111 protein-coding genes (2 of these 111 only partly in view) are annotated in these 115,343 nt (G+C 42.0%); 28 read left to right on the forward strand and 83 right to left on the reverse strand.

The window, feature by feature from the left end:
* A protein-coding gene (locus tag NYE58_RS23665; protein WP_038572158.1) for a DUF6530 family protein crosses the window boundary here: on the reverse strand, nt 1-264 show its 5' portion. It extends 216 nt beyond the left edge of the window; the window shows 264 of its 480 coding nt (coding positions 1-264); its start codon is at nt 262-264; its stop codon lies beyond the left edge, outside the window.
* A gap of 190 nt (nt 265-454) precedes the next feature.
* Nucleotides 455-1,009, reverse strand: a complete 555-nt coding sequence (locus NYE58_RS23670) for a GNAT family N-acetyltransferase (RefSeq protein WP_076218421.1) — start codon at nt 1,007-1,009, stop codon at nt 455-457.
* 116 nt (nt 1,010-1,125) lie between these two features.
* On the opposite strand from NYE58_RS23670, the gene NYE58_RS23675 reads away from it, so the two are divergent.
* Together NYE58_RS23675 and NYE58_RS23680 are read left to right on the forward strand one after the other, a co-directional pair.
* On the forward strand, nt 1,126-1,707 hold the full coding sequence (locus NYE58_RS23675) for a LysE family translocator (protein ID WP_341003147.1): 582 nt from the start codon (nt 1,126-1,128) through the stop codon (nt 1,705-1,707).
* A 19-nt stretch (nt 1,708-1,726) separates the two neighbouring features.
* Entirely contained in the window at nt 1,727-2,497 is a 771-nt protein-coding gene (locus NYE58_RS23680; RefSeq protein ID WP_341003148.1) for an AraC family transcriptional regulator, read from the forward strand.
* Here the strand turns inward: NYE58_RS23680 and nagA are convergent.
* From nagA to NYE58_RS23705, 5 genes are all read right to left on the reverse strand, one after another.
* Nucleotides 2,486-3,634, reverse strand: coding sequence for an N-acetylglucosamine-6-phosphate deacetylase (gene nagA, locus NYE58_RS23685; RefSeq protein ID WP_076276127.1), 1,149 nt, complete (start codon nt 3,632-3,634; stop codon nt 2,486-2,488). The two genes, NYE58_RS23680 and nagA, sit on opposite strands and share 12 nt — an antisense overlap.
* A 22-nt stretch (nt 3,635-3,656) precedes the next feature.
* Nucleotides 3,657-4,442: a DeoR/GlpR family DNA-binding transcription regulator gene (locus tag NYE58_RS23690; protein ID WP_076276126.1), complete on the reverse strand. Its 786-nt coding sequence runs from the start codon at nt 4,440-4,442 to the stop codon at nt 3,657-3,659.
* A 175-nt stretch (nt 4,443-4,617) separates the two neighbouring features.
* Entirely contained in the window at nt 4,618-5,100 is a 483-nt protein-coding gene (locus NYE58_RS23695) for a DinB family protein (RefSeq protein ID WP_076276125.1), read from the reverse strand.
* Between the two features lie 38 nt (nt 5,101-5,138).
* On the reverse strand, nt 5,139-6,605 hold the full coding sequence (locus NYE58_RS23700) for a protein adenylyltransferase SelO (protein ID WP_341003149.1): 1,467 nt from the start codon (nt 6,603-6,605) through the stop codon (nt 5,139-5,141).
* 199 nt (nt 6,606-6,804) lie between these two features.
* On the reverse strand, nt 6,805-8,094 hold the full coding sequence (locus NYE58_RS23705) for an L-cysteine desulfidase family protein (RefSeq protein WP_341003150.1): 1,290 nt from the start codon (nt 8,092-8,094) through the stop codon (nt 6,805-6,807).
* A 133-nt stretch (nt 8,095-8,227) separates the two neighbouring features.
* Between NYE58_RS23705 and NYE58_RS23710 the strand changes: the two genes are divergently transcribed.
* Nucleotides 8,228-9,037, forward strand: coding sequence for a lipase family protein (locus NYE58_RS23710; RefSeq protein ID WP_341003151.1), 810 nt, complete (start codon nt 8,228-8,230; stop codon nt 9,035-9,037).
* Nucleotides 9,038-9,126: 89 nt separating this feature from the next.
* Here NYE58_RS23710 and NYE58_RS23715 read toward each other — a convergent pair.
* Together NYE58_RS23715 and NYE58_RS23720 are read right to left on the reverse strand one after the other, a co-directional pair.
* Nucleotides 9,127-10,685 (reverse strand): IS3 family transposase gene (locus NYE58_RS23715; protein WP_341001598.1). Its coding sequence is split into 2 segments (ribosomal slippage): nt 9,127-10,052 and nt 10,052-10,685, totalling 1,560 coding nucleotides; the frame shifts between segments, so codons are not numbered across the junction.
* Between the two features lie 328 nt (nt 10,686-11,013).
* Complete coding sequence (locus tag NYE58_RS23720) at nt 11,014-11,355, reverse strand: DUF4181 domain-containing protein (protein WP_076127294.1); 342 nt, start codon at nt 11,353-11,355, stop codon at nt 11,014-11,016.
* Nucleotides 11,356-11,783: 428 nt separating this feature from the next.
* Between NYE58_RS23720 and NYE58_RS23725 the strand changes: the two genes are divergently transcribed.
* On the forward strand, nt 11,784-12,215 hold the full coding sequence (locus NYE58_RS23725) for a flavodoxin domain-containing protein (RefSeq protein WP_076182970.1): 432 nt from the start codon (nt 11,784-11,786) through the stop codon (nt 12,213-12,215).
* A 56-nt stretch (nt 12,216-12,271) separates the two neighbouring features.
* Here NYE58_RS23725 and NYE58_RS23730 read toward each other — a convergent pair whose 3' ends face one another.
* Together NYE58_RS23730 and NYE58_RS23735 are read right to left on the reverse strand one after the other, a co-directional pair.
* On the reverse strand, nt 12,272-14,344 hold the full coding sequence (locus NYE58_RS23730) for a serine hydrolase domain-containing protein (protein ID WP_341003152.1): 2,073 nt from the start codon (nt 14,342-14,344) through the stop codon (nt 12,272-12,274).
* A 92-nt stretch (nt 14,345-14,436) separates the two neighbouring features.
* Nucleotides 14,437-15,159: an MOSC domain-containing protein gene (locus tag NYE58_RS23735; protein WP_076276121.1), complete on the reverse strand. Its 723-nt coding sequence runs from the start codon at nt 15,157-15,159 to the stop codon at nt 14,437-14,439.
* A gap of 197 nt (nt 15,160-15,356) precedes the next feature.
* Here NYE58_RS23735 and NYE58_RS23740 point away from each other — a divergent pair, with 197 nt between their 5' ends.
* From NYE58_RS23740 to NYE58_RS23750, 3 genes are all read left to right on the forward strand, one after another.
* Nucleotides 15,357-16,820, forward strand: a complete 1,464-nt coding sequence (locus NYE58_RS23740) for an ATP-binding protein (RefSeq protein WP_256721832.1) — start codon at nt 15,357-15,359, stop codon at nt 16,818-16,820.
* Between the two features lie 86 nt (nt 16,821-16,906).
* Nucleotides 16,907-17,758, forward strand: coding sequence for an AraC family transcriptional regulator (locus NYE58_RS23745; protein WP_341003153.1), 852 nt, complete (start codon nt 16,907-16,909; stop codon nt 17,756-17,758).
* Nucleotides 17,758-18,642 carry a DMT family transporter gene (locus NYE58_RS23750; RefSeq protein WP_341004293.1) on the forward strand — a complete coding sequence of 295 codons (885 nt, stop codon included), beginning with the start codon at nt 17,758-17,760 and terminating at the stop codon, nt 18,640-18,642. The genes NYE58_RS23745 and NYE58_RS23750 overlap by 1 nt, the downstream gene beginning before the upstream one ends.
* Nucleotides 18,643-18,723: 81 nt before the next feature.
* On the opposite strand, the gene NYE58_RS23755 is transcribed toward NYE58_RS23750, so the two are convergent.
* The 4 genes from NYE58_RS23755 to NYE58_RS23770 all read right to left on the reverse strand — a co-directional run bounded on the left by NYE58_RS23755 (nt 18,724) and on the right by NYE58_RS23770 (nt 26,226).
* Nucleotides 18,724-23,211 (reverse strand): hypothetical protein, encoded by a 4,488-nt coding sequence (locus tag NYE58_RS23755; RefSeq protein ID WP_341003154.1) that lies wholly within the window; start codon nt 23,209-23,211, stop codon nt 18,724-18,726.
* The gene (locus NYE58_RS23760; protein ID WP_076190642.1) at nt 23,198-23,956 is read right to left on the reverse strand and encodes a DUF6063 family protein; all 759 of its coding nucleotides are present in this window, start codon (nt 23,954-23,956) and stop codon (nt 23,198-23,200) included. Before NYE58_RS23760 ends, NYE58_RS23755 begins: the two co-directional genes overlap by 14 nt.
* Nucleotides 23,957-23,968: 12 nt before the next feature.
* Nucleotides 23,969-25,477: a hypothetical protein gene (locus NYE58_RS23765; protein WP_143766408.1), complete on the reverse strand. Its 1,509-nt coding sequence runs from the start codon at nt 25,475-25,477 to the stop codon at nt 23,969-23,971.
* A gap of 368 nt (nt 25,478-25,845) precedes the next feature.
* Nucleotides 25,846-26,226, reverse strand: coding sequence for a GNAT family N-acetyltransferase (locus NYE58_RS23770; protein WP_341003155.1), 381 nt, complete (start codon nt 26,224-26,226; stop codon nt 25,846-25,848).
* Nucleotides 26,227-26,324: 98 nt separating this feature from the next.
* Here NYE58_RS23770 and NYE58_RS23775 point away from each other — a divergent pair, with 98 nt between their 5' ends.
* Nucleotides 26,325-26,501, forward strand: a complete 177-nt coding sequence (locus NYE58_RS23775; RefSeq protein ID WP_256717547.1) for a hypothetical protein — start codon at nt 26,325-26,327, stop codon at nt 26,499-26,501.
* Nucleotides 26,502-26,630: 129 nt separating this feature from the next.
* Complete coding sequence (locus tag NYE58_RS23780; protein WP_036688882.1) at nt 26,631-27,443, forward strand: undecaprenyl-diphosphate phosphatase; 813 nt, start codon at nt 26,631-26,633, stop codon at nt 27,441-27,443.
* A gap of 70 nt (nt 27,444-27,513) precedes the next feature.
* Here the strand turns inward: NYE58_RS23780 and NYE58_RS23785 are convergent, their stop codons facing one another.
* The 3 genes from NYE58_RS23785 to NYE58_RS23795 are packed head-to-tail and all read right to left on the reverse strand — an operon-like array spanning nt 27,514 to nt 29,351.
* Nucleotides 27,514-28,107, reverse strand: coding sequence for a hydrolase (locus NYE58_RS23785; protein WP_076127313.1), 594 nt, complete (start codon nt 28,105-28,107; stop codon nt 27,514-27,516).
* Between the two features lie 50 nt (nt 28,108-28,157).
* A complete protein-coding gene (gene csaA, locus NYE58_RS23790; RefSeq protein ID WP_341003156.1) occupies nt 28,158-28,490 on the reverse strand; it encodes a chaperone CsaA in 333 nt (110 codons plus the stop codon).
* A 42-nt stretch (nt 28,491-28,532) separates the two neighbouring features.
* Nucleotides 28,533-29,351 carry a DMT family transporter gene (locus NYE58_RS23795; RefSeq protein ID WP_341003157.1) on the reverse strand — a complete coding sequence of 273 codons (819 nt, stop codon included), beginning with the start codon at nt 29,349-29,351 and terminating at the stop codon, nt 28,533-28,535.
* Between the two features lie 235 nt (nt 29,352-29,586).
* Here NYE58_RS23795 and NYE58_RS23800 point away from each other — a divergent pair, with 235 nt between their 5' ends.
* Together NYE58_RS23800 and NYE58_RS23805 are read left to right on the forward strand one after the other, a co-directional pair.
* Complete coding sequence (locus NYE58_RS23800; RefSeq protein WP_341003158.1) at nt 29,587-30,477, forward strand: AraC family transcriptional regulator; 891 nt, start codon at nt 29,587-29,589, stop codon at nt 30,475-30,477.
* A 294-nt stretch (nt 30,478-30,771) separates the two neighbouring features.
* Nucleotides 30,772-31,827, forward strand: a complete 1,056-nt coding sequence (locus NYE58_RS23805) for an ankyrin repeat domain-containing protein (protein WP_341003159.1) — start codon at nt 30,772-30,774, stop codon at nt 31,825-31,827.
* Nucleotides 31,828-31,923: 96 nt separating this feature from the next.
* On the opposite strand, the gene NYE58_RS23810 is transcribed toward NYE58_RS23805, so the two are convergent.
* Nucleotides 31,924-32,004 carry a YjcZ family sporulation protein gene (locus NYE58_RS23810; RefSeq protein ID WP_232061537.1) on the reverse strand — a complete coding sequence of 27 codons (81 nt, stop codon included), beginning with the start codon at nt 32,002-32,004 and terminating at the stop codon, nt 31,924-31,926.
* Nucleotides 32,005-32,268: 264 nt separating this feature from the next.
* Here NYE58_RS23810 and NYE58_RS23815 point away from each other — a divergent pair, with 264 nt between their 5' ends.
* Nucleotides 32,269-32,694: a MarR family winged helix-turn-helix transcriptional regulator gene (locus NYE58_RS23815; RefSeq protein WP_076183004.1), complete on the forward strand. Its 426-nt coding sequence runs from the start codon at nt 32,269-32,271 to the stop codon at nt 32,692-32,694.
* Nucleotides 32,695-32,776: 82 nt separating this feature from the next.
* A complete protein-coding gene (locus tag NYE58_RS23820; protein WP_341004294.1) occupies nt 32,777-34,192 on the forward strand; it encodes an MDR family MFS transporter in 1,416 nt (471 codons plus the stop codon).
* 68 nt (nt 34,193-34,260) lie between these two features.
* Here NYE58_RS23820 and NYE58_RS23825 read toward each other — a convergent pair whose 3' ends face one another.
* The 8 genes from NYE58_RS23825 to NYE58_RS23860 all read right to left on the reverse strand — a co-directional run bounded on the left by NYE58_RS23825 (nt 34,261) and on the right by NYE58_RS23860 (nt 40,020).
* A complete protein-coding gene (locus NYE58_RS23825) occupies nt 34,261-34,734 on the reverse strand; it encodes a GNAT family N-acetyltransferase (RefSeq protein ID WP_341003160.1) in 474 nt (157 codons plus the stop codon).
* Between the two features lie 40 nt (nt 34,735-34,774).
* Entirely contained in the window at nt 34,775-35,044 is a 270-nt protein-coding gene (locus NYE58_RS23830; RefSeq protein WP_248548548.1) for a hypothetical protein, read from the reverse strand.
* Nucleotides 35,045-35,138: 94 nt separating this feature from the next.
* Nucleotides 35,139-35,792, reverse strand: coding sequence for a DUF421 domain-containing protein (locus NYE58_RS23835; protein WP_076304880.1), 654 nt, complete (start codon nt 35,790-35,792; stop codon nt 35,139-35,141).
* A gap of 122 nt (nt 35,793-35,914) precedes the next feature.
* On the reverse strand, nt 35,915-37,153 hold the full coding sequence (locus NYE58_RS23840; protein WP_076127331.1) for an ATP-binding protein: 1,239 nt from the start codon (nt 37,151-37,153) through the stop codon (nt 35,915-35,917).
* Between the two features lie 688 nt (nt 37,154-37,841).
* Nucleotides 37,842-38,441 carry a chorismate mutase gene (locus NYE58_RS23845; RefSeq protein WP_076127335.1) on the reverse strand — a complete coding sequence of 200 codons (600 nt, stop codon included), beginning with the start codon at nt 38,439-38,441 and terminating at the stop codon, nt 37,842-37,844.
* Nucleotides 38,438-38,878: a 3-hydroxyacyl-ACP dehydratase FabZ gene (gene fabZ / locus NYE58_RS23850; RefSeq protein ID WP_076127337.1), complete on the reverse strand. Its 441-nt coding sequence runs from the start codon at nt 38,876-38,878 to the stop codon at nt 38,438-38,440. Before fabZ ends, NYE58_RS23845 begins: the two co-directional genes overlap by 4 nt.
* A gap of 190 nt (nt 38,879-39,068) precedes the next feature.
* The gene (locus NYE58_RS23855) at nt 39,069-39,554 is read right to left on the reverse strand and encodes a GNAT family N-acetyltransferase (RefSeq protein WP_341003161.1); all 486 of its coding nucleotides are present in this window, start codon (nt 39,552-39,554) and stop codon (nt 39,069-39,071) included.
* Nucleotides 39,555-39,708: 154 nt separating this feature from the next.
* Entirely contained in the window at nt 39,709-40,020 is a 312-nt protein-coding gene (locus NYE58_RS23860; protein WP_341003162.1) for an antibiotic biosynthesis monooxygenase family protein, read from the reverse strand.
* Nucleotides 40,021-40,156: 136 nt separating this feature from the next.
* Here NYE58_RS23860 and NYE58_RS23865 point away from each other — a divergent pair, with 136 nt between their 5' ends.
* A complete protein-coding gene (locus NYE58_RS23865; RefSeq protein ID WP_341003164.1) occupies nt 40,157-41,056 on the forward strand; it encodes a LysR family transcriptional regulator in 900 nt (299 codons plus the stop codon).
* A 202-nt stretch (nt 41,057-41,258) separates the two neighbouring features.
* Here the strand turns inward: NYE58_RS23865 and NYE58_RS23870 are convergent, their stop codons facing one another.
* From NYE58_RS23870 to NYE58_RS23880, 3 genes are all read right to left on the reverse strand, one after another.
* On the reverse strand, nt 41,259-41,666 hold the full coding sequence (locus tag NYE58_RS23870) for a transporter (protein ID WP_076201483.1): 408 nt from the start codon (nt 41,664-41,666) through the stop codon (nt 41,259-41,261).
* A gap of 259 nt (nt 41,667-41,925) precedes the next feature.
* Complete coding sequence (locus tag NYE58_RS23875) at nt 41,926-42,414, reverse strand: LURP-one-related/scramblase family protein (protein WP_076183031.1); 489 nt, start codon at nt 42,412-42,414, stop codon at nt 41,926-41,928.
* Nucleotides 42,415-42,462: 48 nt separating this feature from the next.
* Complete coding sequence (locus NYE58_RS23880; protein ID WP_341003165.1) at nt 42,463-42,978, reverse strand: GNAT family N-acetyltransferase; 516 nt, start codon at nt 42,976-42,978, stop codon at nt 42,463-42,465.
* Nucleotides 42,979-43,089: 111 nt separating this feature from the next.
* On the opposite strand from NYE58_RS23880, the gene NYE58_RS23885 reads away from it, so the two are divergent.
* Nucleotides 43,090-43,455, forward strand: coding sequence for a hypothetical protein (locus tag NYE58_RS23885; protein ID WP_341003166.1), 366 nt, complete (start codon nt 43,090-43,092; stop codon nt 43,453-43,455).
* A 639-nt stretch (nt 43,456-44,094) separates the two neighbouring features.
* Here NYE58_RS23885 and NYE58_RS23890 read toward each other — a convergent pair.
* The 3 genes from NYE58_RS23890 to NYE58_RS23900 all read right to left on the reverse strand — a co-directional run bounded on the left by NYE58_RS23890 (nt 44,095) and on the right by NYE58_RS23900 (nt 46,455).
* Nucleotides 44,095-44,556 carry a hypothetical protein gene (locus NYE58_RS23890; RefSeq protein ID WP_341003167.1) on the reverse strand — a complete coding sequence of 154 codons (462 nt, stop codon included), beginning with the start codon at nt 44,554-44,556 and terminating at the stop codon, nt 44,095-44,097.
* A gap of 68 nt (nt 44,557-44,624) precedes the next feature.
* Complete coding sequence (locus NYE58_RS23895; protein ID WP_341003168.1) at nt 44,625-45,890, reverse strand: DUF4179 domain-containing protein; 1,266 nt, start codon at nt 45,888-45,890, stop codon at nt 44,625-44,627.
* 16 nt (nt 45,891-45,906) lie between these two features.
* Nucleotides 45,907-46,455 (reverse strand): RNA polymerase sigma factor, encoded by a 549-nt coding sequence (locus NYE58_RS23900; protein WP_076278725.1) that lies wholly within the window; start codon nt 46,453-46,455, stop codon nt 45,907-45,909.
* Between the two features lie 206 nt (nt 46,456-46,661).
* Between NYE58_RS23900 and NYE58_RS23905 the strand changes: the two genes are divergently transcribed.
* The gene (locus NYE58_RS23905; RefSeq protein WP_076218177.1) at nt 46,662-48,527 is read left to right on the forward strand and encodes an LTA synthase family protein; all 1,866 of its coding nucleotides are present in this window, start codon (nt 46,662-46,664) and stop codon (nt 48,525-48,527) included.
* A 69-nt stretch (nt 48,528-48,596) separates the two neighbouring features.
* Here NYE58_RS23905 and rbsB read toward each other — a convergent pair whose 3' ends face one another.
* From rbsB to NYE58_RS23945, 8 genes are all read right to left on the reverse strand, one after another.
* A complete protein-coding gene (rbsB, locus tag NYE58_RS23910) occupies nt 48,597-49,520 on the reverse strand; it encodes a ribose ABC transporter substrate-binding protein RbsB (RefSeq protein WP_076183044.1) in 924 nt (307 codons plus the stop codon).
* A gap of 13 nt (nt 49,521-49,533) precedes the next feature.
* Complete coding sequence (locus NYE58_RS23915) at nt 49,534-50,502, reverse strand: ABC transporter permease subunit (RefSeq protein WP_076127362.1); 969 nt, start codon at nt 50,500-50,502, stop codon at nt 49,534-49,536.
* A 2-nt stretch (nt 50,503-50,504) separates the two neighbouring features.
* Nucleotides 50,505-51,986: a sugar ABC transporter ATP-binding protein gene (locus NYE58_RS23920; protein WP_341003170.1), complete on the reverse strand. Its 1,482-nt coding sequence runs from the start codon at nt 51,984-51,986 to the stop codon at nt 50,505-50,507.
* A 21-nt stretch (nt 51,987-52,007) separates the two neighbouring features.
* Nucleotides 52,008-52,403: a D-ribose pyranase gene (gene rbsD / locus NYE58_RS23925; protein WP_076183047.1), complete on the reverse strand. Its 396-nt coding sequence runs from the start codon at nt 52,401-52,403 to the stop codon at nt 52,008-52,010.
* Between the two features lie 2 nt (nt 52,404-52,405).
* Nucleotides 52,406-53,284 (reverse strand): ribokinase, encoded by an 879-nt coding sequence (gene rbsK, locus NYE58_RS23930; RefSeq protein WP_076127398.1) that lies wholly within the window; start codon nt 53,282-53,284, stop codon nt 52,406-52,408.
* Between the two features lie 27 nt (nt 53,285-53,311).
* Nucleotides 53,312-54,292: a LacI family DNA-binding transcriptional regulator gene (locus NYE58_RS23935; protein WP_076127368.1), complete on the reverse strand. Its 981-nt coding sequence runs from the start codon at nt 54,290-54,292 to the stop codon at nt 53,312-53,314.
* A gap of 147 nt (nt 54,293-54,439) precedes the next feature.
* Nucleotides 54,440-54,907: a DinB family protein gene (locus NYE58_RS23940; protein ID WP_076127369.1), complete on the reverse strand. Its 468-nt coding sequence runs from the start codon at nt 54,905-54,907 to the stop codon at nt 54,440-54,442.
* A gap of 62 nt (nt 54,908-54,969) precedes the next feature.
* Complete coding sequence (locus NYE58_RS23945; RefSeq protein ID WP_076183050.1) at nt 54,970-55,872, reverse strand: LysR family transcriptional regulator; 903 nt, start codon at nt 55,870-55,872, stop codon at nt 54,970-54,972.
* A 158-nt stretch (nt 55,873-56,030) separates the two neighbouring features.
* Between NYE58_RS23945 and NYE58_RS23950 the strand changes: the two genes are divergently transcribed.
* Nucleotides 56,031-56,648, forward strand: a complete 618-nt coding sequence (locus tag NYE58_RS23950) for a histidine phosphatase family protein (RefSeq protein WP_076276100.1) — start codon at nt 56,031-56,033, stop codon at nt 56,646-56,648.
* Nucleotides 56,649-56,710: 62 nt separating this feature from the next.
* On the opposite strand, the gene NYE58_RS23955 is transcribed toward NYE58_RS23950, so the two are convergent.
* Complete coding sequence (locus NYE58_RS23955) at nt 56,711-56,956, reverse strand: hypothetical protein (protein WP_036688955.1); 246 nt, start codon at nt 56,954-56,956, stop codon at nt 56,711-56,713.
* A gap of 620 nt (nt 56,957-57,576) precedes the next feature.
* Nucleotides 57,577-58,128, reverse strand: a complete 552-nt coding sequence (locus tag NYE58_RS23960; RefSeq protein WP_076183054.1) for a polymer-forming cytoskeletal protein — start codon at nt 58,126-58,128, stop codon at nt 57,577-57,579.
* A 641-nt stretch (nt 58,129-58,769) separates the two neighbouring features.
* Between NYE58_RS23960 and NYE58_RS23965 the strand changes: the two genes are divergently transcribed.
* Both NYE58_RS23965 and NYE58_RS23970 read left to right on the forward strand, forming a co-directional pair.
* Nucleotides 58,770-59,681 (forward strand): LacI family DNA-binding transcriptional regulator, encoded by a 912-nt coding sequence (locus NYE58_RS23965; protein WP_341003173.1) that lies wholly within the window; start codon nt 58,770-58,772, stop codon nt 59,679-59,681.
* Between the two features lie 48 nt (nt 59,682-59,729).
* Entirely contained in the window at nt 59,730-60,995 is a 1,266-nt protein-coding gene (locus NYE58_RS23970; protein WP_076190596.1) for an MFS transporter, read from the forward strand.
* Nucleotides 60,996-61,018: 23 nt separating this feature from the next.
* Here the strand turns inward: NYE58_RS23970 and NYE58_RS23975 are convergent, their stop codons facing one another.
* Nucleotides 61,019-61,771 carry a hypothetical protein gene (locus tag NYE58_RS23975; protein WP_341003174.1) on the reverse strand — a complete coding sequence of 251 codons (753 nt, stop codon included), beginning with the start codon at nt 61,769-61,771 and terminating at the stop codon, nt 61,019-61,021.
* A 136-nt stretch (nt 61,772-61,907) separates the two neighbouring features.
* A complete protein-coding gene (locus NYE58_RS23980; protein WP_341003176.1) occupies nt 61,908-62,951 on the reverse strand; it encodes a phosphotransferase in 1,044 nt (347 codons plus the stop codon).
* A 156-nt stretch (nt 62,952-63,107) separates the two neighbouring features.
* Between NYE58_RS23980 and NYE58_RS23985 the strand changes: the two genes are divergently transcribed.
* The gene (locus tag NYE58_RS23985) at nt 63,108-64,970 is read left to right on the forward strand and encodes a rhamnogalacturonan lyase (protein ID WP_341003177.1); all 1,863 of its coding nucleotides are present in this window, start codon (nt 63,108-63,110) and stop codon (nt 64,968-64,970) included.
* A 243-nt stretch (nt 64,971-65,213) separates the two neighbouring features.
* On the opposite strand, the gene NYE58_RS23990 is transcribed toward NYE58_RS23985, so the two are convergent.
* The 9 genes from NYE58_RS23990 to NYE58_RS24030 all read right to left on the reverse strand — a co-directional run bounded on the left by NYE58_RS23990 (nt 65,214) and on the right by NYE58_RS24030 (nt 75,815).
* Nucleotides 65,214-65,978, reverse strand: coding sequence for an ABC transporter ATP-binding protein (locus tag NYE58_RS23990; protein ID WP_076276097.1), 765 nt, complete (start codon nt 65,976-65,978; stop codon nt 65,214-65,216).
* Between the two features lie 14 nt (nt 65,979-65,992).
* A complete protein-coding gene (locus NYE58_RS23995) occupies nt 65,993-68,332 on the reverse strand; it encodes an ABC transporter permease (protein WP_341003178.1) in 2,340 nt (779 codons plus the stop codon).
* A gap of 34 nt (nt 68,333-68,366) precedes the next feature.
* Nucleotides 68,367-69,614: an MFS transporter gene (locus tag NYE58_RS24000; RefSeq protein WP_341003179.1), complete on the reverse strand. Its 1,248-nt coding sequence runs from the start codon at nt 69,612-69,614 to the stop codon at nt 68,367-68,369.
* 42 nt (nt 69,615-69,656) lie between these two features.
* Nucleotides 69,657-70,280 carry a TetR/AcrR family transcriptional regulator gene (locus NYE58_RS24005; protein WP_341003180.1) on the reverse strand — a complete coding sequence of 208 codons (624 nt, stop codon included), beginning with the start codon at nt 70,278-70,280 and terminating at the stop codon, nt 69,657-69,659.
* Between the two features lie 599 nt (nt 70,281-70,879).
* The gene (locus tag NYE58_RS24010) at nt 70,880-71,557 is read right to left on the reverse strand and encodes a DUF1266 domain-containing protein (RefSeq protein WP_051491590.1); all 678 of its coding nucleotides are present in this window, start codon (nt 71,555-71,557) and stop codon (nt 70,880-70,882) included.
* 16 nt (nt 71,558-71,573) lie between these two features.
* Entirely contained in the window at nt 71,574-73,052 is a 1,479-nt protein-coding gene (locus NYE58_RS24015) for a J domain-containing protein (RefSeq protein ID WP_076276094.1), read from the reverse strand.
* A complete protein-coding gene (locus tag NYE58_RS24020; RefSeq protein ID WP_341003181.1) occupies nt 73,049-74,749 on the reverse strand; it encodes a molecular chaperone HscC in 1,701 nt (566 codons plus the stop codon). The genes NYE58_RS24015 and NYE58_RS24020 overlap by 4 nt, the downstream gene beginning before the upstream one ends.
* Nucleotides 74,750-74,968: 219 nt before the next feature.
* The gene (locus tag NYE58_RS24025) at nt 74,969-75,538 is read right to left on the reverse strand and encodes a 5' nucleotidase, NT5C type (protein WP_076276092.1); all 570 of its coding nucleotides are present in this window, start codon (nt 75,536-75,538) and stop codon (nt 74,969-74,971) included.
* Nucleotides 75,539-75,623: 85 nt separating this feature from the next.
* The gene (locus tag NYE58_RS24030; protein ID WP_076141099.1) at nt 75,624-75,815 is read right to left on the reverse strand and encodes a cysteine-rich CWC family protein; all 192 of its coding nucleotides are present in this window, start codon (nt 75,813-75,815) and stop codon (nt 75,624-75,626) included.
* A gap of 253 nt (nt 75,816-76,068) precedes the next feature.
* Here NYE58_RS24030 and NYE58_RS24035 point away from each other — a divergent pair, with 253 nt between their 5' ends.
* Complete coding sequence (locus NYE58_RS24035) at nt 76,069-76,617, forward strand: MepB family protein (protein WP_076276091.1); 549 nt, start codon at nt 76,069-76,071, stop codon at nt 76,615-76,617.
* Here the strand turns inward: NYE58_RS24035 and NYE58_RS24040 are convergent.
* Nucleotides 76,587-77,117: a hypothetical protein gene (locus tag NYE58_RS24040; RefSeq protein WP_076276090.1), complete on the reverse strand. Its 531-nt coding sequence runs from the start codon at nt 77,115-77,117 to the stop codon at nt 76,587-76,589. The two genes, NYE58_RS24035 and NYE58_RS24040, sit on opposite strands and share 31 nt — an antisense overlap.
* Before the next feature lie 107 nt (nt 77,118-77,224).
* Between NYE58_RS24040 and NYE58_RS24045 the strand changes: the two genes are divergently transcribed.
* The gene (locus tag NYE58_RS24045; RefSeq protein WP_076276089.1) at nt 77,225-77,833 is read left to right on the forward strand and encodes a methyltransferase family protein; all 609 of its coding nucleotides are present in this window, start codon (nt 77,225-77,227) and stop codon (nt 77,831-77,833) included.
* Nucleotides 77,834-77,961: 128 nt separating this feature from the next.
* The gene (locus NYE58_RS24050; protein WP_341003184.1) at nt 77,962-79,230 is read left to right on the forward strand and encodes an alkaline phosphatase; all 1,269 of its coding nucleotides are present in this window, start codon (nt 77,962-77,964) and stop codon (nt 79,228-79,230) included.
* A 237-nt stretch (nt 79,231-79,467) separates the two neighbouring features.
* On the opposite strand, the gene NYE58_RS24055 is transcribed toward NYE58_RS24050, so the two are convergent.
* Nucleotides 79,468-79,719: a hypothetical protein gene (locus NYE58_RS24055; protein WP_076276087.1), complete on the reverse strand. Its 252-nt coding sequence runs from the start codon at nt 79,717-79,719 to the stop codon at nt 79,468-79,470.
* Between the two features lie 212 nt (nt 79,720-79,931).
* Nucleotides 79,932-80,453 carry a PadR family transcriptional regulator gene (locus NYE58_RS24060; protein ID WP_076276086.1) on the reverse strand — a complete coding sequence of 174 codons (522 nt, stop codon included), beginning with the start codon at nt 80,451-80,453 and terminating at the stop codon, nt 79,932-79,934.
* A 181-nt stretch (nt 80,454-80,634) separates the two neighbouring features.
* Between NYE58_RS24060 and baiCD the strand changes: the two genes are divergently transcribed.
* On the forward strand, nt 80,635-82,560 hold the full coding sequence (baiCD, locus tag NYE58_RS24065; RefSeq protein WP_341003188.1) for a bile acid Fe-S flavoenzyme BaiCD: 1,926 nt from the start codon (nt 80,635-80,637) through the stop codon (nt 82,558-82,560).
* A gap of 424 nt (nt 82,561-82,984) precedes the next feature.
* On the opposite strand, the gene NYE58_RS24070 is transcribed toward baiCD, so the two are convergent.
* The 8 genes from NYE58_RS24070 to NYE58_RS24105 form a co-directional block, all read right to left on the reverse strand.
* Nucleotides 82,985-84,079 (reverse strand): winged helix DNA-binding domain-containing protein, encoded by a 1,095-nt coding sequence (locus tag NYE58_RS24070; RefSeq protein ID WP_341003190.1) that lies wholly within the window; start codon nt 84,077-84,079, stop codon nt 82,985-82,987.
* Between the two features lie 90 nt (nt 84,080-84,169).
* Nucleotides 84,170-85,231, reverse strand: a complete 1,062-nt coding sequence (locus NYE58_RS24075; RefSeq protein WP_217696585.1) for an LLM class flavin-dependent oxidoreductase — start codon at nt 85,229-85,231, stop codon at nt 84,170-84,172.
* Between the two features lie 26 nt (nt 85,232-85,257).
* Nucleotides 85,258-86,229, reverse strand: a complete 972-nt coding sequence (locus NYE58_RS24080; protein ID WP_076281476.1) for a ring-cleaving dioxygenase — start codon at nt 86,227-86,229, stop codon at nt 85,258-85,260.
* An 87-nt stretch (nt 86,230-86,316) separates the two neighbouring features.
* Nucleotides 86,317-86,784 (reverse strand): MarR family winged helix-turn-helix transcriptional regulator, encoded by a 468-nt coding sequence (locus tag NYE58_RS24085; protein ID WP_076219998.1) that lies wholly within the window; start codon nt 86,782-86,784, stop codon nt 86,317-86,319.
* A gap of 80 nt (nt 86,785-86,864) precedes the next feature.
* Nucleotides 86,865-87,578, reverse strand: a complete 714-nt coding sequence (locus NYE58_RS24090) for a CPBP family intramembrane glutamic endopeptidase (RefSeq protein ID WP_076306958.1) — start codon at nt 87,576-87,578, stop codon at nt 86,865-86,867.
* A 98-nt stretch (nt 87,579-87,676) separates the two neighbouring features.
* Nucleotides 87,677-89,017 (reverse strand): sensor histidine kinase, encoded by a 1,341-nt coding sequence (locus NYE58_RS24095; RefSeq protein ID WP_341003195.1) that lies wholly within the window; start codon nt 89,015-89,017, stop codon nt 87,677-87,679.
* A gap of 1 nt (nt 89,018) precedes the next feature.
* The gene (locus NYE58_RS24100) at nt 89,019-89,714 is read right to left on the reverse strand and encodes a response regulator transcription factor (protein ID WP_076276081.1); all 696 of its coding nucleotides are present in this window, start codon (nt 89,712-89,714) and stop codon (nt 89,019-89,021) included.
* Nucleotides 89,715-89,823: 109 nt separating this feature from the next.
* Complete coding sequence (locus tag NYE58_RS24105) at nt 89,824-89,946, reverse strand: hypothetical protein (RefSeq protein WP_341003197.1); 123 nt, start codon at nt 89,944-89,946, stop codon at nt 89,824-89,826.
* A 339-nt stretch (nt 89,947-90,285) separates the two neighbouring features.
* On the opposite strand from NYE58_RS24105, the gene NYE58_RS24110 reads away from it, so the two are divergent.
* Nucleotides 90,286-90,633 carry a PadR family transcriptional regulator gene (locus tag NYE58_RS24110; RefSeq protein ID WP_076129886.1) on the forward strand — a complete coding sequence of 116 codons (348 nt, stop codon included), beginning with the start codon at nt 90,286-90,288 and terminating at the stop codon, nt 90,631-90,633.
* A complete protein-coding gene (locus NYE58_RS24115) occupies nt 90,620-91,615 on the forward strand; it encodes an HAAS signaling domain-containing protein (protein ID WP_076129887.1) in 996 nt (331 codons plus the stop codon). Before NYE58_RS24110 ends, NYE58_RS24115 begins: the two co-directional genes overlap by 14 nt.
* A 392-nt stretch (nt 91,616-92,007) precedes the next feature.
* Here NYE58_RS24115 and NYE58_RS24120 read toward each other — a convergent pair whose 3' ends face one another.
* From NYE58_RS24120 to NYE58_RS24180, 13 genes are all read right to left on the reverse strand, one after another.
* Nucleotides 92,008-93,285: an alpha-L-fucosidase gene (locus NYE58_RS24120; RefSeq protein WP_076129888.1), complete on the reverse strand. Its 1,278-nt coding sequence runs from the start codon at nt 93,283-93,285 to the stop codon at nt 92,008-92,010.
* Between the two features lie 49 nt (nt 93,286-93,334).
* On the reverse strand, nt 93,335-94,285 hold the full coding sequence (locus NYE58_RS24125; RefSeq protein ID WP_076219993.1) for an ROK family protein: 951 nt from the start codon (nt 94,283-94,285) through the stop codon (nt 93,335-93,337).
* 28 nt (nt 94,286-94,313) lie between these two features.
* Nucleotides 94,314-95,006: a copper homeostasis protein CutC gene (locus tag NYE58_RS24130; protein ID WP_076219992.1), complete on the reverse strand. Its 693-nt coding sequence runs from the start codon at nt 95,004-95,006 to the stop codon at nt 94,314-94,316.
* 24 nt (nt 95,007-95,030) lie between these two features.
* Nucleotides 95,031-96,470 (reverse strand): leucyl aminopeptidase family protein, encoded by a 1,440-nt coding sequence (locus NYE58_RS24135; RefSeq protein WP_341003200.1) that lies wholly within the window; start codon nt 96,468-96,470, stop codon nt 95,031-95,033.
* Between the two features lie 41 nt (nt 96,471-96,511).
* Entirely contained in the window at nt 96,512-97,504 is a 993-nt protein-coding gene (locus NYE58_RS24140; RefSeq protein ID WP_139332068.1) for an ABC transporter ATP-binding protein, read from the reverse strand.
* A complete protein-coding gene (locus tag NYE58_RS24145; RefSeq protein ID WP_076129893.1) occupies nt 97,501-98,502 on the reverse strand; it encodes an ABC transporter ATP-binding protein in 1,002 nt (333 codons plus the stop codon). Before NYE58_RS24145 ends, NYE58_RS24140 begins: the two co-directional genes overlap by 4 nt.
* Nucleotides 98,503-98,515: 13 nt before the next feature.
* Nucleotides 98,516-99,346, reverse strand: a complete 831-nt coding sequence (locus tag NYE58_RS24150; protein WP_370510612.1) for an ABC transporter permease — start codon at nt 99,344-99,346, stop codon at nt 98,516-98,518.
* Nucleotides 99,347-99,493: 147 nt separating this feature from the next.
* The gene (locus NYE58_RS24155; protein ID WP_036689023.1) at nt 99,494-100,417 is read right to left on the reverse strand and encodes an ABC transporter permease subunit; all 924 of its coding nucleotides are present in this window, start codon (nt 100,415-100,417) and stop codon (nt 99,494-99,496) included.
* A gap of 112 nt (nt 100,418-100,529) precedes the next feature.
* Nucleotides 100,530-102,134, reverse strand: a complete 1,605-nt coding sequence (locus NYE58_RS24160) for a glutathione ABC transporter substrate-binding protein (protein ID WP_076141089.1) — start codon at nt 102,132-102,134, stop codon at nt 100,530-100,532.
* An 89-nt stretch (nt 102,135-102,223) separates the two neighbouring features.
* Complete coding sequence (locus tag NYE58_RS24165; protein WP_341003203.1) at nt 102,224-103,228, reverse strand: asparaginase; 1,005 nt, start codon at nt 103,226-103,228, stop codon at nt 102,224-102,226.
* 28 nt (nt 103,229-103,256) lie between these two features.
* The gene (locus NYE58_RS24170) at nt 103,257-104,414 is read right to left on the reverse strand and encodes an ROK family transcriptional regulator (protein ID WP_076276077.1); all 1,158 of its coding nucleotides are present in this window, start codon (nt 104,412-104,414) and stop codon (nt 103,257-103,259) included.
* Nucleotides 104,415-104,881: 467 nt separating this feature from the next.
* Nucleotides 104,882-105,565, reverse strand: coding sequence for an MgtC/SapB family protein (locus NYE58_RS24175; RefSeq protein WP_244886359.1), 684 nt, complete (start codon nt 105,563-105,565; stop codon nt 104,882-104,884).
* Between the two features lie 125 nt (nt 105,566-105,690).
* Complete coding sequence (locus NYE58_RS24180) at nt 105,691-106,245, reverse strand: GNAT family N-acetyltransferase (RefSeq protein WP_081387401.1); 555 nt, start codon at nt 106,243-106,245, stop codon at nt 105,691-105,693.
* 186 nt (nt 106,246-106,431) lie between these two features.
* Between NYE58_RS24180 and NYE58_RS24185 the strand changes: the two genes are divergently transcribed.
* Nucleotides 106,432-106,827 (forward strand): DUF2871 domain-containing protein, encoded by a 396-nt coding sequence (locus NYE58_RS24185; protein ID WP_076129897.1) that lies wholly within the window; start codon nt 106,432-106,434, stop codon nt 106,825-106,827.
* Between the two features lie 58 nt (nt 106,828-106,885).
* On the opposite strand, the gene NYE58_RS24190 is transcribed toward NYE58_RS24185, so the two are convergent.
* A complete protein-coding gene (locus NYE58_RS24190; protein WP_081387400.1) occupies nt 106,886-109,579 on the reverse strand; it encodes a glycoside hydrolase family 6 protein in 2,694 nt (897 codons plus the stop codon).
* Nucleotides 109,580-109,987: 408 nt separating this feature from the next.
* On the opposite strand from NYE58_RS24190, the gene NYE58_RS24195 reads away from it, so the two are divergent.
* Nucleotides 109,988-110,416: a VOC family protein gene (locus NYE58_RS24195; RefSeq protein ID WP_076183122.1), complete on the forward strand. Its 429-nt coding sequence runs from the start codon at nt 109,988-109,990 to the stop codon at nt 110,414-110,416.
* A 64-nt stretch (nt 110,417-110,480) separates the two neighbouring features.
* Here NYE58_RS24195 and NYE58_RS24200 read toward each other — a convergent pair whose 3' ends face one another.
* The 4 genes from NYE58_RS24200 to NYE58_RS24215 form a co-directional block, all read right to left on the reverse strand.
* The gene (locus tag NYE58_RS24200; RefSeq protein WP_341003207.1) at nt 110,481-112,823 is read right to left on the reverse strand and encodes an ABC transporter permease; all 2,343 of its coding nucleotides are present in this window, start codon (nt 112,821-112,823) and stop codon (nt 110,481-110,483) included.
* A gap of 2 nt (nt 112,824-112,825) precedes the next feature.
* Nucleotides 112,826-113,599 carry an ABC transporter ATP-binding protein gene (locus tag NYE58_RS24205; protein ID WP_341003209.1) on the reverse strand — a complete coding sequence of 258 codons (774 nt, stop codon included), beginning with the start codon at nt 113,597-113,599 and terminating at the stop codon, nt 112,826-112,828.
* A 159-nt stretch (nt 113,600-113,758) separates the two neighbouring features.
* Nucleotides 113,759-115,033 (reverse strand): HAMP domain-containing sensor histidine kinase, encoded by a 1,275-nt coding sequence (locus NYE58_RS24210; protein WP_076218475.1) that lies wholly within the window; start codon nt 115,031-115,033, stop codon nt 113,759-113,761.
* Nucleotides 115,034-115,035: 2 nt separating this feature from the next.
* On the reverse strand, nt 115,036-115,343 hold the 3' end of the coding sequence (locus NYE58_RS24215) for a response regulator transcription factor (RefSeq protein ID WP_076218474.1). It continues 376 nt past the right edge of the window; 308 of the gene's 684 nt are visible here — the last part of the coding sequence; its start codon lies off the right edge, out of view; it ends in the stop codon at nt 115,036-115,038.

Genomic DNA, 115,343 nt, shown 5'->3' on the forward strand with positions numbered 1-115,343 from the left:
TTGAAAATACAAACTACTTCTGCAAATCAAAATTGCCAGGTCAAGCACTCTGTGCATTGGCAGCTCTTCGGACTGTCTCGACCATTTGTCCCCTGTATGTCTCCATACCTTTGCTGAGATGTCGACCTTTCCTCTATCGTTCCATTGTGCTAATCCTAGGGACAGACCTTTTGCATCTGTGTCCCCGGCATAGCGGCCATCAACCTGCTCGTAATTTTCTGACACGACTACAGGTTTATGTTTTAGAGTTGTTGGGATTTTCATGATTAGTCACTCTCCATTTTATGATTTACTAATTTACTCATTTACTAAATTACTAATTTACTAAATATAAGATTCATATTACCCGGCAAAAGGTCATCTGTCAAACGACATTACACCCGTTTTATCCAACAAAACAAAAAATCCCTCTGCGCGCAGCAAAGGGACTGTTATTTTCATGTAAAATATATCTCTAGCTTAAATGATCATTCACATTACAAAACCAAACCATATGGACAGAATCAGGTCCCCAATAGTCTTCTACTACTTTATAAGGCTGCCCAAATTTACGTTGCCACCTGACCTGTGCACGTTTATAACCGCTGTCCAGACAAAACTGCTCTACCCCTTGCTTTTTTAGAAATATCATCATTTCCTTAATTAAGGCTGAACCCACACCTTGGCCCTGATAACTTGGCATAATGTATAGACTGCCCAATTCCCCTATTTCATCTAACTGATGATCCGTGCAGGTTTGAATATCTTCGCCACAAGGTCCAAAGGAAATCGTACCGACAACCTGCTCTTCTATTTTTGCAAGAAGGAAGTAAGGCTCCCCAGTCGTAGTATCCAGTGAAGTCATCACCATTTGCTTTTTATGATCTATTTCACTTTGGATATCGTCTTGTAAATGATCAAGCCCTTCTTTTTCAAAGGCATCTTGGATTGAAGTTTCAAAAACAGAGCATGTGGATTCAAAATCATCTGGAGAAAGCGTGCTTATGGTCATTGGATTACTCTTATTCATTGATTCGGACACCTCTTCTATTCCCGGCCGGAATTCTTAAAAACCCTGCAATAATATACTATCAGCATTCAGACTGAAAGGTTTATATTCATAGAACTACTTTACTGGAGGTCATCATGAATATATTGTCCTTTCTGATCTATTGCGTTGTCGCTACATTTACACCCGGTCCTACCAATATTGTTATTCTTTCTTCGGTGCAGCATTCCGGGGCTAAAAAATCAATGGGGTATGTATACGGATCCACGCTGGCTTTTGGCTTATTACTTATCATTTCTACTCTGCTGAACCGTATTCTAGTAGAAATCATCCCAAATATCCTGATCATTATGCAAATCATTGGGAGTTTATATATGCTCTACCTTGCTTATAAAATCTTTAAAATGGGTTCAATGGAAGACCAGCCTGACCCCAATGCCAATTTCCGCTCAGGCGTGCTTATGCAGCTTGTGAATCCTAAAGTGCTAGTATTTACACTAACGGTTATTCCCAACTACGTAATGCCATTCTATACCTCTTCGCTTGCCTTGTTTATATTTGTTATAATTATAACTGTGATCGGATTTTTTGCATTTACGACATGGGTTGTATTTGGGACAATCTTCAGAACATTTATGAAAAATCATCAAAAAGTTCTAAATACCGTGATGGCACTGTTTTTACTATACTCGGCCATTATGATATCGGGAATCCTATAAAGTCGCGGAGGTTAAGAACGTGGAGAAATTTAACTATAAAAAGTCAGCAGAGATTCTGTCCTTATCCGCCAGCCTTTCTGATTTCACCTATAAAAAACATTGCCATGAGGAATATGCACTCGGTGTGACCCTTCGTGGCATTCAGCAATATAATCTTGACGGTAGTTTGCAATCCTCTCATAAAAATGGCGTAATGTTGTTTAATCCAGAACAAACGCATGATGGCAATGCGTATGATAAAGGTGGCATTGATTATGTCATGCTTTATATTAAGCCAACCCTAATGTTAGAGATATTAAGAAAAAAAGAACTCCGCTTCGCCACTCCTATCTTATACGATGACAATTTGGCGCAGTGCATATTAGCCCTAAACCATGCCATTCAGAATGGCAAAGAGGAGTCTTTGTGCAGTGAACTGTTATTCACTCTGGTTCATTTAGTATCCAATACTGAAATAGTTACCGATCGCAGAACGAATAATAAATTTCTTAAAAAAGCAAAGGAAATGATGTACTGCAGTTTAGACCATGTGCTGAAGCTGGACGATCTCTGCACAGAGTTTGGTCTATCCAAATATCAGTTTATTCGCGAGTTTAAGACACTCACAGGAATATCACCCTATCAATTTTTCTTAAATTGCAAGGTAGAGCGTGCCAAGCAGTCCATTGAGAGAACCAAGGATATCTATGCAGCTGTTGTAGATTGCGGATTTGTGGATCTAACTCATCTGAACAGGCATTTTAAAAGCGTATTCGGAATAACCGCACATGAATACCGGTCACAGCTGTAAGATCTGCCCTCCTACCATTGTCCAGAGCACTTTGAATTCATCATCCAAGAGAACCAGGTCAGCATCCAAGCCAGAGGTAATCGTCCCCTTTTGTTGAAGTTCAAGAATATTGGCAGGTGTAGTTGAAGCCATTTGCACGGCATCTGTGAGCGAAATTCCAGTTTCGACAGTATAACGTAAGGCTTCATTCATGGTAACTGTACTGGAGGCCAGCGTGCCATCTTCCAATCGCGCTATGCCACCAGATACCGTAACCTGATGTCCTCCAAATATATAATTTCCATCCCCTAACCCCATTGCCTGTAAGGCATCTGTGATCAAGACCATTCCTTCCGGTCCTTTCATGGTATGCATCAAGCGGATAATTGCAGGATGCAGATGGACATTATCCACAATAGCTTGCAGGCTCACATGCTTCTCTTCGAAAGCGGCAACCACAATCCCCGGATCTCGATGATGGATCGGCCGCATGCCATTAAAACAATGCGTAACATGACTTGCCCCAGCGGCAAAAGCTTGTTTGGCTTCCTCATATGTGGCATCCGAATGAGCAATCGCTATCACTACTCCCTGTTCTTTCAAAAAGGAAAGAAGCTCCATGCCTCCCGGCAGCTCAGGAGCAATCGTAACCATTTTTATGAGTGATCCAGCTTCTTGGAAAATGAGCTTCATTTCCTCTAAGTTAGGATGCCGCAGATACTTTTCATTTTGCATTCCTTTTCTCTTGGGGTTTAGATAAGGTCCCTCTAAGTGAATGCCTGCGATCTTTGCTCCCACTTCATACCCAATTACACGTTTGACACTACGAATCATCTCTAAAAGATCCTCCATCGTAGAACTCACAGAGGTAGCCAGAAATGAGGTGCAACCAGATGCTGCACAAGCCTTCGATACTTCTTGAATACTCTCTTCAGTACCGTCCATCATATCAAACCCGTTAGCGCCATGAATATGCACATCTATCATTCCGGGCACTAACAAATGCCCTCCGCCATCAATCCGTTCATACCCACCCTCTGGGATGGAAATATCTCCTGAGTCTATCCTCATCACTTTTCCTTCAGAAATCCATACATTGGCCGCTGAAACTATACTATTCTGAAGCACTACTTGTACATTTTGCAAAATATAAGTCATAAACATTCTCCTCCATTCGTTATCACTCTTGATTTCGAACCTCTTCAGCTTCATCTAGGCACTCAATAACTGTGATGTTCTTCTGATCTAGAACTTCTCTGATCTCGATTGGAAGCTCTCGATTTGTAACTAAAATATCAACGAAATCAAAGTCTAGCCGATAAAAGGATTTAGCATTAAATTTGGTGTGATCCGCTACTAAAATCACTTGATCAGATCTTCGAGCCATTTCTCTTTTTACCCGCGCATCTTCTTCATAAGGATAATAGAGTCCATCAGCACAGATCGCCGATGCTCCAATAAAGGCTTTATCCGCACGAATTTCACTAAGTTTATCGATAATGGAAGAACCATATAACAAGCGGTTTTTCACATTCAAGTAACCACCAAGTACATAAATTTGCAGATCCTCGCGATGGGATAAAATCCCTACATTATCTATCGAGTGCGTGACAACCGTAATATCCTGCGCACTAATTTGTTCTGCAACAAACTGTACAGTGGTCGATACGTCTAAAATTACAGTCTCACGATCTTGGATAAGCCCGGCCGCGATCTTCCCTATTCTCTGCTTACTCTCGGATTCATCGATCAAACGATCTTGATAAGATAATAATTCTTTTTGCAATTCAGGTAACGCTAGACCGCCATGCGTCCGAACAACGACGCCCTCTTGTACTAACCTAACAATATCCCGTCGGGCAGTATCTCTTGAGACTTCAAATTGCGTACAGATATCTTGAACACTCATCGATTGGTGTTGTTTCAAATATTCGAGTATTTTTAATAATCGTTCCTCTTGATACATAATGAAATTCACCTCCTAAAGTCATCATAAGTCATTTTATAAGTATTTACAAGCATTTATAAGTTATTAATTAAGTATATATAAGTATTAATGCGTAAAAAAAGACGAAAGCCAGATGAATGTGCATCCGCTAACGCCTTTAAAATGTCTATTCTTTAGGATTCACTTCACAATGTCACTTCACATCGCGGTTCCAGCTCTTCTGTATCTTTCGAATATAAACAATTTGGCCCACATGATAAGCATTATGGGTTGTTACATTTCCGAGGACTTCCCACCATTTACTGTCTGGAAATCCTTGAACATCAGCTTCCAATTGTTCTTTCTTAATCAATTCCTGCCAGTGTAAAAGAACCTCTAAAAGTTGTTTTTGCAGCGCTTCGAACGTTTTCCCTTCTGCAACGACAAAGGTATTATTATTACTATCCACTGGAGGAACCGCCTGAACACTGGCTTCTTTATACCTTGTTTGCCAAGTTTCATTCCAGTAAAGAAGATGCTGCACAATCTCAGCAATATTATTGCTTTCTTCCGTTACCTTCCAAAAAGCTTCTTCTTCACTTAAGTCTTTAACCGCCACTTCAAGGGGCACATACCAACTCGGATCATTCGCATTGGCCAGCAACTGGTTGGCTAGAACATCATAAGCATGAAACATTCTTCCTTCCCCCATTTTCCAGATAAATTATATGCAAATCAAGTACCGCAGAATGTACGATATGGACATGCGGATTCCTCAGGAAGTGCCGAGTATTCCTCTTGTTCAGAGGAGTAGGCGTATGGGTTAGTCAAAGCTTGAAGTAACCTCTCCATCACATCGTAATCTTCCCGCTCTACCGCAGCCTCAAGCGCTTCTTCTACACGATGGTTCCGCGGAATAATCGCAGGATTGCTGCTATGCATCAGCTTCTGTGAAGAGGATTGTGATTCCTGCTGCCTGCTAAGCCGCGCCTGCCATAGCTCATTCCATTGCTTAAATTCAGGGGTGCCAAACAGATCAGCATCTTCCGTTACGCCTAAAGTTAAGGACCGAAATGTATTAGTGTAGTCAGCCCGATATTTTTGCATCAGTTCAAGGAGGGTATCAATCAGAGCAACATCCTCTAACTCTTCGTTAAAGATTCCCAGCTTCGCTCTCATTCCCGTTAGCCAATATTGATAGGACCGCTCCGAAAAATCTGAAATTGCCTCCTCAGCCAGCTTAATCGCCTGTGCCTGATCGTCAGCCAGCAATGGCAAGAGAGTCTCGGCAAATCTGGCGAGATTCCATGCGCCAATCCCGGGCTGATTGTGGTAAGCATAACGACCCTGCTGGTCTATGGAACTAAATACTGTCTCAGGATTATACACATCCATGAAGGCACATGGACCATAATCAATCGTTTCTCCGCTAAGGGCCATATTATCAGTATTCATCACTCCGTGAATAAAACCTACAAGCTGCCATTTAGCAATTAGCGCTGCTTGACGTTCCATTACTTCCCGAAGCAGAACAAGATATGGATTATCTTCCACAGGAGCTTCTGGATAATGTCTTTGCAACGTGTAATCAGCCAGAATACGCAGATCCTCCACAGTCCCCCATGCAGCAACATATTGGAAAGTTCCAACACGCAAATGACTGACAGCAATCCGGGTCAGAACCGCCCCCGGCTGTTCCGTTTCCCGAATTAGCGACTCCCCTGTAGCTACCACCGCCAAGCTGCGAGTCGTAGGAATCCCAAGTCCATGCATAGCTTCACTGATGATATATTCGCGTAACATCGGCCCAAGCGCTGCCCGGCCATCGCCACCACGAGAGTATGGGGTTCTTCCCGCACCCTTCAATTGAATATCTACACGATCACCTTGAGGGGTGATCTGTTCGCCCAGCAGCACTGCTCGACCGTCTCCCAACATGGTAAAATGTCCGAATTGATGTCCAGCATAAGCTTGCGCAAGCGACAGGGTACCTTCAGGAACTTCGTTGCCGGCAAGAATCCCAAGAACCTCCTTACTCTGTAGTGCGGTGCTGTTCAGCCCAAGAGTAGCAGCCAATGGTTCATTAAAAATAATCAGTTCCGGTTTACCCACAGGCGTTGGCTTAATCCTTGTAAACATTGATTCCGGCAGTTGAGTATAACTGTTCGCAAAATTCCAGCCTATATCTATTTTCTCTGTCATATTATCTCCTTTTTATACCCTCAGTCTCTATGCCTTTATTAACTCAGAATAAGTTATGTTAAAATTTAATGCAAATCTTCTCGCAGACCTATGTTTTTGCCGAAGTGTTACAAAGACCGCCCGGCTTCCTGCCATTTTATGCAGGGAACCCGGCGGTCTTAATTATGATGTTCTATCTTGTTTTCAACTTATTTGGAGGCTAATTCGCTACGCCTTTGGAGAGCATAATATTGAGAATGGTCTTGTCAGTATCCGCCAGCCCTTCCTGAACCAAACGCTCCATGTTGCGGATGGTATCTTCCACCTCTTCGAAAATTACACCATCCTTGGTTGTAGGAGCAATGTTGTTCATAGCCAGTGTGGCTGCCTGGATCGCCGTATTAGTGGAGGTGGAAATCTTCAGCGCACAGGTAGAATTCGCACCGTCACAGATCATGCCTGACAAAGAAGCTATCGTATTCTGTATCCCATGCTTGATCTGCTCAAGACTGCCGCCCATGAGATAAATGATCCCGCTATTTGCTCCTACTCCCCCTGCAATCCCTGAACCACATAATGGGGACAAACGCCCGATATAATGTTTGATGTGCACAGTGACCAGATTGCTCAGTGCAAGCGCCCGAGCTAGCATTTCTTCATCTTTGTCCAGCAATTCCGCCAGAGCAATAACGGGAAGCGTACAGGCGATGCCTTGATTGCCACTGCCTGCAGTTGTCATCACAGGCATTGCACTGCCATCCATTCGAGCATCTGAAGCCGCTGCGGTAGCCGCGATAATTCTGTTCGCTACATCATTGCCGAACAGATTCACCGCAGATTGCTGATTCATTTTCTTACCTACTTGCAAGCCATAATCGCCTCGCAATCCCTCATCAGAGATCGCTTTGTTCATCCGCGCCCCTTCCAAGAGAAAGCTAAGGTCTGAAAAAGGAGCGGTACAGATAAACTCGAATATCTGGTCAACTGAGCCCGCATACTCTTCCGTGTCGGAAAGACCAGGCTTGCCACAGTCGGCTTTTGAATTCCGGGGTGTTATTTTCTCCCCGTCCAGAGCTAAATATTCTATATGGGTGTGCTCTCTGGCAATAATGGCAGTCGCCGTATGATTCTGCGTAAACAATTGGGCTTCAATATATAATTTCTCAGGAGTGTCCTTTATCTCCACTTTTAGCAGCTTTCTATCCAGCAGGTCATTTGCCATCTTCAACTCAGCCTGCGTCAGACCTGACAGAATTTCCAGCTCCTTGTGAGAACGGCCGACCACCGCTCCAAGGGCTGCTGCGATGGGCAGGCCTGTCTGGCCTGTCCCGGGAATGCCCACTCCCATTGCATTTTTGATAATATTACCGCTGAGATGCAGCTGAATCCCCGTAATTTCTTCCTCGAGAAGCTCTGCCGCCAAGGAGACGGCATACGCAACTGCAATCGGCTCCGTACAGCCTTCTGCCGGCACGACTTCCTTGTGTAAAATTTCCAATAAGTTGCTCATGTATGCATTTCCCCCTTTTCTCTCGCTGTTGGACTTATTTATATATAGTAACTCAGAGAGAAGTTTCAGGGAATCCTTTTTCTTAGGAATCACTCCTGCATCCCCCTAATATAGTGTAGGAAAGAAAGGCGGGATGTACGTGAGTAAGAGGGATGAGCAAGAGCAAAGGGCGATCTTTCTAGCTGCAGTCTGCGGGCAAACCTATACACAATTTTCAAATATAGATGGAGTTTTCGTCATTCCATTAGATTATCAGCTATGTCATCCCATTGAAGCACAATCCTTCAATAATGTATGGGAACGTTTCGGCTTTATTTTGGAGTCTCCACAAGAGATTATTATCGCTTTTCGGGGAACCAGTACGACGACCAATTGGATATCCAACGTCCTCGCTTCACAGGAACGGTTCAAATATCTTAAAGAAGACTCTCTCACCCATCGTGGCTTCACCAACATTTATTCTTCAGCTCGGGACGGCATCTTCTCTGCGCTCTCCAAGCTATCTCCTGACAAGACCTTATACATTACGGGCCACAGCCTCGGTGGAGCGCTCGCCACCTTATGTACCTTAGATATTGCGGCAAATACCTCTTACACCTCACCTAACCTATATACTTATGGTTCCCCACGGGTAGGTGATCCGGACTTCGTTAATATTTTCAAACAATATGTGCGGAAGAGTTACCGGTATACCAATCTTTTTGATGTTGTAACCTACGCACCTCCACATGTCTATAAGCTCCCCAAACGGGAAAAAAAGTATTATTACAATCATGTCCATACTTTTAACTCACTGTCTTTCCAGAATGGATCTACAAGTGGTAATCACGTAATCAGCAGCTATTTCGCCGAGCTCTCCAAGCTCCAACCGGAATTCGCTCAAGAATTATGTATAACGAACCCTGGATTCTGTCCACTCGTGGCTACGAAAGCAGAAGTATAATGTGAACACAAAAAGGAGGTGCCCAACAAGCCATATGCTGGCTGTGAACTGCACCCCGTCAAGTAGACAGCACAAAAAATAAAAGTAGTTTAAGCGGCCTTAGTCCTAAATTCAATGGGACTGAGGCCGTTTAGTTTTGCCTGTAACCGTTCGTTATTGTAAAAATGAATGTAGGTATCAATATCTGTTTGGAGTTCTTCAAAGGTCTGGTAGGAATGTAAGTAGTACTTCTCACATTTCAATGTTCCCCAGAAGGATTCCATCGGCGAATTGTCAATGCAGCAGCCTACTCGGGACATGCTTTGCTTCAGTTCTACATCGTCCAGCATCTTTTTAAAATGCAGAGAGGTATACTGAAAACCACGGTCGCTATGGAGTAAGGTTCGGCTCCCCGGTGCTGCCTTCAAAGCTAATTCCAGTGTGTTAAAAACTAGCGAATTATTATTGGAATGACCCAGAACGTAAGCAACAATCGACTTGTCATACAGATCTTTTATTGCACTTAAATACGCCTTCTTGCCGTTGCCGTATTTGAATTCCGTTACATCCGTTACCCATTTTTGGTTTGGAGCTTCAGCCTCAAAATTACGGTTCAGCACATTCTCTGCAACCTGCTGAGGTGTGGAGCCTACATACTTCTTTCTCTTTCTGCGGATGACTGACTGGATGCCTTGGCATCTCATCAGCCGATACACTCGCTTTGCGTTAATAGATTTATCCATTTGTCTGCGCAAATGCAGGGTCAATTGGCGATACCCAAAGGTTCGTTCCACCTTCTCATACAAGAGGAGCATAGCCTCTGTCAGTTTCTCGTTGTCAGCCTCTCGAGAACTGGGTTTGCGATTCAACCATTTGTAATAACTTGACCGTGATATCCCTGCGATGTCACACAAAAGCCGAATGGAGCAAGACTGTTCCTGCTGAACGGCCTGAATGGCCAGGTAGATGTTCACCTGGCGAATGGTCCTTAACGCCTCCTCCTTTCGAGTTCCTCTAACTTTTTTAGAAAAGCATTCTCCGCACGCAGGCGTGCATTCTCGTATTCCAGCTTTTGCATCGCGAGTTTGTGGCGATCTGCTTCCGTAAGTTCTTCAGGCGCTTTAGTGCGTCCTCTACCGTCTCGTAACGCCTCTTCACCACCAGCTTCGTACTTCTTTACCCAGCTATATACTTGTTGGTAAGACACGTGAAAATGGCTTGCCGTCTTCGCATAGTCTTCTCTGTTCGAAAGGCAGTACAGCACGATATTTATCCGTTCCTGCCAAGTGGTTACGCGTCCTTTGGTCATAGCTTTAGTTCCTCCTGAATGAGCTGTTAAGCTGTTGCTATGACCATTATACTTCCTAATCCAGTTGGCGAGTTGGGTTGAACTTGCAATCTTATACTTGCAGATGATTTGGTTTTGCGATAATCCTCCCTCGAGATAGTCCTTAACGGCATGGAGTTTAAGTTCTGCAGAATATGTACGATTGTAGCTTCGGACTTCCAGCCCTTCGTATCCATACAATTGATAACGTTGCCGCCACTTCACTAATGAGTTTTTGGATATTCCATACTTCCGGGCCGCAGTTTTCAAACCAATGTCGCCCCGTTCAATTTCTTGGAGAATCGTTAACTTTTCCAGTGCTGTAAACTTCTTTTGTTCCATAAAAATGCTCCCCATACAGCGACAGGTTTTTATTATTTCACCTGTCTACTATATGGGGAGCATATCACTGCCGGAACACCTCTTTTCTTCGTATGATTCGAAACCATCAGCAGTCACAAAGTCACTAACGGACTCCATCGACACTAACAGCAGTATATTTCCACTTTAAGAATTCCATCGGACCCCAGGGCCACTAATGGCATAAAAAACCCGTAATATAAGTCACTTTCTAACGAATAGCTGCACTGGAGTCCGAAACGCTGCCCAAAAGGCGATTATTTAGCAATTAACATCATCTGGGTCCGATACCGGTACGAATGAAACTAGATCAGAATATAAAATAAACTAATACCACACCTAGGACTAACAGAATAAGTGAAACTATGTGCTGTTTCGTATGTTTTAGAAATTTCCAGTCGATAAACGACTGAAATCCTATTGCTACTATTATAACTACAATCCAAAACCACTTCATAACCGTACCCTCTGGGCCATCGGCAATTATTATCACAATCCCCGTAATTAATCCCACAAGTGCAAGTATAAGCTTCCCTTTTATATTAAGCTCATAACCGTCTTCAGGAAGTTTTTCTTTATCCGGGCCAACAATCCATATCCTTAGAAATAGGTTAGAAAAAGCAAGTATTATAAGTATAAGTCCAATTTTCACTTTCGTTCACCTCCACTCTTATATAGAATTCATTCGTATTTATTTCTGATCATTAGTTCTTTGATTTCTTTTAACTCATTTAATATTTCTTTTGATAGTTGTGTACTTCTAGAGTTATCGATGCCTACTTTAATCACAAATATTCCAAGCAACAAATAGATGATTAGCATTACGATGATCCCCAATTTACTTTCACTCCTCTTATTTTTGTATATTTCATTAAAGATATAGTTAGCATTAGATTAATATTATTCCCATGATACCATAATAAGGATATCTAATTAACACTCAGGAGCTTGCCGTTGGCTTGACAAATGATCAGTATATTCGATAAAATATACTATATCTTGATAATCGAGATAATTGATATGCGAGACTTTTTTTCTATGCGGGAACGCGATTAATCTTAACTGAAAAGAGGGAACACAATGGCAGTACTTATTCTATACGCTACAAAATCTGGAGCAACAGAACAATGTGCAAAAGTATTATCAGAAGAGCTACCTCAGAGCAAAATTTGCAATATCGAACTAGAAAAGCCAGATATCGAGGCATTTGATAGCATTATTTTAGGAGCAGGAGTAAGAGATGAAAAAATATATAAAGCCATTCGTGACTTTATCAAAAAAAATAAAGATGAGTTACTGACTAAGAAGATGGGCTACTACATTTGCAACGAGAAACCTAAGAAAACCGAAGAATTAATAGAGAAAAATTTCCCTGATGATCTGAAAGAAGCTGCGATTTGTATTGAATCTTTTGGAGGTTATAAGGCCTATAAGGCTCCAAAGGAAGGTACTGATCAGCTCAAAGGGATACTGGTAGATAAAATAAGAGAATTCTCACAAAATTTCAAATAAAAAATCCTGTTACCAAGACGAAAATCTTGATAACAGGATTCTTTTTTTATATACGTTTATTGCGCCTTGAGGGTCACTTCAAACTTCGCACCGACATCACCTACAAATACAATTTTGCCGTTGCTAGGAAGTTTGACTTGTTTAAGACCGCTAATGGTGAAGTAATTCACACATACACCATTCTCATCATAGACGGCAAAGGAACTTTTGGTTGGCAGCTCTACTGTCATTATCTTACCTGTTGCCGTTTCAGGAACTCCATACCATCTAGCATATCCATCTGATTGGATAGTTACCATAGATTGCGGGCCTGCATAAATAGGTTTAACCGCATCTTGATGTATAAACAATTGATTGCCAATCTTTAAATACTCCACACCATTTTTCTCTTCAAAAATAAGATCCGCAAGATCGCGCCCAGCGATGGTTGGGATTTGCACGGTCATTTCTGCTTTATTAGGTCCTGTTATTTTATTCGAGCCCATATAACCAGGTGCGTCAGGGAACATAGCGATTCCAGCTACCGGCATACTCATGTAATATTGGGAGCTGTACTTCTCGCTGACATCAAAATACAATTTCCCTTGGCGCTGCTGCCATGCAGTAGTGACCTCTTGAGATAGGGCATTAGGTTCAAGCTTCTCAGCTGCATATTGGGTAACGGCAGTTTCACCAAGTCCTGGAATCACCCCATACCCTTGACTCCAAAGATAGATACGGCCATTGCTCTCCTTCACAAAGCTAACTTTACTTGTACCCTCTGCATCTAAAAATTCTCCGTTCGAATTATAGGAAAATTTCTGCGCCGGCATTGTAGGAGCTATAATTGAAGATATACTCAATTCCCCAGTTTTACTAACCTCTATCTTCATCAGTTGCGTAGAATCACCATAGACACCCGCATAGTTTAGCAATTCTTGCGGCATATCCTCTTTGTTCGAAGTTTTAAATGTAGGTGTAGCTTTCAGTTCCTTAATAACTCCCTTTTCCTGTAAAGCGCTGAGTAAAATTTCGTTGGCAAGCATCTGGTCCGTTGTACTTGATCCGCCAGAAGATATTACTGCTGCTGCCATCCGCTGCTCGGGCAGTACAACTAATGAGGTATGATACAGACCTGTATCTCCACCCTTTGTCAAAGCCTTGATTTCGTACTGATTAAATGGATATAAGTTCACACTGTCCCAGCCTAATCCATAAGCTAACGAATTATCGGCTCCTTTAGGCCATATTCCACGCTTATATTCCTCTTGTTCCATCGCTTTTACAGACTTTTCTGACAAAATGCCAGTCGATTGGCCTGTAAAAATAGTTGCAAAACGCACCAAATCCTCAGCAGTGGAATAAATACCACCTGTTCCAATCACGTTAATGGTTTCTTTGGGTAAAGCTGCTAAGTAGGTAGCATTATAGACACTAGCCAGCTGAGAAGAAGCTACAGAATCTACAGGCGTTTTCGTATGTTCAAGCCCTAGAGGTTCTGTGAAATTTTGATGAATGAATGTGGTAAAGTCCGTGCCACTGACCTTTTCAACAATCAACTCAGCCAACGTAAATCCATCATTACAATATACTGAGTAGGCGCCTGGATCGGCCTTCAGACGTTGTGTTGACAAAGTCTCTAGCAAACTATCTTTTGCAATAGGATCGGAATCATTAAATAAGAAAGAATTGGATAAGTTCGAGCCAGCAAGACCTGATGAATGATTCAACAGCATCCGTACAGTGATTTGCTTATAACGAGAATCTTCCATCGTAAAATTATTCAAATAAGATACGACTGAACCGTCCAAATCTACTTTTCCTTGCTCAACGAGCTTCATAATAGAAGCTGTTGTATACATTTTACTCGTCGAGCCAATACCATACATCGTTGTGACGCTTGGTGCTGTCTTACTCTCCACATGGCTAAATCCAGATTGACCGCTCACAACGATATTATCGCCATCAATAAGAGCATATTGGAGACTAGTCGTCCCCAGCTTCTCCGTTAAGAACGCCGCCTTCTCTGCTGCCACTTTCTGAGTGTTCACATACGTTTGCCCTTTGCTGCTATCCGCTGCTAAAACACTAGTAGGGACATACACCAATAGAAGCAATGCAACTAATAAGGATGCCAAATTTTTCTTCATACATAACCTCCCGATATGAAATCGTCATCCTTTAAAGGATAATTTATCCATGGAGTAATGTAAAGGAAGTTTATACTATTGGGATTATATATCTAATCTACTATTTCTACTTTATCTCCGATTCGAATTTCCCCTGTTTTGATTACAGAGGCATAGACTCCGAAATGCAAATCAAACTCTTTATGTAATTTTTTCAAAAGCACTGGGTCCTTCTGGAGACTATCCGGGTCCATCGTAATCACAACACATCTCTCACAAAAACTATCTACCTGTAGCTGTACATCCCCAATGTTGAGCCGGCGTCCAATCCAATCTCCTTCAAAAAGAGAATCATCATTCAGCGCGATAACAAAATTCCCGCGAAAACGCCGTTGATCCAAGGAATGCCCCCAGGTTGCCTCCAGTTTTTTTAAGCTGGCATCCGTAATGAGTAGAATACTAGCGCCATCCACGGATAGGAGCTGCGGATGTTCTGGCTGTGGATGTGCAGCTTTTAGACCAGACATAGTGATTGGAGTTTTGGTTTGGCTTTGGATTTCTTCCAATAGATTATCATCCCATCCAAAGGTTCGCCCGTCTGATGCCGTTACATGGATTTGTCCATCTATAAATTGCGCTTGATAGGTAAGCATATTCGGTATATTTCTAGCGGTGATATATCTTCGCCAGCCCTCTTTTGACTCATCGTAAAAGGAGCAAAAACGGTCACCAAGCATTCCATACGGTTCAATCATACAGCTTTCTAATTTTTCACCCGCAAATGACTTGACCGGGTAACGATTAATTCCTTGAATTTCACCAACAACTGATAACATAATACAACGCCTCCACTTGTCTTAAAATGCAACGTATCTTCCTATTCTACCTGATTTTATTTAACTGTTGTATGAATATCTAATAACCCAGAAATTTTATATGTTTTATTGAGTTATATGTTTTATACTATGACTGTTAGACATATTGCATTTTGAAATAACACTCACTCCCCCATAAAGAAGAGAGGTAACCTGCTGTGCGGACAAATGATTTTCAAGGTTTTGACTTTGTTTTTACTCAAGCCGTGATGGGTATGGCCCTTATTTCGCTTGATGGAACGTTCCTAAAACTGAATTCAGCATTATGCGACCTCTTGGGGTATGATGAAACCGAATTAACGACACCCTCTCCAACCGTCCGTACCCTACTAGATCAGATTCATAAATTCAATTCATTAGGAAGCTCTCTTCCATCTACGAGTACTGATCCGCAGAGACTCGAAGTAGATTATTTCCATCCCACCGGACGCCGGTTATCTTTAAAGGTCTCCATATCTATCCTTCTGGATGACAATGGTCAACCCATATATTATTTTACTCAATTCGAGAATAAAACCCTGATCAGGGAAATGGAGACTCAGCTTCAGGTTGTGAATTCCCATCTACTTGAAAAAGAGAGCTCTTTTCTACAGCTGCTGGAGGAACTGCCTCAGCCCGTGCTTATCACTAGGGGAGGGATTGTTCTGTATGCAAATTCGGCAGGTTTACAATTAATCCATGCGGAAAGCCTAGATCAAGTGCTTGGTCTATCGACTATGGATATTGTAGACTACTCTAATTATGAAATTCTCTCAGAACGAAGAAAGAAATTCAACACTGATAGAACAACAGGTTCTGTCTGCTACCTGATTAATTGTTTAAATAACCAGCAGAAATATGTGGATGGGATTACATTGCCGATCATTTATGAAGGAAACGAAGCCTTCATTGGCATATTCAAAGATATATCCGAGCAAGTATTGGAAGATGAACGACTGATACAGTCCGAGAAATTATCCACAGCAGGACAGTTAGCAGCTGGAATCGCTCATGAAATACGGAATCCTCTTACAGCCATTAATGGCTTTATGAAGCTACTGCGCTCTTCCGAGCGGATGAATGATAAATATATTTCCATTATTGAGTCAGAATTGAAACGCATCGAGTTCATCGTCAACGAACTGCTTGTCTTATCTAAACCCCAAACCACTCATATTAGTAAACCAGTGGATTTATTGTCTTTGCTGGAACAAGTCACCACACTAATGAATGGACAAGCTGCCCTAAAAAATCTCAAGATCCTCCCTGTCTGTACTGATCATTCCATTTGGATCAATGGTGAGGCTTATCAGCTTAAGCAGGTATTTATTAACTTACTTAAAAATGCGATGGAAGCAATGAATCATGGGGGAAACATCTATATTCATGTGCAAACCTATGACAGAGAAGCCCGAATCAGTGTGCAGGATGAAGGCTGTGGGATGACAGAGGAACAGATCAATGCCCTCGGCAAACCATTTTATACGACCAAAGAAACAGGAACAGGCTTAGGTTATATGATCACACAAAATATTATACATAATCATGGCGGAGCGATCTCTGTAGAAAGTATTCTGGAGCAAGGAACAACTTTTACTGTGAGTATTCCAACGATCATTACACCTGAGGAACCTATCATGTAGAAGATGAGGTATCGCAACATCATGCAAGAATGCCCCTAATTTTCACATTATAATGGTTATACATAATTGGAAAAGAAGGTGCAGCAATGACTCGTGAAGTTCGAACAGTAGTTTTCGATCGTGACTTAAAATTTGAGGCCTATCGATTTGAAGGTATTATGCAGAAGTTTCCCAACCATTTTCATGACTATTATGTCATAGGTTTTATTGAACAAGGAAAGAGACATCTGCTATGTAACCAAGAAGAGCATATTCTTAACAGCGGAGATGTGGTCATCTTTAATCCGGCGGATCCCCATGCCTGTGAACAGATAGACGGGAGGATGCTTGACTATCGCTGCATCAATATTCAGCCGGAAGTCATGCGTGAGTATGTGCTAGAAATTACCGGCATAGACTACTTACCGCGGTTCACACACAATGTTCTCTACCAAAGTGAACTGTCGAGCCCTTTACACGATCTGCACCAAATGATATTAGAGGATCAATCCGATTTTCAAAAAGAAGAATTGTTTCTATTTCTCTTGGAGCAGCTTCTGAGAGAATACACGGAGACAGAAACCCTCTGTCCCGCTCAAGAGCCTACTTCTGAAATTAAAATCATTTGCGAATACATAGAGTTACATTATACGCAGAACATTACGCTGAACCAGCTAAGTGAATTGAGCGGCTTAAGTAAATATCACTTGCTGCGTTTATTTACCAGACAGAAAGGAATATCACCTTACCGTTACTTGGAAACTATTCGCATCAACCACGCCAAAAAGCTTTTAGAACAAGGAATATTGCCAATAGAAGTGGCCTCTCTAACCGGTTTCAGTGATCAGAGCCATTTCACAAATTTTTTCAAAAGACTTATAGGCTTAACCCCTAAGCAATATATGCGTATATTTGTTCAACAAACGGGAGTAAAGTCATCAATGGAACTTACGAAATGATAGATCAACGCAAGATTAACACAGGACATCTGCTGGCATTGCTTACGATTTTAATCTGGGGAACCACCTTTATCTCCACAAAAATACTGTTAAAAGACTTTACGCCTGTGGAAATTCTGTTCTTCCGTTTTCTTATTGGGTACTTTGTACTGTTACTGATCTATTCACGTCCAATCCGAACTACATCCTTTAAAGAGGAATTACTCTTTATCTCAGCAGGTCTTTGTGGAGTCACGTTATATTTTCTTATAGAAAATATTGCCCTAGTCTATACCCTTGCATCCAATGTAGGTGTGATTGTCTCCATCGCTCCATTTTTCACGGCGGTTATCGCTCACTTTTTTTTAGAAGAAGAGAAATTTCATAGGCAGTTTTTTATAGGATTTTTGATAGCCTTGGCAGGAATTATATTAATTGGGCTGAACGGGAGTTATCTTCTCCAACTGAACCCCATCGGTGACTTGCTGGCATTGCTGGCACCTGTGGTTTGGGCAATATATTCAGTGTTGATGCGAAAAATAAGCCTACTAAAGATTCATACTATAGGGGCTACCCGCAGAGTATTTTTCTATGGTCTGCTGTTTATGCTGCCTCCTCTGTTTCTGTTTGATTTCCAGCTGGGTCTGAGTAGATTCAAAGAGATTTCAAATGTAGCTCACCTGCTTTTCTTAGGTCTGGGTGCCTCGGCACTGTGTTTTTTGACTTGGAATAAAGCTGTAGGGATTCTAGGGGCTGTAAAAACAAGTGTATACATCTATATTGTGCCTGTAATTACAGTGGCAGCTTCTGCCCTTGTTCTGAATGAAAAGATCACCTGGGCGATCCTGACGGGAACTTTTTTAACGCTCACCGGTTCATATATTTCCGAACGCAAACCTAAATAACCACACCATCTTTAACATTTAATAAAAAGAAGCCCCAGCAGCGTGATGCATACTGGAGCTTCTTTAAGTTTCATTCCATACTCAGAACAACGAGACAGGAATAAGCTTTCTTCCTCCCTTGATCAGGGTCGATTCCAGCATGTCCCCTTTGACGCCTCCAAAATAAAGCTGCCAATACACGCCAAAGCGCACGCTGACATCATTCTTCACCAGCTCCGGCGGCGTAACAATCAGCCATTGGAATTTGAGCGCCTTGGAAATTTCAAAGACGGGGTCAAGCACGTTATTGGAGACCATTTCTCCGAAAGGATTGTCATATAAAAAGACCGTCCAGCCTTTATTCTCACGATTCACCCGTTTATGCGTCATGATCATCATTGCGACCAGCAGCTGTACAGATTGACGTTGCCCACCACTGCCGACTGCTTCATCCAGTGCGCCGCGATTAATAATCTCCCAGTCCGAATAATGATAATCTTCCGGTGCGGCGTAGAGGAAATAATTCTCCGTTACCGGTTTATACACTTGAAGTATCGGAAAGCGGTTCTGCAGCGCTGCATAGACAATTCGTCCGTCATTAATAACCTCTTTGATTACCAGCGCCGGCACTTGTTCTATCTTGGGATACTTTTTGAGCAATTCATTGATGCATTGATTGAAGTAGTCACTCACCATCGGCTCTACCTCATCGCTTGTTCTTGGCACATTGATATTCTTGTAGTTCAGACGTACCAGCGGGAAGGCATAATTATTCTCGTTATGAATAATCATCCGGCGTTCCATTCGCTTCATAATATCAATGATTTGAACCACTCGTAGAGATGCCCGGCCAACCCACATCTTGCGGGAGAGATCCATGCCTTCCTTATCGCTTTGAATGCTCTCGATCTGATCGCGCGAACTGCGTAGCATGGAATCTAGGACTTGCAGTGCAATGGCGAAATTATCCCAATGGACCGTATTCAATCGATCTAGAATCTTGGTCTCCAGTTCGGAATTCCGTTCATTTTTCGCAAGTTTTTCGGTTAAGGAATTTTTCTCTTCCTTCACCTTTTTGGAGATCTCATCCTGTCTAATCCGGCTATCCTTAATGCGGAGAAGCCAGTCGGCTACTAGAGGCTCGCAGCTTTCTCTAACCCTCAGCGTTATTTCTTCTGGCACACTCCGTAGGTTGACGCGATCCTCAATATGCGCGTTCATTATTTTGATTTGATTGGATAAAGTCTGAAGGAGGACATCGATTCGGTCCAAGGATCTTTTACACTGATTAAGCATAAGCTCATTCGCTTGGCAGCGCTCCTGAATTTCTGTCTCCTTATCCCCTAGCGCCTCATTCCAAAGCTCCACGGCACGTTCATGTTTCTCTTTGATCCCCTTCTCTACTTTGCGCAACTCTTTCTGCAAGTTCTCCAATTCAGTCTGGCAGCGGATGTAACCGTCGTGAACAATCTGATAGTCTTCCTCCAACGAAGTAGTATCCGTCTTTTGGTGATTTCTTGCAGCCATAATGGTCTCAGACGTTTCCGTAGGTTCAGTCGCCTTCCGCCAATTCACATCCACTTGATTCAGGCTGGATTCAAGCTCAGCCAGATTCTCGCTTGCTGCTTTAATCTGTGCAGCTCTTGTCCGAACTTCCAGTTCATTTTCAGTTAATGATTGCTGTAGACTTTCCACGGTACTGAGCTGCTGCAAGAGAAGATTCTGCTCTACAGGATCTATAGGTATGACTTCTCCTTCATCAGAAAGCTGGTGATCTGTTGGGAAAACTATCTCAGGAAACCATCGTTGCAGTCTGGGGAACATCGCATATTCGGTTTCTCTCGTCCATTTATTGCGTTGTCCACTCAAGCTTTCCATTTGCACCTTTAGGTGTTCAAGCTGCTGATCTTTACCTGCTAACTCTTTGCTCACCAGATTCTTTCGTTCGATTATTTTTTGTTTTTCCTTATAATCTTGTTCCTGTTTCTTCGTCCGTTCAATCCAAGCTTGCAGAACCCCCGCTCTCTGCTCATGCTCCACACTTAGAACTTTGTTCTCAGCGAGCTCCCGTCCGATCCGGGTAAGCGTCCCTTCGTTCTCATCCATCTCATGGCTCAGATTGTTAATGCTCTGCTGAAGTTCAGCCTGCAGTTTAATAAGGGCATCCTGCTTGGCTGTAAGCGTCATGGTATTCTCGGTTTGGAATAAACGTTCATATTCTTGACGCACCGATTTTAACTTAGATAAATAAGCTTCAGAGTCCTGAAGGATCTGCTCCTGTTCTTTGAGCTTCCCCTGAATACTGCTCTTCCAATCCTGGAAACGATCCGGCTGCAAGACCATTTGCGGCCCTTGATTCGCAAAAAGCATGAAGGATGCTTGATCTTGATGCGAAGCTGCCATCTCTTCACGGATAAAGATCGGCACCGCTGATTTAAGCAAGGTGTCCTTCATCAGTTCCGGCTGAATTTTATCAGCTTCGCGCCGGGTCATAATCAAACTATATGGAAGTAACGGATATTGCTCCAGTTCTTCCTCACGTTCAAGATACGGACGGTCATTTAAGTAGGAACTACCTAGTGTTGATTGAATCTTTAACGAATCGAGTGTATCTTTGACCGTCAGAATATCTGAATTGGGTAGCCAGTAGGATTGGTTCTGAAGTTCCACATCCATGAGCTGATTATAGTAATCCCTTCTGGAACGTTTAGTCTGTTGCTCTACTTCATCTATTTTTCGGATAAAACGTGCCGGGATAACATCTTGTTCTTCAAAAAGGCCAGTAGCTCCTAAACGATTATGCTCTTCATACATTTCCAGCAGTACAACGAGCTGTGACCATAATTGGGATTCTTTCTGAGTCTGTGACTCAAGCAGAACCCCAAGCTCGTCCGCTTCACGCTCATAAGAACGCCGTTTCTCACTCAGCTCAGCATGACTCTTATGCAGTGCCAGCTTCCGAATCTCTTCCTGCTTGTGCTGTTCTTCCAAGTCTCCAATGTCTTGAAGAATCGTTTTGGCCGCTGAGATCGTACGCTGCAGGGCAGCTGCCGGAGAATGGGCGGCATCCTGCCCATATTGGGCTGCGAATGCTCCGAGTTCTTCCGTGTATTGGCGAATAGATAAGGTCAAATCATTGATCTGATTATCCAGCCCGGCCAGCTCTACCAAGAAACTTTCCCTTTCCTTGCGCAATCTTCTCTCTTCCGCCGTTAGGTCTTGCTGTGCTGTCCCAAACTCTCTGATCGTTTGCTGCCAGAGATTAAACACCACATCCCACTGTTTCCGCAGCTGTTCCTTGGCTGCCTGAATGACCTCCTGCCGTTCTTTCATCTCCAGAGAACCTTCGATAGCTTGAATTTCTTTTTGCCACTGCTCAATTTGCCGGGTATGGAGCAACCGTTTAGCCAGAAAATAAGCTACTTCAAGCTTCTTCTCTTGCGCTTTGGAATCCTCCAGCCGACCACGCGCACGGCTCTGATCATCACTGAGCTTCTTAAACTCTTCTTGCTTCAGTTCCGTTTCTTCCTTGTTGCGTAAGTATTTAAGATTGTCTGTCTCAAAGCGCAATTGCTTCGCATCCTGATAACGTCCAGCCAGTTCATCAGCAATCTTACTTCGCTCAGCTTCTGCATTTCTCTGCTCTTCATAGATAACCGTATAGATTTGGCGTCCACGTAATTCCGTTTCTTGAACTACGTTTTCTGCTTCCACGCCTAGTTTTACCAGCTCATAAAGTGGTGCAGCCATACTAAGAAACTCTGTATAGACCTGCTCCCGCTGTTCAAGCATCGGCAAGCGCTGAGCCACTGTTGCTGTATCGATAAACATCCGCTGCAGCGTATTGTCGTCTTCCTTTAATCCTTCATTCAGACTAGATCCGATTTCAGGAATAATCAGCTTTTCGAACAAGTTATGATTGGTGAAGGCATCATTTTTTTTAAAATAACCTTTGATACCGCCCTCTTCACCATTGATCCGCCGCATATTACGCCACTCGGCGATATGGATATCCCGGGTAGCCAGGAAGTCATAATATCTTTTCAAATCCGAGCTATGGCTGCCAAAAGGTACAATCTCTCCCCGCCGATCGCGCACAAATTGCTGGATCGTTTCAAAACTCGTAGGTTCAGCAGTCACCTCGTTAAATAACGGCAACGTTGATAGCGTAAGTTCAGCCGCTTCACCGTAATCTGTAAGTGCGTACAGCAAGTAATCCACTTTGATATCCTGCTGATCAAGCGAATTATGTGCCGTCATAGCGATTCCCGTGGTCATATACTCATTGCGCTCATTGTTGTCGAGATGCCATTCGATAGCTACGTGAAAAGTGTACGGTTTAAGTTGTTTTTTATGATTATGAAAAAAAGCCTCAACCTGGTTCTCACCGTCTTTGCCCCATGGTGTTTTGGGCATCAATAGCTGGAAAATAGATTGCAGCAGTACGCCCTTTCCACCGCCATTCATGAGCGTAATAAGCGTATTAGCGGGTCCCTCTTCGTTACAGAGGTCCAGAATCATGTCGTCGTATTTCTTGAGCATCTTCTCGTATTTAAGTCCTGTAATTCGTATGCGTTCAATCCGCGGCATAGGTAGCACCGTCTTTCTCAGCTAAAGTTCTTCCAATGAGGCTCTTTAATTCCTGGTATCGATCGACATCATGATATAAATAACGCATTCTCTCATAAAGCTCTTCCCGAGGAAAGATACGCTTCTCTGTCTCAGAGATGAATACGAGCTTCTCCTCCTCCAGAAGTTTCATGCCTTCATGAATCAGCCCAATTCGTGAGCCTGCGCCTCTGGTCAGAAGATCACTCTCTTCCTGACTCTTAGTCTGCATGTAAAGACTGGTCCATACCTTAAACATCGCTTGGATATCAAGCTGCCACTGCTGGCTGAATCGTCCTTCCTCATCCATCTGAATCCACGTCTGAAAGAGAGAGGACACCTGATCAGCAATTTGAATATAGGACATACTGTCCTGCCCCGACTTAAAATGAGTCTCATCCTGATCCATTTCGGCCAGAAAAACCAGAATAATAATATTGATAATATGTAAGTGAGTTTTACGCTCAACACGTGAATATTTGTTCTTCAACTGGGTGAAATTGGTTGCAAACACTGACCCCAGCGGATTAACTAGCAGATGGAGACGGTGCCCGGAATTCATCACCCGACAGCCCCCTTCTTTAGCAACGTACTGAAGTGCATCATAAGTTCCTGCATCCTGAAGGCATTCTGCCGCTGCAGGGTCATCGAGAGGAATTACTTTTTTACGGAGCAATTCAAAAAATAGCCGCGAAGCTTGCTGTACCTGTTCTAATGTATAACTCATGTTAGTAACTTCTCACCTCTCCACGATCGTAATCATATATGGACTCATATCCAGACCAGAACACCGTACCCCTGAGGCTGGTTCTGGAGCAATGCTCGTCCGCAGCGTTTTGCCGCGTAAACTCTCCAACAGAAGATCTTCTGCAAGTACATATTGGATTAGCTGTTGGCATTCATCAGAAACGCCGCTACCACCTTCTGGTGCCTGTTCCTGCACTAAAATATCTGTATGAAAAAACTGCACCCACAGATCAACAGCATCCGGTGTGTTTGCCCACCCTGTTAGTTCTTCGGCGGAAAAAGCGTCTGCAGTAAAGGTAAAGCTTCCCTGCTCAGCCAAGGCAGCAAAAACCGGCTGCCACAGCTCTACTACTTTTGCCCATGGAATACCTTTAGGAATATATTGAACAGGCTCTGTGTCCACCTCATCTTCGAAATCATCCATCACTAAGTCGGGGATAAACCCTACCTCTTGTTCCTCCCAAGCCCAAGGAAGCGGATAAACGAAGTCCTGATTCGGAGCGAATAATCCGCTGAGCAGCAGTTCAAGACTGTCACCGCTTGGCAGACCCTCTTCTTTCACCCATTCCTCCCATACATGTGTACGGAAGTTAAACCCGGCTGCTCCCCAGAATAATTCAGGGAAGTTCAACCTTAAATTGGTCTCCATCTCAAAAATATTCAATACTACCTCAGCCAGCTCATCGTGTACACGCCTAGAAAGCTCGACTCGTTCAGAGAGAATACGGATCTCATTGAAGTCGATCACGTCTTTCTCATCATTGGCCAGCCGGGCCAGAGAACGGTGAATACTGTCAAAATGTTTGCGTTCCTCCTCGAACTGATGATGAATCTCTTCGAGTCGCTGATGCCGAGCTACTCCGAATTCACTAAAAATATGCTTCGGATTGCGGCGTAACGCATTGCGGTATTCTTGCTGTTGCTGGGTCATCTTGCGGACACGGGAGATCAGTTCATTAACATCCTGAAGAGCCCGAGTTACGCGCCCATGCTTTATATGCATTTGAATCTCGAGCAGTTTGATGCTGATCTGAAATTCATCAATAATCTCATGGCTCATAAAAATGAGCTCCATTGCATATTCAGAGAGACGATAGATGGTTCTGCCGTTCTCTTCCCAACTGCTGCGAGTCGCATCCTCGTCCACCGTGAAATACTTATATTTCTGCACGGACATTTGCCGGGTCACATCATCATAGAAAAAGGATTCGAAATCCCCACCATTCCCGCTCCACAATAAACCGTCCACGAGACGCTCTACGGATTCGGTAGTCCCAAGATTGGCGATATTAAAACGTTCCAGCGCAGTCCAAGTAAGCTCAATAATATCCTCTTTGGATCTTCTCTCATTCGATTCTAGCTCCAGATAATAGACTTGCAGCAGAACGCTTAAAGATACCATTTCTTTGTAAGGTTGGATTTCGCCAAGGTTCATGCCAGCCCCCAAATTCCACAGGGGATTCAATCGTTTGTTTCGTTCGCCAAAATCCGACCAATTCATCTTTCTGCTAACCTCGCCATCACTTCATAATTTAAAATTTCCTGCGGAACTCTCCGATCCTCTTTTCCCTGTTCGGACAACCCCATACTTGTTCTCGATTCCCTCACTAAAAGAAATAAAACCCCTATACATCCTGTATAGGGTTCTGAAGCACGGGAATATATGTTTCTATTATAACAATCCTACAAAGGTTATGCTATTTTTGTTAAACAAAATAATAGATTCTAGCCGGATGACAAAGATCGCAGAATTACAGGGAGAAATGCCCTGATTTTTCTGTTGAAGCTTCATTAACCCTTATAGACTCCGCAAAAAAAAGACTGCCCCAAAATCATGAAATGGCTGAATGGGACCGCCCTTTTTATTAACTACTCGGCAACTCCTGGCGTAAACGCCATACAATACTGCTCAAGTGAACTATTAGGTAGAGGAATGACCTTAACCGTACGGAACTGATAATGCTCATAAATGGGCAAATTGCTCGGTGTCTGTGTCTCTAATGTACATAACGTATTGCTCATACGACATTCCGCGAGTAGCGGTGTCATGATTTTTGATACATATCCTTGACCTCGATATTGATCCTGCACTGCAAGCATATCCAAATGTTTATACTTCTGATCCCCAAACATTGATAACCACAAGGAACTCATACTACACAAAATAGATAAACCACGTATAAATCCTCGCACCCCAATGATTCGGCAAATCGGTAATGACTTAATTATCGCAAGGACTATCTGTTTCATATACCTGACGTTCGAAATCACTGTCCCTGTCTGACGCTCCGAATGGAACACTAAAGCCACTGCTTCAAAGTGAGTAGAAGTCGTTAGTAAATCCGTATATGGATACAACATCTCAATGTAACGATGAAAAAAAATATTCAACACGCGTAATCGGGTTGATTCATCAGGCAAGATATGCTGATATAACGGATCATTTTTGGCAAATGCTTCGGCCAGAACACTGGCTGCTCTTGGAATATCATGCTGCTGAATTTTTAGTAATGTACTACAAATAGTTCCACCTCATTTAATAGTCTTACGAATTAGTATAACTCGTTCAATTGAATATGGCACGATGGTTCTATTGTCATTTCTTTATTGAATACGATATGATTGAAAAGATTACAAAAATACTGGGAGGTAAAATGGAAGATATTATACTGTGGCTTAAATACTTGTTTCTAGGGTTTGTTCAAGGGGCAACTGAGCCAATCCCCGTCTCTTCGAGCGGCCATTTGATCATCGCACAGAAATTGCTAGGCTTAAAACAAAATGGGCTATCATTTGAAATCTTAACAAATACGGCTTCACTAATTGCGATTTGTTTTATTTTCCGCAAAGATATCGGAAGATTGATCACTGGATTCGTTCAATTTATTCTGACCCGCAAAGAGGAATATAAGTCGGATTTCCTGTTCTCTTTGTACATCATCATCGGTACCTTGCCTGCGGTAATTGTTGCCTTACTCTTCAAGGATCAGATTGAGGATATCTTCTCGTCGGTTCATACCGTATCCATCGCCTTGCTGGTTACAGGGGTAGCTTTATGGTTGATCCGTAACCTTCGCGGACGTAAACAAGATGGTGACTTAAAAGCGAAGGATGCAGTTATAGTCGGACTTGCCCAAGCAGTCGCCCTTATTCCTGGGATAAGCCGCTCTGGTGCAACTGTCATCTCTTCCATCGCTGTGGGAATGAAGCAAGAAACTGCCTTACGCTTTTCTTTTATGCTTTATATTCCTGTCAGTTTGGGCGGACTCGTTATGGGCGCATCTGATATTGCCCACGATCCTAACCGCTCGCAGCTAGCCATTCCATACTTGATTGCATTTATTACTACACTTATCGTTACTTATTTCTCCATGCGCTGGTTTATGGGGATTATGGCTAAAGGTAATTTGAAGTATTTCTCTTATTACTGCTTCTTAGCTGGGATACTTCTCCTCATCTTTATGTAAGACATAATTTCAACTGAAAAACCTCATGACAATCTCTGAGATCACAGAGAGAGCATGAGGTTTTTTTATATTATTTCAACATGGATATTACTTCATCGCTCGACCGGATCTTACCTATGCGAGGGAAGATAGTTTTGCATACATAATCATGTTCTTCTTTAGCCATCGCGGTCATAGCATCTTCTACAAAAACTTGATGATAACCAAGCTGATAAGCTTCTCTAGCAGTAGTATCCACACCAATCGAGGTAGAAATACCACATAATACGATCGTGTCTATTCCGCGGCGTCGTAACTGCAAATCAAGATCTGTACCGAAAAATGCCCCCCACTGCCGTTTGGTAATCAGATGTGCATTTTTGATATTCGCTAATTCTGGTACGATGTCGTCCCAACCTTCTGGATAGGTCACGGAATTCATTTTCAAATCAGTTTTAGGTTTAAGCATATCTTGCCCATCTAGCCATGACACCCTCACCAGAACAACAAATCCTCCTTTCTCGGTAAAGGATTGGGCTAATTTGCTGGCATTCTCAACCACCTGAGCACTTGTATGCGGCCCCTGCTTTGGACTGTGGACAATTCCTTGCTGCAAGTCGATCACGACTAGCGCCGTTTTACTTGCCTCAATACTTTCAGATGCTAAGCTTGTTAATTCTTCCATTGTCTTCTCTCCGATTACTATCAATTTTTGTATACTACAATTACCCTATATTACCCAATAGGTGTCCCATTAGGTAATTTAATATCTGGCTTCAAGAGAACCACATCCCCTTTATCCGGTATTCCTCCAAGAACTAATACTTCTGATTGGAAACCCGCAATATTTCGAGCAGGAAAGTTAACTACCCCAATGATTTGTTGCCCTACAATCTCTTCGGCCCTATATCGTTTAGTAATCTGTGCACTTGATGTTTTGCTTCCGATATCTGGTCCAAAATCAATTTGGAGTTTAATCGCAGGTATTTTTGCTTTTTCAAAAAACTCCGCTTTAATAATTGTTCCAACACGAATATCAAGTTTCAAAAAATCGTCAATAGTTACCATTTGCCATCCCCCTATTTAGCTAAATATTTTCCGACTGCTTATTTACTTATTTTGAATGTTGTACTTTAAAGATTTCGCCCAAAAATACATTCCCATACCGAATAAGGTTATTATGCCACCTATAAACTGGAATAACGATATAGTTTCCCCTAATAATAGATATGCAAGGACTATAGCAAGAACAGGCTCACCAATAATCCCAACCGAGACAGTAGTTGCTCCAATCGACTTTAACAAAAGGTTAAAGATGTATTGACCAAAAATAGTTGGAATTATTGCAAGAAGCAAAAAATAAATCCAATCTGATGAAGCATAATTAATTAATGAGACATTATTTATCAAATTGTACACGAGCATAACAGTACCACCAATAAAAAAGACGAAAATGCTGTATAGACTTGCATTGATTTTGCCGCTTACTTTTTGCCCGGCCAACAGATAGACTGAAGCAAAGAATGTGCCAATTAACGATAAACCATCGCCGATTAGTGCATCTTTCGAAACCCATATGTCTCCCCATGCAATAACAATCGAACCTAAAAGAGCAACAATCAGGCAAAAAACGGTTAGTAGGTTAACATGTTCTTTGAATAAAAAGTAAGACCCCATCATAACAAATAGCGGCTGTAACGATAAGATCACCATGGAGCTTGCAACTGAAGTATAGACCAATGATTCCATCCAGAATAAAAAGTGTAACCCTAGAAATAGGCCGGATAAAATAACGATGACCCAATCTTTTTTATTCATCTCAGTAGAACGAGCCATTTTCCCAGATGTAAAACAGAGCATGATGATTACAGAAATAAACAATCTATACATCCCAGCCACTGAAGTAGGTGTATCTGAAAGTTTAATCATGATTGAAGAGATAGAAACGGACAAGATACTGATAAATAACAGAATAAACGGATGAAATAGTATAGACGGTTTATTTGAACTAACCATAGTTCCTCCAAAATGTGTGACAATCCCTGTGCACAGAATTGTATGATAAGTCTAGGCTGGATATAATAATATCACCGTCAGGGTCTATATTGTGCAACTATATCTTTAATTTATATAGAAATATCGTCAAATAAGGAGAATAAGCACTTTGAAAAAGCAATTGCACGAAGCCATTCAATTTCCTGATGATGCATTTCCATACATCATGTACACTCATACCAATTATGAATCTATTCCTAATGGCAGAGGGGTTAACGATCTACATTGGCACCAAGAACTACAAATTACTTTAGTGACCAAAGGGAAACTAACCATACAAGTCAACGGAATCAATTATGATTTAGAAGCAGGTCAGGCCATCTTTATTAATAAGAGCGTACTTCATATTGTTACATACCTTAACCAAGAGGGTGAATATGTTAGTTTTAACTTCCCAGAGAAGTTACTTGCCTTTTATTCTGATAGTGCAATGGAAAAAAAGTATGTACTTCCGTATACCAATTCATTCTTGTTAAGTTTAGAAATCAAAGGAGATAAGGACTGGCATAATCAAATCCTACAAATTCTTTGGGCTATGAAAAAAGAATTTGAATCGAAAAAAAAATGGGGATGGGAGTACGAAGTTTCTATCAAAACAGTCCAGTTATGGTTAATCCTTATATCAAATTTTTCTCTATCCTCTGAGAAATCGTCTAAATATAACAGACTCCAGCAAGAGAGACTACAATTAATGCTTAGTTTTATTCACAAAAACTATTCTAATAATTTGACATTGAAGGAAATAGCAGATACAGCACATCTAAGTGTATCGGAGTGCACTCGAGGTTTTAAGAAAAGTATCCATATGACTCCGTATTTCTACTTAATTAAATATCGCATTAATAAAAGCTGTGATTTGTTAATAGCAACTGACTACACGATAACTGAAATCGCACAGCGAGTTGGTTTCAATAACGCAAATCACTTTATCCAGTCTTTTAAAAAACACTTAAATATAACTCCTAAGGAGTTCAGAAAAATTAGAAATGAACGAACTTAAAAAATCAAAAAAGCAGAGTCGATCACTTTGTCTGATTGCCTTGTGTTAGCGTAATTTCGATGTCCTTCGTAAATCTCGAATATATTTCCAAGACACAAGCTTAATGTTTTCATTTTCTAATAGTCTATGATTTCGGGATCGCCATATAAACGATATCCCACTCTTTTCCAATAAAGTTACATTTATATCTTCAACCTTTTCGTCCTGCATGAATTAGTGTTCAATTCTACTATATGATAAACTTGCAAGAAGTTATCTGCTATTTATCTATTAATAAAGGAGCGGAAAAATGAGATGGGCAAAAAGAAAAAAACATTACCCGCCAATTTTGCCGAGCTGGTTAAAACGAATGATATATCTGCCTTAAAAGAGGTATTTGAGCTATGCGAATGGGATGCCCGTGGGGGTTACAGCAAAGGTACCGCCCTCAGCTTCCGGCAAATACCGGATGAAATGGTTTCCTGGCTTGTGGAGCAGGGTGCTGACATCAACGCTGCCGACAACTATAAGCGCACCCCTCTTCATGCTCAGGCTGCAACCTGGTCCGGAAATGTCCCCTTACTCCTTGAACTAGGTGCAGATATGGAAGCCCTGGATTACCAGAATGAGACACCGCTGCACTCAGCAGCAGCTTCTTACAAAACAAAAGTAGTGCGGGATCTGGTGGTACGCGGCGCAAATGTCCATGCAGAAAATAACCGAAAAAACACACCTCTCGCCAAAGGATTGTTACAATGCCGGAATATCGATATAGTTCACATGGCAGAAATCTCGCGTATTATGCTGGATGCAGGAGCAGTAATCACGCCGGAGATGAAGGAATCCGTGCGGCGTATCGGCAAGGATTTTGAATTCGTCAGAACAAATTACAATAAAGATCGACTGGATGAAACGGCAAATGCTCTCCTGGAGCTGTACCGGCAATTTGATGTCGAGCCTATAGCGAAACTGCAGAGACATGATGGAATCTCTCCTATCGAGGTAACGGAAGCCGCATGGCCCGCACAGCACCAAGAGCTGTGGGATTTTCTCGTCCCTGCTTCAGGACACGCGACAACGGTGCAGGGTGAGGTTATCCGCATCACAGGGCGGGTGTCTCATGAAATCCTTAATAATGGCGGAGGAAACTGGGATGCCGGTTACCGTAAAATGCTGGATGCACTGATACGGCATTTTAGCACGGGAACACCTTTAGAGCCCGTCCTTCTTCAAGAAGCAACATCACTCGCCAAACGGTTCCGCAACATCGCTGGCAATGAGCAACCGGCCAGATTATGCGAGCTGGCGGTGCAATGGGTACTTGCCAATCCTCAGCCTATTTCTATGACACAACCCGATTATTCCCGTTAAGTCTATCCTGAATCCTTAACGTGTCTATTATCTAACTAAAGAAAACAAAGAAACGCCCCGAAGAAAAAAACTTTGGGGCATCAATTCACATAAATTCTAGATCCAACAAGTTTTAAGGATAATGACGAGAAGAATGTAAAGCACAAGAATCGTACCCGTTGATGTCCAAGGATTAATACAAACTGGAGCCTTTTTTTGTTCTTGAACGCCCCCAACACAGTTATACCCCATTTAAATCCCTCCCTAATTATTTTTTTTAATTTCACAACAGCATATGACTATGTATCATCAAGTGATTGGGCATTAAACAACTTTGCCGCTTGTATCTAAGTCTATGATTCTATTCATTTTCTTAACTTGACAAGCATCCATAACTTTATGCTAATATAGACAAATCAATAACGTTGATATATCATCTATTCTTCAATTAGGAGAGATCATATGGATTCAAGAGAACCTTTAGGTTTGGTCATTCGAGATTTGCATTTAGAAATAGCAAATTATTTAACAAAGTTACTTGCTCCTTTTCGACTTGCACCTGAACAGCATCTACTTATGGCTCTGATGCTTGAGAAAGAAGGTCTATCTCAGAACGAGATTGCTGCTAATCTTGGTAAGGACAAAGCCAGTGTTGCCCGAATGATCGCCAGCTTAGAGAGCAAAGGTTACATACACAAAGTAACAAGTGCGCAAGATCGCCGAGCGGTAAATGTATATGTAACAGAAGAAGGACGGAAATTAGAGAATACTATAAATGAGGTGACGGTCAATTTAAACGAAATTATCGAGTCAGGATTATCTGCTTCAGATTACTCAACGTTAAAGACTTTGCTAACACATGTGCTGAATAATGTAAGAAGTGCTTAAAGCATTTCTCTCCCCCTTATAGTTGATATATCATCTATCATGCAAAAATAATCCGAATCAAAATTCTGAAAAGAGGTTCATCATTATCATGGAATCAACATCAACTGTTCAAGTTAAACGTCCCGCTCTTATGGCCTTCTCGCTTATGCTAGGTGCATTCGTCGGGCTATTCAGTGAAACCGCCTTAAACATGGCTTTTACAAATTTAATGGATGAATTTTCAATCAACGCCTCAACGGTTCAGTGGCTAACCACAGGATATTTACTTGTATTAGGTATCCTCGTTCCAATATCCGCCCTATTAATGCAATGGTTTACCACTAGACAATTATTCACAGCTTCCTTGCTATTATCTATCGTCGGTACATTAATTGCTGCCCTCTCGCCTAATTTCACCTCATTATTAATTGCACGATTAGTGCAAGCCTTAGGGACAGGCTTATTGCTTCCATTAATGACCAATATTATTCTTATTATTTTTCCTGCACATAAACGCGGAACTGTCATGGGAATGATGGGACTCGTTATTATGTGTGCACCGGCCCTTGGACCTACTCTATCTGGTTTAATTGTAGATCATTTTGGCTGGGAGTATATCTTTTGGATAAGCTTACCTTTATTGTTATTTACATTAGGTTTCGGATTAACATTCATCAAAAATGTAGCCAACATCACAAAACCTAAAATTGATATTTTATCCATCTTGCTTTCTACTCTTGGATTTGGTGGAATCGTCTTTGGTTTTAGTAACTTTGCTGATCATTCTTTGAGTGAAATCATTGTTTTGCTGCCTCTTATTGTTGGTTTCATCAGCTTAATCTTGTTTGTATTACGGCAATTTAAATTGGAAACCCCAATGCTGAATTTACGGGTATTTAAATATCCCATGTTTACGATAGGTCTTATAATGCTCTTTTTAGGAATGATGATCATTTTATCTTCTGCAATTTTATTACCTTTATATTTAAAAGGAGGTTTATTGTTATCGGCCACAATGGCGGGTACTCTACTTCTTCCAGGCAGTGTTATTAACGGGGCTATGGCTCCAGTTACGGGTAGAGTATTCGATAAATACGGTCCGAAATTATTGCTGCCGCTTGGATTTTTTATCGCAACCATTGCTGGTTTTCTATTTACAAGAAACTCTACTGAAACCAGTAGCCTAACCTTTATTTTAATACACTGCGCAATGTTTATCGGATTAGCTATGGTCATTATGCCCGCTCAAACCAATGGGTTAAATCAATTACCCGTGAAATACTATCCGGATGGGGCTGCTGTTATGAGTACACTTCAGCAAATTGCAGGTGCTCTTGGTACAACGTTCGCTGTTACGCTAATGTCTAGCGGACAAACACGATTCGCAAACACACATCCAACCGCTGCACAGCCTGAAATATTAACCGCTGGAATTACACATGCTTACTTATTTATCGCAGCAATTGCAGGTATTGGATTGATTATATCGTTATTTGTGAAGCGTATTCGAGTGTATTGATTTGTATGTGAAAAAGACAGTGGACATGAACTGCCCGCTGTCTTTTTTTTAAGTATAACCCTAAGGCTTTAACTCATATGTTTTTCATAAAAAACTAATGTTAAGTTGTCATTTATTTTTTTGGTTTCCCCCGTGCTTCTATACCCTAACTTTTCATATAAATAGCAATTCCTTTGCTCCTGTATAATACTATCCAGCTCCCATTTCTTTGCATCTTTATATCTCTGTTCAATCATTGCAAAAACCTGCTGGGCAATCCCCTTCCCATGATGTTCTGGCAATATAAAGATGATGCTGACCCGATAAGTTTTATTATCCTTTTTAACGATACGGACACCGCCCACAGCAATATCAAAATACTTAATCATATAATAATCTGCAAAAGTCTGATTAATTCGATCCCTGATTTGTTCCACAGATTCATTGGCTGGGCTGGTTTCATAATCTTTATATTTCTCCAGCAATGGCATAAAGGCTTTGACTTGCATTTCATGAATAAACTCTGCGTCGCTCGCGTCTGCTTTAGATAAAGAAATCTCCATAAAGTTATACCCCTCCGAAAGTTAGTAAATATATAAGCTGTCAGATATTCTTTTTATCCTCCGGTTTAGAGGAATCTCTAAAAGAGCCCAAGATCCCCGTAAACAGTCCAATTAATCCAACAAAAACGCCTATCCCGCGACCACCCTCATAGGCCAATATCACAACTACTCCAAACAATGTAATGTGAAGACCAAAAATTTGAGTTTGTAGGACACTAGGCCGGATAAAATCTAATAATGCTCCTGCGTGAAACATTACAACAACTAGCACAATTAGAGCGGTTAAGATCCATAATCCTAAACTAATCATCCTTACCTCCATTAAAATTTATTATTCACTAGGCACTCCTGATTTCAAATAAAGACACTTGAGTCACTCGGCTCCAGCGTCTTATCATGTTGATTTATGGTTTGTTTTTGGGAAGGATATAGAGCGTTCCGTCTTCTTTATATTCAGCATAGGCAATATCCTCAATGCAATTATAACCCTGCTCTCTGACGCGTTCCTGAATCTGCTCCTTGTTCATCGATCTGCCCCGCATGGACTCTTCCAGTACCCTGCCTTTATCAATAACTGTTATGGAAAAAGCAGAAGACTGCTCAGCTTCAGACTTGCGCATAACCGATAGAGAGCCGTTCGTTTCAAGCAGAGCATACCGCACTTCACTTAGGGAAAAGATATTTTGTTGCCTCAGCATGAACAATAGCTGGGTATACTCAATATCGTATTTCTCCAACAAATCCTGATTCACTTTGCCATCGTCAATTAGCAGCACTGTCCGGCCTTCCGCCATGTTCCCGAATTTCACAAAATGGGTGGTCACCTTTTCGAACAGATAAGATAATGCGGTCCAAATAAAAAGAGCAAACAGCAGATGCCAGATCTTTACCTCATCATCATATATCGTATTGCCGACAATTTCACTTAAAATCAATGAAGACAGAAAATCGAGTGGTGTCAATTGACTAAGCGTCTTGCGGCCGGTAATAAAGGTAATGATCCACAAACCAAAAAAGCTGATGACCAATTTGACGCCTATAGATACAAATATCTCCATTGCTGCACCTCCAGATGGGACTCGTACAGGCTCGTTACCCTTTTTACACGAAATCCATTCATGAGAGGTATTACACACTCCTAGTGGGGTATAAACAGCAAAAGATACTCTCTGCAACTTGCCTATGTTGGGATAGTTATAAGGAACGTTGTCCCTTTGCCTTTTTCACTATCGACTTCAATAGTTCCTTTCACTTTATCGACGGTACTGTAGACCATAAGCATACCCAGCCCCGTTCCTTCTGCTTTAGTCGAATAATACGGCTTACCGAGTCGCGATATTTCATCTTTAGTCATACCGACTCCGTTATCTTTAATACTGATCATAATATTTTGTTTTTTTTCAAATATATCGATAAATAGCGTACCGCCATCGGTTTCCTTCATCGCTTCTATACCGTTTTTATATAAATTAATTAGACACTGCTGAATCTGGTTTCGGTCATAGTTTTTATTTAACGAATTATTAAAACTAAATTGGACATCTACTTTGTGCATAGTGGCATAAGGCATTATGATATTTTTAGTATATTCTGATTCTGCCTTCATATTGGAGTAAACCATGTTTTCAGATTGTGGCTTGGCAAAGGAGAGATAATCACTTACAATTTTTTCTGCTCGCTGTAGCTCTTGTAGAGATAACTCTACAAAGCCCTTTTCCTCTGGCGTCATCGTTTTAGATTTATTTAATAGCTGCAAAAAACCACTAGTCACTGTAAGTGGATTTCTGATTTCATGGGATACACTTGCCGCTAGCTCGCTGACGACATTTAATCTTTCCGATTGAACAATCCGTTCCCGATTTTTAATATTGGAGATAATCTTCTCAATCAAAATCATAATGACACTCATCACCCCAACATGAGTTGTCAACGCATTTAATGAAAGAATCCAAAATTGCCTGTCTAAGGAATCCTGAACAAAACCTAAAATTAACAGATAAACCCCCATAATTAGCAAAGCAATCAGACTTGCCGCAATCACACGGCCCTTCGATGGTAATTTTAAAAATCTATTTTTATATAACGGCACCAAAATCAGAATCGCTGTCGCAAATAGAAACGAATAAAATACTCCACCTCCACCCACATAGAATCTGTAAGCATTCAAAATAATATATAGAGGAAGAACGTTCCTATATCCTCCAAACAGTGCCACAATAATAAACGGAATGTACCTTAAATCAAAAATATAGCCAATTTCAAGTCTGATAGGTTTTGCAATACAGAGACTCATGGTCACTGCAGACATAAAAACGAGAATCAATCTATTGTAGGAATAGGCCCGATTCTCAAAGAATATTAGAAATGTTAATACTGGAAAAAGCAAAAACAAAAAATTTAAAAGTAGGGTTTCAAACAAGAGATGACTTCCTTTCAGCCTTTTGCTGCGTAAATGAATATATTCAAGGTTATATTAAGAGTTTTAGATCATTACCTAAGCTAACATTATAAGTCACAGTATTGACTATACACTATGTATTTCTCAACCATTTTTCAAATAATCCCAAAAAATCATACTATAGAACCACAATTAGCAAAAAAATACAGACATCTGAAGTCTGTGTGGGGTCATCAATTTTCGTATTCCTGAATATCTAAATTGTAAACTGTACCTTCGTAGTTTTTAAGGGCTCATAAATCTAGAGCTGCCACCTTTACATCCCATAACCGTAATCGAAATTGTAACGTCGGTTGGGTTTGTCCTTGTCATTTTTGTTATAGTATTAGTTTCACCTACGAGGATTAGAAAACTCGGTTTAATCGTAGCCTCTATATTAACATTACTTTTGCTTTTATCCTTTGCGATTCGTCCCGTTTGGATCCCACCAGAAGGCAAATCTCCTGAGGAAGGAACGCATTCGGAAATGAATCATTAAGTTGTCTTACACAGAAAACAGCCATCCCCTCAGGATGGCCGGTTTTTATTTCACTAAAAATCCGTTAACTGTGATATGGAGCGGAGTCAAACTAACTTCGCTCGGATCTCCACTTTTGATAATAGCAATGGAGATAGCTATAAGCAATATTTTCCGGAGAAGAAATAAGTACTACAGCCTAAAAACAATTTGATTTCCTGTCTCATTGTTCTTGAAGGGTTTACCATGTTCCCTGAACTCTAATATAACACCTGAAGGATCGTCAGAGAGCGGTGGAGAAATTACGTAATTATAAGAAGCTTTTCCGGTTGAACTTCCGCCATTCATCATTCGACTATCATATTCTTCGCCTATAAACAGCTCGAAAAAGCTATGGTTATGAGAATTTGTTGGAAGCTCAGTTGTCATGTCCCAATCTATATTAAGGGTGACCACACTAGCATTACTATATTGGCGTATAGAGGTCAGTGTATAAAAAAATCCATCTTTCTCAATTGATTTAAGAACTGCAATATGTTTTCTAAAATCAATTGGCTCAACCATCGGTTTAAAATGATCTTCACTTAGCAACGTCCCAAATACCGCTTTCAAAAAATCCTCATAGAGCTCATAATTTTCTGCCCATTTAGAGATAGATTCAAACGGTGGGAATCCTGGATTATTATTCGAGATTTCCTTTCGTTGCTTGATCAATGCACATATTTGCTCGTCAATATCCTTAATTTGCAGATCGTAATGTTCGGTTGGTCGTACAAACGGCATCCTTTTCATTTTGAACCTCCTTTTTGCACAAATGCAAAAGAAATCTCAGCTTCACATACAAGCTCACTATTTACTGTTGCGGTGCCTTTGCCTTTTACAATTTCACCTTTCATCCGATTGACTTCGAATTCGAGAAGAAGCTGATCCCCAGGCGTTACTTGGCGCTTAAAACGGGCATTATCTATGCCAACTAATAACCCTATCTTGCCCATCAGCTTCTCGTTTTTGCACATTGTGATTCCGCCTACCTGGGCTAATGCCTCCACAATTAAAACACCCGGCATAACAGGATGCTCAGGAAAATGGCCGCTAAAAAACGGTTCATTAATGGATACATTTTTAATACCTACTGCTCTTTTGTTCTCCTCCAACTCTATAATTCTGTCCACTAAAATAAACGGATACCGATGAGGAATAAGTTCTACAATCTGCTGTATATTTAGCATAATTCCCGTCTTAGCCTCCTAAAATACTTTTTGGGTAATTTTAACATTAAAAGTGATTTTGTACTACTCAAAAATACCCGGACAACTGGCCTATAACATCCCTTCTGGAGATCCTAAAAAACAACGGCAACCCTGGACTAGAAAATAAAGTCCACGACTGCCGCTTTTTATTGATATATTGTACCCTAGCTTAAGATTCAACTCGATTAACAAACACCTGTGTCTTTCTCCCTGCTTCAATTCGTTCAGTGAATTTTCCGCCAGTGTATTCCTCTATCACCTTTTTCCAAAAGCGTTGTGCGGGCTCGTTATTATCTATTTGGTAAACTTCCCATTGCCCCTTATGTATATTAAAAATATCTTTTGCAACTAGTCTACCTAATCCTACTCTCCGATACTTTTTTATAATAAAAAACTCTGCAATGGAAAAGTATAAATCATCATCTCTATTTTTTAATTTGACTAAAACGAATCCAGCATTTTTCCCATTCAGAGTTAAAAGATATGGGAAATTCGACTCTTCTGTCCAGTAATCGTTGAGGGGATAATCATTAAATTTTCCGTTTTCTTCAAGGTGCAAATCCATATACTCGGAGAAATCATACATATAAAATTGCATTAGGTTGTTGAGGATTTCTTTTTCTTCAAGGGTCGCCCTTTTAATTTGATAGTTCATCTAAAAACCATCCCATATCTATATTTTATCTAATTAGTAACGGACTCTTCTATTTTCTCGGATAAGTTTCTTCGCATCCTTTTGAAATAAAATGATTGTTGTTGTACGCTTCAATGGATTGATTCCCAATTACTTTTCAGTAATATGTTACCACTCAAGAATGCTCTCTTTCAACTTTACAAATTTTCACTTTGTAATTTTGGTACCATTCTTTCTTACCTTTCTCCTGAGCAACTTTGTGAGATTGATGTTGTTTCCAGTTACTAATCGCCTCCAAGCTCTCCCAATAAGAAATCGTAATACCCGCTCCTGAAGAATCCCTGACACTCTCCACTCCTAAAAACCCAGGTTGCCCGGACGCAAGCTGCTCCATTTTTTCAGCCATAAGGTTATACCCGTTATCCCCCTCCGTACGTTGACTTGAAAATATGACTGCATAATAAGATCCGTTTGATTCATGAACCATTCCGCTCAAACTCCCCTTTAATCGTAGATGTTTTTATATAAAACAGATTATACTATTATAATTAAGATAAAAATAATGAATATTAATTGTTAGTTTAATGAATTTTTTTCATACATTATTGAGGAGAGAAATCATTATGAATCTTTTAAAATATCAAATTTTCAGTAAGGTAGTTGAGATCGGCAGCATTACCAAAACAGGAGAGATATTAAATTTAACACAATCAGCCATCAGTCATGCGCTTTCTAGCTTAGAAGCTGAATTCGGACTGTGTCTTCTCATAAGAAACAGATCGGGTATCCGGTTAACCAACGATGGCGAACGTTTAATCCCACATATCAGAGAAATCCTCCAACTTAATGAAAAACTCAATCAAGAAGTAGCTGCATTAAAGGGTGTCGAAATCGGCACTGTGAAAATAGGTACTTTCTCTAGTGTATCGATCCAATGGATGCCCCAAATCATTAAACAATTTCAAAATCAGTTTCCACATATTGAAATAAAACTACTTGATGGTAACTACTCTGAAATAGAAGAATGGATTGCCGATGGAACCGCTGACTTGGGATTTGTTAATCTGCCTACTCGAGATGCTTTTCATGTGGTCCCTCTTCAAAAAGATAGGATGGTCTGCATTATGTGTCAGATTCATCCTCTCGAGCGCCAATCAACCATCCGCCTTGAGCAATTGATTGATGAACCTTTTATCATGCCCATTGCGGGTTGTGACACCGATGTAAAGCGAATTTTCTCGCAAAATAAACTCACACCCACGATCAAATATGAATTAGAAGATGATCATGCCATAATAGCCATGGTACAAAATGGTTTAGGGTTAAGTATTGTCCCAGAAATGATTTTGTCACATCTCCCCGACATTGTATGTTATCGCCCATTGGAAGGCGAGTATTATCGTTCTATTGGTATTGCAGCCGCCTCCATTAAAAATGCCTCTCCAGCGGCAAAAAAACTAATTGAATTCATAACACAATGGATCACCAACGTGCCCATCCCTCCGCATTACCGTGATTTATGAGATGGCTCAACGCGCTGTCTGTAACGGCAAGCTTTAAGGCTATCCTTCGCAGAGTAGTCCCTTTTTTGATCCAGCATTAACGTTAGCGTCAGGGGAAACGATTCTTCACTATGTATCTTTTGAGAAATTCACAACTCCCGGGACACGATAATTTGCACAACATAGAGAACAGCCTGCTGGCTGTTCTCTATCGCTGTCTGCCTTAGAAGCACGTGAACGAGCTAATCCGATTCAAATCAATGCCGAAGTACGACCAGAAAAAACCATTCCATCTGAACCCTGCAATAGAATTACGTCCGACGAATACCGGAAAGAACCAGAATTGCTCGCCGTTGTTCAGCCAAATGTATGTGTTGCGGAACAGGCAGCGTCTGATCCCGCCGGGATCAATGGCAAATGTGGTAGACGACATTTGCGGCACGAATTGCGGTGGAGGAGCCGTCGGCGCTTGAACGCCTCCCGGTGCACCCCCCGGAAATTGTCCGGGGGTTCCACCCGGAAACCCTGGTCCCCCTGGTCCTCCAGGTCCTCCTGGCACGCCAGGTCCGCCTGGTCCGCCTGGGAATCCTGGAAATCCTCCGCCGGCACCCGGTGTTGGAAAAAATCCCATATGTGATCGCTCCTTTCAATGAGTAGGCATAATCATCATATGCATTCGCGGAGAGAGCGTTTGGGCGCAATAGACGTTTTTTCAAAAAATGAAAATCAACAATAAGATCTAACATAGGCACTATCGGAAACCTAACTTGCCTCTACTTATGGTACGTTCAGCGCATCATAGATAAACTGACCAATTACACTCAGCTTTACCTGCTGAATTTATTCCGTCCACATCACCTTACTAAGTTTTCAACTTTAATATTGAATCTTCACTGATGTGATGTAGATGCCTGGTCAGCCTTCACACAATCAATAGCGACAACGAATGCAATCATGAGCGTCTCCATCTCATCCTTCAATATTTGAACCTTATAGCTATCCCCCCAAGTGAACCATTCCTTGTTCACTTTACCGATGACTACACCATGCTGTAAAACCTGAAAATCCATGTCCCACCAGTTACCATGTACCTCAATGTCAGCCGCATCAATCGTATAACGTGCTTTAAAGAAAGAAAACTCCTTCTTAATCGTCAATACCTCTCGACCATCTACTTCTACAAAAAACTTTGGTAAAAAACTGAACACTTTTTTCGTAATAAGTGCGACTTCATCTCTTGTTGTATTCATGATGGAGAATGTCTTGGGAATTTGCATAAAACTGCCCTCTACGTAATAGACATCTTGCTCCTGCTGATTCTTTACCGTGAATTTACCACTTAGACTGAATACCTTTTGTTTTATATAAAGTTGCTTCATTCTAAGCCTCCTATCGTTCCTCTCAGTTAACATCATTTTAGACAAATGTTATAGTTGTTTTGTCATAATAAAATCTATTTGTTCTTCTTCACCCATATAAAAAGAATGAGTTCCTGTATGAACAAACTTCATTTTTTCATAAAAGCTAATAGCGTTTTTATTTTTTTCCCAAACCCCTAACCAAATCTTCTCTTTATTACATTGTACCGCTATTTCTATAGCTTTATTTATTAGATATTTCCCAAGCCCCTGTTTATGAAATTTTTTTCTAATATAGATCCTCTCGACTTCAAGTGAATCATTACCCATTACTTCAGATTGAGCATCCTCGGTGTTTACCTTTAAATACCCAGCGATTTCTTCATTAAAATAAATAAAATAGAATTCTGATGAGCTATCCGACAATTCTTTTTCTAATTGTTTTAAGTTAAATGCACTATCCAGGTAGGCCTTCATATTTTCAGATGAATTTTGATTACTAAATGTCTCATTAAATGTTTCAACACTAATTCCTTGAAGTGAACCTAGATCTTCGAATGTGCACTTTTTTATATTGATAGCCATATCGTTTTCTCCTTTTAAAATATCAATTTACAAATAAACTCTTATTTCGAGCTCTAATTATATGGTGTTATGCAGATGTGACAGGAAAATAGTATAACATAATTGTTGTATTTGCAACAAAAAAAACTAAGGATTTATCATTCATTCTACCTATTAGCGTATTGGCGTAATCAGTCTCTATACGGCAGTCAGAACTCCAAAAGTAGAAGCGAACGAGGTTTTGGGGATTCGATGATGGATGGCGGTTACTTTCGGACCCAGATGACGTTATTTGCGAAGATTTCGGCTTTGGAGCAAGGTTTCGGACCCCAGTGCAGTTATTCCCCCGAAAAGGCTGCTTTCGGGGTGTTTTTCAGGCTAATAACGGCTATGCGGTCCGTTAGGATTCCAAAAGTGAGATATGACGCGTCTAAGGGTCATCTGAGTCCGTTAGATGCTTCCGGGCGCGCAAACGTGATCGAAGAAAGTGTGGCTTAAAGGTGATGATAGCGGAAGTGAGCCAACTTTGAGAAATCGGTGAGGGAGAATAGATCAGCGAGGTTGGGGGTCTACGATGGAGAATGTCAGCGGGATTTGGAAAATCAGTGATAGCAGTAGCAAACGAAGTATGAGGATTCGTGGATAGAGGAAGCGAACGAGGTTTGGGAATTCGATGATGGAAGATGGTTACTTTCGGACCCAGATGACGTTATTTGCGAATATTTCGGCTTTGGAGCAAGGTTTCGGACTCCAGTGAAGTTATTCCCCTGAAAAGGCTGCTTTCGGGGTGTTTTTCAGGCCAATAGCGACTATGCGGTCCGTTAGAATTCCAAAAGTGGGATATGACGCGTCTAAGGGTCATCTGAGTCCGATAGATGCTTACGGGTGTGCAAATGTGATCGAAGAAAGTGTAGTTTTTTTTGGGGGATAGCGGAGGTGACAAAAGTAGAGGGTTCTTGATGATGGAGGAAGCAAACGAAGTTTCAGGATTCGCGGATGGAGAAAACGAGCGACGTTTGGGGGACGATGATGGAGCAAAAAAAATGAGGTGCCCCAGCAGCCATTTTCGGCTTTTAGGACACCCATCCTTTCCGCTGTGCGCATAAAGCGCGGTATGGTGGACTGGTAAGAGCCCGGTTAAAGCCATCTCATAAATCTTTTTTTAGATAGTTTAATCTGATTACTTTCGGCCCATGCGGTTAGTTCTTTCATTCCCTTGTATTCTTCGTCAAGAAAACTAAAACATAATTTATAGGGAGGAAATTTGTGATCTACAGGTTTAATGCCTATTACGGGTATGAAATAGCCCTTTACATAAATATTATCAATTTGATTCGCTTGAATTTCTTTGTTTTCTACTATTATAGCGTCCGGATGAATTCGAACCTCAATGAACTTTCTAATCGTAATGATCCTATAGAGCAATATGATTACAACAATCAGACAGAAAGCCGACCATATATAACCAAAATAAAGTAATACATTATACTCCATATTATTTCTGGTATTTAACAATAGTATGCCACTTGAAAAAATCATAGAAAACAGAAGCGACATTAACGACGGACGACTCACCTTATAAGCACCTATATTTTCCATAACCCCCTCACTTTCTCAGACTATTATAGCTTACTATATTTCATAAATTATGGATATGGCACTTCTTTTTAATCCACAGGAATCTCAATGACCTTGTTATATTCCTTCATATAATGTATTCCTTCTATCAGAATACTTTCAGGTTTCGTTTGTGTATCAAATAATAAGGTGCGTTCCTTCATGAGTTTACCGTTCGTTTGTTCTGACTCTTTTTGATTAATTGTTGTTTTTAAAGCCGTGTTTTCGTCAGCATTTTCTATAGACACACCATCCAGCATTACATCCTCATCTGTAGCAATAGTTACTTCAATCCCTTGAGCGGTCTTGGTCACATCTTTAATCCATAATTCTTTATCCCCTAGTAGAATCGGCTCATTACTATCAGCATTTAGAGGATACTTCTCTTCCAGCTTCTGATATCCAACAAACTCTTTAACAACCAGCTGCAATGAATGTAATTCTTTTGGCAAGGTGTCATAACGAATATCAAATGATCTCCCACCCAGCGAGGTTTTATTGCTACTACCTAATATTTCTACAGGCTTTCCATTGGCAATTAATTGAATGCCTTCTAACCCTAATCTTATTCGATCGAAATTCTCGACATTCATACTCCCTTTAATCACAGTCATGGTGGGTGTGGCCGTGATCGACTTGAAGGTAATTGATCCTTTGTCGGCTTTGACCTTTTTATTAATCGACTGTTTGATCTGAGTCACCATCGCTTGATTTGGATTATAAGAAAACGTTATGCTCCCTTCACTCATCTGCCCTTTCTGTGGAGGTCCCCAGTAATGAAGTGTTAGTTTTTTCGAGAATGGGCTTACGCTATCAAATGTCATCGTGCCTTTTATTTCTGTATGTTCGTCGTTGATTAAAGATACGCCGCTTCTTATGTTGGAATTCGTGAGAAACCCTTCTATTTTTGAAGGACTAAAATGATCTCCCGTCTCCTCTAGTCCCTTAGGATTGTTTAACGTGTAATACACAATAAATTGATTGGCATCTGCCATAATTCCGTTAATCGTAAGTTCTGTTCCATCTGCTAACGTCGTCTTTTTGTCTATGCTTTGTCCCATTCCTTGTTCATTGAGTTGTTGTAAAGTTCCCTCTAACACCTCATCAAAACCAAATAACTTTTTTCCATAATAAGCGAAGGCATTATAGCTGTTTCCAGAAACTATTATCACTAATATAATGACGGCTGCAGTCTTCCAGAGGGGCGAGCTTTTTCTTTTTATTCTTTTTGGAGGTGCCGAGTCTAAAGCATTTCTTAATCTCATTTCTAAACCCTCAGGTGCAGTTATGGACTCTAAATTCCTCTTCTCATCCACTAATCGTTGTTCGACGTTATTGTTCATCAACATCACCTCTGTAATGATTTTTCAGCGTTTGTAATCCATTGTAGATCCTTGATTTAACAGTTCCGATCGAGACCTGTGTGATCTCAGCTATCGTTTGATAATCGAGATCATGAAAATATTTCAATTGAATTGCTTCTCTTTGCTGCTCGTTCACATGTAACAATAACGCCTGCATATCCATTTGCTGTTCACTTTTATGATAAGGATCGCCTGATGTAACATCGGCTTTTTCCTTCTCGTCAGTGATGCTCCAGTCCTCTAATAACACCAGCTTGCTTCGCTTATGAAGTTGCCTTTTACAGCCGTTTACCAAAATCGTCTTACTCCAGCTGTAAAAAGACTCCTCTTTCTTAAGTTGGTCAATCTTCTCGTATAACGTAACTATCATTTCCTCCATGGCATCCATAGCATCATGCGCATTTCCCATATAGCTGTACGCAAGCCTATAAAAAACATCCTTTTCATACATGATTAATTGCAGCAAAACTTCTTTATTTCCCTTTTTAGCTTTTTTCACCAATCGAACAACATCCATGCCTTCACCTCTCTCCCCTATATGAGTCAGGAGCACTGTAAAAAGTTCATCTTCATAAATTTTTTTTATATATCGTGAACTATTCAATCCACCTAAACTGTAATATTCAGGAAATTTTCACTCAGACATACCCAAATCTAGTTGATTTTAAACGCTTCAATGTAATAGAATGAACTAATCTAAAAAGAAAAGGATGGGCATAAGCAATGCCGTTTAAAGAACCTCGTACACTTAGTAAAAGATCCCTGCTATTCTTCTCTCTCATTATGCTTGTAAAAAGCTATTTTGCCTGGTATTTTCTATTTGAAGATGGCCCTACTTGGACCACTTGGCTTAAAGAAATCCCTTTTGTACTTCTAGTCTTTTGCTTGATTGAATGGTTCGCTACGAAACGAAAAATTGCAATTTACATGCTTGTCAATGTATTGATTACTACTCTATTTTTCTCATTAATTGTATATCATAATCATTTTGGCATCATTGCTACTTCGCAAGTATTAGATCAGGTCAAACAAGTGGGAGCCGTAAAGAAAAGTATATTTTCGGTCCTTCGTCCTCAATATATGCTTATCTTTGTGGATATCATTGTCATCAGCTTGGTGATGTTTAGAAAACAGAAAGCGCTGGATTGGAAAAAAGCCATGTCGCGCAAAAGTAACCGTAAAGCGGTGGCAGTCCTGTTCTGTATTTCCATCATCATTTGTGCAATGAATATTTTTCCAAACCGTGCCAGTATGAACGAAACGATTAAAGCGGAACAAATGGGCATTCTTAATTATGAAGCCTACTCTCTGCTAGCTGATCAAGAGGAAGAACAAATTGACGTTTCTGAGATTACGCAATCCACTATTGATAAAACTAAAGGAATTCAAGCTAGCTCTAATCCGGTTTTATTTGGAGCCGCCAAAGGAAAAAATCTAATCATTCTGCAAATGGAGTCTTTCCAGAACTTCTTAATCAATCTAAAGATTGATGGACAAGAAATCACACCAAATATGAACAAGCTTGCCGCCAGCAGCTTCTACTTCCCGCGTTTCTACCAGCAGGTTGGACAAGGCAACACTTCAGATGCAGAGTTTATTGTGAACACTTCTTTTTATGTACCCCCTGATGGTCCAGCTACCCAAATGTACGCTCCTAAAGAGCTTCCAAGCTTACCCAAGCTGCTGCAAGCACAAGGTTACGATACGGCAACATTCCATACGAACGAAGTCGACTTTTGGAACCGTGGTGAGCTTTATAGTGCTTTGGGATTCAATCGTTATTATGATAAAACTTACTTCGGGGAAGAAGACACTGTATTCTATGGCGCTTCTGATGAAGTTTTGTATGAAAAAACAGCTGCAGAGCTGGCAAGAATGGATCAGAATGAGCAACCTTTCTACTCCCATGTAATTTCGATGTCATCTCATAATCCGTTCTCCATCCCAGAGGATAAATACAAAATGACACTTCCAGAGCGATTCGAAGGAACGCTTGTTGGCGATTATATTCGGGCTCAGAATTATGCTGATTATGCGCTGGGACTTTTTATCGATGAGCTCAAACAAAACGGTGTGTGGGATAACAGCTTGATCGTATTGTACGGGGATCATCGTGGACTGCCTATCTTCTCTCTAAAAGAGGATGATCATCTCCTACTGGAAGAGATTCTCGGCCATGAATATTCGGAACGTGAATTGATTAATATTCCGTTGATCATGTCAGCGACAGGGATTACAACTCCTAGTGTAAAAGAACAGCTAGGCGGGCAAGTGGATATTTTACCTACCGTATCTAATTTATTGGGTGTCTCTCTTGCAGATCATATTCATTTCGGACAAGATCTCTTGAATCAATCAACTTATAACTTACTACCACAACGGTATTACTTGCCTACAGGATCTTTCGTAAATAACGAAGAGCTCTTCTTATCCGGCAGTGGCTTCGAGGATGGCCAGCATTATACTTTATCTGGTAACGGCAACCAACCTCTGCAATCCACAGAAGACGAATTCGAGCGTGCCTTACAGCTGCTCCATTTGTCAGACAGCTATGTTACACAGCTACCGGATAGAGTTATTGAAGAATAAGCTGCAATGTATAGCAAAAAAGACTGTGCTCACCAAATCGGTGAGCGCAGTCTTTTTCTATAATGATTATTATTTTGACTCTTTAACAACTAGTTTAAGCGGTGCCGCAATCAGCTTCTCTACGGTTTTGCCTTCTAATACATCCTTAGCGGCTTGAATGGCTAGTTGGCCAATTAATTCAGGCTGCTGCGCAACGGTTCCTGTTAATTTACCAGCTTCGATGGATTTAAGTGCATCTTCATTTCCATCAAAACCAATCACAGGGATATTCTTGCCTGAACTTTGAATGGCTTCAATAGCACCTAGCGCCATTTCATCATTATGAGCGAAAACTGCTTGTACGCCAGGATTTCCTTGCAGAAGGTTCTCCATAACGGTCAGGCCTTTCGTGCGGTCGAAATCAGCTGTTTGCTTAGCAATGACCTCTAGCTGGCTGTCCGCAATCTCATGGAATCCCTTACCGCGTTCCCGAGTCGCTGACGCTCCTGGGGATCCTTCTAGCTCGATGACCTTTGCACCTTTCCCAAGCTGCTCTACAATATATTGTGCCGCCATAGAGCCACCCTTTACATTATCAGAGGCAACAAGAGCTTTGATATCCCCTTGATCTGCGGAACGGTCCAACGTAACGACGGGAATATTTAAACTGTTAGCTGTTTGCACTACCGTCGAGATCGCTGATGAATCCACTGGATTGATCAATAACGCATTCACACCTTTTTGCATCAAATCTTCGACGTCATTACTTTGTTTAGCAGAATCATTTTGGGCATCAATGACAAGGACTTCCAAGCCTTGCTTCTTAGCCTCGGCCAAAACACCATCTTTAACGGATACAAAGAAGGGGTTATTCAATGTAGATATGGATAATCCAATCTTCATGTTCTCCATGCTTCCACCACTGCTAGGCTTAGCCCACTCTGGAGGCTCCAAGGAACAACCTGTCATGAGAATTAATAGTAAGGAAGTAAGAATCAAAGTTAACTTTTTCATGTTGGAATCCCCCTTATACGGCTTTCTTACGGTCTATGAGTACGGCAATAGCAATAACGATCCCTTTGACCACCATTTGGTAAAAAGAGGATACGCCGAGCAAGTTCAATCCATTGTTCAAAATCCCGATAATCAATGCACCAATCAATGTGCCCACGATACGTCCACGACCACCAGTTAAGCTCGTACCGCCTAATACTACAGCTGCGATAGCATCCAACTCATAAGATGTGCCTGCTGTGGGTTGCGCTGAGTTCAATCTGGAAGTCAGGATCGCTCCTGCCAATGCGGACAACATACCGGTCAATGAATAGATCATTATTTTAATGCGGTCGACTTTAATCCCTGAAATAATAGATGCTTTTTCATTACCACCAATGGCATAGGTTTTACGACCAAATGGAGTTTTGTGCAATACAACCCATAAGACTGCGAAGACGATGATCATTGTTATAGCAGGTACAGGTATTCCCAGTAAATATCCACGGCCAAACAATTGGAAGGTCATGCTGTCTCCGAGACCTGTGATCGGATTACCGTCTGTGTATACAAGTGTTAATCCCCGGAAAATCGTCATGGTCGCCAACGTAGCGATAAATGGCGCCATTTTACCTTTTGTAATCATCAGTCCGTTAACCATCCCCATCACGCCACCCGCTAAACAACCTACAATAATGGCTAAGACAGGATCCCAACCAGACAACATCAGGTTAGCGGTGAAGGCACTGGATAGGGCTAGAATAGAACCCACCGATAAATCGATACCACCCGTTAGAATAACAAAGGTCATCCCAAAAGCGATAAGCGCATTTATGGCAACTTGTCTAAGCAAGTTCAGGATATTAAGGGGCTCCATAAAGCTTGGGTTCAACACCGTAACGATAACAATTAGAATAATCAGCCCTAGTAATGGACCTAGCTTCTGTGTAATTTGCCCGATTTGAAAACCTTTATTTTCTCTCTCACCTTTGATAGTTGTCATTACTATTGCCCCCCTGTAGCTAACGTCATGATTTTTTCTTGCGTAGCTTCTTGTTGTGATAGCTCTCCACTAATTTCCCCCTCATGAACCACTACGATCCGGTCGCTCATTCCTAAGACTTCAGGAAGCTCTGACGATACCATGATTATGGCGACTCCACGTTCCGTTAATTCGTTCATGAGCTGATAGATCTCCCGTTTAGCTCCTACGTCCACTCCACGGGTAGGTTCATCGAGGATAAGCACACTTAAGCCGATCCCAATCCATTTGGCGATGACCACCTTTTGTTGATTCCCCCCGGATAAATTCCGGACTAAAGTGGAGGAAGACTGTGTCTTGATGTGCAGCCGCTTGATAAGTATGTCTACAAATTCTTGTTCTTTTTTATCATTGATTACACCCTTAGGAGCGAAGCTATATAAATTTGTAAGCACCATATTGTCTCGAATAGAGAAATCAAGCACTAACCCTTCATCTTTACGGTCCTCCGTAACGAAACCTATCCCCGCCTTCATCGCATCATTGGGATTTCGAATCGTGACCTTTTCTCCTCGCACCATAATCTCACCACGGTCTAACGATTCCAATCCGAATAAGGTTCTCATCATTTCTGTTCGTCCAGATCCCATTAATCCTGAGAAACCTAAGATCTCACCCGAACGAACGGAGAAATTAACATCTTTAAATTGCCCTTTTTTCGTGGCATTTTTAACTTCAAGAACAACCTCTCCGGGTTTGGAGGTACGCTCAGGAAACCGGTCGGTTAATTCACGCCCTACCATCTTCCGAACTACATCATCGAAGTTAGTTTCTGGAATAGGCTTCGTGTCTACTGTTTTCCCATCTCGCATGACCGTTATTCGGTCACATATCGTAAAAATCTCTTCCATCCGGTGCGAAATATACACGATGGAGACGCCTTCCTTTTTAAGGGAAGTTATGACTTCGAACAATTTCTGGATTTCCCGTTCGGTTAATGCCGCTGTCGGTTCGTCCATGACGATAACTTTTGCATGAGTCATAAGCGCTTTTGCAATCTCAATCATCTGTTTCTCCCCTACCGAACATTCCCCCGCCTCTTGATTTAAGGGAATCGTTACGGAGAGCTTACGCAACTGTTCATTTGCTAACGCTTTCATTTCTTTCATATTTAAGATCCCTAGTTTGGAGGTTCGTTCCTTACCAATAAACAGATTATCTAGAACTGTCATATCCGGCCACACATTCAACTCCTGATGGATAAAAGCGATCCCATAACGTTCAGCCTCTTTAGGATTGTTAAAGTATGTTTCCTGACCATCTATACTAATGGTTCCTTGATCACGCTGATGCAGTCCAATCAAAATGTTCATCAGAGTAGACTTTCCTGCGCCATTCTCTCCCATTAGGGCATGAACTTCACCATCCTTCAGCTCAAAATCCACACCCGTCAACACACGGTTAGCCCCAAAAGATTTATAAATATCCTTCATCGTAATGTGCATATGCTTTGAACCCCCTTTTTATCAAAAATAGACCCCGGCTTGTAAAATACAGTTTGCATACGGCTTAGCTTCCCCCGTACGAATGATGACCTTCGCATGCCGGGTTAACAATTTAAATTGTTCATGTGAAATCGCCTCTATAGGTATTTCCTTAAATTTGTCATTCAAGTATTCAGAAGTGCCTTTATTTTTTGCTGCTAATTCCTCTGCCACGATAACTTTCTCTATGACCATATCCTCTGATATGATTTCGACAATCTCTTGAAAGCTGGGAACTCCCAATTTAAGCGCTAAATCAATCTTTGGAACACCAGATGGAACGGGTAATCCAATATCAGCAATGACAATCGTATCGGTGTGGCCTAAGTCAGTAAGCACTTTGGAAATATGACTGTTTAAGATTCCTTGTTTTTTCATAATTAAAGACTCACCTCCACCTCTACTCTTGTTGGCATGCCACCTTGGGCACCAAATTTTGTGACGGATAAAGAAGCGGCGCGATTGGCAAACTTTACACTAGTTCGAATAGACTTGCCTTCGGCTAGAGCAACAGCAAATGCCGCATTAAAAGTATCTCCTGCTCCAGTGGTATCTATAGCATTCACTTTATAGGTGGGAACTAAAACTTCCTGTTTACCATCGTAATAACGCACACCATTGCTGCCCTCGGTTATAAATAACTTATTGGGGTATTTGCGTAAAGCTTCAGCAGTACTCATCTCAGGAAATAATATTGCACATTCATGTTCATTGGGAGTTAAATAGGTGGCATTGTTTATAATCGTTTCACTGATAGGCCGAGCAGGTGCTGGGTTAAGCAACATAGGCACATTGAATTTATAGCAAATCTCACTTACATAAGACACCGTCTCTTCCGGAATTTCTTGTTGGATTAATACCATGTCAGAGCCTTTAATATTATCAAGTGCCCGTTCAACCAATGCAGGAGTAACTAAATCATTGGCTCCTTTTACAACGATAATGCTGTTATCGCCTTCCGCTAAAATGATGTGAGCTGTTCCACTTTCGACATGTGTAACCGGTTCCACATTGGCGGTAAAAACGCGATTCTTTTTCAGATTATCCATGATAGCGGTACCATAGAAATCATCACCTACACAACCAACCATCGTAACTTCTGCTCCTAGTCGGGCAGCAGCGACGGCTTGGTTCGCACCCTTACCGCCCGGAACGGTGGAGAATTGTTCTCCAAGCACAGTCTCACCCGCGTGAGGCCGCTTATTCGAAGTCACTACTAAATCCATTGAACAGCTGCCAATTACACATATCTTAGCCATATTCATCAACCTTTCTCATGTTGTCATCTATTCTTTACTTCTTGTAGTTTCCCGCTCCACAAAGCTAACGGGTAGTTGAATAATCTTCTCTTCCACCTTATCTTGCTCAATTAGCTTAATAAGTAAACCCGCTGCTTCTCTACCCATATCATGTGCCGGCTGGCGAATGGTGGATAAAGCAGGTGACAACAAGCTGCTGAGCGGGATATCATCAAATCCGATGATTTGCAGATCCTGCGGCACTCTTTTACCTAAACGATGTGCTTCATGAATGACTGCCGTCGCCACAATATCATTACTGGCAATTACGCCATCCGTATCTATATATTTATCAAATAACTCCACTGCCCATTGTTCTGCTACTGTATGGGAGAAGGATGAAGTTTCGATCACATTATAGCTGATTCCCATTTCATTAAGGACTTCAATCGCCCCAAGAAATCGATCTTGTGCTGGTTTGATATGCGCCGGTCCTTGTATCACTGTAATTTTTTTGCTTCCCCGTGCGATAATCTCCTGTGCTGCAAGACGTCCGCCCTTTTTGCCATCTGCGTATACGGAAGGGCTATCATTAGAAGTACGGTCCAGAAATACGACCGGAATCTTCAAGTTAGAATAAACGTCACTCTCAGGGAAATTGGTTGACGATATCATGCCAATGACATTGTTTTGGATAAAGGTTTGAATATAATCCATCTCTTTGTCCTCGTTCTCATCACTATTGCCAAAGATGATCCGATAACCTTGCTCCTGCATTCGATCCTCTATCCCCCGCGCTAACTGCGGGAAGAACGGGTTAGTAATATCAGGCAAGAGCAGCCCGATTAACTTAGATTTCCGCTTGTACAATGATCTTGCAACCTCATTAGGGGTATAATTCATTTCTTTGATCGCTGCCTCAACCTTTTTGCGAGTATCGATATTTACATATCCAGATTCATTTATAACCCGTGAGACTGTTGCTACCGAAACTCCAGCTATTTTTGCGACATCTTTGATCGTCATCATTCTTTCATTCATCCCCCAATGTGTAACCGGTTACATGTATTACATAAATTAGATTATCACATAACCTTTTCATTTACAAATCTTTTTTTCGATCATAAAGCTAACAAAAGATACCAACTATATATCGATATCTTTTATTATTTGAATTTATTTATCTGCAAAGCGATTTAATAATTTTATTGTATTGAAATGCATACCTTCATGGTAAAGTGTGAAATTTATGAATTCACCAATTGAATTTAAGGTTAATCCACTTCCTGTTGTAAGAGGGGTTACTTGCTCACTTAAGCGATTGTGAAAAGCTTCCTGGATCCGTTTGGGTTGCTCCGTAAGCATCTCAAGTAAAACTTCAAGCGTTGGCGGTTCCTCATTCCACTCGGCTGGTTTAGTCCCTTTCGCAAATAAGCGTTCAAAGCTTGCCGGCAATTGCATAAGCTCCCGAGCAGAATGAAAGGCAAACTTCTCTTGCACCAAATAAATATGTCCCAAATTCCATCGGATATTGTTATTAAACCCTTCTGGAATGCTATTCAAAGTTCCCTCAGATAGTCCCTCGACAGCACGCACAGTAACACTTCGCACAAACTTAATTTGTTTGAATACAATTTGATCCATTATGACCCCTCCTAATATTTTTATCCATAGTTTACCATGAGATTATCTTTAATTTCCTAAAATTATTTTATACTTAATTGTTTCATAACGAGCGTAATAAACGACTGCATATAACTTTCTTGAAGTTCCTTCTTTCTGTAGCCCATCCATATCGAATGCTTGGAGACTACATTTTCTACTGCTATTTTAGCTAATGTTCCCTGATCAAGATAAGGTTTCGCCAACAAAGCGGATACATAACTAATTCCATAACCGGCAATGACAGCTTGAATAACTTCATTCACTCCATTAAATTGAAGCCCAATCGTTGGCTGCTGTACACTTCTTTCTTCACACAACCGGACAAGCTGCTCTCTGGCTGCACTGCCCTCTTCCCTCATAATAAATGCTTCAGACATCACTTCTTCAAAACTAACCTGCTGATTGGCAATAGGGTGATGGGAAGAAACCACGAATACATACTCGTCCCTATATAACTCCCGATGTTCGAACACTCCTGTATTATGCGAAGGAAACTCCATATCACTGTAAATCGCCACGTCTGCTTCAAAATTATTTAATTTTTCCATGACACCATGAGAATTAGTAGTAGTGATCTGAATGTTAACTTCCGGAAAAGATTGTTTGAATAATGACGCCCACCGGGGAATGAGGATGCTTGTCGCCAAATAATTACCTGCAATCCGCAGATTCCCCTCAGGAAATTTGTGATAGTCTTCAATGATTTGCTGGACTTGATCACCCATGGCAAAAAACTTCTCAAGAGGTTCGATTAACCTTTTTCCTAAAGGGGTGAGCACCATCCTCTTTCCTTTAATTTCAAATAATAAAATATGATTCTCCCGTTCAAACTTACGGATTTGAGCTGATATAGCGGGTTGACTGATATGCAAACGTTCAGAGGCTTTGGTCACACTACCTGTGATCGCAACGTAATAAAACAATTTTAATACATGATAGTTCATCGTCAACTCTTCCTCACTTTATAAAATAATATCTGTATTCGCCGCTTATCCTCAGCTATTTTACTATAACTATACATTATGGATGTTAACTATTATATATTGTTTATTTATATTTATTTATCTTATACTTACAACTATTCATAAGGGAGGTCACGTTAATGACAAAGACAGTATTCTACTTAACCCGCCACGGGCAAACAGAATGGAATTTACAAAAACGAATGCAAGGGCATCAAAATTCTGCGCTTACAGCCTTGGGCGAACAGCAGGCGGAATGGTTAAGAGATCGTTTGGAAGTAGAAAACTTAGGCGCAATTTATTCTAGTACTAGTCCAAGAGCATTGCATACTGCGCAGATTTTACGGGGAAAGCGGAGTTTACCTATTCATCAGCAAGTTTCTTTAATGGAAATTAACATGGGGAGCTGGGAAGGAATGAATACGGATCAGATACAACTAGAATCTCCTTTACAATATTCCCATTTTTTCACCAGACCCGATCTATATATTCCTCTAACCTCAGGTGAAACTTACAAGCAGCTTGAACAAAGAGTAGTGCCGACAATAGAGCGCATCATAAACGATAACGCAGGGCTAGAAGTGCTCATCGTCACGCATCGGATGACTTTAAAAGTCATTATGGCTTATTTTCTCAATAAATCATTGCAGGAAATTGGGGAGTTACCGGATATTCTCTCTACAGCATTATGTAAAGTAACCCTAACTGATAACAATACAACCATTGATCTGTATGGAGATACTTCACATTATCAATGACTATGGGTCAAAAAATAAAAAGGTAACTCCGATTAACGGGGCTACCTTTATAGGGTTCAACATTAAATATCCACACTTTTGATTATAAAACTGCGGACCTTCATCCATTTGCCTGAAATGAATTCATCAATCGTTTTCGTCTTTGGTCTAACGCAAAAGCGGTGTTTTGCCCCTTTATCAAAGCCCACAGCTTCAAAAATTAAGCTATCCCCTATTTGCTCCTTGAAGAACACCTGCTTTAATCCCAACCTATTTAACATTTCAAGCTTTACGCTCTCAATATATGTGCGCGAATACTCCTTAGACATATGTGTTCCTCCTAGTAGTGGTAGTAATATTATAAGTCAATATGAAGAAAATCAACAATAGTTCATATATTCATCCACAAAAAACAACCAGGCAGCGATTCTCCGTTGGAGGTTCACTGCCTGGTGTTTTGGGTCTGCGGTGGTTTGCTTGAGTAGGTTACGAGCTAAGCTTAATCATTCGTAGCTTTCGGATACCCACTCCGTTGTAACGCACTATCTTGTTGAAATTTGTAAGATAACTGCATTTTATACACTTATTCCATATCCACAAGGGCTAATTCTAACTTTAAGTGTATTCTATACAATTAAAAACTTAAGAAATAGCCTGTAGAGTATTAAATCAAGAAAATAGATGTACTACATACAGCTATTTTCATTGGCCGAGCATTTTGAGCATTTTAGTTGTACAAAATACAGTTAAAACCATCTACTGTACACTTCAATACTCCATTACTTGTTACTTCACAGCTTCCGTCGGCTCTCATATGGTAATTAGATGGGGTGTAGTCCATTATGAGTTTGCCCATTCATACTGATTCCATTTTCCTGAACCTATCCGGAAAATTCTATCTATTTAGTCCTTCAACTTCTACATCTACCTAATCGAAATCATCACTAACTTATTTAACTTCAGTTGCCCCAGTTACTTTACCTTCAATCCCTGCAGTTGCTTTCACATCTTCGTTTGCGAAGTAAAGATTGCCATCAATAGTCGAGGTTTCATGCAGATTAAATCCGTTCGCTTCTACATAAACATCACCTTTAATGGTTCCGCCTTGAACCCGTAAATTTTCACTTTGTACAGTTAACTTAGGTACAGTGAGTGTGTAATTGGCAGTAACTTTGTGATCAGCATCTTGGGCATAAAGAGCAATCTTACGGTAGATATCGCCGTCTGCGGCCCCTTTATCATGGAATTCGCCTTCAACAACAACATCTTGGGCAATCGTCACATCATTTAGAATGGCAATAATCCAGTTTCCATCTTTACTTACAGCCTTGGTAAACGCATCTGCTTGATTTACGATTGAAGCTGTAGTAACTGCATCCGTTTGCTCTGTAGTTGGAGCCGTAGTAGCCGCCGAATTAGTCGCATTATTATTATTCGCACCACAACCAGACAAGACTGCAACCGAGACGCCTGCTACTAACATCATTTTAAATAACTTCATTTGAAATCCCCCTTGTTTTTGATTATAAATTAATTATATATTAAAATTTTTAATAAACAGGTGAAAATTTTCACAATATTGTGTCGTTATCTGAAGCGGTTTCACAAAGATCACTCCTTTCCATCCGGAATCGTATCCATAAGTAACACCTCATCTCGCTGCCCGTTTTAGGTTCATGGATCTTAATACTTATTTACCCAAATTTTAAGAAAGGTCACAAAGGTGCTTAATTCCATACAAAAAGGACACTCCCAATAACTGCGGAAGTATCCTCATAATCTTTATTACTATAAATCTTTAGATTAGATATTCTCTTGAAAAAGATATGGAACCATCATACTCTACACTTACTTTTTTAATGTTAGGTTTATGCAAAACTCCAGCATAAAAATAATACAGCGGAAGGATGACCATTGGGTTAATAAGCATTTTTTCAGCTTTTGCATAAAGCTTGTTTCGTATAATTTAGCTTAAGACGATTATCAAGCAGATCTTCCCAGAGTTGAATCTCAAGGGCTACATTCTTCCATTTCTAGCTACTTAACAGGGTCATCTGACTGCTCACTCCCCCCCCATTGACGCTTTAGAATCAGAATGTTAATCTTTAGAAAATATCACAAGGATAAGGGAGCTATTTACTGGTGAAAAAGACAACCATGAAGGACATCGCACTTCGTGCCAATGTCTCCGTCGCAACAGTGAGCTATGTTCTGAATCGTGTCGGCAACCAAACCATTCCTGAGAAAACGCGCCAGCAGATTCTTCAGCTTGCCGAGGAACTGCATTACATACCGAATCTGGCAGCACGTTCACTTGCGAATCAGAAAACAAGATTGGTCGGTGTGCTTGTTAACACATCAGTCCATACCCCACACTGGAAGCTCCATGCCCAGTTCTCATTTATACATGCCTTGGAACAACGGTTAACAAATGCTGGTTACCATACGCTGCTATATTCACTTGATGTTGACCAGCCTTCTTTGGATATTATCGTAGAAAGAAAACTGGAGGCTGTATTTCTGATCGATGTGCGTGAGGAAGCCTTTTATTCGATCTCTACACATTTTGTAGAAGGAATTCCTTTGATTCTGATCGACAGCATGATTGAAGATAAACTCTTTAAGCAAGTCCTTTTCAACTATCGAGCAGCTCTGCAAAAGGTAAAACCACAGAACCTTTCAAAGGTATGTTTAATTATGGAGAGCTTCAATAACTCTTTCCTCACCCGCTTTATTCAGGACAGTCTTCCATTACCTCAAGAAGCGATATTCACCGTTGTCAATTTGGAGGAATTAAATACATTCTTACAGGAGGGGGGCTATAAAGAGGCTATTGTCATTAATGAGTTTATTGGAAGTTACGTTGAAAAAAACGGGAGGTTCGAACAACTCTCTGTTCTTTGCACCTGCAATTGTCCGGAAATATTAGGCGATGACGTTCATAAATTCATTTTCACAGGGGATAAAGCGGCTACTGCATTTGAACTCATGGACAAATTATTGCATCATTCTGACTACTCCGCACAAGAAAATAATTGTTATTTTGTAGAATAATTTTTTTGGCTATTCACTTAAGCGTTTAAGTTGAAAGGAGCATAACTTATGCCTGGTCCTGTATTAGTGAAACAAGTTCCCTCTGCTGTTCAAGCTCATCCCTCTCTTTGGGGAAATCGGAGATTCCTGCTGCTACTCAGTTCGTACTCCATTTCCTTGTTCGGTAACACTTTTCATAGTATTGCTTTAAGTTTATGGGTACTGCAAACGACCGGCAGCGCCAAAATGATTGCCATCATCACGATAATCAATTTATTGCTTAGTTCTTTGCTCGGATCGATAGGGGGAACTTTTGCGGATAGGGTCAATCGTCGAACCCTCATGCTGATCACAGATCTGATAAGTTGCGGACTCGTAGTGACGCTAGCTTTAGCCATTTCCCTGCCCTCTACTTCGTTCATTATCGTCGCCATACTGACGGGTCTTACGACCATTTCAGCTTTATTCCAGTCTCCGGCATACCAAGCTTCTATCACTACTGTTGTTGGTAAAGAACATCTACAAAAAGCGGTAGGACTGTTGAACTTGTCTGAAAACATCTGCCGGACTATTGGTTATTCCGCCGGTGGGATTTTCGTAGCGAGTTTTGGAGCAGCCGACGCTATTTTATTTGATGGAGCTACATTCTTCCTCTCCTTTCTGCTCGTGTTAGCGGTCCGTTCCCTTCCTTTGCCAACTCAATTAAATAACGTGCCCAAGAAAGAACGGAAATTCACACAGGATTTGATCGATGGAATTCGCTATATTTGGAGGTACCCTTTTGCACGCGCCGTTATGATTATGCTTCCTACCTTAACCTTATTTTTTGTCCCCTCCCTGATGTTGACCCAGGTTATGGCTGTCAACGTGTGGGATTCCACTCCCTTTCAGTTTGGACTTATTGAAGCCTGTATTCCACTTGGTTATATGATCGGATCCGGTCTGATCTTACTGCTCGGCTCCAAATTGAAGAATAGAGGATTTCTTATTATGACTGGACTGCTATGTCTCGGTCCCCTGTACCTCCTGTTATCATTCGTCACTTCCGCTGCGATTGCCATTCCTATCATTCTTGTAATTGGCTTCATGTTCTCATTCTGCACGTTGCTGATTAATACAATCCTTAGGCTGGAAGTTTCAGAAGACCTCCAAGGTAGGGTGTTCGGTGTATTAGGTTCTATCATGAGTGTAGCCCCATCCATTGGTCTTACTGCTGTCTCATCCTTGTCTGATCTCTTCAGCCCTGGTCCTGTCATGGGTTCAATCGGAGTCTTACTGCTGCTGTTTGCCTTATCAACTATCACTAAATTAAAGGTAATTCGAAACTACAAGTAATTTCAGAACGTATCCTGTGTTCTTTATCGCCCTCTTTTTCTAATAACGCGTCTAAGATGAAGCTCAAACAGTAATAAAACAACCAGAAAAATCAATAACAGGAGACCCGCTATTCCAGTTAGAAACGGAAATAGGAGTGGGAAGAAAATACTAGGATAGGCCTTAGTAACATCTGAATAATAGCCCATACACATAAGGGAGGTACCGGAGAACTCGATTAGCTTGACGCCTAAATGATTGTTGCTTCTTTGCGCATAGCTGAGAACCTCTTCGTCTACTTCTCCGTCTTGTGCAATCGTGATGATTTTCCATTTTCTTGTTTCCATGGGTTGACTATCGTCGGTCAGTCTTTGGACTATATTTATTTGATTCTCACCAGTCTTTCGGTCCTTTACTGTGAGAATATCTATCCACGAAAAATACCTGCTGCCTCTGTCCCGATTGGATAGCCATATTTCATCAGGGGTGGAGATTTTTTGATCATTTAATAAGAACTGAACTTTGACAATATCACCAGGCGGGACCTTCTCCTCTTCATCCCATGGGGTCAAATCTGCTTTCCTGCCTGTTTTTTCTTCCCTGATTTTAATATTCTTATCATCAACCGTTATCTCTTGTACGTTTATTGGGTTATATTCTTTTTCAGCATGCTTTATCTCATAACGCTGATTAATTTGATCAGAGATTATGTACTCACGTATATAGTTGAACAATGGGTTAAAAGAAATCGCCAACAAAAATAGCGAGACGCCAGATATAACTATAAACTTCTTCATAAGTCCTCCTTTTTATCGTACAGTCAGTTTAAACTTTTGGCGTGAACGCCCTTCCGGTCCATCGGAACACACTCATCCATTTATATCTTCCATCGTAGCGTTAATAACATTCATAAATAAGTTCTCCTTTAATAGATTAGGCACTACCTTCCTCTAAATCTCCCAACCATAATAAACATTGTGGAATAAAATCAGCGTAGTCGTGTAATGCATTAATCGTACGGATTACCTCACGAGTACCCAGCTCCCGTTCTGCATCATCTGAGCTCTCCAGTCCTAGCGAACGTCTGATATTGTAAGCTAACCATTCTAATTTTCCCAAAAAGCCATAGTTGAGCACAACCTGCCAATCCGCATAAATCTCTCCGCCATGCTCCAGATAGCTGTTAATCAAATTTGAGAATGCCTTTTTGCTTAAATCTCCCGATACAGAACCTGACCAATATAAAGCTACATCTATCAGCTCTAACGTCGGATGAATAGGTCCTGCTGCTTCCCAATCGATTATTATTGGAACTTTCCGCTCATCCCACAAGACATTTTTGGGGTCTAAATCCCGATGGCTGATAACATAATGATTCGTCAATAGACTCGCTGATGAATGAATCAATGACTCCCAATTCTCTATCTTATGCAGGTGATCTGCCAGCAAGCTTGACCATTCTGCACTCTGCTGCTCTCCTTTGAGAGCAAGCTCTTTCCAATTGGCAACTGCAGTATTAGACGCTTTAAGCGTTTCAAAGTGATGATCATCCGTTCCCTGTGAGAAATCGATGATGTGGAGCTGCGCAAGAATTGCCCCAATCTTTTTACAACAATCTAAATCTATTTCATCTAAAGGTAATGCCTTCCCCTGAACCCATGGAAACAATAAATAAAATTGCCCTTCAACCTCGTGCATACTACTGCCATTAGATACAATTGCCGGAACAGCATGGATTCCCTTTTGATAAGCCAGATTCGCAACCATTTCAGAAAAAATATAATTGGACATTGCTGTATCTCGTTGCATAATTTGAGGATTTAAGGCCTTTACTGCGTATTGCGCTTTATCCGTTTGCAGGCGATACATTCTGTGCAAGAGTCCGCCTGTTATCGGTTCAGGTTCATTCATCAACAGACCCAGATTATATTTGGCACAAAGTGTAGCGAATTTTAAATTATAGCTTATATTTTCCATGTTATGTATTCCTTTCTGTGTGAGTAAAGTCGTACTCATTTAAAATGGTTCAAGTAAATTTAAAACATATTTTTATCTTTATGAAATATTATGTACTGTTCACTATGACATCCTGTGTAACCCTCGTGAACCAAAAATGAAAAGGAGGCTTCGTTAATGAGTAAGCGGTTACATCAATCAGGGTATCTTGTAATCATTTGGTTTTTAGTCTTTACCTTAGGGACGGCAGCTTTTGGCTCTCTTTCCTCTGTGTCGGCAGCATCTGCCCGGCAAGCAGAAAAGCTAAATCGGGGACTAGTAGCAGTGAAGGTATCCAGTGGTGTATTTGTGAGCTGGCGGCTACTCGGAACAGAAGAACTGTCGGTTTCTTTTAATTTATACCGCAATGGCACAAAAGTAAACGTTACCCCAATCACGGACAGCACGAATTATCAGGATAACGCCGGCACAACTTCTTCTAGCTATACAGTTCGAGCAATCGTTGGCGGTATTGAGCAATCTGATTCCCCAGCAGCAAATGTATGGGCCAACAATTATTTGGACGTTCCAATTCAAATTCCGGCTGGCGGCACTACGCCAGATGGCGTAAGTTATACCTATAGTGCCAATGATGCCAGCGTGGGCGACTTAGACGGTGACGGGGAATATGAAATCGTGTTGAAGTGGGATCCTTCCAATTCCAAAGACAACTCGCAAAGTGGATATACAGGCAATGTCTATCTGGATGCCTATAAGCTGAATGGAACTCGGCTATGGCGAATTGATCTGGGTAAAAATATTCGGGCTGGCGCACATTATACTCAATTTCTAGTCTATGATTTCAATGGTGATGGTAAAGCCGAAGTAGTCTGCAAAACAGCAGACGGTACAGTTGACGGAGTTGGCGTAACCCTTGGAAACACAAGTGCAGATTATCGCAACTCCAGTGGATATATCCTGACCGGGCCTGAATATCTGAGTGTATTTTCCGGACAAACGGGCAAAACCTTAACCACGATTGATTATGTTCCTGCCAGAGGAACCGTATCCAGTTGGGGTGACAATTACGGCAATCGAGTAGACCGCTTTTTAGCAGGTGTAGCCTATCTGGATGGAGTACATCCAAGCATCATCATGGCACGTGGTTATTATACACGCACAGTCGTTGTAGCTTTTGACTGGAATGGCAGTGCTTTGACCCGTAAATGGACCTTTGATAGCAATAGCTCCACCAATGCTGGAACCGCCGGTCAAGGTAATCATAGCTTAAGTGTAGCCGATGTGGATAACGATGGTAAGGATGAGATCATTTATGGTGCCTTAACCATTGATAATAACGGTGCGACCTTATACAATACAGGGCTGGGTCATGGAGACGCGCTGCATGTAGGTGATTTAAATCCGAACCGCCCCGGTCTCGAAGTTTTTAAAGTCATGGAAAATACTAGTTCTCCCTATGGCGCTGCGGTATGGGATGCTGCAAACGGGACGGTCTTATGGGGTGTATACACGGGAAAAGATACCGGCCGGGGGATGGCTGCCGATATTGATCCCAATTATCCCGGGGAAGAGGTATGGGCTCACGGCGTTGGCCTATACTCCATTACAGGCACCAAAATAAGCAGCTCAATGCCTTCTGTGAATTTTGGAATCTGGTGGGATGGCGACTTGTCCCGCGAACTGCTGGATGGTGTCAAGATTGATAAATGGAACCCTGCAAGCAACTCCGTTACCAATTTATTAACCGGAGCGAGCGTAGCATCCAACAATAGTACCAAAGCAACGCCAAGCCTACAGGCCGACCTGCTTGGAGACTGGCGCGAAGAGGCTATCTGGAAAAAGTCCGATAACTCGGCTCTACGAATCTATACAACTACGAACATCACCACTAATAAAATATATACCTTAATGCATGATCCAGTATATCGGTTAAGCATTGCCTGGCAGAATACAGCTTACAATCAACCTCCGCACACAGGATTTTTCCTAGGCAACGGTATGGCCACTGTGTCTAAACCCAATATCTACGTAGTGCCGTAAGCTTTCTAAAGAATCAGTAAGTGAACAAAAAAGCAATTGCTGTTATCCGGATGTGCCGGGGCAACTGCTTTTTTGTTCGGTTTATACCAGCATCAGCAATGATCGAGGTGCGTTAATAGTTTTTTTAATTGTTTAATGCCTTCGCATTGAGTGGTTATTATTGCATATAGGATAGGTTTTAGTGCTGGGCAGATATTAAACTGCAAAACGTTGTTTGACATTCGTACAGCGCTAGATCCCCAATCAGAATCCCAGCTTTAATAGCCAAGCCGCAAGCTTCTCCTCCCGCCTTTTCAATTCCCCATCTACGCGATTATATTTTCCAAGCCGTTGCTCAGCTGCAATGCTGCCATCTAGCATATACAAGACACGCTCAGCTTGAGCAGCGACTTTAGCATCATGTGTGGCGATTATAAGCGTTGTTCCTGATTGATTAATATCTGCTAATATGTCCATGATTTCACTAGCTGCTTTTGAGTTAAGCGCCCCGGTTGGCTCATCGCCAAATAATATATCTGGCTGATTAATGAGTGCTCTGCAGATTGCTGCTCTTTGTAATTGTCCTCCTGACACCTGTGTAATATTACGTTCAGCCAGCGCAGATATTCCTGTTTTGTTCATTAACTCAGCTGCTCTTTTATTGATAGTTCTACGGCTGCTGGTTCTCGCCCGATAAGCAGACAGGATGATATTGTCGCGGATATTCAAGTTTTTTAACAGATGCATTTGCTGAAAAATAAAGCCCATATGCTTTAAGCGCAGACCGGCTAATTCGTTCTCTGAAACTCCGCTGATCTCCTGCCCTTTAAAAATAACACTTCCCTCTGTCAACTTATCCATCCCGCTGATCGTATACAGCAATGTTGATTTTCCTGAACCAGAAGGTCCCATGACAGCTATGAATTCCCCCTGAGACACCTGAAGCTGAACATCCTTTAATATCGACTGCGGAGTTCCTTGCCCTGTTGAATAACTTTTTTTTAACCCTTTCGTCTCTAATATGAACATTCTGCCACCTCCTATCATTCGGCAATTAGTTTGACTATACTGGATTTTCTGATTGAGATCGTGCTTGTTACGGTGGTGAGCGCTACAATAAGCATGAAAAGTAGAGGAAGAATAAGATAGGCTACCGCCGGATTGACTACAAACTGTATCTTAGAAGCCCCCATGAAAGAGCCTAGCATTTGAGCAATTTTTTGCCCGAGAGTGTTAGCCGCAAAAGTACCAAGAATGACGCCCAGCCCTGATATTATCAGCATCCTTACCAGGTATTGCCTACGAATATCTCCTAACGTAAAGCCAACACTTCTCAAAATAGCGTTTTGCGAAGAATCCTTGGCAAGCAGCATTTTCAGAAATAAAGAGGTAATCAATATCGAAATCGAAAATGCGATAACGATGGATAAGCCTGTAACCAGCTTCAATTGGCGAATTGTATTTCCTAATGTCTGAGCTAAATAGCTTTGCAGATGAGTGATTTTTGCTGGATAAAATAATTTGGTGTACTGATCCATTTTTGCCTGGACGGAAATTCCCGGATTCACATCCAAAGCTACTACATACCAGAGAACCGTCTTCGAATCATATGGCAATTGCGCTTTTGCGGTTCGGCCACCATTAGTTATATCCTGATAGATCCCGCTAACGGTCAATTTTCTTGCCACCCCAGCAACCTCTAAATGAACGATATCCCCCACCTTTTTATTCAGTTCCTTGGCGTTCAGGTCAGAAAGAGCGATCTCACTTGCACTTCTAGGAGTTCCTCCATGAACATACGAGAGCGGAAAAATAGTAAAGTCACCGGTTTCAACATTTAGCGATTCCCATACACCATCACTACCTAATACCTTAAATCTAGAAGTAATCAGTGGAGAAAATTTAGAGATGTCCGGGTCATTTTCAAGCTTGGTTATCATCTCATTAAAACGCTTCTCTATTTGGTTCGATTGCTGCAAATCAATGCGAATATCGCTCTGACCGACGCCCATATAAGAAACAAACCGGGGAGACTGAAGGGTATTCAATATATTCACTGGCACTAGAACGATAAACAAACTGATCACAAATACGAAGAACAATAATCCGTACATGGTGAAGCGCCCGTAAACATCTTTTACCCCGAGAAAAGCATTCACGTTAACAAATTTACGCTTGCTAAGTGAAAATCTGCTTGTGTTCATCCTTGCTTCACCCCTCGTACCTGACCGTAAAGCTTCTACAACCGTGATGCGATTAAAGCGTCTAAGAATCATCCGGCAAAAGAATACAACAACTCCAAAGATCAAACCTACCGCCAGGACAGGAACAAAATATTGAAGGATACTGGCAGGAGCAACGCCCAAATACAAAGTAATATTGGCTGTAAACAAACGCACCACACCTAAAGACAGTAAATATCCACATACAGAGGCGACGGCTGCCATCACGATATATTTTGCTAAATAAATGCTGCGAATATCTTGCTGCGTGATCCCAATCGCTTTCATGACACCTATCTCTCTGTAATCCTCTTCCAAGGTAGCGATCATCGTAAATCTGAGACATAAAATAGCAATCAGCATCAGCAGAACACTTACCAAAATAATAACAACTGCGATAATCCCGTCCGTCAGTGCATTCAGCGTTTTAAATAAAGGATAGTCAATGGAGGGGCCTTTATTGGGCAGATTTGAGGATTGATACTCATTGCGGAAATCATTGAGCTTAGATAGATCTGTAAGCTGAAATTCAATCAGGTATTCAGGTTCGCCGAGCTGTTGTTTAAGCGCTGTAAAGTCAGCAGCATTTACGACAAAACGTTTGGAGCTGACCATGGCTGGATTCATTTGGACATCCCTTACAAAATCAGTAATCACAAACTTTTTATCGAACTGTTCACCTAGAACGCTAACTACGTCGCCGATTTTCAGATTCTTTTGCTTCATATAATAAATGGGGACAGCGATTTCTCCTGCCGATACCTCAATCACCTTGTTCTCTAAATTCAGCAGCAAATCAAACGAAGGGTTCTGCTCTACAAAGCCGATATCCATCACGCTGTTTGCTTCCGAGCCTTGGTTACTGCCTAGATAAACGTTAGATCCATCCAAGTTAAGCATCTCTACGGTTTGTTGATCTTTCACCAGTGGATTAGCGGCTGTAAAGCTCTCGATTGCTGAGCTGTCGATTTGTCCTGCGTGCATCTGCACGAAATGAGGGGCTTTAGATTTAATCAATAGCTGATTCAAGGACCCCGACAATTCTATAATCACTTGCGACGCTGAAGCAACAAGCAAAGCCGATAACATGATAAACACAAATAATCCGAAGGTAATGATTTTATTGCGTTGAAGGTCTCTTTTTACAATTCGTAGCAGCATTGACAGGCCTTCTCCTCTCTAATACGGAATTCAATTATTCACGTTCAAGGCAGCGAATTGATTTCATTCGGGGGATCACAAATGCCATAATAATGATGAGCAAACCAGAGATGATAAAAAATAAACCGATTCCCCGTCCTTCCCCAGTGCCTATCACCTTACCTACTGATGAAGCAAGCAGACCTCCCTCTCGTAAAAGAGGATTAAACACTTGATCAGCCAATATGCCAGCAAAAGCATACGCAGCCACATAACCGAGTTGTGATAAAATGCCAATGATCCCCCATGCCCGCCCCTGTGTGTCATTTGGGATATGGTTGCGAATCATAACGTCAGCACTGGTATTAACAAAAGGCAACGTTGCAAAAAATAAAAAGCCAGCAGCTGTAATAAAAGCAACATTCGTGGTCAGACCCACCAAAGAAAAAAACAGTCCGGCGAATCCTAGGCCGAGCGCTAATACTTTGATATATTTACGATCGATGCTAAAAACTCCAATAATCAGACTGCCGAGCAACATCCCTATAGCACTTACAGATAATACCGTGCCTAGAGTTTTCGTATCCGTAAAGGGTAGAAGCATAGGCGTATATAAGGTTTGGAGAAAACCCACATAAAAAGTAACGACAGACAAAATGATCGTAAGCTGCAGTACACCTTTCGTGTAAATAAGAGCATCCCAGCCCTCCTTCAAATCTTTTACAAACGACTGATTCGTTGGAATTCTGTGTTCAGTCTGTAGATTCCTGCGAACAGCCATCACTGCAAGAACTGTAACTAGAAAGGTTGAGATATCTATAAGCAGGATAGTTTTTATATCCATAAAGCTAAGCAAAATCCCGGCAAGGATAGGAGAAAGAAGATATTTTGAGGACGCAGCAAGCTGAACTAAACCACTGGCCTTAGCAAATTGCTTCTCTGTTAATAAATCTGTAATGGTAGCTTTGTAGGCAGGTTCAAGCAAGGATACAAAAATCGAACTAAACGTCACGCCCAGACAAATCTGCCATAAATGAGGTTCACCCAGCAGCATGATGATGAGAACATATACAAGTCCAAAAGCAGACAACAAATCCCCTGCTATCATCATCAATCGCCGATCAAACCGATCCGCTAACACGCCGCCAAAAGGACTGAGCACAATGGAAGGGAGAAAAGCACATAAGGTTAAAAGTGCCACGCTAGAGGCAGTCTGTGTCATCTGGAACACATAAACCCCTAAGGTGAAAGCCGTCAACCCGCTGCCAATACTGGATATCCACTCCCCCATCCAAATGATCATAAAATTTCCGAAGGATTTGTTGTTCAGAATATTCCCACTCCCCTACTCAAACATTTGAAACACATAGTCGAAGCTGCCCTTCTCCGCCCCCAGTGTAATTTCCATCGTATAGATAAACGCTCTTATCTTCTGGATGATTTCCTCAGGCTGCCACTTGAATATCCCTTCATCAAAAAGAAATTGAGAGGTGATCAATAGAAATTCCATCGTCTCCCGGGGATACGGATTGTGAAACAGTCCCTCCTCTATGCCCTGCTCAATGACCTCCGTCAAAACAGGAGTTAGCCGCAAAATGGTTTCCACCAGGCTTTTCTGGTGCAGCTGTGCATTATCAGCCTGATGGAACTGCTCAATTATTTGGCTTTTTCTGTCCGTATCCGGCTTTTGCGCCATAATGATTTGCAGCAGCTTTTCATGAACGGTCAGCTTAGGATCTGCAGCAATTTGCTTAGCAACTGCTACACCAGCATCAATAAATCGCAGCACAACAGCATCCATGACCTCTTCCTTCGATTTAAAATAATAGTAGAAGGTTCCCTTCGCGATACCTATAGCCTGCAAGACATCATTCACTGTCGTTTTGGTATACCCTTTCGTAAAAAACAGCATTTCTGCTGTATCCAATATTTCATTTCTACGTTCTTCCGCTTCTTTGGAAATTCTCATCTGCAACGTCCTCCATTCTGTGGACCGACCGTCGGTCTATTCCAATTATATACAAATATTAGATCGTGTCAAGATTAACCCGGCATCACAAAAAAGAGAGAATTCCAAAAGCTACGTTATAGCATCTGGAACTCCCTCGTTTTGGGATATACTTTTGAGTTTTACTGTTGAGTTTTAGTCTTACTGTTTACTGTTTGGTCTTATTGTTTATTGTTTGGTTTTACTGTTTGGTCTTACTGCTGCATCTTATTTTTAGCTTGCTCTTTGATCTGATACATGGAGATACCTTTGCTCGCGTTGTAACACTAAACTACTAAACTTCGTTTGCTTGGATCACATTTGCACTTACGACGCAGCTTATCGGACACAGCTGACCTTATACGCTGCATTATCCCCCATTTGGATTCCTAACGGACCGCATAGCACCTATTGGCATCAAAAACACCACAAAAGACCGCTTCCTCAAGGAATAGCTGCACTGGAGTCCGAAAACCGGCTCAAAGGGCTATAAATTTGCAAATAGCGTCCTCTGGGTCCTTAAGCAACACGGGATAGGGATTCATTAGGTATTCAATAGGTATTAATTACCTAAGTTCGGACTAAGTGGCTTCCGGCTGCAGATTTTGCCCCCAAACGGCTTCCCTGTATAGAATGCTGCTATTTCGCATGAGCTTCTGCAATCCCGTCTCAAATAGATTATCTAATCCGCCGGATTGTACTAATGAAAATTTGCTGCCCAAGGAATAGGCTATATAATAATCCGCCCAACTGCTATAGCGTTCTTGTAGCTGCCTTGCGGCTTCTATTTTGTATTCCCAGGCTTCTTCCTTCTTCAAATAATCCTCAACATAACCAATCCGGCTCAGATAAATTACCCAAGCTAATCCAAAAGCTGAAATGTCACCAGAAGGCAACTGATGTATACCTTGTGCAACAACCTTCAGATTAACAAAATCCTCATGATCCTTATGTGCCTCAAGATATTTACTGCGTGAGGTTTCGGAAAGTGTGGCTAATCGAGCATGTAAAGATCTATATTCTGCACGGTTGCCATCTTCTAGAAGCCAGCGAATCTGGCGATGAAAGGAGTTAGCATCCTCGATATTCCATCTTTCACAAGCATTTTTGATTAATCCTCTTTTGAAGAAGACATTACTGAAATCAAACTCATAAACCACATAGTATCTCCCTAAGAGACCACGTATGCAGGTAGAGGAAAGACAGCGGAAATACATTTCCAATCGTTTTCTTTGCTTAACATTGTATTCCTTCAGCATATAGAGCCTCCTGATATTAGTTCGTGAATAGGTATGCTGTTTTGCAAATCTTCCTGATTTTCCATAGAAAAATAAGAATGAACACCGCATTGACAAGCGGGGGAAGCTCAGAAACTGAAAAATAATATATGGTATATACCAAAATATAGAACCAGCTTAATTTCAGGAAAACCAATAGATAGAATAATATAGACCCTATAATGTTCTTTCCAATGGTTACGAGCGAAGAGATACGAAGACGTTGTGGATACAGTTTTTTGTTCTTCAACATGAACTTATTCGCAAGGTAACGAAAATGAATGAACTCGTCCTTTTTAGGCTCATTAGTCTCCGTTTGTGTAAGAGCTTCCTCAATTTGAGAACATGCAATCTTACATTCCAGAATTAAACATTGCACATCTCTATTTCCAGCATCCTCTTGCAACAAATATTCACAATCCTTCATCGCTTCCTCATAACGCTGCAAATAGTAGAGAAGCCGGCCTCTTAATAAGTAACCGTCTCTTTCGTTAGGCCACATAGCGGTTACTTGGTCCAAACACACCAGCGCTTCCATATAATCAGCAGTATTCAGACAATACTTAGCTCGCAATAATTGCAGATCAGGATCATACTGAAACAGCTTATTTGCTTCGTCGAGCAGTTGACCCGCTTCGGTATGTCTATCCTCCATCAGCATGAATTGAGCGGATTGCCTCAGATTTAGATAGTGTTCTATGTCAAACTCAAGAGACTCCTGCAAAAGGAAACACTCATAACGCATCTCCATGCTTCCATCGACCTGCCCTAGTATGTACTCGACTAACTTATTATCATAACGTTGAAGAAATATCTCCTTGTCCTCACGAAAATGAAAAAATGAATCCAACGCCTCCCATACGGCATGAGGCAAATTCCGATGCTGATCAAGGAACAACATAAGCTTATCCCTTAGCCGATCGCGATGCTCTATACTCCACATGAAATCTTCATTCAAAAGTGAATGCCACGAAGCTTGTTGAATCCGGCGCGAGAAGTCCGCATACAGTTCCCTAATTTGTCTGTCAAAAATAGCTGCTGGCTGTTCTTGAAGATCAGCATCAAGTTGAACGGGAAGAGGGCGAAACATCGTCCACTCGTTTTCATGCGGTATAGAAGTGGTCCCTTCTACTTCTTCCTCGGTGTCTTCCTCCGCAACTTCTTGTTCTTCTTCCTCCTCAGCTTCATCTACTCGTATTACTGTTTCTGCTTCTGCTTGTATCACCATTTTTTCTATTTCTTTTGATATTGCTTCTGCTATTTCTTTCTTATCCTCACCTATAAATGAAGGGACAGTGCTTGCTATACGCTGCCCGGAGCGGGCCCATTTCACGGCTGTATCATAAGCTTCTCTAAGCTGCTGGTATCCTTCTGGGTCATCTTCGGGGTGATGCGATTTCAGTTTTTTGGCATAGGCCTTCTTGATGATAGCTAGTTCATCTGTGGGTTCAATCTCCAACATACTCCAGATTGTCATGTGAAGTATGACCACCCTTCAATTTCCGCCAATTGCTCATTGAAAGCTTGTGCCGCTTTTTCAATCACTTTCTCGTTCTGAGTATATAAAGCATCTTCGAATACTTTCAGACACTGTGCGATAAATTTCCGTTGGTCCCCAAGCACCTCTTCATATAAACGCTCACCTCTAGCAAGCAGAAGCCTGTTCTCGGTACGCTCACGCGGATGAATTTTGATACTCCGCAGTTCCAGTAAACGAGCTTCAATTTGCTTTTTCGTCATTCCACCAGCATTTTGCTCAATGATCATCTGATGCTTCTGACCTGTTGAAACGGTTGTAACCTCCACCTCAAGAATCCCATTCACATCATATGTATATCTGACATCTATACTTTCTTCTCCCCGAGGTGCTTGCGGAATCTGAAACTCCATTTCTCCCAGAAAAAGATTATTTTCAACGCGAGGACTCTCCCCCTGATACACATCTACACTTATGATCTTTTGATCATCTGCGGCTGTATATAGACGTTCTACCCGGCTAACAGGAATCGGAGTGTTACGTTCAATGATCGGAAAGTAATGTCCAGATGACGTTTGTCCGCTTGAACCTCTTCGCAGAACACTGGTTCCTAATGTATAGGGGCAAACGTCCGTCAAAATCATTTCATCCAGCGCTTGATCACGCTGCTTCAGCGCCACCTGAACCGCAGCTCCCAGTGCGACGGTCTCATCTGGGCTGATATTCGCATAAGGCATTTTCCCGAACATACGGCTGATAATTTGCTTAATCAGAGGCATTTTAGTAGCACCCCCAATCATCACAATCCCATCCAGATCGGAAGGCTGCAGAGAAGCATCCCGCAATGCTCTTTCTATCGGCTGTCTTAGACGTATTAGTAATGGTTGTACCAATTGCTCAAGCTCTGAGCGTTCTATAGTCAGCACGTATTCTTCCTCTTTAATAACTATCCGCATAGTCGCAGCAGACTCTGTACCAAGAATTCGTTTACTCTGCTCAGCCTGCTTATACAACATCGACCTCGTTATTGGTGTTAACGATTCAGCGTCCAGCTTATTCTTTTGGATAAAATAGGCCACTAGTATCTCTGTGAAATCTTCCCCGCCAAGATAGTTATCTCCGGCAATCGACTTAACATCCATTACCCCTTCGAAAAGCTCCAGGATTGACACATCAAAGGTTCCTCCACCCAAATCAAAAACAAGAAATGAAGTCTCCTGATTCTGATGCAGGCCATAAGCGAGTGCTGCCGCCGTAGGTTCACTAATAAGCCGCTCTACTTGTAAACCAGCCATCTCAGCCGCTTTCTTAGTTGCTTTCCGCTGAACATCATTGAAATAAGCCGGAACACTGATTATAGCTTTCGTTACGGACTCACCTAGATGATTTTCCGCATCCTCTTTCAGTGACCGCAGAACAAAAGAAGATAACTCTTCAGGAGTAAAAGTCATCGTACCTAGTTTGTATTTCTTTGCTGATCCCATAAAGCGCTTAAAAGTCGAGGCGGTTAACTGTGGATGTGTAATCAGTCGTTCCTGTGCGATTCTTCCAACTAATACTTCTCCCCCTGCATCTACACTAACAATCGAGGGTGTTACATGCTCCCCGAGTACATTGGGAATAATTACAGCCTGACTGCCGTCCCAATAAGCAGCAAGACTATAGGTCGTTCCTAAATCAATTCCGATTGTTCTCACTACTATCTCCACTCCTTTTATATACAATAATATACAAAGAAAAGAGTCCAAGAATCGAAATGTCACTAATTCAACATATTTACATCCAGAGCATAATAATGAAATTGCGCTTCTGCAATAGACATAAAAAAGGTATCTCAAAAGCCACAATGGCTAATGGGATACCTTCATTTTTTGGCGGAGGATATTTTTCTGTATATCATCTATAAAAAAACAGTCTCATTCGTTCTCTGGACGTCCTAACATCTGATCTATCTTCTCTTTTGCACCTTCCCATGAGGTCAATAATGGAAAAGCATATTGTTCACGGGCCCGCAAATTCCATGGATGCGGAATACAAAGCACTTTTCTTCCCTCCTGCAATGCCGGAACCAGGTTATGCACCCCGTCATCGATCAATAGATCGTAGTTAATAAGATTTTTCCGCTTACAGGTAAAGAAATTTTCAATCGGAATAAACGGCATATGCTTCTGCAGCCAGTTCCATTTTTCCACCACCGACTGGGGTTGGGCTGCCGTAACTATAATTACATCATAAGCGTTATGCAGCTTCTCCATTTCTCCTACGACATGTTCGTCAAACAGTTCAAGCTCTTCATACAGACCGGGCCGCCCATAGAAAATATCTTGTGTACAATCCGGATGACGTAAATGATCCGTATTCCAATCAAGCATTTCCTCATACCGCAGCAGATGCGTGGGAAAATCATTATTATTATGGTATATGGCTCGCTTCACTAGATGGCAAATTGTATCATCCATATCTACTGCAATTATTGGCTTCCTCATCTGCGCCTCCATTATTTTTTTAGATTACACTTTAATTATATACAATGAAATTATGTTTTTCGTCGAGAGTTAATTAAAATCCCCGTTAATGTTTATTAAATGCTTCTACGCATTTTTGGCAGATACAAGCTTTCCCTCTCAGTTCTTCCGGGATCTGTTCTTGCAATTCGAGTGGAATTTCTGTATGGAAACACCAACAGTCACCGCTTTCAGCGCCACAACGATTCAATTCTTTACATAAAGGACAATGGCGTTCTTCAACCAGTATGTTCATCATATCCAAAATTTCTACTCCCCCAAAAATCACAAACTATTTTGCTTTGGAAAACCATATCAATAAAAAAAATCCAACAAATGACAAAACGTCAGTAAGTAAAACAAACAACTCCCCGAATAGGTTTCCGCCATAACCACTTCTGAAGATTCCAAGTTAAGCATAAGTTCAATTTCTCTATTATTCCTACACTTGTGAACTCGGTTCACTTGCATTAAGATAGTGAACATTACGAACTCAAATGGGAGAATAACAGATGAATGATAAGAAGCTGAGCTTTTTAGATACCCTACATAGTGACTTACTTGCTACCATGGAAGAAGTATATAATCCTTGCAGGTTTGATTGCTCCGAACCAATTCTTGAACCGCAAAATGCGGAATACGGAGCATATATCTTTACCTTAAATGTGTTGGCCATTAGATTCCGGGTGGCTAAAATCACACCCACTAAAGTCGGGCAATTTGTGACACTATGGGAGCGAATTGGAGATCATCCCATCCAACCCTATGACATCTCAGATCCTGCTGATCTCTTCGTTATAAGTACACGAAATGGGAATCACTTTGGCCAATTTATTTTCCCAAAAGCTGTCCTAAGAGAACAAGATATTCTATCTGATAAAGGTGAAGGTGGAAAAAGAGCTTTTCGAGTCTACCCGCCTTGGGACATTCCCACGAGTCGCCAAGCTCAAAAAACGCAAACATGGCAGTCGGAATATTTCTTGGATATCCCTGCAAATAAAACCGTAGACTACCTTCGTGCGCAAGCACTTTACGGTTTACCCGTAAATCTTACGGTCTGACCTATCTCCTCCACATGTTCCTTATCACCCTGCAAAATAAAATAATAGTATACATCATCTCCTATTTTCACCGCTTCGGGATATTTAATTATAAGCGCCGCTTGATGATTCCATTCCTCCCCTTGGTCAGCAGAAGGCATAATCAACTTTGCCTTCTCTTCCTCTTTTAACCCCTCTAATGTCAGTTCAGTGATTTGCGGATTGGAGCCATAAGGCTTCAGCTGATGGGAGGCAATGATTTCAGCTACTTCATCTATTGATTGTCCCTCTCCAGACATAGCTGATAATTGAAAAAAACCATCCTCCCCCTGACCCTTCTCATCATCTGCTGAATCGACGACCCATTCCGTTGGATACTTCAAAGAGACTCCATAAGCATTGGAAGTAAAGGTTGCAAGCCCAGTTTGCCTAACTAGCATACCGATTACAGTACCTGCAAGTGCAATAACCACGATAGCCAACACCCAAAGCCACCGTTTTTTGTATACATTTGTTTTCACGATATCCCCCTAAATCAATAATTAGTTGACATGTACAATATTAGGAAATAAGATATAAACAAACATATGATCAATCATTCATATGTATTGGTAAGGAGGAAATCATAATGAGCGATCTTAAAAATATCCTATCTCTACTTCTTTTCTGCATCTTCTTAATTTCTTATCTATTAAAGCTCCTTATACTTTACAAGAAAAACCAGATTAAAGGAAACGTTCTGGCTAAAGGCGCTAAACTATCTAAGCTCCATTATATCGAGCTATTGGTAAAAACCTCTACTTTTTTATGGGGTGCAGCATGGTTTGTTTTTTCCGTAGCAGAGTCCTTTATGGTTACACTTGTAGGCAAAACGTTTGATATTCCTGTAGTTCACTTTATCGGTGTTAGTGTAGCTGCCCTCGGATGTTCCATTTTTATTCAAGCTATGATTGCTATGCGCACTTCATGGAGAGTTGGGATTGATAAGACTACTGTAACCAAACTCATCACACACGGTATTTATAAATATAGTAGAAACGCTGCATTTGTCGGGTTTGATCTCATGTTTTTGGGATTGTATCTGATGTACCCCAATCTGTTAACACTCCTAATATTCATTCTTAACATTGCCGCGATTCATTTACTAATTCTTCAAGAAGAGCAACATTTAAAGTCCGTATTCGGAGATGAATATATCCAATATGCCAATAATACACCCAGATATTTTTTATTTTAAAATCTTTTATCACAGCTCCGATAATTTAAATTCGCTATATCATTTTACATTTTTTACAAGTCCGGAAAATATTCTCTTAATGTAACTACTATAATATGAGACTGTAAACATACATTAGGAGGGAAATTATGAAATCACCGAAAAAGTATGGCGTCAAAACAGCAATTGTAGCAACAGCGGCAACTGCTCTTTTTGTATCCAGCATTGTTACTACAAATGCACCTAATCAAGCAGACGCAGCATCTTCGAACACAAGAAATGTAATTCTGTTTATTGGAGACGGAATGGGTGCTGCTCAGCGTGATGCCATCCGGCTTGCCACCGTAGGTGAAAAAGGAAATCTAGCAATGGATTCCATGCCATACGTTGGATTAATTCATACAAGCTCCACTGTCCCTGTTACAGATTCGGCTGCTTCTGCTTCTGCTTATGCCAGCGGTGTGAAGACTTATAATGGTGCTATCGGAATGGATGCCGATAAAAAAAGTGTTAAGACCATTATGGAATATGCTAAAGATGCCGGGAAATCAACAGGTGTCGTTACTACTAGTCAGATTACAGACGCGACTGGCGCCGCATTTGGTGCTCACGTTGAAGACCGCTCAAAGCAAAGTGATATCGCTCTTCAGCTTCTGACTAAGAGCAAGGTTGATGTTCTGCTCGGTGGGGGTGAGGATTTCTGGTACCCTGCAGGCAATCCCGGCAAATTCCCAGATGAACCCGCTGAAGATCCTTCAGAAAAAAGCAAAGGAACACAAGGAAACCTAGTTGATAAAGCTAAACAATTGGGCTACACCTATGTAACGAACAAAGCGGATATGCAAAAAGCAAAGGACGGCAAGCTGCTTGGAATTTTCGCAAACGAGGAAATGTTCCAGCAAAAGCCTGAAGGTGAAGGAGATATTTATAATCCGGTGGTATCACTGCCAGAGATGACTAAGAAAGCTATAGATACGCTAGCAACAAATAAAAAGGGATTTTTCCTTATCGTGGAAGAAGAAGGCACTGACGAATTTGCACACCAAAACAACGCTAAAATGACGATTAAATCAGGTCAAGAACTGGACAAATCCGTGCAAGTAGCCAAAGACTTCGCCAAAAAGAATCCAGATACACTGGTTCTAGTGCTTGCCGACCATGAGACCGGCGGATTTTCTATTGAAGCAGTTGACGCAGATGATGAGTCCGGTGACGGCATATCCAAAGAAGACGGTCCATTCGCCATCGCCAATTCCAAACACAATTTTGTAGTGGACTGGACGACCTCAGGCCATACTGCGGTTGATATTCCAATCACAGCTATGGGCAAAAATGCACAATTATTTACGGGAATCTACGAAAACACCGAAGTATTCACCAAGCTTATGCAAGCATCAGGTTTTAAAGCCAATAAATAAAAGCGAGTAAAAAAAGACTAGCCAGATTTTTTTCTGGGTAGTCTTTTTCATTTTAAAATACAGTATTTACTTAGCATCTGTTCGCACAACAAAAATGATATCCTTAGTCTGATCCGCCCATTTACCTGTCAGATGAAATCCTCTGATCGTTGCTCCAGGCTCATAATCTTTACTATTTGAACTCAAAAAGGCTGCCAGATTAGACTCCAGTTTAAACGTTGCTTTTCGATCTGCGAATTAGTGGATGGTTTCACCAAGCTTTACATAAGGAATAGAAGCCGCAGAATCCTTCATTTGTGCTTGAAAAAGCGCACTCTCATCATCCAGTTCTATGCCCACCTCTCTGGAGAGGGTCTGAGATTGATTCACTTTTCCATCCATATGAATGGTTATCTCTGGCATCGCCGTGCTGCTGACTTCCTCACGATCACAAATGGTTAATACAAGCAGAAGTACAAAACTTAGGACTGCGATGTATATTCTTTTCAAGAAGACACCCCTTCTTCCCATTGTTCAACTAATCTGGTGTGAAATATTCGATTCCCAATATGATCAAACCCAAAATAAAGATGATGATACCAATCACAAGCGGAAAACCTAAAGCTAAACTATGAATCGATTTTACAAATATACCGTTAATTAACGATTACAGCGAGGTGTGTTTATAAAATTCTATTTTTATAGCTAATCCAACGGTTTCCTTATGTTTCTAATTTACGTGACAGCTCCTTAATTAACTCGATCTCTCGTAAAACCATACTTCGGGTGTAAAAATAGAGCTCCTCAGAGTAATCCATATCCTCACTATTGCCAACTACTTTGGATAACTGCTGTAAATGGTCCAGCTTTTCGTTCATATAAGTCTCTCTGTAATCAAGCAATCTTCTACGTGTCTCACGATCCAAAAGCTCATAATAAGCAAGACGAATAGACCATTCATTATCAATTCGAATAGTCTCCAGCGTAAATTCTGTTAAGCAGGTGTTAAACCGCTCCTCACCCTCAGTAGTTATAGAATATACATAACGTTTAGGCCGGCGTTCCTGAATTTCCGTTTTTTTGATTACCCATTTTCGCTTTTCAAATAATTTCAGCTTTGGATAAAGCGAGTTATTGTTTACGATTTTATCATTGCCCATTACAAAAATAATGTTTTTTTTAATTTCATAACCATGTTTGGCCCCTTTCATTAATTGGGCCAGAATCAAAACTTCAATATCCATAATCATCCTCCGGGCTTCCGGAATACGTATCCGGTTCATCATTTTCTTATATTACCTCAATTACTACATTCCTGCCAAATCACTCGTGATTTTTTGCACATACTTTCGCCCTGCACTTTCGCTAATATAGGTTAAAATAACCTATTTATTTTTAACCTATATGTAGAGAGGAAGTTATCGTATGGAATTCACACATCTATTTAGCAAGGGCACAATCGGAAATATGGAGCTTAAGAACCGGGTCATTTTACCAGCGATGGGCACGAAAATGAACGCGCCGGGTGGATACGTCAGTGATCGTCTGATTGATTACCATGTAGCACGAGCTAAAGGCGGCAACGGCTTAAATACTGTAGAAGTAACAACTATTCACCCAACAGCGGCCTCCGATGATGCTCCTGCCCTTTATGATGATAAATTCATTCCAGGTATGGCTCAATTAGCATTAGCTATTCGAGAGGCAGGAGGCAAAAGCTGTCTACAGTTATGGCATGGAGGTAAAGTAACTCCCAACCTAATTCAGGTCTCCTCTTCACCTGTTCCGTTTGAAGGCGTGACTCATATACCACGTGAACTAGCGCATCATGAAGTCGGTGAGATGGTTCAAGCTTACGCAGATACAGCATTACGTGCGAAGAAAGCCGGATTTGACAGTGTGGAATTCCATGCCGGCCATGGTTATTTGCCCCAACAATTTCTAAGTCCTGCAATGAATTTTCGTCAGGATGAGTACGGCGGTTCTTGGGAGAATCGCTGCCGCTTCCCGCTGTCTTGTATCCGGGCTATCCGGAAAGCGGTTGGACCTGGGTTCCCTATCTTGATGAGAATCTCTGCGATTGAGGATCTACCGGGCGGACTTACACTGGAAGATATGAAGCTCTTCTCAAAGCTCGCTGAAGAAGCTGGAATTGATGCTATTAATGTATCTCGTGGGGTCCCTGCTGGCGCTGCAATTAAATATGAAGTACCGCCGATCGATTTACCTGTAGGCTTCAATGTAGATAACGCAGCACAAATTAAATCTGTGGTTAACATCCCTGTTATTGCCGTAGGCCGTATTAATGATCCAGCAATTGCAGACCGGATTATTGCGGAGGGTTTGGCTGATTTTGTAGCCATTGGGCGTGCGCAGCTGGCAGATCCGGAATTCTGCAATAAAGCTTTAGCCGGACGTGCAGACACGATCGTTAAATGTGTGGGGTGCGACCAAGGCTGCTTCGATGGATTCGTGAATCCTAATGTTCCATTTATCAGCTGTGTGTTTAATCCTGCAACCGGCCGTGAAAGTGAATATGAATTGCAGCAAACGGGTATCCCCAAAAAAGTACTTATTGCTGGTGGTGGCCCTGGCGGATTAGAAGCAGCTGTCACCCTGAAACGACGTGGGCATCATCCAATATTATGCGAAAAAAATGACATTCTGGGCGGACAGCTTTATATTGCCGGTGCCGCACCACGTAAAGAGGAAATGGCTGCAGCCGCTCTGAATATGGGAGAAACCGCTAAACGTGAAGGTGTAGACATTCGAATGAATACAGAGGTTACACCTGAATTAATCCAAGAAATTGCGCCAGATGAGGTCATTCTTGCAATCGGATCTTCTCCTATTATTCCGCCTGTGGAAGGCATCGACAGTTCACATGTGGTCAATTCACATGATGTGTTATGGGGAACGGTTCATCCAGAAGGAAGAGTCGTTATTATCGGCGGTGGTTTAGTGGGGCTTGAGGTCGCAGAACTGCTTGTAGAGCGCGGACATCAAATCACTGTAGTTGAAATGCAAGCTGATGTTGCTAATGATCTAGGGCTTCTGCGGAAAATCTGTGTCATGGAAAGTCTATATGGACATGGCGTTGAATTAATGACCAACAGCAAATGTATGGCGATTCAAGGGGATAGCGTAATTGTTGAAAAAGACGGCGAACGTCACAGCCTACCTGCTGATTATGTAATAATTGCTGTAGGTTCACGCGCCCTCAACAAACAAATCCTTCAGGATTTCTTGGAGGAAAGCTCCATCCCTTATCATGTAATTGGCGATGCGGTGCAAGCGCGTAGAGCGCTGAATGCGATTTGGGAAGGCGCTGAATTAGCTAGACGAATCTAATTAAGCTAACTATATGCTTCATCAAAATAACCCGGCAGGTCCGCCCTGCCGGGTTATTTTTTATTCAGAGTGCATCCGTGAGCGGTTATTCGGTAATCGGTAACCATTCGCCATTCACCCCTCACCCCTCACCCCTCACCCCTCACCCCTCACCCCTCACCCATTATGCCGTTCGGACTCAGGAGACGCTATTGAGCTAAAAATAGCCTTTTTACGAATCTATCGGACCCAGATGCCGCTATTCCGCAAAAATAGGGGTCAAAAGAGGTGCTGCGACGGGAATAACTGCATTGGAGTCCGAAAAACTCAGCAAATTAGCATTTAGGTGCTAATAAGCGCAACGGTGTCCGTTAGCGAGAAAGAAGCACACAAAAGAATGGTAAGAAAGATGAAAATGGTGAGAATAGTGAGAATAGTGAAATACTCATCTCAATGAACCACTCACATTCATTTTGAGTACTGGCAGCCCAATAAATGCGGCATATCGCTCAGCTTCTTTAAGTACCAACTTTTCCGTATCGCCCAGATCGGCAAAAGGATGGATCATAATCTCAATCCCCTTGGTCTTTAGGGTTCTTTTCCATTTACCCACCACCTGACCCTCCACAACAATCGTCGGAAGAAAAACACCATTATTCCCCGGAACTATTAAAGGAGCAACGTCGGGCTCTAGAACGGCACTTCGGTCTTTATAACCCAGAATGTACTCATCAAAACCCGGAAGCAGATGAACGCCCGAGTCCTCAGCAGCTGGCTCTAGCCGATGAGCAGACATCCAATACTCACTGCCATCAATAACCTCTGATTGCAGTTGACTTTTGGCCGCTTCCAGACCTCTTCTAGCATCGGTAAGGGTGATGCCTGCCCACCAAGCAAAATCTTGAACAGTTGCTAAACCATGTCCGGTGAAATATCTCCGAGCGAGTTCATACAATGACTCATCGTAAGAAAGTTCTCGAAACTGTGGCACCCATTCCTCTAACAAAACAATCGTTTGCTGCTTACCATTCATCGGTCCGAAACAAATCAACCCTTGGTACGCAACATTCCACAACATATGATAACCACGCTGGTTCCCTGTGTGAATACCTTCTTCTTCTATAAGTTGAAGTAGAAGTGCACGATCTAGCTGCTTTCCACCTTGTAAAGCATTAACTATAATATGTCTACAACGTTCTAGTGTCTGATCATCTAGCCCAAGCTCTGCATTCCGCCGCTTTGTTTGTCCTGCTAAACGCGGCACAGATAGCTGATGCATCCACTTTACATCTTCCGGTGGGACAAAATGAAGCGTACCTCGCAGCGTCCAATTCAGAATCATCTTACGATCAGCGATAGCACGCTCTATATCAGCTAAACTCGAAGAGGGAGTACGTAACCCGATCGCCCACATCGCCTGCATGTAATCCTGCGCCTGTACTGCCCCTAATTCTTTAACGACCTGTTCGGGCTTGATTAGCTTGGAATCAACGATCTTCTGGTTGTATAAACGTTGCGCAGCTATCATTTTATTCGTCACACTTTGCCTCCTTAAGTGATCCTTCTCAAACCATCGTTTAACCTTATTGGAATAATTTTAATATAATTTTTTCCAATCTCATAGTTTTTCTTATTTCTTAGCTGTGGCCCGTCTTACGGCTGGTGCGACTACCGATCCCAACAAATCAATGATTTGCTCAACCTGAGCATAAGGTAAACCACCAATATCAATCTGAGCCAGAAAACGATTGTGTCCGTACAGCTCATGTTGATAAAGGATTTTTTCAATGACCTGTTGTGGACTGCCTACGAGCAGCGCATTTCTCACACTCATGGCTTCAGCAAATTGGTCTTTAGGGTACGCTGATCCACGAAGCTCTTTCATCATGTGATTTAAATATGGGTAATAGTTACGGAATGCTTGCTGTGAATCTTTATCGATATATAAAAGGGTGGTTGTACCCACCGGCAGCTCTGCCGGATTAAAACCTGATTGTGCGGCAACCTGACGATACATATTCACAGAGGTCTTGAACGCTGAAGCAGGTCCACCTAGAACAGCCAGCATCATCGGGATGCCCATTCTTCCTGCCTTAACTGCACTTGCCGGAGGTCCACCAACCGCTCGCCAGATAGGCAGTTTACCATTCAGAGGCTTCGGAAAAATCTCCATATCATTCAGAGCAGGACGGAATTGCCCTTCCCAGGTAATTCTTTTTTCGTTATTTATTTTCATAAGCAATTCAATCTTCTCTTCGAACAATTCTTCATAATCCCTCACGTCATATCCGAACAGTTCATAAGCTCCTAATCGTGATCCACGTCCAGCAACAATCTCTGCTCTGCCTCCGGATAACAAATCCAATGTCGAAAATTCTTCATGTACACGTACAGGATCCGCTGTGCTCAATACAGTCGCTGAACTGATAAGCTTGATTCGTTCCGTTGCGTTTGCTATAGCTCCAAGTACGACCGATGCTGCTGAAGTAATAAATTTCGCCTGATGACTCTCCCCCACTCCAAATACATCTAATCCAGCATCCTCTGCTAATTTGGCGGCAGCAATGATCTCTTGAATCCGTTGTCGTTCACTGATTGGTTTACCTGTTAAGGCATCTGCAACATGATCACCTAAAGTATATAAACCTATTTCTAAACCCTTATTCTCGTCGATTCTATATTGTTCCATCATGATGATGTCCTACTTTCTTAGCTGTATTATTGGATAGGATGAAGCTTCGATGCAATCTCTTCCCGGCGTTCTTCCAGAAAAGAAGGCAAGGTCAAATTCTCGCCCAATGTGTCAAAAGATTCATCAATCTCAAACCCTGGACCATCTGTAGCAAGCTCGAAAAGAATATGGTTCGGATCACGGAAATACAAGGAATGGAAGTAATAACGATCAATGACCCCTGTGTTCTTGAACCCTGCAGCTGTGATTTTAGCAGCCCATGCGGTTAATTCTTCCAGATCCTTCACTCTTATAGCCACATGATGGACACTCCCTCTTCCCGGTCTTTCCCGGTCTTGATCATTAACTTCTTTGAGCTGTAGCTCAGTGTACAAGCCGCCTTTAGCTGTTTCATAAATATCCACCATAACCTTCGGATCACCCATGGATGGAACTCTACGAACTTGTGTATAGCCTAAAATATCCTCCAAAACAGCCTTTGTACGGCTAGCCTCACGGACAGTCAATTCAACGGGACCCAATCCAACAATGGCATATTGTGGTGGAATATCATCAGTAATCCAAGGTTCTACCAGCTGAGTCACATTATCTTTTTCTGCGGAAACCAGATGAACCGTTAATTCATCACTATCCTGAAAAGTAAGCGAATTGCGCTCCTCTATACTTACGATAGCTTCATGAGCAACTTCAAATGTATCTAATCTGCTAGCCCAATATACTAAAGCCTCATCGCTAGGAACGAGAAGAGAGATTGCAGAAATACTGTTCGTTCCTTTCCGGGTCTGGCCTGCATTCGGCATTTCAAAAAAGGATACCTCGGTGCCTGGAGCGCCATTAGAGTTGCCATAGAATAAATGGTACATGGTTGGATCGTCCTGATTTACGGTTTTTTTGACAAGTCTTAGTCCCAGTACCTCTGTATAAAACCATAGGTTTTGTTTAGCGTCTTTAGTAATCATTGATACATGATGTTGTCCGGTTATTTGTGGTTGGCTCATTTTAATTTCCTCCTAATATGATTATGGTTTACTAGTAAACTGATGCTGAAAAAAGGAAGCTTTATTCAGAATAAAGCTTTTACAATACTACTGAACTCCTTGTGGAATTCGATTCTCATTCAGGCTATGGCGGTGAATCTTCTTAAGCATGCTGTAAAATACTTTCTTCTCGTCGTCCGTCAGTGGATCGAATAACGAAGCTTGGAAATCCGATTGCAAAGGAAGAACCTTCTCGATAAGCGCCTGGCCCTTTTCAGTTAAAGAAATATACTTCACCTTCCAATCCTGCTTGCGTTCAATCCATCCTTCTTTTTCTAATCTGCCAAGCATATGTGATACTCCACCTTTAGTAATGGTTAAATGCTCGGCCATTTCCATCTGTGTCACAGGCTGATGTAATAGTATTTGTACTAACGCATCAAACTGGCTAACCGTTAAATCAAACTGCTTCAAGAACTCATTGGAAAGATCGTTACTATTGTCATAAACTCTTACCAGCCGCAGCCAGATCAATAAGCTTAGTTTGTTGTCTTCAGTGAATCCATTGTCTCGCATTATGCCACATCCATTGCTTTGGAATTGGATCTATTTGATTATCAGTTTACTAGTAATCTGATATGAAGTCAAGTTTCGTATTAACTTAAGAAATAGAGAAGCACAGATAAACCATTACTAAACATGTGCGCGCCTATAGGCACTAATATATTTTTTCTTTTCTCATATAGGTAGGCAAAGATTAATCCAGCAGCCATATAGGAGAAGATATTCCACATTTCGTTATAGTTGCTCTGGAACACCACGGCTCTATAGACATGCTGGAAGCCAAATAAAAAGGAGGATATCAGATAAGCCAGAAGACGACTTTTCCTGCGGATCGTTCTATAAATGGTAACCCGATATACTAATTCTTCAATCACGGGGCCAATCCATACCACGTTCACTGTAAAAATAAATGGATACGAGGACAACATTGCCCGTAAATCCACCTCATTAACAGACTTTGTAATAGGATGAAAAATGGAAATTAGTGTGGGGATCAACATACTTCCGATGATAATAATCAAACAAAGTCCCCAAACCATCCATAACATATTACGGACCCAGTATTGTCCGAAATCTTGAATAGCTTGTTTATAGAATCTCCTAAAACCTATAATCACTCCTATGTAGATCAGACTATTCAACATTAAGGCCATTCGATTTTGTTGTTCTGGCTGCCAAATAAAAACATGGTTAAGAATTCCCATAACCGGCCTGATCAAGAGAATGGAGAACAATCCTAAAAAGTACATTACTGCTAATATAATGCCCAAGATCAATTGCCTTTTACTTAATTTTTCATCAATCATTATAATCTAATCCCCCAAGTAAAATTGTTAATAGACTGAATATCAACCATTTTAGCATTGGGAAATTTCATACGACTTAATGTAATCTTACATAGACCTTAAATTTGCCGGTTCAGCTCAATTATAATTTCAAACTGGTTATCTTGCGTATTCAGCTGAACAGTCCCTCCATGAGCAGCTATTATTTTTTGAACAATGAGTAACCCTAATCCAGAACCTGCCGGGTTCAAGGCTGATGGTTGGCCGTAATTAATAAAAGTAAGCTTGGCTCCATCATTCACCTTTTCCAGCACAGCTTGAAACGTAGAACCTTGCTCCTGATAAGCGATGGCATTATAAAGCAGGTTTGAGAATACTCGATTCATTCTTTTTTTATCAAACTGTAGAATTATTTCTTCTGGCTCGATTACAAAATCAGGGATCAGACCCGCAGCCTCAAGCTCGGGCAACATATGTATCATTTCTTCTCTCAAATATTCTGAGAAATCATCTGTTGTAACATCCAAGCGGAATTCGGGACTTTCCATTCTCGATAATTCAAACAAATCCTGAATCAATACATTGGCACGGATACTATTTTCGTATATTATTTTGGCAAATTCCAAATGTTCTATCCGACCGCTCCCCTGTTCTTTTAGTTCAAGCTCTGCGTAACCCATAATACTTGTTAATGGATTTTTTAAATCATGGGATATATCCAATATTAGATTTTTTCGATTGTTTTCACTCTGTTCTTTTAACGAGGTCTGGATCTGAATCACTTCTGCCATATGATTAAAAGCCTGCTCCAGTTGACTAAACTCCCGATTCCCGCCTACCTGCACTCTTGCTGAATAATCCCCATTCTTAACCTTTTCAACAGCAGCGGACAACTGGTCTAAGGGTTTAATGAAACTAACCGCCGTAATTCTCGCATAAATCATCGTGCTTAGAATCAGAATCAACAAATAACCTAACCCAATAAACCCAAGCATTTGAAGGGTATGATCCTGCATAGGTGAATCTGAATTCCAATGGAAACTGCCTGTCATTTTCACTTGTATAGGTAAAGAGACGATCAGCCAAAATTGTTCCTGCTCATTATATTCAACAGTGATCATATCTTTGTTAGCGCCAGTATTCATTAGAAAATCCGTAAATTCTTTGACACTAATCTGCTTGGACGTAAATGGATTGTTGCCAATGGAGTGTATGACTTCGTAATTGGAATTCACAACCTGTAAACTGCCCCCGACATCATTAACAACACTAGTGTCAATTCTTTGATAGTCATTTTGCATAAGCTTAGCAGCCGTTAACTGATTATAAATAATGTCCTTAGATCCCAGCCTGTTCATGCAAAACAAAGCAACAATCACCAATATCGTTATAACCGTTGTTATAAGAAAGATCGCGATATAGTTTTTTAACAATTGATAGGATATATTTTGTTTTCTCATCTTATTTACCTGGGTTGTAGAATTTGTAACCTAGTCCACGCACTGTAACGATATATTCGGGATGGTGTGGGTCCCGTTCGATCTTATTCCTTAGACGGCTGATGGTAACCATAATCGTATTATTATCACTATAGAAATCTTCTTCCCACGCCGCTGCATATAACTTTTTGGGCGTAAAAATTTGATTAGGACTCTGCATCAGACATTGTAACACCTTATATTCCTTGGCATTTAGAAGAACTGGACTTTCATTTATGTACAACATACATTCCTTTAAATTCAGCTTCAATTCTCTATGTTGGATTGTTTCTTCAGTTATCGATTGGCTGAGATCGTATACATTTCTTCGTCTCAGCTGCGCCTCAACCCTAGCCACAAGCTCTGAAGCACTAAATGGCTTCACCATATAATCGTCTGCTCCAAGGCCTAAGCCCACTATCTTATCAATTTCTTCACCGCGGGCAGTTAACAAGATAACCGGAATATGGCTTTTCTCTCTTATCCGTCGCAGCAGATTAAGCCCATCAAGCCTGGGCATTACAATATCCAGAATGGCAAGATTTATTTCATGTTGATTAACAACCTCTAAAGCCTCAATGCCATCCTTGGCTTCGAATACTCGATAGGATCGATCTTCTAAATGTATTTTCGCTAGTTTTCTTATATCAGCTTCATCTTCAGCAATCAGTATATTCATCGCTTAATTCCCCTAACTATTCTCAAATAGCTGAGTCTTTTCACTCAGTATAACTTGCCAATACCACTTCGGTATATAAAGCCTAAAGAATACATCTGGAACATCATGATTAAAATACCCATGGATCACCATAATCAAATCTATTAAAATCAATAATTCCAAGTTCCTCGACTTCGTAATGATCATACTCCCGTTTTTTCTGATCATAATGGGAAATCTCCGCCGTTCTCAACAATAACTCTCAGCCCTTATGAACCGGTTCAACTACCTCCCATGTAGAAGCATTCAGGATGTCACTAAAAAATGGAATCATTTCACGACCTCCTTTTAATCAAACTGCTTCACAAAATAGAAAAATTTTCTTATTTATTTCTCAGAAGATTATTTTATTCAATTGATGTTGGAACAACAATAGTGTATGATGCATAGTATAGATCGAATACTGTATGACACATAGTAAGTATAAACGACTTCGACGTCCTCTTAAGGACAGCAAGCGTCTAAACCAAAAATATAAGAACAATTTATAAGAGATTATAAATCCTTATATTTTAAATAATGAGGTGGGTGAATGAGTACTTTATTAAATTCTTTAATCACAGAGCTTAGAAGAGGTACGTTAACGCTAGCCGTTTTAAGTCAATTACGAACGCCCCAGTATGGATATTCGCTCGTTCAATTGTTGGAGGAATCCAGCATCATCATCGATCAAAGCACCCTATATCCATTACTTCGCCGATTAGAGAAACAGGAATTAGTGACGAGCAGCTGGGACACATCCGAGAGCAGACCCCGTAAGTATTATGTTCTAAGTGACTATGGCGTAGAGATTTTTTTACAGCTAAAGGAAGAATGGCTTAAGAATTCGAAAGAACTCTACGGCCTATTACAAGGGGAGGATGACCATGAAGCTGATTGAGATTTACATTCATGAAGTTACTCGGAGGTTACCAGAACAAAATCGGGAAGACATCGCATTAGAATTACGCTCAACCATCGAGGATATGTTACCGGATGATTATGACGAAAAAGAGGTAAAAGCCGTCCTTGCAAAATTGGGCAATCCAGCTATTTTAGCTAGTGAGTACCGCGATCAGCCCATGTATCTCATCGGCCCACGCTATTTCGATTTATATGTTACGTTATTAAAAATGATTATACCCATCGCTGTAGTTGTTTCTTTAATCGCTCTGGTTGCTGATTACTTGATTGGCTACAGCGGCGATAAAACAGTTGCGGATATTGTTACTGCAGTTATAAGTACAGGAATTGGAACCTTCCTTGAAGTAGGCATCCAAGTCTTTTTCTGGATAACTGTTGTGTTCGCTATTATCGAACGGGCGGATAAAGGAAAGGAAGGTCATCCTCTTACTACAAAATTAAGGAAATGGACTCCTGATGATTTGAAGGATATCGCGCTTGTCCATAAGAAAAAAGCAATTACAAGCTTCGAAGTGTTCGGAAGTTTACTGTGGACTGCCATTTGGGCTACTGTTTATTTTAATGCTGAACACCTGATCAGAGTCTATAGAGGCGGTGAAGGCGCACTTAACTTCGTGGCCCCAGCTTTTAATCAGCATGTATTACTTGATTATTGGCCTATTATTCTTATTGTGATCGGATTAGAAGTCGCGTTAACTATATATAAATTAATCAAGAGACAATGGACTAGAGAATTAGCATTATGTAATACGGTCCTTGAGCTCATTGTACTTATTGTATTCGCTGTTATCCTTATAAATCCGAGTGTATTTAACCAAGAATTTATTAATTACATGTCTAATTTATTAAACACTACAGCTAACCAATTTGAAACGGGACTAGTAGGTGGAGGAATAGCAATCTTGATTTTAGTCGCGGTCCTCAATATATATGAGGGCTTCCGCAAGGCTCGCCTTTAGTATTCACAGAACGGCGATTCTCCTGTTATTTGGAGAATCGCCGCTTTGTTTTCTGACTCGTTGAATGCCTGCTTCAAATGCTTCAACAACTTCAACATTGTCACCCCCCTCTGAGAGTTGCGGACCCAGATGACGTTATTTGCACATTTTCTGCCTTTGGAACAGGGCTTCGGATTCCAATGACGCTATTCCCTAGAATCAGCTCCATATCGGGGGTGTTTCAAGCCAATAACGACTATGCAGTCCGTTGGCATCCCAAAAGTGCGATATTTCTGGGTTTAGAGTCATCTGTGTCCGATAGGTGTTTCGTATGTGCAAATGTTGGCGAAGAATACGAAAAAAAGGAGTTGTCTCAGCAGCCATTCAGGGCATATGGGACAACTCCTTCTGATTTAATTAAATAGTTCAAGCTCGATAACCGTATCCATCTCATCAGGTAACATCGCGCCTTTTAATGTAATAAAAGCTCCACCGTCAACATCCGAATATTCCTCAGCCATCCACGGCACCTCCACCTTTAGCTCGGTACCATCACGTAGTAATCTAGCCTTATTAATCTTCCCTTTCAAGCCTTGGAAATAGATCGGGCCAATTCCACGGTCGTAGACATGCGCATACAATTTATTGCCCTTTTGCGTATAACGTCCCCACTCTGGCTTAGGTAGCAAAGACTTCCCGCATCCATAAATACTATCTCCATTAAGGCGCATCCACTCCCCAACTTCGTCAAGGATAACCAGGGATTCCCGCGTCATTTCACCTTTGGCATCTGGTCCAACATTGAGGAGCAGGTTACCATTCTTACTGATACATTCGACCATCGTACGGATGACTTGCTTGGTCGATTTATAATTCTTATCCTCGGAATGATAACCCCAGTTGTCATTCAGGGTAATGCAGGCTTCCCAAGGGATGGATTGCCCGTTTACGTCAACAATGCCGCCAGGCGGAATGATCTGCTCGGGGGAGAAGAAATCTCCAGCATACTCCTCAGGTTCTGCCGCACGAATATTGCCACCTAATCGATTGTCGATAATAATATCAGGTTGTATGGAACGAATCATCCGGATAAGCTCCGTCGCCTTCCACTTCTCCCCTGTCATATTATCGTAGGAGAAGTCAAACCACATAATGTCGATTTTACCGTAATTGGTGAGCAGTTCCTTTACTTGCCCATGCATATACTCCAAGTATCTATCGAAATCAATCGGCTTATCTTTGACCGCTTCGTTATCCCGATCAGGATGTGCCTTATCTCCATAACCGGGATAATCCTCATGGTGCCAGTCTATGATAGAGTAATATAGACCTACTGCAATCCCTTCAGCACGGAAAGCGTCTACATATTCCCGCACTAGATCACGCCCAGCAGGCGTATTAGTCGCTTTGAAATCAGTCAGCTTACTATCGAACAGACAGAACCCGTCATGATGTTTGGTCGTAAGCACAGCATATTTCTGACCCGCAGCTTTGGCTGCACTTGCCCATTTCTTCGGGTCATATCGAGAGGCGTCAAATTCATCGAAATACGTCATGTAATGCTCTCTACTCATCCGCTCGTTGCCGCGTATCCATTCCCCTCTAGCAGGAATTGAATATAATCCCCAATGGATAAACATCCCGAACCTATCCTGTAAGAACCATTTCGTTCTTTCTTCTCTTGTACCCATCTCTCCAACTCCTCCGTTAATGAAAGCTGTGATCAATCATTCACTCCACCTAAGTGGTATGAAATAATGCAGCTGCTCCAATTAGGCCTACATCGTCTTTGAGCGCGGCAGGTTCAATTGTAAAAGTACCCTTATAAGGATCCATGACAAATAGCTCCGTCTTCTCCACCAGTGCAGGGAATAACAAATCTCCAGCCTTACTCACGCCTCCACCGATCACGATCCGATCAGGATTGAACGTATGTACTGCATTGGCTAGACCTAGTGCCATATAATGAATACTCCGGTCAATAACCTCGACGGCCACGGGATCGTTAAGTGCCATGGCTTCAAATACGTGCCGCGAAGTAATTTTTTCTCCATTTATATTAGCCAGTTCCGTAATCATCGACGGTCTGCTCTCCATACTTCGCAGCGCCATATCCCGAATCGCTGTGCCCGAAGCGAAAACTTCCCAGCAGCCAAATCTTCCACAGCTGCATTCCGTTCCGTTCGGGTCAATAATATTATGACCTAGTTCACCAGCAAATGAATTTTTGCCAAGAAGCAGCTTGCCGTCAATGACGATACCTGCTCCAATCCCTGTGCTAAAGGTAACATAAACCATGTTGTCTGCACCTTTGCCAGCACCTCGGACATACTCGCCCCAAGCCGCAGCGTTCGCATCATTCACTACCTTTACTTCAACGCCTAGCTCCAACTCCATCCAGTGCTTCAGTGGAACATTGTCCCACTCCGGAAGATTGGTGCCGTGAATAACGATCCCGTCCTGGCTATTTACAGCTCCGGGAGAAGCCAGACCCACTCCTGTGAGTGGTCGCCCTTCGGATACGGAGCGGATCATATCGATCATTCGCTGCACCACTTCTTTAGCGGTACGCGCCCCAGCCGTTTCCATCAATTCCCGTTTCAACACGGTCCCCTTTGAATCAAACAATGCTGCGGCAATTTTTGTGCCTCCTAAATCGATTCCAACTACGTAGCTCTCAACCTTCTGCATAACCCATTCACCTTTTCACTATCTATTATTAGCCGTTAGAATGAATACTCTCCGCTAACGCCCGTAAGGCTGCTGGATCGATTGGCGACAAAGCATCTTTGTCATAACGTACAGCCGACCCAAAATGTACTTCTGTTACTCCAGTCTGATGTATAAATGAAGTAATACCTTCCGGCTTCAGACCGCTTCCAGCCAGTATACTTACCGATTTACCCCTTGATTCCTCGACTAGCTTCCGCATAGCAGGAATAGCTTCAGGTGCCGGACCTGGCCCGGCAGAAGTGAGCACACGCGTAATTTGCGGATACTTACAAAGCGTTCGATAACCTTCAATTTGATCCTTCAACTCATCAAAAGCACGGTGGAAGGTAACTTGCAATCCCTCGGTCAACGGCAATAATGTTTCAAGCGCTCGCTCGTCGATAGTCCCTTCCGGGGTTAACGCACCAAGCACAATCCCCGCCGCACCGCTGGCTGCAATTTGCTTTATCTCTGCTGCCATGGTCAAAATGTCATACTTTGAATAGCAAAAAGAACGGCTGTGCGGGCGAACCATAACAAACGCAGGAATGTTAACCGATTTGGCAACTTGTTGCACCAATCCTATCCCTGGTGTTAATCCGCCTTCCGTAATCGCAGTAATGAGCTCCAGGCGGTCAGCCCCGTTCGCTTCTGCTGTAAGGGCATCGTCCATACAGGTAGCGATGACTTCCAATCTCATAACTTTCCTCCACTCTTCCGGTTGTTATTGTTGTGCCTGTTTCATGACATAATCAGCGAGCAGTCGGGCACCATAGCCCGTTGCTCCAGCTTCTGAATACCCCACATCCTGTTTGTACTGAACCGTCCCAGCCATATCAATATGAACCCAGCTCAGCGATTCCGCTACAAAACGCCGTATAAAAAGCGCTGCTGTAATCGCACCTGCAAAAGGTGAAGTACTAACGTTGCGCAGATCAGCGTAATTGCTTCGAAGATCGACTTCGTATTCATCCATAAGCGGCATGGGCCACAGTCGTTCTCCATTGCGCTCACCGATTTCGACGAGGCTCTGCGTCATCTCTCCATCACCCCATATGCCGGCGATACCTAATCCTAACGCTGCGCCAACATTTCCAGTAAGTGTTGCAATATCAATGACCTTAGTTGCCCCGATATTTGCTGCATGAATAAGAGCATCCGCGATAATAAGCCGCCCCTCGCCATCCGTATTTGCAACCTGAACCGTCAGCCCATTAGGATAGCGTATAACAGACGATGGCAGCATTGCTTCAGCATCTGGTACGTTATCAACAACGGGGATCAACGCGGTCACATTTACATGAGCTTGATTCCGCACTAAAATATCCAGCGCCCCAAGAACAGCTGCTGCGCCACCCATGTCCATACGTGCATCGCTAATATCACTTGCGGTCTTAACATTCATCCCACCCAAATCGAAGGTAACACCTTTACCCACCAATGCCAGCATTGGCAATTCAGGGTTACTCTCATAGCGAATTTCAACGAGGGCTGGGGAGTGTTTACTGCCAGCTCCAACCGCCAGCAACCCATTCATCTGTAGGTCAACCAGCTCCTGCCCCCGGTAGACATGAACTTTCACTGCTGCGTTATCACGCTCGAAATATTCGACCATCCATTCTGCGAACCGATCCGGATTTAGAGTCCCGGGCACCTCATTCACCAGATCGCGAGCAACTACTGCTCCTTCAGCGCGCATGCGGCCAGTACTTAGTACAACTTCCAGTTCAGGCTTAGTCAGTTCAGGCCAATCGGCTGTCTGGAGCAGCAAATCAACTGAAATGTCTATTTTAGTAACGCCACGATAGGTTTGAAAACGATATAATCCAAGAAGCCAGCCTTCAATCCATGCTTGCAGCTCATCCGCAGCGGAAATATTACTTTCTGCTGTCCTACGAACAAATGAAGCTGAATTTCGTCCTTCTCTTAGAGCTGTACGGGCGGCAGATCCCGCTGCTCGGCGAACTTTCTCAAGCGTAAGAGCCCGGCGTTTTCCCATTCCAATTGCTATCACATCGGACTCTTCCTCAGAGCGAGCATATAACCATGTCACACTGCCACTCTGTTTGTGAGCTTCTCCCAGCCGAAGAGGAAATGGCTCCTCTTCATAGGCTAAGTAGATAAGCGTATCCGCCCCATTAGCGGAATCGAACAAGATATTCATAGCTGTCCCTTCTTTTCCGTAAAGTGTACTCACATTTAAAATTATCGTTCTAGTTTCAACATTTCTTCATCAAACAGATGACAAGCGAGCTCATGACCGGGTTCAACTTCCCGGAATACAGGCACATGTTGCTTACAGATTTCCATACAGGAAGGGCATCTTGTATGAAAACGACAGCCCGTCGGCGGATCAACTGGACTTGGAAGATCCCCTTTTAGAATAATGCGTTCCTTCTTCAAGCTTGGATCGGGCACAGGAACTGAAGATAGCAGCGCTTGGGTGTAAGGATGCAAGGGACGGTCATACAATGTATCCTTATCAGCCGTCTCCACAAGAGAACCCAGATACATAACCCCAATTCGATCACTAATATGCTCGACCACACTGAGATCATGAGAGATGAATAAATACGTCAGGCCATATTCCTCCTGCAAGTCCTGTAACAGATTCAACACTTGGGACTGAATCGATACATCCAGCGCTGACACGGGTTCATCCGCCACAATTAGACTTGGGCGAACGGACAGAGCCCGGGCAATCCCAATCCGTTGCCGCTGTCCACCGCTGAACTCAAACGCGAATCGCTCGGCGTGGAAACTGTTCAATCCAACGGTCTCTAGCAGTTCGCAAGCTAGTTTATCCCGTTCTTTAGAGGACAGCTTTGTATGAATAAGCAGGGGTTCGGCGACAAGATCCTTCACCTTCATGCGGGGATTAAGTGAAGCATAAGGGTCTTGAAACACCATCTGCATATCTTTGCGCAGAGGCCGCATCTGGTTGTCTGAGATATGGCTAATATTTTGTCCCTTAAACCATACTTCTCCATGATTGGGTTCCAGTAAGCGAGTCACCAGCCTGCCCGTAGTCGATTTTCCACAGCCACTTTCACCTACAAGGCTGAACGTTTCTCCCTTACGAATGGCGAATGAAATCCCATCAACGGCGTGTAAATATTTAGTCGTTCCGAAGAAGCCCTTCTTCACAGAAAACAACTTCTTCAAACCCTTAACCTCAATTAATGGAGTCTCTTTCATAAACATCCCGCTCCTTCCGTGTCCTCCTGCTGTGTAAGCCAACAACGGCTTTTGCGCTCTAGCCCCTCAATCGGAAGTAGCTCAGGTTCTTGCGACAGACAACGCTCCATGGCAAATTCGCAGCGTGGCGCAAACTTACAGCCGGCAGGCATTTGTGAAAGGTCTGGCACATTCCCTTTTATAGACTCCAAGCGATGTACATTCTGGCGCAGCTTAGGTACCGATTGAATCAATCCCTTGGTATACGGATGTTGCGGTCTGGCGAACAGCTCCTGAACAGAGGCTTCTTCCACCACACGACCAGCATACATAACAACTACCCGGTCACATAATTCCGCAACTACTCCAAGATCATGGGTAATGAGCAGCATTCCCATATCCTGTTCATCTTTCAACTGCTTCATCAGATCAAGAATTTGCGCTTGAATCGTTACATCGAGTGCGGTCGTGGGTTCATCGGCAATCAACAGCTTTGGATGACAAGACATGGCCATTGCAATCATAACCCGCTGTCTCATCCCGCCGGATAGTTGATGCGGATATTCATCGATTAATTCCTCTGCGCGAGGGATACCTACAAGCCGCAACATATGAATCGCATGCTCACGAGCCTTCTTGCGTCCATAACCCAAATGCAGTCTAATCGGCTCTGTTAATTGCAGCCCAATCCGCAGCACTGGATTAAGAGAGGTCATCGGCTCCTGAAAAATCATTGCCAGATCATTTCCCCGGATTTGGCGCATCTCCTTCTCAGAAATCTTCGTCAAGTCCTTTCCTTCAAAACGCACAGAACCTTCAGAAATTCTGCCCGGCGTATCTTTAAGCAACCGCATGATCGATAATGAGGTTACACTTTTGCCACAACCAGATTCACCAACCAGGCCTAGCACTTCACCTTTTTTAATAGCAAAGTCTACCCCCGCAACCGCAGTTATACTTCCATCGCCGCGTTTGAACTCCGTTTTCAGCCCTTGTACATCCAACAAATGTTGAGTCATGTCTTGTCCCTCCTTAGTTTTTCATTTTGGGATCAAGAGCATCACGCAGTCCGTCCCCGACCAGGTTAAATGCAAGTACTGTTAAAAAGATGGCTATCCCCGGAAAATAAACGATATGTGGAGCAATACTTAAATAATCACGTCCCATACTTAACATTGCGCCCCAATCGGGCTCTGTTGTTTTTGCACCCATTCCGAGAAAGCTCAATGATGCAGCGGCCAAGATCGCTCCGCCAATCTTCATGGATAGATTAACGATAATGCTGGGCACGGTCTCAGGAAAAATATGACGCCAAATAATCCGGCGATGCTTCGCTCCCATGGAACGAGCCGCTTCCACAAACAATGTTTCTTTCGCAGACAGCGTTACGCTCCGAATAATTCGGGCGAACGATGGAGTACCAAAGACTGCAACTGCGATAACAACGTTGGATAGACCCGGACCGAGAATGGCGACGATCCCAATGGCAAGCAGCAAGTCAGGAAAAGAAAATAGTACATCACTGCCACGCATAATTATCCGATCTAGCCAACCGCCATAATATCCGCTTAACAGACCTAGGATAGTTCCAAGTACACCTGCGATTAAGACGGAACTGAGACTGACCGCTAAGGTTAAGCGAGTACCATCAATCAGACGGCTTAGAATATCACGGCCATATTCGTCTGTCCCGGCCCAATGTGCAGCAGAAGGACCTGCCATAAGAGCATCGTAGTTTGGTTCATCAGGATTATACGGGGTCAGAAATGGCCCGAAAATTGCAATTAGGAATAGCAATATAATAAAAAATGCGGCCACAAGGGGCATCTTTTGTTTACTGAACTTACGTAAAAAAACACCCATACGGCCTTTTGTTTTCTCCGGGGCCAGTACCTCTCCGGGTAATGGAGATTTTGCTCCCATCACCGCCGAATTGTCACTCATGATATCCCTCCTGATCCTAAATTCACCCTATAAATCTATTGAAATTCTGCTTCTTAGTCGCATTAGCTACTGAGAAAACCTTATTTTCGGATTAAGAACACCATACAATAAATCTACTAATAGATTGATAAGAATAAATTGTGTAGCAAACAGAAGCAGTAAGGCTTGAATGACTGTATAATCCCGGAACAAAATGGAGTCTACTAGCAGCCTGCCAAGACCCGGAATACTGAATACCGTCTCAACCATTACAGAGCCGCCGAGCAGGAACCCAAACTGAAGTCCAGCTACGGTAACCACCTGAATCAAAGAGTTGCGCAGCGCATGCCTGCCGATAACAACATACTCGCGTAAGCCTTTTGCACGTCCTGTACGGATATAATCCTCCCGAAGGGTCTCCAGCATAGATGACCTAGAATAACGGGCCAACATAGACATAATTCCCATCCCGAGTGTAATGGAAGGAAGAATATAGGACTTCCATGAATCAACACCACCCGTTGGAAACCAACCAAGCTCTACCGAGAAAATTTGAATGAGTACCAAGCCTAACCAAAATCCAGGAATAGACATCCCTGAAATGGCTGTCAACGTCCCTAAATGATCCGGCCACCGATTGCGATAAACGGCTGAAACCACGCCAATTAGAAGACCAATAATTAGAGCCCAGGCCATACTAAGAAAAGTCAGCCACAACGTAGGCATTACTCTGCTTTCCAGCATGTCAGTAACCGGGATCCCTGAACGGATCGAATTGCCCAGATTCCCACTTAGCAGATCACCCATGTAGTTTATGTATTGCTTCCACAAAGGCAGATTGAGACCCAGCTGCTCCTGAATTCCACGAATCTCTTCAAGCGTAGCATCTTTACCGGCAATAAGTCGGGCTGGATCGCCTGGGATTAAGTGAATAAACAAAAAGACAAGCACCGATACAATGAACAACAGCGGAATAACCCCGAGGAGTCTTTGTAAAGCATATCTACCCAACTCATAAGCCCCCTTCAGTATCGACAAATGATTTAGTGAGGCCGCTTCCCACCATACTACAGAAGCGGCCTCGTTCATTTCTTGGGATATTAAACCTAACGTTTGTTTAGCATTATTTCACTTCTGCATTCAGGACATTAATGGAACCATCCGGGAAGACCTTAACTCCTTCCAGATACGATCTTTTGCCTGAGATGATTTGGTCGACGCCCATGAATGCCCATGGAGCATCTTCCCAAATTGTTTTTTGAATATTGCCATAGATGGATTTAGCCGCTTCTGGATCAACAGATTTATTCGCCTCAGCGATCCATTTGTCTACATTTTCATTTTTGTAATAGGCTGTATTTGAGCCAGCAGGCGGGAACATTTCACTACTGAACAACCCTCTGGTTGCACCATCTGCATCACCTGAAGACGGAGACCAGCTGACATACCACATTTGAATTTTTGCTTCTTCTGGTGTCTTAGCAGAGTTAATTTGGTCGGACAATGTGCCGCCTTCCATGGATTTCACGTCTACCTTAATCCCTACAAGTGCTAGCTGTTGCTGAATAAATTGCATCCCCTTCATAGTTTCGGATTCATTTTCACCCCAAATTTCGGTTTCGAATCCATCAGGATATCCTGCTTCAGCAAGCAATTGTTTAGCTTTTTCAATGTCATAGTCATAACCTGTTTGCGGGGAATAGTATTGTGTTTTGGAAGACATCGTGGAATCAAGCTTAGCACCAAGACCCGATTTCACAACTTTGATATAAGCTTCTTTATTGATAGCATAGTTAATGGCTTGACGAACCTTCACATCATCAAAAGGTTTTTTCATCGTATTTAACGTTACATAACGGACAATTGTCGAATCGATGGTATCTACAGTAATTCCTTCAAGACCTTCAACCTCAGATACTTGCTCCGTTGGCATTGGATAAATAAAATCTGCCTCGCCGGTTTTTAGCATGGCTATCCGTGATCCATTCTCTGGCACAGGTCTAAAGGTCACACTATCCACTTTTGGCAAGCCCGCTTGCCAGTAATCAGGGTTCTTAACGACAACCAAGCGGTCGCCTTGCACCCATTCTTTGAACTTAAATGGTCCCGTCCCTACAGGATTTTTCGAAATATCGGTGCCATTTTCTTCTAAAGCTTTCGGACTAATAATAGGTGCCATAGCTACTTTATTTAAAAATGCGTTGTACGGCTCACTGAGTGTAATAACCACGGTTTTAGCATCAGGAGTCTCCACTTTCGCTACCTTTGCGAAGCTTTTGCGCAGTCTCAGATTGTTCTTCTCATCTTGAATACGGGCGATGTTTACTTTAACCGCTTCAGCATTAAAGTCAGTACCGTCTTGGAATTTAACATTCTCTTGCAGCGTGAACGTGTAGACCAAGCCGTCTTCACTTATGGAATGGCTTGCGGCAAGAACAGGAACCACGTTCATATTCTCGTCAAAACCCATCAGACCTTCGTACATCGTTCTGGCAGCGCTGATTGAATGCGTATCGCTTGCGTTATGAGGGTCCAGCGTAATAAAGTTAGAATTGATGGCAATTACAATGTCTTTATCATTCTTTGTAGTTGGGGTGCTAGTTTCAGTTCCACCAGCAGTATTGCCGTTTTGTCCCTCGTTGCTCGCTTTGTTGCCGCACCCTGCAGTCACTACTACTGTAATAAGCAGCAGCATGAACATTGACCATACTTTTCCTTTTGCTTTCATTTTTTACACTCCCCTATTCAAACGATGTATTAGAAAAGCTTCTAGTCCGATTAATCACCAAACTTGAAGATTATTCTTGACCTTATGCTCTAGATCTCCCATTGAAATACAGCACGGCGTTCGCCGACTACAGTACCGCCATCATTAACAATCGTGTTAGGCACGAGTGCATATAGGCGATCAATTGTGTCTTGATTGCTGTAACCAATACGTTCTAGAATCGATGCGATAATACATGGCCAGACTTGTTCTGATCCGTCGGATACTTTCAGTGATATACCCATTCGTTCCTTACGGAGTCCGATACCGTATACCCCTTTTGCTCCACCCTTAGCCGTCAGATTGTCATCCTTCAGGAGCTCTGAGCATACAAATTTCGTGTCAGCAATCATAACCGGGTTATCGTTCATAAGTTTTGCAATGGCAGCGGTTGCGTTACGTATATCCGTATCCTCAATTAAATCGGGACACGCTAGCTTTAGATAGGAATAAGCGATTTTATGAAGCGGAAGTGCGAAGATAGGAAGTCCACAGCCATCAATACCTTGCGGGATGGACGCTTTGGGAACTTCAGCGATATAAGCCATCATCTCAAGAATCTCCTGTTGTACAGGATGGTTAGGATCGTAATAAGTGTTTATATCCCAACCCATATATTTGCTAAGGCCCATTAACCCTGCATGTTTGCCTGAGCAGTTATGAAAGATTTTACGAGTGGGTTCATTTGCCCGGTGACGTTCTGCTTTGGCTTCTTCATTCAGCGGGTATGTAGAGCAGCAATGTAGTGACTCTTCTTTTAATCCCATTTTCTGAAAAAGAGCTTCAAGCGCTTCAATATGGAAGACTTCTCCCCGGTGTGAAGCGGTAAACAGCGAAGCTTCTTTACTTGTCAAACCATATACTTCATCGATCCGGCGTTTCATTACCGGCAAAGCTTGGAATGGCTTAGCAGCAGAGCGAAGATAAGTCATATGCTCCGGATCGCCTGCTTTGTACAAAATGTTGCCCTTCTCATCAACTACACTAACTGCACCATAATGCACATTCTCCAGCAGGCCACCACGATATTCTTCTACCAATGTTGTAAATCCCATCTGTACAACCTCCCCAGTAGTAGTTAATTTAATCTAAGGCAAAAAATCGATTCTGCGATAAAAGTCCCGATCCGATAATTACACCCTTCTCATTCAGCAACGAGCGATGAATCGTAAAGGAACCACGAAGCGGCTCCCAGGTAAAGCGCGAGAGGTACAGCTGCTCAACTTCTTCGTATATATCCGGGAATTTGTCCACGAGTTCTCCACTTAAAATCACGCTGTCGGGGTTATACATGCATACGACATTATTAATGGTGATGGCCATATACATGAGTGCACGGTCGATCAAGTGAATCGCCCATTGTTCTCCTGCATGTTTTGCTGCGAATAACTCCTCAATCGTACGGATCGGGCGAATCCGATTAGCTTCAGATAATAAAGAACTGATATTTATATAGGTCTGTAAACAGCCCGCTTTGCCGCACTCACACATCATTCCGTTAGGATCTACTGTCGTATGCCCAATTTCACCCGCACTGTTCATCACCCCTCGATAAATCTCTCCCTCGAGAATCATCGCAGAACCCACGCCTTGACCGAAACCCAATAATGCCGTACGGCTTGAGCCGACTGCGGCTCCTTTAAGATGTTCAGCAAGAGCCCTTACTTTCAGCTCATTGTCCACAGCGATTTCAAAACCTGTCAGCTCTTTCAAGCGTTTGGCTAACGGCACATTTTTCCATCCTAGCTGAACAGAGAAGACAACAATTCCTTCTTCGTTATTCACAATGCCGGGAAGTCCAACGCCAATACCCACGATACGTGTTCTGTCAATCACATGCTGCTGGAACAATTGCTCAATGGCTTCATGAATCCGTTCCAGCGTTCCATCCGGGCTTTCGTCTGGTGTACGGGGAAATTGACTACTGCAGATAAGCTGTCCTTGTAAGTCCACAATTCCAATAGACATAAGACTGCGATCCAGTTCAACGCCAACCGATAATACAGAAGCGTCCATCATACCTATTAACGTTGATTTCCGACCTAATCCTGATGATACCTGCTCTGAATCGAGTAAATATCCTTCCTCCGTCAACTCTCCGACAATTCGACTTACAGTCGTAGGACTCATACCAGTCTGTTTAGCAATAGAAGCGCGAGAAATCGGTTGTTGATTTTTTATAATTTCGAAAACCGTTAAACGATTTTGTCGCTTCATAAAATCCTGATCGTGCTTTTTCACGGGCATTCTCCTAATTATTTTCTCCAGTGCATTAATTGGATTAATAAACCACAAAAATAAGAAATTATTTGCAAATAAAGCGCTGATAATGTATTCTTTGATTTAAATTTTAATTTAGTTTCTCCAGTGATGGGATTAATGATAAAGGGTCATGGTTTATGTGTCAATATAAATGACATATTTTTTATTTAAAAATAAATGTAAGCGGTTAACGAAAGATAACCAACACAAAAACCACTCAATATATAACACAGACATAACATATAAGCCCATGAATTAGCATTTAATTTGAATCTTGAACCTATTAATTGGAACAGAAAGACTGAAAGTGGTATTTTGCTTGGATTAATGTGAGGGTGTGTGAATCGATGGTAAATTGAAGGTAACACTCGCATCAAAAGGAAACTCTCAAAAAGGAGGTAGCTTTTGATGCGAAGTGAGTTAGTTACATCGAAGGTGCTAAAAAATCATTGAAACTCAACGGTCTTAACCGCTGCGTCCTCTTGGATCATCGATAACAATTGTACTGGATTAAATGATTCAGGCAATCTTACAACGATTTCTACGTTTAATTCGGATTCTACACTGTTATTTTCAGCATGAAAACTTAGAACAGCGATTTTGTGTTCTTTAAGCAACTCTTGAATTCGGCCCATAGCGCCTTCTGTGTTAGCTAGACTTATAACGAGCTGTTGGGTTTTTGGTGCGGCCAGCCAGCTATTACGACTGTGTAAGATCTTTTGCCCAAGTAAAATGATTATCGTTGCTCCTACGCCAAGAATATAAAGACCAGACCCTATAGCCATGCCCACTCCGGCTGTTGCCCAAATCCCTGCAGCAGTAGTGAGCCCTTTGACTGTGTGTCTTTGCATAAAAATCATTCCTGCGCCCAAAAAACCTACTCCGCTTACTACCTGAGCAGCTATCCGAGCGGGATCAAGAGAAAGATTAGGCCAATCCGCTTGATCCTGAAACCCATATTTGGAGATGACCATCATGAGTGCAGCACCTAAGGCCACAACAAAATGTGTTCTAACTCCAGCTTCTTTCATCCGGCTTTTGCGTTCATATCCAACTAATACGCCACAAATTCCCGCGCCAATTACACGAAGCAAATACTCAAACTCCATACCTTCACCTTCTTTCATCATGATATGTATGTTGGATTAGTACCACGTAGGATAAATTCGATAATCTATTTATTGTATCACAAACAAAAAACCATAATACGTCCTCTCGCATTATGGTTAACTCGCATTTTTTAATTTTATACTTCTTAGTTCGTATCGGAAGCTAACAAAGAGCAAATCTCCGCATCTACAAATCTACCTTTTTCAAAAAAAGATTCGCGCAACAATCCCTCATACTTAAAGCCCGCTTTCAAAAGAGACTTCTTGGAGGCAATATTAGCCGGATCATAAAGCGCCTCAATTCGATGGAGCTTCATATGCTCAAAGCCATACGCAATAATAGCTGTCAGGACTTCCGTCATCACACCCTGCCGCCAATAAAGTGGAGATAATTCATACCCAATCTCTGCTTTGAAATTTCTGTGCGCCCAGTTATGATATCCGCACGAACCAATCATTATATTATCCTCACGCCTGGCTATTCCCCAGCGAATGCTTTGTTTGCCTTTGAAACGTTCATCCCATCTTTCGATAAGGTTGATCGCTTGCTGTATATCGGTAAAGCTATCCAGATCATAATACTGGGTCACTTCATCTTTTGAAAAATAATTATATATTTCTTTAGCATCATCCAGTGTAATTCTTCTCAAAATAAAGCGGTCTGTTTCGAGCACAGGAAATCCTTCAACGTTATCGATCATATTTTCCTTAAGTCTCCTCTCATTTCTCTAGTAGTACAGTTCGTCGTGGAAAGTGAAACTTCCTTTAGGATATAATGTATTTTATAAACTAGTGATTTTTTTCACCTTGTAATCATTTGTTCATATTGCGTTCTTAATTGCTTGATACACTTCAATCATAACGATAACTACAAAGGAGATATTCTTATGAAAAAATTGTATTACACGTCTTTTTTCTATGCAATTCTTGGTTTGATAGCCGGAGTGGCCTATCGCGAAATTACTAAAATGAATGATTTCACAGGAGATACTATATTAGTTGCGCTTCACACTCACATTCTAGTCTTAGGATTCTTTTTCTTTATTATTGCTATGATCTTAGACAAGTTATTTAATATCCATGAGGCTAAATCTTTTGGTGCATGGTACATTGTCTATAACATTGGTCTTCTAATCACGATTGGTGCAATGGCTACACGTGGAATGCTGCAAATTAACGGCAGTGATATTAGCTTCCTGCCCCATATTGCGGGACTTGGTCACGCCATTGTTGGGGCTGGAATCATCTGGCTGCTTGTGCTACTCGGTAAACGAATTAAATAATACAGAAAGAGCCGCCTGGATCACTCCAGCGGCTCTTTTAATTATCCCCTGCTTTCCGTTACGGAGCAATCCCCCATACGAGAGCATCATTCTGATAAAGCGTCACTTTATCCCAGTTAGTATAAGCAGTTTTAGTAGCATCAAAGGAGTAGTCATTGACTTCGTTAAAATTAGTCCAATCTGATTTATATATTCTGAGTTGAATATCTCCGGACTGGCCTCCAGCTGGAATGGAACCAGACGAAGAAGCAAACGAAAGTTCAACGTAAGTGTCTGCATTCGTGCCAGTGTAGTCTGCAAAGGCGACTTGAACATTATTATTGCCGATCTGTGCCCAATCAATTGTGCCATTTAACGTCTGATTACTATCTTTAGTGAAATAATAACGGATTTTAAGATCGCTTAAGTTCACTGGGGTTGTGCCGTTATTTTTAATATTAAAATAAGGTTTGATCTGATTGTCTGTCGCATTAGTATCTCCCGCCCGATACTGCAACGTCAGACTAATTGCTGCCGGAACTTGTGGAACAGCACTCGCTTGTGCCGAATTCACACTCTCTCCTGTACTATTGGTTGCGCTTACAACATAGTAATAGGTTGTTCCGTTCGTTAAGCCCGTGTTAATGTAGCTCGTTGCCGTTAGCCCTGTTGCTACAGTGGTATAAGGCCCTCCGCTTGTGGTTGCACTTTTCACAGTGTAACTAGTCGCACCACTGGATGCACTCCAGCTCAGGTTTACTTTTGCATCTCCTGCTGTCGCTACCAAATTGGTTGGCGCCGCGGGAACAGTCGCCACTGCTGCTGGAGCCGCACTCGCTTGTGTAGAATCCGCACTCTCTCCCACACTATTGGTTGCGCTTACAACATAGTAATAAGTTGTTCCGTTCGTTAGGGCGGTGTTAGTGTAGCTCGTGGTCGTTAGCCCTGCTGCTACAGTAGTGTACGGGCCTCCGCTTGTGGTTGCACTTTTCACAGTGTAGCTAGTCGCACCATTGGATGCGCTCCAGCTCAGGCTTACTTTCGCATCTCCCGCTGTCGCTACCAAGTTAGTGGGTGCCGTCGGAACAGTCGCCACCGCCGCTGGGGTCGCATTCGCTTGTCCCGAATTCACACTTTCTCCTACACTATTGGTTGCGCTTACAACATAGTAATAGGTTGTTCCGTTCGTTAAGCCTGTGTTGGTGTAGCTCGTTGTCGTTAGCCCGGTTGCTACAGTTGTGTACGGCCCTCCGCTTGTGGCCGCTCGTTTTACGGTGTAACTAGTCGCACTGCTGGATGCCGTCCAGCTCAGGCTTACTTTTGCATCTCCCGCTGTCGCTACCAAATTAGTGGGTGCCGCAGGAACTACAGTGCCCCCTCCGTTACTCAGAGGAATTACAGGGTAAGCATTCTGTACCAGCTGAACAAATTGATCATGGAACCAGTGGCCTGATACAGGCGCATTAGGTAATGCACCGGTCAGTGTGCCGCTTGAGCTGGTATAAGTCGGATCACACATTCTGTCAAAGCCCTTGCCCTCATTATTTGGAATGGCACTGCTGGAGCCATCAGATTCTCCCGGAGGTTTCACCCAGACGAATGCATCCAAATGTGAGGCTGCATAACCTGCGGGTGCTGCTTGTGGAACTTCTCCAATTCCGGCACCGCTGGCATTACACCAATTGCCGCGATGGAGACGTTTATCAATCCGACCGGAATCCGCATAAGCGTTAACGGTTGTTCCGCTTGCACTAGTCGGACGATTAGGTCCTCCCCACCCGTTACGGGAAGTATCAATAAGGAAGCCGATCGTGGAAGGCCAACCTTTTGCTACAAAACCTGAATACAAAGCTGCTGTGAAATCGGCTTCATCAAAATACGGATTCCATTCATAATAACTTGCAGAACGAAGCTGCTGGCTGCCTATCGTAAGATTCGGATCTGGAAGATTAGGTTCTACTAGTGGAGTGGTATTGGCTGTATTCGTAATGAATCCATCGACACTAGCAAGTCCAGCTGTAGTGCCTGACACAACCGAAGTAAAGAGGTCTATAGCGGGGCCACGGTTAGTATCCCATCCGAGCCAGCCGGAGTGACCAATATCCATGTAAGTATACACATTTGGAATGGCATGGAGAGCATTTAAAGTGTAACGTGTAGCATCACGGTAAATATTCGTGGAGTTAGCTTGAGCACACTGTGGTGTGCTGAGATTGGTAACTAGATTCGGAAGCGAATCCGGCTCTACGATAGTCACTATACGAATGTCACTATATTTGGGCTTTGCAAAAATACTGGCGATTACGTCAACATAATCTGATTTGTAGGTTGTCAAACCCGCTGCCGTCAGTGGCAGCTCGCCATTGGAGGCCAAAGCGTGGCAATCCCGCCCTGGCATATCATAAATTACAAATGTGGCTGTAATCGGCGTGTTGGGTTGCTTTTGCGCGAGTACGGAATCTAATGTTTCCTCAAGACTTTTTCTGCCTCCGTTTTCTGTCCCGCCATAAATTGCAGCAATTCGATCCAGCCATACGGCTGTCGGATATTTTTTAATGGTCTCCATCTTGGAAACTAAAGTACTATCGGTAACCTGAGCAATAGAGGTATCAATCAGTGCGGCATAATCAGGATTAACATATGCTGTAGCTCCTACAAACGGATTGTCAACATGCGCCTCACTGGCATACGTGGTAGAAGGAGCATATCCGGTGATAACTAAAGCCATGATCGTAAGCAATAACAACATTTGCTTCCTTAGTGCTTTTGTCATTTATTATTCTCCTTTCGACAATTAAATAAATTCGTAAATAATTTATTAATAGCCACGCGATGCTACAATTGCAGTATTCACTCCTTTAAAGAATGGTCACCTCCTCTATGCCTTACCCGCACTCATCATCACCTCCCCTCCGTTTTAAAAATCTAACAAGAGCCTAAATCCTCTAACTATTTAACATAAATATAATTTTATTTAATTTATAGAAAATTATCCCTTTTCTTGAATACTACCATATCCTATTTTTAATTAGAAGATAGTAGATGAAATAAAAGTTTAATAATGAGACTATAAGAATATTTGTTTATAAACTGGTAAATGATACAATGTGGAAGTGACAAGGTATTTTGAATTTTAAGTATTTTCAAAGTAACGCTAACAAACCTTTAAGGAGTGAAAAAAATGTCTATCGATGTTTATCTTAATTTCAATGGGAATTGTCGTGACGCAGCAGAGTTTTACGCAGAGGTGTTTGGCACTGAACGTCCACAAATCATGACCTTTGGTGAAACACCACCCGATCCCAATTTCACTCTTCCTGAGGAAGCTAAAGATTTGGTTATGCACACCCGCTTGAATATCGAAGGCAGTAATGTAATGTTTTCTGATGTTTTTCCAGGTATGCCTTTTATCGAAGGAAACAATATTAGTCTTTCCGTAGTTAGTAAGGATTTAGATAACATAAAGAAATATTTCGATAAGCTTCAAGAGGGCGGTAAAGTAGTTATGGAACTGCAAGAAACCTTCTGGAGCTCTTGTTATGGTAGTCTAAAAGATAAATTCGGCATCGACTGGCAATTCAATTATGATGACGGACGAATAAATATGTAATAAAAAAACAACGGGCATGGAGTAACTAACCTCCTGCTCGTTGTTTTTTTGTTTTTCGCTTAAATTAGTCCATAATCAAATCGTACACACTAACCTTCCGAATTCGCCGGGCAACAAGCATAGACACCGCATAAGCGACTACTAGAATGGCTGCACACAATAGCAATACTTGAGGCAAACTAACCGCCAGTTGGACATTATAAATCCCTAAACTCGAGAGCAATAGTACAAACGCTGAGTCTGAGAAAAAATACCCCCCTATGCTCCCCAAAGCTACTCCCACCACAATCACCGGAAACAGACTAAAGGTAATCTGCGTCATCAGATTAAAAGTGGTATAACCCATTCCTTTAAGAATGCCGAACTCACGTTTTCGCTTCAGAATCAAAGTCTTAATCACTAAATACAAAATCAGACTGACTACTATAATCGTCACCACAGTGATGACTGCTGTCATAGAAGATACTGCGGCAGTGAATGTACTGAGCGTACTATCAACCGTTTCTCGAATGTTAGTAATGTTCCATTGCTTAGGGAAGCGTGCTTCCAGATCCTTCACAAAAGCTTGCGCATCTCCCCCCTCTTTCAGATACACATTGATGGACAGAGGGGTGTACTCCGGTTGAAGTCTTCTCATTCCATCACCGGTCATACTCGCCACCATTCCAAGTTGGCTAATCTGCTGGCTTAAGCCAGTAACCAAATAATTCTCCGTCACACCATTAAAAGTGATCGGGACCTCGTCCCCTATTTCTGAATTTTCCAACTTTGCAATAACACCGGAAATCACAATTTCATTATCATAAATTGGCTCTCGCCCTTTGTATATGGTTTGTGTCTCCAGCTTGCTATAATCGTCAGATACCCGGAGCATAAAGCTGGTGTTTTTAATCGAAGCGACCATGCTATCCAATACAGTCAACTTTTCAACCCCTGGCATGGCTTCTAATTCTGTAAACTTCCCCTGCTGTAGGTCACCGTTTTTCGGCAATAACAAAAAGTCGCTGCGTTCTATACCTACCAGTTCTATAACGGCGGAGGTATCTCCCTTAAAGTTGAAATTCAATATAGAGCAAAAAATACTAGAAAAGGTTAATCCGGCAACGATCAATACGATCATCATATTCTGTTTCGCCTGCCTTACTAAAGCTTTAAGGCTTAAGCTGAATTGCAGATTCATCCGGGATGTTTCGAGTGGAATTGGGTTCCGCTTGAAATTGTGAGTGAGGATTCCGCTCTGCAGAGCTGTAATCGGAGTAATGTTCCGAATTCGCCGGCTCGACAGATAGGTAACAAGTAGCACTAGTCCAGAGACAATAACCAAACTAAGCACTGCACTGACCCCTTCAAAGGATATTGGCCACAGAAGTCCGATTGAAGACGAAATCATATTCCCTACCAACGGCATAACCAGCCCAGATAACCCGCCTCCCGGTATAGCTGCAATGATGGAAACAGAGGTGAACTGTAGCAGAAGCGCATTTTTAATCTGCCATGAAGTATAGCCGTTAGCTTTTAAAATACCGATGTTCGTTAAATTGTCTTCAATATGCCCCAATATTTGAAACCTGATGACAATAAGCGAGATTAGAACCATAATCAGTGCAAATACGATTAAAATGGCTGCTAAAAGATTAACAAAAACACGGTTCCCTTCGAGCCCAACCTCTGCCCGCATGACTTGAAATTGATCCGTACTTCCTGAGGCGAAAATCCGCTCACTAAGCATTTGCTCCAGCTTTACATCCTTTGAAGGATCGGTTAAATTTGCTGATAGAAAGCTGTACTGAGCTTCAGTTCCAAGACGTTCCCCCAACTGTTTATAACCTTCATCATTCAAAAATACTTTTAAAGCTCCATTAGTTAACGTCCCTAGCAACGGCTCCTCAATAAAGCCACCTATGGTATAAGAAAATGAGTTATTATCGTATACAAAAGTAAAAGTATCCCCAAGGTTATACCCCGATCCAACATGGAACAAATAAGGCAGATAGATCATATCCGCATCCTTAGATCCTAGTGGAGTCGTTGTCTTGAACAGTCCCTTGGTCCGCGGTGTATCCATGTTAAGAATTATAAAAGCTACCGTAGTGTCCGTTTGTCCGTACTTCATTTTAGCATCTGCTAACAGAATTGCTGCTTCATTCTCCCAGGATTCTGTATATGAATAACTATCCACAAGCTCCTCATACTCTTCTAGATAATCATCTTTTGGAAAATATGCACTTATTTCTGGAGTCCTTAATTCAGTCATTTTTTCTTGCTGGAAGGAATTGAGCTTCAAAATGACCGTAAGACCAATGTTCAGCAGCAGCACAGCTATCATGATAAGAATGAAGAGCGTAACCGTAGCACTTTTTCTTTTACGAATATTGGACCAAGCTAATTTTCCTATTAGGCTGCTCATCCCTACCACCCCAATTCGGTTAGAAAGGACTGTAATTGCTGCTGCCGTTCAGGTCCGTTATCTTCGCTATAAGGGGTAAGACGCAAATCTCCCACGATGACTCCATCCCGCAAATACAATATCCGATTTCCACGCAACGCGGTTCTAAGATCATGAGTAACCATAATTATACTTTGCCCTTGTCTATTCACCTCAGTAAGGACGCGCAGTACACCTATTCCTGCTGAACTATTTAACGCACCCGTCGGCTCATCGGCGAAAACCGCTTTTGGACTGTTGATCAATGCCCGGATAATCCCCGCCCGCTGAGCTTCGCCACCTGAGATTTGCGCCGGAAACTTGCCCCAGACAGAGTCATCCAGACCTACATCAGAGAGTAGCTTTTTGGCTTTTTTTACAGCCCCTGCTCTATCCTTTTGTACAAGAAAAGCACTTGATAATACATTGTCGAGGACACTCATCGTATCCAGCAGATGAATCTGCTGAAACACGAACCCACAATTCTTCCGCCGGAATATCGCAAGCTGATCATTACTCATGGCTGTGATATCCTGACCTTCAAATAGAACCTCTCCAAGTGTTGGCTTATCCATACCCGAAATGGCATACAGCAGTGTTGATTTACCAGAACCAGAGCTGCCCATGATAATCGTAAAATCACCATGATATAAGGTCAGATCCAGATTTTTCAAAACATGCTGCTGAGTTCCTCCATGGGAGAAGGTTTTTCCAAGCTTATTAGTCTGCATCAGCACTTTATTATTCACTTCGCTCATGTTGAACACTCCATTTACATTCATGCTCATTAATTGCGCTAAAAAAAATCATAGCTCTACGCGAAATATAATGGCTGCAATCACAAGCTCATTCGTAATTGCAACCTTATCGTACGTTAAATGTTCTTAACATGTCTTTGTGCAATCCTTAGCTAATTCTTAATTCTGTCCTGCTAAAGGAATTAGCAGTTTAACTGTAAATCCGTCCTCCCGATTGGAGCACAGAATGTCGCCTTGCATTTTTTGCATCATATAACGGGAAATGTACAGGCCTAGACCTGCACCATTCTGGCTCACGGCCAGACTGCCCCGAAAAAATTTATTGAATACTAAAGGCAGCTCCTCTTCAGGAACCCCGGGACCATAGTCCAGAATATCTACCTCCAGATAATGATCCGTGATCTCGAACTTAATATCTATGGGTGTGTCTGTATAGGCATATTTGTAGGAATTATTCACAACATTATCGATCACCTGCTGCAACCGCAAGGGGTCCACCGTAATGAGACAGTCAGGCACAGATGCTGCTGAAATCCGTTCATAGAAATTCACATTATTTATAATTTGGATCAGCAGGTGGCTTTGCTCTTCCGTTAAGCTGACTTTAAGTTCATTTAGTTCCTCCAAGGTCGAATGGAACATATCAGTCACCAGACGATCAATCTGATCTGCTTTGGAGTACAAAGTGTTAAGCTGTCTGCCGGTCTTCTCATCCCTTGCGCTTAATAACATCAGTTCCGTGATCGCCTTTAACGAAGCAACGGGTGTTTTAATGTCATGACTGAGACTAGCAACCAGTTCCTTTTTACTTTTATTCGCCAAATATTCGCTGTGTCTAGCCGCTGCAAGCTCTTCCCGCATCATATCAAAGCTTTCGGTAAAAGCACCAAACAGATGATTACGATCCATCTCCAGCGGCACTTCCAGATCACCTCTCGCGATATGCTTCGCGAATTGCTGCATTTTGCGGAACGGACGGAGAACCGATCGATTCAGGAACCAAATATAGAGAACGCCTAGAACTGTAAGCAGAAGCAGCATCACAATAGAAACTTGTATAAATTGTTTTTTCATATGTATAAAGATCGCACGGTAATCATTATTAATAATCACCTTCCCCACCATCTTATCCTGAACAAAAACGTCCACTAGAGTATCCCGATTATTGATGGCTTCGTTAACAGTAACGGAAATCACATTTCCCGTCTGATATTTAAGTACTCCCGTGGTATCTATAATGGCAAATTCATAAGGACTTTCCTTGTACAGCTTCGGATCAAGCTTGTCCCAGTTCTGTTCCGTGAGCTTCACAATGGTATTGATCGCCACTCTATCTGTTCCTGTCTCCACCTGCAAATTAAGAATTAGGAAGGTGAGCGCTAAACTTGCGGCAAATATAGTAAGCAGAAGGGCCAACAGCAGTTTTTTTGTCATAACTATTTGTCCTCAAAAGCATAACCGATGCCCCATACTGTACGGATGTACTGAGGATCATTAGGATTCTGCTCAATCTTCTCACGTAGATGACGGATATGTACATTTAAGGTGCCATCCCCCGCAAAAACATCTCCCCATACCTCTGTAAATAACTCCTCTTTGGGGATTACCCTATTTTTCTGCTGAATCAAATAGCTGAGCAATTTATATTCCATCGTTTTCAGCTTGAGAGCTACGCCATTAAGGCTTGCCCTCCTAAGTTCGGGGTCTATCTGGATAGGGCCGGCTTGGAGGATAGCTGCCTCCG

Source organism: Paenibacillus sp. FSL L8-0708, assembly GCF_038009325.1.
In the GTDB taxonomy this organism is placed as follows: domain Bacteria; phylum Bacillota; class Bacilli; order Paenibacillales; family Paenibacillaceae; genus Paenibacillus_AQ; species Paenibacillus_AQ odorifer.

Excerpts from the sequence above, each read along its gene's own strand:
- NYE58_RS23670 (WP_076218421.1), bottom strand. The coding sequence starts at position 1,009 with ATGAATAAGAGTAATCCAATGACCATAAGCACGCTTTCTCCAGATGAT.
- NYE58_RS23675 (WP_341003147.1), top strand. The coding sequence starts at position 1,126 with ATGAATATATTGTCCTTTCTGATCTATTGCGTTGTCGCTACATTTACA.
- nagA (WP_076276127.1), bottom strand. The coding sequence starts at position 3,634 with ATGACTTATATTTTGCAAAATGTACAAGTAGTGCTTCAGAATAGTATA.
- NYE58_RS23690 (WP_076276126.1), bottom strand. The coding sequence starts at position 4,442 with ATGTATCAAGAGGAACGATTATTAAAAATACTCGAATATTTGAAACAA.
- NYE58_RS23695 (WP_076276125.1), bottom strand. The coding sequence starts at position 5,100 with ATGTTTCATGCTTATGATGTTCTAGCCAACCAGTTGCTGGCCAATGCG.
- NYE58_RS23700 (WP_341003149.1), bottom strand. The coding sequence starts at position 6,605 with ATGACAGAGAAAATAGATATAGGCTGGAATTTTGCGAACAGTTATACT.
- NYE58_RS23705 (WP_341003150.1), bottom strand. The coding sequence starts at position 8,094 with ATGAGCAACTTATTGGAAATTTTACACAAGGAAGTCGTGCCGGCAGAA.
- NYE58_RS23710 (WP_341003151.1), top strand. The coding sequence starts at position 8,228 with ATGTACGTGAGTAAGAGGGATGAGCAAGAGCAAAGGGCGATCTTTCTA.
- NYE58_RS23725 (WP_076182970.1), top strand. The coding sequence starts at position 11,784 with ATGGCAGTACTTATTCTATACGCTACAAAATCTGGAGCAACAGAACAA.
- NYE58_RS23730 (WP_341003152.1), bottom strand. The coding sequence starts at position 14,344 with ATGAAGAAAAATTTGGCATCCTTATTAGTTGCATTGCTTCTATTGGTG.
- NYE58_RS23735 (WP_076276121.1), bottom strand. The coding sequence starts at position 15,159 with ATGTTATCAGTTGTTGGTGAAATTCAAGGAATTAATCGTTACCCGGTC.
- NYE58_RS23745 (WP_341003153.1), top strand. The coding sequence starts at position 16,907 with ATGACTCGTGAAGTTCGAACAGTAGTTTTCGATCGTGACTTAAAATTT.
- NYE58_RS23755 (WP_341003154.1), bottom strand. The coding sequence starts at position 23,211 with ATGCCGCGGATTGAACGCATACGAATTACAGGACTTAAATACGAGAAG.
- NYE58_RS23760 (WP_076190642.1), bottom strand. The coding sequence starts at position 23,956 with ATGAGTTATACATTAGAACAGGTACAGCAAGCTTCGCGGCTATTTTTT.
- NYE58_RS23765 (WP_143766408.1), bottom strand. The coding sequence starts at position 25,477 with ATGAATTGGTCGGATTTTGGCGAACGAAACAAACGATTGAATCCCCTG.
- NYE58_RS23770 (WP_341003155.1), bottom strand. The coding sequence starts at position 26,226 with ATGAAACAGATAGTCCTTGCGATAATTAAGTCATTACCGATTTGCCGA.
- NYE58_RS23775 (WP_256717547.1), top strand. The coding sequence starts at position 26,325 with ATGGATACAACATCTCAATGTAACGATGAAAAAAAATATTCAACACGC.
- NYE58_RS23780 (WP_036688882.1), top strand. The coding sequence starts at position 26,631 with ATGGAAGATATTATACTGTGGCTTAAATACTTGTTTCTAGGGTTTGTT.
- NYE58_RS23785 (WP_076127313.1), bottom strand. The coding sequence starts at position 28,107 with ATGGAAGAATTAACAAGCTTAGCATCTGAAAGTATTGAGGCAAGTAAA.
- csaA (WP_341003156.1), bottom strand. The coding sequence starts at position 28,490 with ATGGTAACTATTGACGATTTTTTGAAACTTGATATTCGTGTTGGAACA.
- NYE58_RS23795 (WP_341003157.1), bottom strand. The coding sequence starts at position 29,351 with ATGATTAAACTTTCAGATACACCTACTTCAGTGGCTGGGATGTATAGA.
- NYE58_RS23805 (WP_341003159.1), top strand. The coding sequence starts at position 30,772 with ATGGGCAAAAAGAAAAAAACATTACCCGCCAATTTTGCCGAGCTGGTT.
- NYE58_RS23815 (WP_076183004.1), top strand. The coding sequence starts at position 32,269 with ATGGATTCAAGAGAACCTTTAGGTTTGGTCATTCGAGATTTGCATTTA.
- NYE58_RS23825 (WP_341003160.1), bottom strand. The coding sequence starts at position 34,734 with ATGGAGATTTCTTTATCTAAAGCAGACGCGAGCGACGCAGAGTTTATT.
- NYE58_RS23830 (WP_248548548.1), bottom strand. The coding sequence starts at position 35,044 with ATGATTAGTTTAGGATTATGGATCTTAACCGCTCTAATTGTGCTAGTT.
- NYE58_RS23835 (WP_076304880.1), bottom strand. The coding sequence starts at position 35,792 with ATGGAGATATTTGTATCTATAGGCGTCAAATTGGTCATCAGCTTTTTT.
- NYE58_RS23845 (WP_076127335.1), bottom strand. The coding sequence starts at position 38,441 with ATGAAAAGGATGCCGTTTGTACGACCAACCGAACATTACGATCTGCAA.
- fabZ (WP_076127337.1), bottom strand. The coding sequence starts at position 38,878 with ATGCTAAATATACAGCAGATTGTAGAACTTATTCCTCATCGGTATCCG.
- NYE58_RS23855 (WP_341003161.1), bottom strand. The coding sequence starts at position 39,554 with ATGAACTATCAAATTAAAAGGGCGACCCTTGAAGAAAAAGAAATCCTC.
- NYE58_RS23860 (WP_341003162.1), bottom strand. The coding sequence starts at position 40,020 with ATGGTTCATGAATCAAACGGATCTTATTATGCAGTCATATTTTCAAGT.
- NYE58_RS23865 (WP_341003164.1), top strand. The coding sequence starts at position 40,157 with ATGAATCTTTTAAAATATCAAATTTTCAGTAAGGTAGTTGAGATCGGC.
- NYE58_RS23870 (WP_076201483.1), bottom strand. The coding sequence starts at position 41,666 with ATGGGATTTTTTCCAACACCGGGTGCCGGCGGAGGATTTCCAGGATTC.
- NYE58_RS23875 (WP_076183031.1), bottom strand. The coding sequence starts at position 42,414 with ATGAAGCAACTTTATATAAAACAAAAGGTATTCAGTCTAAGTGGTAAA.
- NYE58_RS23880 (WP_341003165.1), bottom strand. The coding sequence starts at position 42,978 with ATGGCTATCAATATAAAAAAGTGCACATTCGAAGATCTAGGTTCACTT.
- NYE58_RS23890 (WP_341003167.1), bottom strand. The coding sequence starts at position 44,556 with ATGGAAAATATAGGTGCTTATAAGGTGAGTCGTCCGTCGTTAATGTCG.
- NYE58_RS23900 (WP_076278725.1), bottom strand. The coding sequence starts at position 46,455 with ATGGATGTTGTTCGATTGGTGAAAAAAGCTAAAAAGGGAAATAAAGAA.
- NYE58_RS23905 (WP_076218177.1), top strand. The coding sequence starts at position 46,662 with ATGCCGTTTAAAGAACCTCGTACACTTAGTAAAAGATCCCTGCTATTC.
- rbsB (WP_076183044.1), bottom strand. The coding sequence starts at position 49,520 with ATGAAAAAGTTAACTTTGATTCTTACTTCCTTACTATTAATTCTCATG.
- NYE58_RS23915 (WP_076127362.1), bottom strand. The coding sequence starts at position 50,502 with ATGACAACTATCAAAGGTGAGAGAGAAAATAAAGGTTTTCAAATCGGG.
- NYE58_RS23920 (WP_341003170.1), bottom strand. The coding sequence starts at position 51,986 with ATGCACATTACGATGAAGGATATTTATAAATCTTTTGGGGCTAACCGT.
- rbsD (WP_076183047.1), bottom strand. The coding sequence starts at position 52,403 with ATGAAAAAACAAGGAATCTTAAACAGTCATATTTCCAAAGTGCTTACT.
- rbsK (WP_076127398.1), bottom strand. The coding sequence starts at position 53,284 with ATGGCTAAGATATGTGTAATTGGCAGCTGTTCAATGGATTTAGTAGTG.
- NYE58_RS23935 (WP_076127368.1), bottom strand. The coding sequence starts at position 54,292 with ATGATGACGATCAAAGATGTCGCAAAAATAGCTGGAGTTTCGGTAGCA.
- NYE58_RS23940 (WP_076127369.1), bottom strand. The coding sequence starts at position 54,907 with ATGGATCAAATTGTATTCAAACAAATTAAGTTTGTGCGAAGTGTTACT.
- NYE58_RS23945 (WP_076183050.1), bottom strand. The coding sequence starts at position 55,872 with ATGAACTATCATGTATTAAAATTGTTTTATTACGTTGCGATCACAGGT.
- NYE58_RS23950 (WP_076276100.1), top strand. The coding sequence starts at position 56,031 with ATGACAAAGACAGTATTCTACTTAACCCGCCACGGGCAAACAGAATGG.
- NYE58_RS23955 (WP_036688955.1), bottom strand. The coding sequence starts at position 56,956 with ATGTCTAAGGAGTATTCGCGCACATATATTGAGAGCGTAAAGCTTGAA.
- NYE58_RS23960 (WP_076183054.1), bottom strand. The coding sequence starts at position 58,128 with ATGAAGTTATTTAAAATGATGTTAGTAGCAGGCGTCTCGGTTGCAGTC.
- NYE58_RS23970 (WP_076190596.1), top strand. The coding sequence starts at position 59,730 with ATGCCTGGTCCTGTATTAGTGAAACAAGTTCCCTCTGCTGTTCAAGCT.
- NYE58_RS23975 (WP_341003174.1), bottom strand. The coding sequence starts at position 61,771 with ATGAAGAAGTTTATAGTTATATCTGGCGTCTCGCTATTTTTGTTGGCG.
- NYE58_RS23980 (WP_341003176.1), bottom strand. The coding sequence starts at position 62,951 with ATGGAAAATATAAGCTATAATTTAAAATTCGCTACACTTTGTGCCAAA.
- NYE58_RS23985 (WP_341003177.1), top strand. The coding sequence starts at position 63,108 with ATGAGTAAGCGGTTACATCAATCAGGGTATCTTGTAATCATTTGGTTT.
- NYE58_RS23990 (WP_076276097.1), bottom strand. The coding sequence starts at position 65,978 with ATGTTCATATTAGAGACGAAAGGGTTAAAAAAAAGTTATTCAACAGGG.
- NYE58_RS23995 (WP_341003178.1), bottom strand. The coding sequence starts at position 68,332 with ATGCTGCTACGAATTGTAAAAAGAGACCTTCAACGCAATAAAATCATT.
- NYE58_RS24000 (WP_341003179.1), bottom strand. The coding sequence starts at position 69,614 with ATGATCATTTGGATGGGGGAGTGGATATCCAGTATTGGCAGCGGGTTG.
- NYE58_RS24005 (WP_341003180.1), bottom strand. The coding sequence starts at position 70,280 with ATGAGAATTTCCAAAGAAGCGGAAGAACGTAGAAATGAAATATTGGAT.
- NYE58_RS24010 (WP_051491590.1), bottom strand. The coding sequence starts at position 71,557 with ATGCTGAAGGAATACAATGTTAAGCAAAGAAAACGATTGGAAATGTAT.
- NYE58_RS24015 (WP_076276094.1), bottom strand. The coding sequence starts at position 73,052 with ATGACAATCTGGAGTATGTTGGAGATTGAACCCACAGATGAACTAGCT.
- NYE58_RS24025 (WP_076276092.1), bottom strand. The coding sequence starts at position 75,538 with ATGAGGAAGCCAATAATTGCAGTAGATATGGATGATACAATTTGCCAT.
- NYE58_RS24030 (WP_076141099.1), bottom strand. The coding sequence starts at position 75,815 with ATGATGAACATACTGGTTGAAGAACGCCATTGTCCTTTATGTAAAGAA.
- NYE58_RS24035 (WP_076276091.1), top strand. The coding sequence starts at position 76,069 with ATGAATGATAAGAAGCTGAGCTTTTTAGATACCCTACATAGTGACTTA.
- NYE58_RS24045 (WP_076276089.1), top strand. The coding sequence starts at position 77,225 with ATGAGCGATCTTAAAAATATCCTATCTCTACTTCTTTTCTGCATCTTC.
- NYE58_RS24050 (WP_341003184.1), top strand. The coding sequence starts at position 77,962 with ATGAAATCACCGAAAAAGTATGGCGTCAAAACAGCAATTGTAGCAACA.
- NYE58_RS24060 (WP_076276086.1), bottom strand. The coding sequence starts at position 80,453 with ATGGATATTGAAGTTTTGATTCTGGCCCAATTAATGAAAGGGGCCAAA.
- baiCD (WP_341003188.1), top strand. The coding sequence starts at position 80,635 with ATGGAATTCACACATCTATTTAGCAAGGGCACAATCGGAAATATGGAG.
- NYE58_RS24075 (WP_217696585.1), bottom strand. The coding sequence starts at position 85,231 with ATGATGGAACAATATAGAATCGACGAGAATAAGGGTTTAGAAATAGGT.
- NYE58_RS24080 (WP_076281476.1), bottom strand. The coding sequence starts at position 86,229 with ATGAGCCAACCACAAATAACCGGACAACATCATGTATCAATGATTACT.
- NYE58_RS24085 (WP_076219998.1), bottom strand. The coding sequence starts at position 86,784 with ATGCGAGACAATGGATTCACTGAAGACAACAAACTAAGCTTATTGATC.
- NYE58_RS24090 (WP_076306958.1), bottom strand. The coding sequence starts at position 87,578 with ATGATTGATGAAAAATTAAGTAAAAGGCAATTGATCTTGGGCATTATA.
- NYE58_RS24095 (WP_341003195.1), bottom strand. The coding sequence starts at position 89,017 with ATGAGAAAACAAAATATATCCTATCAATTGTTAAAAAACTATATCGCG.
- NYE58_RS24100 (WP_076276081.1), bottom strand. The coding sequence starts at position 89,714 with ATGAATATACTGATTGCTGAAGATGAAGCTGATATAAGAAAACTAGCG.
- NYE58_RS24110 (WP_076129886.1), top strand. The coding sequence starts at position 90,286 with ATGAGTACTTTATTAAATTCTTTAATCACAGAGCTTAGAAGAGGTACG.
- NYE58_RS24115 (WP_076129887.1), top strand. The coding sequence starts at position 90,620 with ATGAAGCTGATTGAGATTTACATTCATGAAGTTACTCGGAGGTTACCA.
- NYE58_RS24120 (WP_076129888.1), bottom strand. The coding sequence starts at position 93,285 with ATGGGTACAAGAGAAGAAAGAACGAAATGGTTCTTACAGGATAGGTTC.
- NYE58_RS24125 (WP_076219993.1), bottom strand. The coding sequence starts at position 94,285 with ATGCAGAAGGTTGAGAGCTACGTAGTTGGAATCGATTTAGGAGGCACA.
- NYE58_RS24130 (WP_076219992.1), bottom strand. The coding sequence starts at position 95,006 with ATGAGATTGGAAGTCATCGCTACCTGTATGGACGATGCCCTTACAGCA.
- NYE58_RS24135 (WP_341003200.1), bottom strand. The coding sequence starts at position 96,470 with ATGAATATCTTGTTCGATTCCGCTAATGGGGCGGATACGCTTATCTAC.
- NYE58_RS24140 (WP_139332068.1), bottom strand. The coding sequence starts at position 97,504 with ATGAAAGAGACTCCATTAATTGAGGTTAAGGGTTTGAAGAAGTTGTTT.
- NYE58_RS24145 (WP_076129893.1), bottom strand. The coding sequence starts at position 98,502 with ATGACTCAACATTTGTTGGATGTACAAGGGCTGAAAACGGAGTTCAAA.
- NYE58_RS24150 (WP_370510612.1), bottom strand. The coding sequence starts at position 99,346 with ATGGGTGTTTTTTTACGTAAGTTCAGTAAACAAAAGATGCCCCTTGTG.
- NYE58_RS24160 (WP_076141089.1), bottom strand. The coding sequence starts at position 102,134 with ATGAAAGCAAAAGGAAAAGTATGGTCAATGTTCATGCTGCTGCTTATT.
- NYE58_RS24165 (WP_341003203.1), bottom strand. The coding sequence starts at position 103,228 with ATGGGATTTACAACATTGGTAGAAGAATATCGTGGTGGCCTGCTGGAG.
- NYE58_RS24175 (WP_244886359.1), bottom strand. The coding sequence starts at position 105,565 with ATGATGAAAGAAGGTGAAGGTATGGAGTTTGAGTATTTGCTTCGTGTA.
- NYE58_RS24180 (WP_081387401.1), bottom strand. The coding sequence starts at position 106,245 with ATGATCGATAACGTTGAAGGATTTCCTGTGCTCGAAACAGACCGCTTT.
- NYE58_RS24185 (WP_076129897.1), top strand. The coding sequence starts at position 106,432 with ATGAAAAAATTGTATTACACGTCTTTTTTCTATGCAATTCTTGGTTTG.
- NYE58_RS24190 (WP_081387400.1), bottom strand. The coding sequence starts at position 109,579 with ATGACAAAAGCACTAAGGAAGCAAATGTTGTTATTGCTTACGATCATG.
- NYE58_RS24195 (WP_076183122.1), top strand. The coding sequence starts at position 109,988 with ATGTCTATCGATGTTTATCTTAATTTCAATGGGAATTGTCGTGACGCA.
- NYE58_RS24200 (WP_341003207.1), bottom strand. The coding sequence starts at position 112,823 with ATGAGCAGCCTAATAGGAAAATTAGCTTGGTCCAATATTCGTAAAAGA.
- NYE58_RS24205 (WP_341003209.1), bottom strand. The coding sequence starts at position 113,599 with ATGAGCGAAGTGAATAATAAAGTGCTGATGCAGACTAATAAGCTTGGA.
- NYE58_RS24210 (WP_076218475.1), bottom strand. The coding sequence starts at position 115,033 with ATGACAAAAAAACTGCTGTTGGCCCTTCTGCTTACTATATTTGCCGCA.